The organism is Streptomyces crystallinus, from assembly GCF_039521265.1.
GTDB lineage: Bacteria > Actinomycetota > Actinomycetes > Streptomycetales > Streptomycetaceae > Streptomyces > Streptomyces crystallinus.
The window spans coordinates 1-99054 of sequence record NZ_BAAACA010000066.1; the positions used below are offsets into that span (position 1 = coordinate 1).

Sequence of the window (99054 nt, forward strand, 5' to 3'; positions counted from 1 at the left end):
CCCCACCTTGATCTCCTCCGCCGGCGGCGCCGACAACGACACCCGGATCGTGTCACCGATCCCCTGACTCAACAGCGCACCGAAAGCCACCGCCGACTTGATCGTCCCCTGGAACGCCGGACCCGCCTCCGTCACCCCCAGATGTAACGGATAGTCACACTGCGCCGCCAGCTGCCGGTAGGCCTCGACCATCACCACCGGATCGTTGTGCTTCACCGAGATCTTGATGTCCCGGAAATCGTGCTCCTCGAAGAGCGACGCCTCCCACAGAGCCGACTCCACCAACGCCTCCGGCGTGGCCCTGCCGTACTTCCTCAGCAGCCGCGCATCCAGCGACCCCGCGTTCACCCCGATACGAATCGGCGTCCCCGCGTCCCTCGCCGCCCGCGCGATCTCCTTCACCTTGTCATCGAACTGCTTGATATTGCCCGGATTCACCCGCACCGCCGCACAGCCCGCATCGATCGCCGCGAACACGTACTTCGGCTGGAAATGAATATCCGCGATCACCGGGATCTGCGACTTCTTCGCGATCGTCGCCAACGCGTCCGCGTCGTCCTGCGTCGGACACGCCACCCGCACGATCTGACAGCCCGACGCCGTCAGCTCCGCGATCTGCTGCAACGTCGCCCCGATGTCCGACGTCCGCGTCGTCGTCATCGACTGCACCGACACAGGAGCATCCCCGCCGACCGCCACCGACCCGACCTGGATGCGCCGCGAGGGGCGGCGCATCGCCAGGGGCCGGGCCGGCAGCGCGGGGAGGCCCAGCGAGACGGGCTCTCCGGTCCTCATCACGTCACCCGCGGTTTCCCTGCACGGTCTCGCGGACCGCGCGCAGCGACTCCTTGAGCGACCCCATGGTCGCGAGGACGGCGGTGGGCTCGTAGCCGCAGTGCGCCATGCAGTTGGCGCAGCGGTCGTCCTTGCCCCGGCCGTACTTGTCCCAGTCGGTCTCCTCGACGAGCTCCCGGTACGTCGGGACGTACCCGTCGCTCATCAGATAGCAGGGCCGCTGCCAGCCGAAGAGCGAGTAGTTGGGGATCGCCCAGGCCGTGCACGGGAAGTCCGCCTTGCCCTCCAGGAAGTCCAGGAAGAGCGGCGAGTGGTTGAGCCGCCAGCGGCGCCGGTTGCCGCCGGAGAACGCCTTCTTGAAGAGCTCGCGGGTCTGCTCGACCCCCAGGAAGTGCTCCTGGTCGGGCGCCTTCTCGTAGGCGTACGCGGGCGAGATCATCATCTCGTCGACCTGGAGGTCGTCGTTGAGGAAGTTGAGCACCTCGATGATCGTCTGCGGGGTGTCGGTGTTGAAGAAGGTGGAGTTGGTGGTGACCCGGAAGCCGCGCCGCTTGGCCTCCTTGATCGCCGCCACCGCCTCGTCGAAGACGCCCTCCTTGGCCACCGACTCGTCGTGCCGCTCGCGCAGCCCGTCGATGTGCACGGCGAACGCGAAGTACGGGGACGGGGTGAACTTCTCCAGCTTCTTGCGCAGCAGCAGGGCGTTGGTGCAGAGGAAGACGTACTTCTTCCGCGCCACCAACTGCCGCACGATCTCATCGATCTGAGGGTGCATCAGGGGCTCGCCGCCCGCGATGGAGACCATGGGCGCGCCCGACTCCAGGACGGCGCCCACCGCCTGCGCCACCGGCATGCGCTGCTTCAGGATCCCCGCCGGATGCTGGATCTTCCCGCAGCCCTCGCACTTCAGATTGCACGCGAAGAGCGGCTCCAGCTCGACGATCAGCGGGAACTTCTCACGCTTGCGGAGCTTCTGTTCAAAAAGATAGGTCCCGACCCTGATGGACTGGCGAAGCGGCATGGCCATCTGGCTCACCTCCTGGGGAGCGGCAAAGAACGGTGCCATTCAAAGAAAGCGGGAAGAACAGCACGAAGAACGCGGAAAGCTGATATTCCACCGCGTACCGTGCCGATCCGGACGAGTTCATGTTCTGGAGCGTCCACGACCACCCGTACGGCCGCAACCGGACGCTCTCCGGCCCCGACGGCGCTCCACAGCGTCGCCGCGGACTCCATGTCCACGGCGATCGCCCCGGTCGCGCGCAGCTCGGCCCGCTCAAGACCACGCACCACGTGGTCGGAGCCGATGAGCGGACCGGTGTGCACGGTGCGGCCGGGCAGCGCCGCACTCAGCGCCTTGGCCAGCACCTCCGTACCCACGCAAGGAGTCGTGCCGCGTGGGTCGCGGGTCTCTTCGGCGACGACCAGGTCGCCGGGGTGCATCCCCGGCGACAGACCGGCGCAGAACCCGGAGGCGATCACGGCCGCCTCCCGGTTGGCCCCCGTGCCCAGGCCGCGCAGCACGGCCCGCTCGGCGGCCTTCGGTCCCATGCCGCTGCGCAGCACGGTCACCACCTGGCCGGGCGCCCGGCCCCGGCCGCCGCTGCGCAGCGCCAGCTCCTCGATGGTGAGGGCACAGGCGACCAGCAGCGGTACGGGCTCCGGGACCATGGGGCGTACGTCCATCACTTCCCCTTGCGGCCGTTGGGGGAGAACGGTTCTCCATGGACATAGCGGCCGAGCGCGGTCAGCGGGAACACCTGGCGGTAGAGGTGGTAGTTGATCGAGAAGTCCCAGGGGAAGCCGGTGCCGGTGAAGTACGGCTCGTCCCAGGAGCCGTCCGCCAGCTGGGTCGCGGCGAGCCAGGCGACGCCCCGCTCGACCGCCTTGCCCTCCCGCTCCCCCGCCGCGAGCAGCGCCAGCAGCGCCCAGGCGGTCTGGGAGGCGGTCGAGGCGCCGTGTCCGATCCACTCCTGCTCGCGGTAGGAGCGCAGGTCCTCGCCCCAGCCGCCGTCCTCGTTCTGCACCGACTCCAGCCAGGCGACGGCCCTGCGGATCGCCGGGTGCGAGGGCGGCAGCCCCGCGGCCGTCAGGGCGGGCACCACCGAGCCCGTACCGTAGACGTAGTTGACGCCCCAGCGCCCGAACCAGGCGCCGTTCGCCTCCTGTTCGGCGAGCAGCCACTCGATGCCGCGCCGGGCGCGCGGCTCGTGGGCCCGGCCCTCGACGGCCAGCATCTCCACCACGTGCGCGGTGACATCGGCCGACGGCGGGTCGATGACCTCGCCGAAGTCGCAGAACGGCAGCCGGTTGGGGAACGGGCTGGTGTTGTCCGCGTCGAAGGCGGCCCAGGCCCCGTTCCTCGACTGCATCCCGAGCGTCCAGCGCACCGCCCGGCCGATCGCCCCCTCCACCCGCTCGGGCTCGGGGTGGCGCACCCGGCGCAGCGCCAGGATCACCTCGGCGGTGTCGTCGATGTCCGGGTAGTTGTCGTTGTGGAACTCGAACGCCCAGCCGCCCGGCGCCAGTCCCGGCTTCTTCACCGCCCAGTCGCCCGGCCGGGCGATCTCCTCGCCGAGCATCCAGTCGGCCGCCTTGACCAGGGCCGGGTGGTCGGCGGGCAGCCCCGCGTCGGCGAGCGCGATGGTGGCGAGGCAGGTGTCCCAGACCGGCGACTGGCAGGCCTCGATCATCCGGGAGCCGTCCTCGCGCCACACCGCGAACCGGTCGAGGGATTCGAGCCCGGCCCGCATCACCGGGTGCTGGAGGTCGTAGCCCAGCAGATGCAGGGCGATGACCGAGTAGACGGCGGGCGGCTGGATGCCGCCCCAGCAGCCGTCGTTCTCCTGGCGCTCGACGATCCAGCGGGCGGCGGTGTTCATCGCGGCCCGGCGCAGCCTGCGCGGCGCGAGGCGGTGGTAGACGTGCAGCGCCCTGTCGAGCCGCTGGAAGGCGCCGTCCCAGCTGGCGGCGGAAGCGAGCCGCTTGGCGGGGTTGGGGTCGCGCGCGTCGGTGTGCAGCTCGTCGAGCGCGAAGGGCGCGGGCCGCACCGGCCGCTTGGCGGAGACCACCGTCAGCGGCACGATCGTCTGCCGGGCCCAGCAGCCGAAGTCGTAGATGTTGAGCGGGAACCACTTGGGCAGGAACAGCAGCTCGGGCGGCAGCTCCGGCAGGTCGTCCCACTTCCACCAGCCGAACAGGGCCAGCCAGATCCGGGTGAAGACCCGGCAGGCGGCGATGCCGCCCTGGCTCCTGACCCAGGCCGAGGCCCGCGCCATGTGCGGGTCCTCGGGCGCGTCCCCGGCGAGCCTGAGCGCCACGTACGCCTCGACGGTGGCGGAGAGCTCGGACGGGCCGCCGTAGAACGTGGCCCAGGTGCCGTCCTCGCGCTGCTCGCCCCGGATGAAGAGCGCGGCCGCCTGGAGGGTCTTCTCGTCCTGGATCCCGAGGAACTGACGCAGCAGCAGGTCCTCGGCGTCCATGGTGACGTTGGTCTCCAGGTCGCCCTTCCACCAGCCGAGGGCGTCCTGCCTCGAGAGCAGGTGCCCGACCGAGCGGTCCGCCGCCCGCCGGGCGGCGTCGAGCACCCCGTCCGCGCCCGGAGGTGGCGCGGTGGTCCCACTGGCCGCGGCGGCCGGGGGCCGCGGGGCCCCGGCGCTGCCGTCGGTCGTCGCTGTCATGGCTTCCCCTTAATGCAAGTGCAGTGCTACTTCTGCTGTGCTGGGGTCTCCGTCGGAGACGGCCCGGTGGCGGGCCCGCTCCGGCGACGTGGCGTCATATGCGAATAGTGATCATCTCTTCCGTACGACGACGAAGTCGGCCAGCGCGGTCAGCTGCGCCCGCACCCGCTCGGGCATGTCGACGCTGCCCAGCGCCTCGATCGCCACGGCGTGCTGTCTGCGGGCCTCCTGGGAGGTCCACTCGCGGCCGCCCGCCTCCTCGATGAGCGCCGCCCGGGTGGCGAACTCCTCCTCGGAGAAGCTGTCGAAGTCGTTGCTCTTGGCGTCGGCGGCGAGCAGCTCGCCCAGGCGCTCGGAGGCCGGGCCGCCGGCCGCGAGCGCGGCCACCACCGGCAGGGACTTCTTGCGCTGGCGCAGATCGCTCCAGGTCTGCTTGCCGGTGGAGTCCGGGTCGCCCCAGATGCCCAGCAGGTCGTCGACGGCCTGGAAGGCGAGGCCCAGGTGGTAGCCGTACGCCTCCAGCGTGTCGGCCGTGCGGTCGTCGGCGCCGCCGAGCACCGCGCCGATGGAGCAGGCGCAGGCGAGCAGCGCGCCCGTCTTGTTGCCCTCCATCTCCAGGCACTCCTCGACGGTGACCCGCTCGCGGTGCTCGTAGGAGATGTCCTGGGCCTGGCCGTCGATGAGCTTGCGGCTGGCGGTGGTCAGCCGGCGCGTGGCGCGCCCGGCCTCGACCGTGCCGAGCTCCAGGAGGACCTCGTTGGCCAGCGCGAAGAGCGCGTCGCCGACCAGGATCGCCTGGGCCGGGCCGTGCACCTTCCACACCGTGTCGCGGTGGCGGCGCTGCTCGTCGCCGTCCATCAGGTCGTCGTGGAGCAGCGAGAAGTTGTGCACCAGCTCGACCGCGACCGCGCCGGGCACGCCGACCTCGGGGCCGGCCCCGGCCGCCTCGGCGGAGAGCAGGGCGAGCGCGGGCCGCACGGCCTTGCCGCCGTCGCCGTCCGCCGGGTTGCCCTGGGCGTCGATCCAGCCGAAGTGGTAGGCCGCGACGGTGTCCATGGGAGCGGCGAGCCGCTCCACGGCCGTGCGCAGCACCGGCGTGGACAGTGTCCGGCCGCGCTCCAGAAGCGCGGCGACGTCCACGGTCTCGACGGCCGAGTTCGCCGAAGGCACAGTCGGCACGGTCTCTCCTCTTGTTCCAGTGCTGCTAAGGGTCATGCCGCCTCCTGAAGCGGATGGGCGTGGGAGCGGCCGAGTACGGCCAGAGCCGCGCCCGCGGCGCTGAATCCGCTGCGTACGGCGCTCTCCATCGTCGCGGGCCACCCGGTGGCGGTCCACGCGCCGGCCAGGTACAGACCGGGCGCATTGGTGTGCGCGCCCGGGCGCAGCCGTCCGACGCCGGGGGTGGGGGCGAACGTCGCCGTGCGCTCCCGGGTCACGAAGAAGTCCCGTACGCCCGCGCCGCGCGCGGCGGGCAGCAGCCGTTCCAGCTCGGGCAGATAGCGCGCGCGCAGCGCGGCCACCGGCTCGTCGATCTCGTCCTGGGCGGCCGACTGGGAGACCGCCAGATACTGGCCGCCGCCGGCGAGCCCGGAGGACTCGGTGCGGTCGAAGACCCACTGCACGGGTGAGCCGAGGGCGGCGAAGAACGGCTGGCGCAGCACCTTGCGGTCGTAGACGACATGGAGGTTGAGGATGGGCGCGGTGCCGATGTCGAGCAGCTTGCCCGGGTCGTCGAGGGCGCCGTGGGGCAGCAGGTCGTGCGCCTCGCGCTGCGGGACGGCCAGGACGACCACCTCGGCGTCCAGCGTCTCGCCGCCCACCTCGACGCGCCAGCCGCCGCTCTCGGCGCGCGTGACGGACTCGGCCTTGGTACGGGTCTCGACGCGCACCCCGGCCGAGGCGAGCGCCTTGCGGGCCAGCGTGTCGTGGAGCTCGCCCAGCGGGACGTGCGCCCAGCCGATGTCGGCGGCGCCCGGCTCGGAGAGCAGGCCGGTCTTGAAGACCATCGCGGCGAGCCCGAGGGAGGCGTGCGGCGCGGTCGCGTTCAGGGTCGCCACGCCCACCAGGTCCCACAGGGCCTCGACGGTGCGGGCGGACTGGCCGTGGCGGCCCAGCCAGGTGGCGAAGTCCACCCCGTCGAGCGCCGGGTCGGCCGGGTCGAGCTTCTTGAGCGCGAGTGCGGCGCGCCCGACGGAGGCCCGCTCGGCGAGCGAGAGGTGCGGATACGTGGACAGGCTCGCGGCCAGGTGCAGCGGCACCGGCAGGGCGGTGCGGCGCAGCCGGCCGAGCCGGGGTCCACGCGGGTGCGCCACGTCCAGGACGGGCACGTCCAGGCGGTGCTGGAGGGGCGCGAGGTGGGCGCCGCCGACCCGGTCGAGGAACCAGCGGTAGGCCGTGCAGCAGCGCAGATAGACGTGCTGGCCGTTGTCGACGGTGAGCTCGCCGCGCCGGAAGGAGAAGGCGAGGCCGCCGAGGCGAGGCCGGCCCTCGACCAGGGTCACGGCCAGGCCTGCGCCGGCGAGTTCCAGCGCGGCGGTGATGCCGGCCAGGCCGCCGCCGACGACGACCGCGCGTTCGGGCTGCGGGGTTGTCATGCGCCCTCCCCTGTGGCCGTGCCCGTGTCGTGCGCACGCCCGGCCGTCGCTGTCAGGGACGCCCCGGCCGGAGCGGGGGTTGCACACTCCGTGCGCGTAATGCTCCTCGGCCGCACGTCCAGGTGCCCATGGGCCATCAGGCGCGCCTCCTGGCGGTCTGCCGGGAGACGGTACGGGTGTCGAGACCGGACAGCCCGCGTACCGCCACGTACGCCTTCTCCCTGCCGGGCAGCGAGACCCGGCCGCGCAGCACGGCCTCCGGGTCGCGCTCGATGCGGTCGAGCAGCCGGCGGTAGATTCCGGCCATCGCGGCCACACAGGCGCCGCTGCGCCGGTCGAGCATGGGCAGCAGCCGGTAGCCCTCGGCGAACAGGGCCCGGGCGCGGCGCACTTCGAAGTGGACCAGGCCCGCGAAGTCGGAGCCGGCCGGCGGCACCGGGGTGTGGAAGCCCGCGGCGCACCCGAACTTCGCCAGGTCGTCGGCGGGCAGATAGGTCCGGCCGTTGCCCGCGTCCTCGCGAACGTCCCTGAGGATGTTGGTCAGCTGGAGGGCCAGACCCAGCGTGTCGGCGTACTCGGCGGCGCGCTCGGTGCCCGGTGCGCCCGGTTGTGTACCGAACACGCCCAGGGAGAGCCGGCCGATGGCACCGGCGACACACCGGCAGTAGGCCTTCAGGTCGTCCCAGGTCTCGTAGGTCTCGCCGCGCACGTCCATCAGGACGCCGTCGATGAGCTCGTCCAGCCCGTCCAGCGGGATCGGGAAGCGCCGCGCCGCGTCCGCGAGCGCCACCGCCACCGGGTCGGTGTCGTCCTCCTCGACCGCGCCCTCGGCGATCCGGCCGAGCAGCGCCCGGGTGTCCTCCAGGCGCTGCTTCTTGGCGTCGGCGGCCAGGGCGCCGTCGCCGATGTCGTCGACGCGCCGGGAGAACGCGTAGAGCGCGGACATCGCCTGGCGCTTGTCGGTCGGCAGCAGCCGGATGCCGTACGCGAAGTTGCGCGCCTGCTGTCCGGTCACCGCCTCGCAGTAGCTGTACGCGGCCTGTACCGGCGCGGACACGTGTGCGTGTGGATCCACGGTCCGGCTCACCCCTCTCTACGCGCTCTACGCAACACGGCTCCCACTTCGCGCAGCAGACTGGACTTGGTGGGCTTGGGAGGTCCAGGGAGTACGTCGTGGCCGGCGGCAGCCACCGCGTCCAGCGCGGCGCGCCCACCGGCCACGAATCCGGCCAGCAGCAGTCTGAGTCTGCCGTGGACGCTACCCACCAGGGAGGTGCCTTCATTCAGCAACCGTGCGGCGCGTTCCGCTTCGAACGCGACCAGGGCGCGCACCGACGCGCCCCCGTGCGGGGCGGCCAGGTCGGCCTCCGTGACATGGAACCGCGCCATGTCCTCGGCGGGCAGGTAGATGCGGTCCCGGCCGAGGTCCTCGGTGACGTCCTGGAGGTGCTCGACGATCTGGAGCGCGGTGCAGACGGCGTCCGAGCGGCGGACGCGCTCGGGGCTCTCGGTGCCGGTGATCGCCAGCACCAGCCGGCCCACGGGGTTGGCCGACAGCTCACAGTAGGCGACCAGGTCGTCGTATGTCCCGTACCGCTTGACCTGCTGGTCCTGCCGGTTCGCCGCGATCAGTGCGAGGAACGGGTCGGGGCTGAGCGAGCGGCGGCGGATGGTGGGCTGGAGGGCCCTCAGCAGCGGGTGGTGCGGGGTGGAGTCGAAGACGCGGCGCAGATCGGCCTCGAAGGCGTCGAGCAGCACGAGCCGGTCGTCCGCGTCGGCGGGGCCCACGCCCAGGTGGCGGGCGTCGGCGCCGCCGGGGGCGAGGTCGCCGTCGCCGATGTCGTCGACCAGGCGCGCGTAGCCGTACACGGCCATCAGGTCGTCGCGCCAGGCGCGCGGCAGAAAGAAGGGGGCCACCGGGAAGTTCTCCGCCGTGGCCTTGTCGAGCGTGATGCGCGAGGGGGAGTCGGTGCGCACGTCCCGGACATCTGTCACCGGGGACCGCCCGGTACGGGAACGGCGGAGGTCTCTCGTAGCTGGAGATTTCCCGTAGCCATTGCCGTCACATCTCCCGTTCTACACCGCCGACCCAAAACATCCCATTTCGGACACGCCGCCGAACCTCCCGAGTGGAGGACGGCTCCCGCTCGGGGTGCCCGGGGCGGTACCGCCCGTCCGTCGCGATCAACACCGGTACAGCTTACGTTGTACAACGCCTGACAACACGTCGGGGTGTTGCGCGCATTACAAGAACACTTCAATCCGCGCCAACCTTCCCCCGGTGCGGGCGACTTGACGCAGCCTTGACATTCCGGTCCGCGCTGCCCACCTCCTGGGAGGACGCGGCGGCCCCCGCCGGGGTTGATCGACGGGGGCCTGCCCTGAGCTGTAGTTCTTCGACCGCGGGTCCTCTGTGGCTGGTCGCGCAGTTCCCCGCGCCCCTGAGGGGCGCTTAGCGCCCCGTCTCCTTCTGGTACGCCTTGACGACCTCGTCCGTGGGGCCGTCCATCAGGAGTTCGCCCCGCTCCAGCCAGAGCACCCGGTTACAGGTGTCCCGGATGGACCCGATGCTGTGGCTGACCAGGAACACCGTGCCCGCGTGCTTGCGCAGCTCGCGGATGCGCTCCTCGGAGCGGATCTGGAACTTGCGGTCACCGGTGGCCAGCGCCTCGTCGATCATCAGCACGTCGTGGTCCTTGGCGGCCGCGATGGCGAACCGCAGGCGGGCCGCCATGCCCGAGGAGTACGTCCGCATCGGCAGGGTGATGAAGTCGCCCTTCTCGTTGATGCCGGAGAAGTCGACGATCTCCTCGTACCGCTCCTTGATCTCCTCGCGCGACATGCCCATGGCCAGGCCGCCGAGGATCACGTTGCGCTCGCCGGTCAGCTCGTTCATCAGCGCGGCGTTGACGCCCAGCAGCGAGGGCTGGCCGTTGGTGTACACCTTGCCCTTGGCGGGCGGCAGCAGTCCGGCGATCGCCCGCAGCAGGGTCGACTTGCCCGAGCCGTTGGTGCCGATCAGACCGATCGCCTCGCCGCGGTACGCGGTGAAGGAGACGCCCCGCACCGCGTGCACCTTGCGCATGCCGCGCGACTCGCCCTTGTCCCGCCGCACTATCCGGCTCAGCGCGGCGGTGGCGCTGCCCCGCCCGCCGCCCGTGCCGTTGACCGTGTACACGATGTGCACATCGTCGGCGATGACGGTCGGGATGCGCTCGCCGCTCGCGTCGGCGATACGGATGTTGTCCTCAGCCACGGCCGTACTGCTCCTCTGCCTTCCAGAAGTACACGAAGCCCGCGGCGCCCACGAGGAGCGCCCAGCCGGCCGCCAGCGCCCACACGTGCGGGGGCAGGTTGTGCGCGCCGTAGCCGTCGATCATGGCGTACCGCGCCAGGTCCATGTAGACGGCGGCCGGGTTGACCTGGAGGACCTGGGCGAGCCAGTGCGGCTTGCCCTGGAGGACCACCTTGATGCTGAACATGACGCCGGAGGCGTACATCCAGGTCCGCAGGACGAACGGCATCAGCTGGGCCAGGTCCGGGGTCTTGCTGCCGAGCCTGGCCATGATCAGCGCCAGGCCGGTGTTGAAGACGAACTGGCACGCCAGGACCGGCACCATCAGCAGCCACGACGCCATCGGCATGGTGCCCGAGGCGACCACCACGAGGACCAGGACGATCATCGAGAAGAGCAGCTGCTGGAGCTGCTGGAGCGCGAAGGAGATCGGCAGCGAGGCACGCGGGAAGTGCAGCGCGCGCACCAGGCCGAGGTTGCCGGAGATCGCCCGGACACCCGCCATCACCGAGTTCTGGGTGAAGGTGAAGACGAAGATGCCCGTCACCAGGAACGGGATGTAGACGTCCGAGGGGATGCCCCGCTTGGCGTTCATCAGCACGCCGAAGATGAAGTAGTAGACCAGCGCGTTGAGCAGCGGGGTGGCCACCTGCCAGATCTGACCGAGCTTCGCCTGGCTGTACTGGGCGGTCAGCTTCGCCTGCGAGAACGACAGGATGAAGTGGCGCCGCCCCCAGAGCTGGCGGCAGTACTCGGACAGACCCGGGCGGGCGCCGCTCACCGCCAGACCGTGCTTGGCGGCGACTTCCGCCGGGGACAGGGTTGTGTCACTCACAAGAGGAAACTTTCGCTTTCAAAGAAGTACGCCGAAGACCGATGACCCGGGGTGCCAAGGGCCCGGACGGCCCACACCCGATGTGCTCAGACCCGAGAGTGTCAGATGACGGGCGGGCGGCCCAGCCGGGTCAGCCGCCAGACCGTGCGCCACTTCATGGGGCGGCGCGGTCCGCAGGGAGTGGTCCAGCCCTCCTTGAAGCCGCCGAACCACGCCTTGAGCGCGGGCCCGGAGGGCTTCCTGGCGAGCGTGAGCAGCATCCAGACGCCCAGATAGACGGGGACCAGCGGGGCCGGCAGATTGCGCCGCGCCAGCCAGACCCGGTTGCGGGCCACCATCCGGTGGTAGACCGCGTGCCGGGAGGGCGCCGTCGTGGGGTGGAACAGGACCATGTCCGCGCGGTAGTCGATCATCCAGCCGGCGTCCAGCGCCCGCCAGGCCAGATCGGTCTCCTCGTGGGCGTAGAAGAACTCGTCGGGCAGCCCGCCGACCTCCGCGAGGACCTTGGTGCGTACGGCGTTGGCGCCGCCCAGGAAGGTCGTCACCCGCGAGGAGCGCATCGGGTCGGAGGCGCGCAGCCGGGGGACGTGGCGGCGCTGGGTGACCCCGGTCTCCGGGTCCGCGATTCGGAAGCTGACGATGCCGAGCTCCGGGTCCTCGGCGAACGCGCGGCGGCACAGCTCAGCCGTGTCGCTGTTCGCCAGCAGCCCGTCGTCGTCGAGGAAGAGCAGGATGTCGACCTCGGCGCCGGACGGGCCGAACGCCTCGATGCCGACGTTGCGCCCGCCGGGGATGCCCAGGTTCTCGGGCAGCTCCACGGTCCGCACCCCCGCCGGGACGTCCGGGACCGGGGCGCCGTTGCCGACCACCACGACCTCGACGTGGTCGCCGTCCTGCTTGGCGACCGAGTCGAGCAGCGCGCGCAGCTCCTCGGGGCGGTTGCCCATGGTGATGACGACCGCGCCGACCTTCAGCGGGGCACTCATTTGAGCCTGCTGGAGGCGAGGATGGACACCAGGTGCAGCACGCTCTGGAGCAGCGCGATGCCCGCGAGCACGGCGACGCCGAGCCGGGAGAAGTACAGGTCGCCGCGGACGTGGTCGACCAGCGCCAGGACCAGGATCAGCAGCGAGGCCTCGATGCCCATGACGAGCCGGTGGAACTTGAGCGCCCCGGCGGCGCGGCGGGCGAGCGCCATGCCGGAGGAGCGCGGCTCGGCCGCCGCCTCCTTGACCGGCGGCATGCCCTGCTGGTGGCGGGCGACGCCGACCAGGTCCGTCTCGGACTTGATCAGTACGGCGCCGAGCGCGGCCAGGGTGCCGAGGAAGGCCCACAGCCAGTCGATGCGGCCGGTGCCCCAGATGTCGGCGGCGCGCAGCCCGAAGCCGACCAGGACCGCGGCGTCGAGCACGTAGGCGGCGACCCGGTCCACATAGACGCCGACCATCGAGTACTGCTTCTTCCAGCGGGCGACCTCGCCGTCGACGCAGTCGAGCAGCAGATAGACCTGGGCCATCACCACGCCGAGCACGGCGCCCCAGATCCCGGGCACCAGCAGGGCCGGGGCCGCGAAGGCGGCGGCGACGGTCATCACATAGGTCAGCTGGTTGGGCGTGACCCGGGTGGTCACCAGGTGCCGGTCGACGCGCAGGGAGACCTCGCGCATGTAGAGCCGGCCGCCCCAGTGCTCGCCGCTCCGCCGGTCCTTGACGCCGGGCGGGTGCACGACCGGGCGGAGTTCAGCTACCGATGGCTTTTGCATAGTCGGCGTAAGCGTCCTTGATCTGGTCTGCGGACAGGTTGAGGTGTTCCAGGATCGTGAAACGGCCCGGCCGGGTCTGCGGCGCGTACACCACCGCCCGGACGAACTCGTCGGCGGAGAAGCCGATTTCCTCCGGAAGCACGGGCAGGCCGTGCCGCCGCAGCACCTCCGTGAAGAGACCGGACTGCTCGGTGGCGCCGCGCAGGTGCATCGCGAAGGCGGCGCCGAGGCCGACCTGCTCGCCGTGGAGCGCGGAGCGCTTGGGGTAGAGCAGGTCGAAGGCGTGGCTGATCTCGTGGCAGGCGCCGGACGAGGGACGGGTGTCGCCGCTGATCGACATGGCGATGCCGGAGAGCACCAGCGCCTCGGAGAGCACGGTGAGGAACTCGTCGCCGCCGACGCCGCCGGGGTGGCGCAGCACGGACTCGCCCGCGGTGCGGGCCATCGCCGCGGCCAGGCCGTCCACCGGCTCGCCGGTGACCTGGTGCGAGAGCTCCCAGTCCGCGATGGCGGAGATGTTGGAGATCGCGTCGCCGATGCCCGAGCGGACGAACCGGACCGGGGCCTCACGGATCACGTCGAGGTCGATGACCATGGCGATGGGCGTGGGCACGCCGTAGGAGCCGCGGCCGTTGTCGTTGTCCAGGATGGAGACCGGCGAGCAGATGCCGTCGTGCGAGAGGTTGGTGGCGACCGCGACCATGGGCAGCCCGACCCGCGCCGCGGCGTACTTCGCCACGTCGATGATCTTGCCGCCGCCCAGGCCGACGACCGCGTCGTACCGCTTGCCCTTGATGTCGTCGCCGAGCTGGACGGCCGAGTCGATGGTGCCGTCCGCGACCGGGTACCAGTCGGCGCCCGGCAGCACCGGCGCCAGCTTCTCGCTGAGCGCCTGGCCCGAGCCGCCGCTGACCGCGATCGCCAGCTTGCCCGACGCCGAGATCCGCTGGTCGGCCAGGAGGCCCGCCAGGTCGTCCAGGGCGCCCCGGCTGATGTCGACGACGACCGGCGACGGGATGAGCCGGGTCAGTACTGGCACGCGATCTCACGGCCCTTCGCGAGGTCGTCGTGGTTGTCGATCTCGACCCAGGAGACCTCGCCGATGGGGGCCACGTCGACGGTGAAGCCGCGGTCGACGAGCTCCTGGTAGCCGTCCTCGTAGTAGAGGTCGGGGTCGCGCTCGAAGGTGGCCTTCAGGGCGTCCGCGAGCTCCTCGGCCGCCTCCGGCTCGATGAGGGTGACGCCGATGTACTCGCCGGAGGCGGTGGCCGGGTCCATCAGCTTGGTGATGCGCCGCACGCCCTTGCCGGGCTCGGTGATCACCTTCATCTCCTCGTCGGCGAGGCGCTTGACCGCGTCGAGGGCGAGGATGATCTTCTTGTCCCCGCCGCGCGCGGCCAGCAGCGTCTTCTCGACGGAGACCGGGTGCACGGTGTCGCCGTTGGCGAGGATGACGCCCCGCTTCAGGACCTCACGCGCGCACCACAGGGAGTAGGCGTTGTTCCACTCCTCGGCCTTGTCGTTGTCGATCAGCGTGAGGGTGACGCCGTACTTGGCCTCCAGGGCCTCCTTGCGGGCGTACACGGCTTCCTTGCGGTAGCCGACGACGATCGCGACCTCGGTGAGACCCACCTCGGCGAAGTTGCCGAGCGTCAGGTCGAGGACGGTCGTGTCGCCGTCGACGGGCACGAGGGCCTTCGGGAGCGTGTCGGTGTAGGGGCGCAGACGCCGTCCGGCACCGGCTGCGAGTACGAGGCCGATCATGCAGGTTCTCCTTCGTCATGTACTGCGGGTGCCCCGGAGGACACCCAGAAGCGGATGGACTCCACGACCACGAGGAGCGCGAGGGCCGCCGCCAGGGCGGTGAGCGCCAGGGTGAAGTCCGTGCCGCGGTCGGCCAGGGTCGCGGCGAGCACCGCGACCACCAGCGTCCGCCCCTCGTGGCCGCCGCCGAGGCGCACCAGCCAGCGCGGCGGAGCGCCGGATCCGCCCTTGATGCGGTAGACCGTGTCGTAGTGATGGTAGGCGACCGCCGCCACCAGTCCGAAGGCCGCGGGCAGGGCCCCGTCCACCTCGGAGCGGGCGGCCAGGATCAGGACCGTGCAGTACTCGGCTGCCCGGAAGAAGGGCGGCACCAGCCAGTCGAGGGGGCCCTTGAGGGGGCGGCCCACGGCGGCGCCGGAGAAGGCCGCGTAGATGGCCGCGGCCAGGGTCACGGACCAGCCGTCGAGGTCCTGGGTGAGGGCCGCGGCCACCACCGCCGCCGCGCCGAGCAGGGCGACGACCGGGGCGGTGAAGGCTCCCTTGCGGATCGGCGCCACCTTGGCGAAGAACTCCGCCAGCGGGCCGCTGTCGGCCAGCTCCGCCAGGGCTCGCGCGGCCCGGTCGGTACGGGTCGCGCGGCGGGTCAGCGAGCGCAGCACGCGCCCCGCCGTGGTGTAGGAGGCGGCGAAGGCGCAGCCGATGAGCAGCACGTAGAACACCGTGCGGGGGGTGGTGAGGGCGGTCAGGACCGCGATCATCGCCCAGCGCTCGCCGATCGGCAGCACGATCATCCGGCGCACCCAGACCGTCCAGCCGACCGAGTCGAGCTTGCCGGAGAGGGCGGCCGTCGGGCTGGTGTTGCCCGTGGCGTCGTGATTGGCCTCGTTGAACGAGAAGTCCACGACGTGACGGCAGGTCTGCAGGACCATCGCGCCGAGCGCCAGCGCCCATACGTCGTCGCCGCCGCGGGCCGCGCCGAGCGCCAGGCCCGCGTAGTACGCGTACTCCTTGGCCCGGTCGAAGGTCGCGTCCAGCCAGGCGCCGAGCGTGGAGTACTGGAGCGAGTAGCGGGCGAGCTGCCCGTCGGTGCAGTCCAGCACGAAGGAGAGGAGCAGCAGGACGCCGGCCGCGACGAAGCCGCCCCGGGTGCCGGTCGCCGCGCAGCCGGCCGCGATCAGCGCGGTGAGCAGCGAGGCGGTGGTGACCTGGTTGGGCGTGAGGCCGCGGCGCGCGCACCAGCGGGCGATGTAGCGCGAGTACGGGCTGATGAAGAAGGTGGTGAAGAACCCGTCGCGGGACTTCACGGCGGTACGCAGCCGGACGGCCTCGTCGTCCACGGCGTCGACGGCCTTGCGGGCGGCGAAGGCGGCCTCGGGCCCGGCGGGCACGGTGGCCACCAGCGAGCCGAGGTCGGGGCGGTGCACGGCGGTGCCGCCGTCCGCCAGCGCGGCGCAGACGCGGTCGGTGAGGACGGCGGCGGCCGGGGCGTTCACCGCGACCGGGGCGCCCGCGGCGGCCGGTCCGGCGGACCCGGCGAGGTCCGCGAGCGCGCGGGTGAGCGCGGGCCGGGCCTCCGCCTGGACCGCCAGCGCGCCGGTGACCGCGGCCGCCGGGAAGCGGGGGTCGGTCAGCGCGAGGCGCAGGGCGTGCGTGTGGCCCACGAAGGACGGGTCGACCAGGGCGACCCGCTCACCGGGCGGGACCTCGGCGAGCAGGCCGGGCAGGTCCTCGGGCCGCTGGGCGGACCGTACGTCGAAGCCCAGCGAGCGCAGCTCGGGCCCGAGCTGCGACCCGGGGACCGGCAGGCCGGTCAGGATGGCGGTCGACAGACGAACTCACTCCTTGGAGCTGGCATGGCTGATGTCCGGCGGCGGCCCGGAATCAAGCGGCGGGCGGCGCGTCGGCAGAGGCTATCGGGAGGCTATCGGATGCGTGGAACCGGGAGTTCATCGCCTGTTTACGCCCCGATCGGGCCCTGCGGCAGGGGACTGTCGCGTGGATCATCATCGTCGATCAAGGCGGCGCCCCACAAACCGCCCCCCGTCCGCCGGGCCCGGGGCCCCGGGCCGCTGCGCGAGGCCGCGCACCGCTCTGACCTGCGAAGCCCGTACGCATGGCCGACACTTCTCGCCAGCGAGGCGTTTCCGCAGGTCAGAGCATATGACAACGGTGTTCAGTGCCGTGTTGCCCCATACCCCCCGCCCGTAGTTCACTGACCCCTCGTACGCGGATCGCACAACCATGCCAACAGTCTGAGAGGTGGCCTTCCATGGGGGCTGGGCACGACCACGGGCACACGCACGGCGGCCCGCCGCCCACCGGGACGGCCGCCGCGGCGTACAAGGGGCGGCTGCGGGTGGCCCTGTGCATCACGCTGGGCGTGATGGTGGTCGAGATCGTCGGCGGGCTGCTCGCGGACTCGCTGGCGCTGGTCGCCGACGCCGCGCACATGGCGACGGACGCCCTGGGACTGGCGATGGCACTGCTCGCCATCCACTTCGCCAACCGCCCGGCCGGCCACAACCGGACGTTCGGCTACGCCCGGGCCGAGATCCTGGCCGCGCTCGCCAACTGTCTGCTGCTGCTCGGCGTGGGCGGATACGTCCTGTACGAGGCGGTCCAGCGGTTCGTGGAGCCGGCCGACACCTCGGGGCCCACAACGATCGTTTTCGGCCTGATCGGCCTGGTCGCCAACATGGTCTCGCTCGCGCTGCTGGTGGGCGGCCAGCAGGAGAGCCTGAACGTGCGCGGCGCCTTCCTGGAGGTGCTCGCGGACGCGCTCGGCTCGGTGGCCGTGCTGCTGTCGGCCGCGGTGATCATGACGACCGGCTGGCAGGCCGCCGACCCGATCGCCTCGCTGGTGATCGGCCTCATGATCGTGCCGCGTACGGTGAAGCTGCTGCGGGAGACGCTGAACGTGCTGCTGGAGGCCGCGCCCAAGGGCGTGGACATGAGCGAGGTCCGGGCGCACATCGTGGCCCTGCCGGGCGTGGAGGACGTGCACGACCTGCACGCCTGGACGATCACCTCGGGGATGCCGGTGCTCTCGGCCCATGTGGTGGTCAGCCAGGAGGCGCTGGACTCGGTGGGCCACGAGAAGCTGCTGCACGACCTCCAGGGCTGCCTGGGCGACCACTTCGACGTGGAGCACTGCACCTTCCAGCTGGAGCCGAGCGGCCACGCGGCCCACGAGGCGCGCCTCTGCCACTGAGCGGCACGAGCAGCGGGCTTCCCCACTCGCTCGCATGTTCGATGATTCCGTGCCGGTGCGGCTGGGCACGATCCCTTCTTCGGCGGTGGCGCGCACCTGACGCATTACGGACATGCGCCGCCCGTCGAAGTGCGAAGACGCCGCTTTTGTACGGCAGACTTGGCAGCCGAGGACCGAAGCGAAGGATGGTTATGCCGACCACACCAGCCACTACGGCGAGCAGCTCGTCGAACGGGACCGCCGAAGAGATCATGCTCGAACTGGTCGACGAGAGCGGCAATACCATCGGCACCGCGGAGAAGCTCTCCGCCCATCAGGCCCCGGGCCGACTGCACCGCGCGTTCTCCGTCTTCCTCTTCGACCCGGCGGGCAGGCTGCTGCTCCAGCGCCGCGCGCTCGGCAAGTACCACTCCCCCGGCGTCTGGTCCAACACCTGCTGCGGGCACCCCTACCCCGGCGAGTCCCCCTTCGCGGCGGCCGCCCGGCGCACCCACGAGGAGCTGGGCGTCTCGCCCTCGCTGCTCGCCGAGGCGGGCACGGTCCGCTACAACCACCCGGACCCGGAGTCGGGCCTGGTGGAGCAGGAGTTCAACCACCTCTTCGTCGGTCTGGTGCAGTCGCCCGTGCGGCCGGACCCCGAGGAGGTCCACGAGACGGCCTTCGTCTCGCCGCAGGAGCTGACCGCGCTGCACGAGCGGGCCACCTTCTCCGCCTGGTTCATGACGGTCCTGGACGCGGCCCGGCCCGCGGTCCGCGAGCTCACAGGGCCTGCCGCGGGCTGGTGACCGCGCCGGGGACCGGAGCCAGCGGCAGGGCCACCCAGATGATCTTGCCGCCGCTCGCGGTCTGCTCCACGTCGCAGGCGCCGCCCGCCTCACAGGTGATCTCGCGCACCAGCAGCAGCCCGCGCCCGCCGGTCTGGCCGTAGTCGGTCTCCAGCGCCTTGGGGCGGTAGGGGTGGTTGTCCTCCACCGAGACCCGGATCCACTCGGCGCCGATGGCGACCTCCACCGCCACCTGCGGGGAGAGCAGGGCCGCGTGCTTGACCGCGTTGGTCACCAGCTCGGAGACGATCAGCAGCAGGCCCTGGATCAGGTCGTCGTGGACCGGCACGCCCTGCCGGCGGAGCAGGTCGCGTACGGCGTGCCGGGCCTGCGGGACCGAGGCGTCGACCGCGGGGGCCGTGAAGCGCCAGACCCCCTCGTACGGGAACGGCCTGGCCGGCGCGGCGTCGGGTGGCACGCTCCCGCGGATCTCCATGTTCCGGCACCCACCCTCGTAGTCGGCTGTCAGTCTCTTGGTTACGAGAGTGGGGAGTGGGATGGTCCGGACCGAGCGACTGAACAGAAGTCAGCGCGTATCGACGCCTTCTGATCGCAATCGCCCGCCGATGTCACTTCCGAAAGCGCCCCTGATCGCCGTCTGACGGCTTTGCCATGGCTTGCGGGGGTGTCTGCGGTACGGATTCGGCCTCGCGGGCATCGGCGCCGGTCCGTCCCTCCGTGACCAGGCCCACGATGCGCCGTCCGCCGACGCCGAGCGCGATCAGGCCCAGACCGTCGAAGAGCAGACCGAGCGAGAAGAAGCACCCGATGACATAGCGGCTGCTGCTCGGCCAGCTGGCCAGCACCAGCACCCCGAGCAGCACGCCGAAGGCGCCCTGCACCAGCGTCCAGCCCATCTGCGGCCCGCGCACCACCACACTGCCCGCGAGCCGGAACACCCCGCCGGTCAGGAAGAGCAGCGCCGCGAACATGGTCAGCGCCTCGGCCGAGCCCTCGGGGCGGCGGATGACCACCACTCCGGCGGCGATGTTCAGGGCCGCGACCACCACGCCGAGCCAGAAGAAGTTCGCCCCGCGCGACTGGATCGCGTGCACGAGCCCGACCACGCCGCCCACCAGCAGCAGCCAGCCGAAAAGGATCATCGAAGTGAGGGTGGCCACGCCCACGTAGACGAGGCCGACCAGGCCCGCGAGCGCGAGGACCGCGCCCAGGACCGTCAGCCGTCCGAAACTGCGGCGGAGCTTCTTGGTGTCACGCGCGGAAGCGGGTGCCGATGCGGGTGCGACCATCAGGCTCTCCTCGTGGTGTCGCCGGGCGGCCCCCTCTTGATCATAGGAGCGGCCGGCCCGGATAGCATCCGGCGCATGGAGCCGCAGCTGGAGCACACCGTGGCGGACGGGGTGGCCACCGTCGTCATCAGCAACCCCGCCAAGCGCAACGCGATGACCGCCGCGATGTGGCGGGCGCTGCCGCCGCTGCTCGACGAGCTGGCCGCCGACCCGCAGGTGCGGGCCCTGGTGCTGACCGGCGCCGGGCCGACGTTCTGCGCGGGCGCCGACATCTCCTCGCTGCGCGCCCCCGGCCCGGACGAGGACCCCCAGTCGCTCGCGGTACGGGCCGAGGAGGCGCTCGCCGCCTTCCCCAAGCCGACGCTGGCCGCCGTGCGCGGCTACTGCGTGGGCGGCGGCTGCCAGCTCGCCGCCGCCTGCGACCTGCGCTTCGCGGAGGAGGGCGCCTCCTTCGGGATCACCCCCGCGAAGCTCGGCATCGTCTACGCCTCCTCCTCGACCCGGCGGCTCGCCGCCCTGGTGGGGCCGTCCACCGCCAAGTACCTGCTGTTCTCCGCCGAGTTGATCGACTCCGCGCGGGCGCTGCGGACCGGCCTGGTGGACGAGGTGCTGCCGGCCGGGGAACTGGACAAGCGGGTGGCCGAGTTCACCCGGGTCCTCACCGCCCGCTCGCAGCTGACCCAGGCGGCGGCCAAGGAGTTCGCGAACGGCCGCACCGACCGGGACGCGCACTGGCGGGAACAGGCGCGCGGCAGCGGCGACACCGCCGAGGGCGTCGCCGCGTTCCTGGAGCGCAGGGTCCCGCGCTTCGAGTGGACCCCTTCGGACTGAGAGCCCCACGGGGTTCAAAGACCGGCCCTGCGGAGGTGCACGGACAGGCTCTCGGCCGGGCTACTCCACGACGGCGTGGCCACCCGAGCGCAGCCTGGCGACCAGGTCGGCCGGGGCCTTGAGGGGCGAGCCCGCGTCGTAGGGCGGCTGCGGGTCGTACTCGGTCAGCAGCTGCACGGCCTGCGCGTACTCGTCGCCCGCCAGCCGGCCGACCAGGGTGAGCCCCATGTCGATGCCGGAGGAGACCCCGGCGGCGGTGAGGTACTTGCCGTCGGTGACCACCCGCTCGCCGGTCGGCTCCGCGCCCAGCGCGGCCAGGTGGTCGTAGCCGAGCCAGTGCGTGGTGGCGCGCCGACCCTTCAGCAGCCCGGCCGCCGCCAGCAGCAGCGAACCGGTGCACACCGACGTCGTCCAGGTGGTGGTGGCGTCCACGGCCCGCAGCCAGCCGGTCAGGGCCTCGTTGCCGATGATGTCCTTGGTGCCCGGCCCGCCGGGGACGACCACGACGTCCGGGCTGCGCACCTCGTCGAGGCTCTGCTGCGCCACGAGGTGCAGACTGCCCTTGTCGTTGATCACGGGTCCGGCCTGCTCGGCGACGAAGACCGTCTCGGCGTCGGGCAGTCGGCAGAGCATCTCGTACGGTCCGATAGCGTCCAGCGAGGTGAAGCGGTCGTAGAGCAGGATGGCGATCTGCATGGGGTTCCTCCCGGGTGGTGCGGACGGTGGGTTCGCGGGCGGTGGTCAGTGGGCGGGGTGGAACCGGCGCCGGTACTCGGCGGGCGCGGTCCCCAGCGCCTTCAGAAAGGCGCGGCGCATCGCTTCCGGGGTGCCGTAGCCGCAGGCGCGGGAGATCTCCTCGACCCCGTCGGCGGTGTCCTCCAGGAGGCGCCGGGCGTGCTCCACGCGGACGCGCTCTACATAGCGGCCGGGTGTCGTCCCGGTCTCGGCCTGGAAGGCGCGGGCGAAGTGGCGCGGTGAGAGCCGGGCGCGGGCGGCCAGCGCCTGGACGCTGAGGTCCGCGCCGGGGTGTTCGGTGATCCAGTGCTGGACCTCGCGCAGCGGCTCGCGCGCGGCGGTCTGGACCGAGAGCTGGGCGCTGAACTGGGCCTGGTTGCCCGGGCGGCGCAGGAACACCACCAGGTGCCGGGCCACCGCGAGCGCGGCCTCGCGCCCGAGGTCCTCCTCGACGAGCGCCAGCGAGAGGTCGATGCCGGCCGTCACGCCCGCCGAGGTGGCCACGTTCCCGTCGCGTACGTAGATGGGGTCGGGCTCGACGGTGACCTTCGGATGGCGGCGCGCCAGGGAGTCGCAGTAGGCCCAGTGGGTGGTCGCGCGGCGCCCGTCGAGGAGCCCCGCCTCCGCGAGGAGCACGGCCCCGGTGCAGACGGAGACCAGCCGCTCGGCCCGGGGGCCGTGCTCGCGCAGCCAGTCGACCAGGACCGGGTCCGGGATGCGGGTGCCGCTCCCGCCCGGCACCAGCAGGGTGTGCGGCTCGGGCGCCCCCGCCAGGGCGGAGTCGGGGACGAGGGTGAGGCCGCTGGAACTGCGGACCGGGCCGCCGTCCAGGGAGGCGGTACGGACGCGGTACGCGCCGCCGGCCGCCTCAGCGAAGCGGTCCGCGCCCGTGAAGACCTCCATGGGGCCGGTGACGTCCAGGCTCTGGACGTCCTCGAAGAGGACGATGAGGACGGTTCGCTGTGCCATGCCCTCGATTCTTCGCGGCGCCCGAGGTGTCCGCAATGACGAGTACCCCACCTTTCCTGCCACGCCGAGCCCGCCCGGCCCTGGGGCTTCACGCCGTACCGACCAGTCGGTAACCTGCGGTCATGACGTCTCTCCCGCCGCGCGCCGGCCGCCGCTGTCACAACTCCGTCAACCCGCTGCACTCGACGGTCTACTTCTCCCCCGACTACACCGACGAGCTCAAGCAGCTCGGCGTCGAGGACGAGCGCGCCGCCTACTTCGCGGGACGCGCCGCCGCCATGGGCGCGGTCGGCCCCGGCACGATCACCGCCACGTTCTACAACTTCAACCACGAGCTGGTCGCCCGGCATGTGCCCGCCGTCTGGGACATCGCCTCCCCCGAGGCGGTCCTCGCCGCCCGGCTGCGGGCCGTCGACCGCACCCTGCGGCGCCTGCTCGGCGACGAGGCGGTGGCCTCGCCGGAGATGGCCGAGGCCGCGCGCCTGGCCCTGCGCGCCGCCGAGGGCTGCACCCGGCACGCCCGGCCGCTGTACGCCGCCCACGCCGATCTGCCGGTGCCCGAGGAGCCGCACCTGGCGTACTGGCACGCGGCGACCCTGCTGCGCGAGCACCGGGGCGACGGGCACCTCGCGGCGCTGCTCGACGCCGGTCTCGACCCGCTGGAGGCGCTGGTCAGCCACACCGCCACCGGCAAGGGCATGGCGCCGCGCTGGGTGCTGGGCTCGCGCGGCTGGCGGCGCGCGGACTGGGAGGCGGCCGCCGCACGGCTGCGCGAGCGCGGGATCCTGGACGCCGGGGGCGAGTTGACCGAGGCGGGCACCGCGCTGCGGGAGGCGGTCGAGGACGCCACCGACCGGCTCGACCTCGCCCCGTACGAGCTGCTCGGCGCGGACGGCGTGGCCCGGCTGACCGAGCTGGCCCGCGGCTTCCTGATGGCGGCGGTGGCCGCGGGCGCGTTCCCGGCCGACCTCACCGGCAAGGGCTGACCGGCAAGGGCTGACCTCCGATTGCCGGTGCCGCCTGCCACAATGGCGCCTCAAGGCTCTGCGAGAAGGCGGTACGGGATCGTGACGACGTCCATCGAAGGCAGGATCGCCGAGGAACTCGGTGTACGGGAGCGGCAGGTCAAGGCCGCCGTCGAGCTGCTCGACGGCGGGTCGACCGTGCCGTTCATCGCGCGCTACCGCAAGGAAGCGACCGAGATGCTCGACGACGCCCAGCTGCGCACCCTGGAGGAGCGGCTGCGGTATCTGCGCGAGCTGGAGGACCGCCGCGCGGCGGTCCTCGACTCCGTACGCGAGCAGGGCAAGCTCACCGAGGAGCTGGAGCGGCAGTTCCGCGCCGCCGACACCAAGGCGCGCCTGGAGGACATCTATCTGCCCTTCAAGCCCAAGCGGCGCACCAAGGCGCAGATCGCGCGCGAGGCGGGCCTGGAGCCGCTGGCCGAGGGCCTGCTGACCGACCCTTCGGTGGAGCCGCTCGCGGCCGCGGCCGCGTTCGTCGACGCCGGCAAGGGTGTCGCCGACGCGGCGGCGGCCCTGGAGGGCGCCCGCGCCATCCTCACCGAGCGGTTCTCCGAGGACGCCGACCTGATCGGCGAGTTGCGCGAGCGGATGTGGACCAAGGGCCGCCTCGCGGCGAAGGTCCGCGAGGGCAAGGAGGAGGCGGGCGCCAAGTTCGCCGACTACTTCGACTTCGCCGAGCCGTTCACGGCGCTGCCCTCGCACCGCGTCCTGGCGATGCTGCGCGGCGAGAAGGAGGACGTCCTCGACCTCGTCCTGGAGCCGGAGGGCTCCGCCGAGGACGCGGCCGCGCCCGGGCCCTCGGCGTACGAGAACATGGTGGCGCGCCGCTTCAAGATCGCGGACCGGGGGCGCCCGGGCGACAAGTGGCTGGCCGACACCGTCCGCTGGGCGTGGCGCACCCGGATCCTGGTCCACCTCGGCATCGACCTGCGGCTGCGGCTGCGCACGGCCGCCGAGGACGAGGCGGTGCGGGTCTTCGCCTCGAACCTGCGCGACCTGCTGCTCGCCGCCCCGGCCGGGACGCGCGCGACCCTGGGCCTGGACCCCGGGTTCCGTACGGGGGTGAAGGTGGCCGTGGTGGACGCCACCGGCAAGGTCGTGGCGACGGACGTGATCCACCCGCACGTCCCGGCGAACCGGTGGGACGAGGCGCTCGCCAAGCTGGCCCGGCTCGCCAAGGAGCACGCGGTGGAGCTGGTCGCCATCGGCAACGGCACGGCGTCCCGCGAGACCGACAAGCTCGCCGGTGAACTGATCACCAGGCACCCCGAGTTGAAGCTCACCAAGGTGATGGTGTCCGAGGCGGGCGCCTCGGTGTACTCGGCCTCCGCGTTCGCCTCGCAGGAGCTGCCGGACATGGACGTGTCGCTGCGCGGCGCGGTCTCGATCGCCCGCCGCCTCCAGGACCCGCTGGCCGAGCTGGTGAAGATCGACCCCAAGTCGATCGGCGTCGGCCAGTACCAGCACGACCTCTCCGAGGTGAAGCTCTCCCGCTCGCTGGACGCGGTCGTGGAGGACTGTGTGAACGGGGTGGGGGTGGACGTCAACACCGCGTCCGCGCCGCTCCTTTCGCGCGTCTCGGGCATCGGCGCCGGACTCGCCGAGAACATCGTGGCGCACCGCGACGCCCACGGCCCCTTCCGCTCCCGCAAGGCGCTCAAGGACGTGGCGCGCCTGGGCCCCAAGGCGTACGAGCAGTGCGCGGGCTTCCTGCGGATCCGCGGCGGCGACGACCCGCTGGACGCCTCCAGCGTGCACCCCGAGGCGTATCCGGTGGTGCGCCGGATGGTGAAGACGACGGGCAGCGAGGTCGCGGCGCTGGTCGGCAACACGGCGGCGCTGCGGTCGCTGCGGCCGGACGACTTCGTGGACGAGACGTTCGGTCTGCCGACGGTGACGGACATCCTGCGCGAGCTGGAGAAGCCGGGCCGCGACCCCCGGCCGGCCTTCCGGACGGCGACCTTCAAGGAGGGCGTCGAGAAGATCGGCGACCTGGAGCCGGGGATGGTCCTGGAGGGCGTGGTCACCAATGTGGCGGCGTTCGGCGCGTTCATCGACATCGGTGTGCACCAGGACGGGTTGGCCCATGTCTCGGCGCTGTCCGACAAGTTCGTGAAGGACCCGCGCGAGGTGGTGAAGCCGGGCGACATCGTCAAGGTGAAGGTCCTCGACGTGGATGTACCGCGCAAGCGGGTGTCGCTGACGCTGCGGCTCACCGACGACGCCTCGGGCGGCGGGCCCAAGCGGGAGCAGCGGGGTGGACGGCCGCCTCAGCAGCGCCAGCGGCGGGGTGCGGGCGGCGGCGACCGGGACCGTGGCGGCCGCCAGTCGCCGCCGCCGGCGAACGGGGCGATGGCGGACGCGCTGCGCAAGGCGGGGCTGCTGGACCCCAAGGGACGCCGCTGATCCTTTGTGCCCAGGGTTCGTCCGCGGGTGTGTGGTGGGCTGGTCGCGCAGTTCCCCGCGCCCCTGGGGGGGCGGGGCGCGGCCACGTCGCACGGGCAGCGGGGTCGCGCTCCTGAAGGGGGCCCAGGGGTGTTACGCCTCCAGGGCCACCGGCCCGGTCGTCACCGGTTCCGCGTTGCGGCGGGTCTTGGCCCAGCCGTTGCGGCCCCGGGCCATCCGGACGAAGGCCCGGGCCGACACCACGAAGAGGTGGTACGCGTACAGCCACAGCGCCACCCCCCACAGCACCGCCGTCAGCCGGGACGCCTCCGGGGCGTGGTCGCGCCGGTAGACCGGGCCCCACAGCACGAACGGGCCGATGGCCAGGGCCGCGAGCACCAGTGTGAGCGGCCACAGCACGAGTGAGCCGACCCCGCCGAGCACCAGCATCGCCACGCCCAGCGCGAGCGTCAGCAGATGCGCGACCGGCTGGCAGAAGGTGTACAGCGTCTCCAGCACGCCCCGGCCGCTGTAGTGCCGGGACGAGACTATGCGCGGGGCGTAGCGCACACACTGGAAGTTGCCCTGCGCCCAGCGGGTGCGCTGGGTGAGGAGCCGCCTGGCATGCGGCAGGCCCTCCTGGGACACCCAGGTGTCGGCCACATGCGTGATCCGGAAGCCCGCGAGGATCATGTGCAGGCCGAGCTCGTAGTCCTCCAGGAGCGCGCCGCGCTGCCACGGGCGGCGCTCGGCGTCGGCGATCCGGTCGAGCGCGGAGAGCCGGGTGAACTGGCCGTTGCCCCCCAGGCCCACCGATCCGGTACGGCCGCGCAGCAGCTGCATCCCGGCGTTGGACACGGCGAACTCCATGTCCTGGACGCGGACCAGAAGCCGCGCGAACGCGTTGGCGAAGCGGCCTCGTTCCGGCAGCGGGCGCGGGTCGTCCACGTTCCGCATCCGCACGCTGACCTGCACCCCGCCGACCTCCGGGTCCCCGAACGCCGTCGGGCCGGAGACCAGTTCGAGGGCGCGCGGGTCCAGCCGCCCGTCGGCGTCCACGACGCACACCACGACCCGGTCGCGGTCGGCGTCCCGCGCCAGGTACTCACCGAGCTGGTCGTACGCGGCGTTCAGCGCGTCCCCCTTGCCGGTACGGGCCTCGGGGCGCACCCGGCGTACCAGATGAACCCGCCGGTCGTCCTCCGCGAGCGCGGCGACGATCACCCCGGTCCGGTCGTCGCTGTCGTCGTCGATGACCCACACGTGCGCGGCCGGAAAGTCGCCCCGCAGCTGCGCCACGGTGGCCCCGACGACGGCCTCCTCGTCCCGGCACGGAACGAAGAAGTGCCAGTCGAGGGACCCGGCGTCCCCGCTCTCGACCTCCGGCCGGTTCATGTAGGCGTGCCGGGCCCCCGCCCAGTAGAGCAGGAAGCAGGCAAGGAGCAGAAAGGGGAAGAGAAATATGAACAGGCTGTCGAGCATGGCTCTTTCCGGTGATCCGAACGAAGAAAGGAGGTGGGCGCCCTACAGAGGCGCAGGCGCGGGGAACTGCGCGACCAGCCGCAGACGGCCCGCGGACGAACCGCTACGCCGCCGCGTACACCCCGGGCCTGGAGGCCACGACCCCCAGCAGCTCAACAATCCGCCGCGAGGCGAGGCCGTCCCCGAACGGGCTCCGCAGCGCCCCGAGGCGCGCCCGACCGGCTGCCCCCAGCGCCAGCCCCTCCCGCGCGGCGCGGCCGAGCTCGGGCCCGGGGCCGACCAGCGTCGCGAAGTCGGCCATCGCCTCCGGCCGCTCCGTGGAGTTGCGGACGACCACCAGCGGCCGCCCGAGCACGGTGACCTCCTCCTGGACGCCCCCGGAGTCGGAGACGAGCAGCGCCGCGTGCCGCGCGAGGGCCAGGAACTCCCCGTACCCCAGCGGACGCGTCACCCGCAGCGGACCGAGCAGCGAGGCCAGCCCCGCCGCCTCGACGCGGGCCCGGGTGCGCGGGTGCAGCGGCAGGACCACGGGCACCTCGTCCGCGAGCGCCACCAGCTCGGTGAGGATCGCGCGCAGGGCCACCGGGTCGTCGGTGTTCTCCGGCCGGTGGACCGTGGCCAGGACGAAGCCGTCCTCGGCCAGCCCCAGCCGCCCCAGGTGTGCGGCCCGCTCGACGGCGTCCGGCAGCTGGCCGTGTACCGCCTCGACGACGGTGTTCCCGGTGACCTCGATCAGCTCCGGGGAGATCCCCTCGGCGAGCAGGTTGGCGCGGTTGTCCGGGGTCGCCGCGCACAGCACGTCCGCGAGCCGGTCGATCAGCACCCGGTTGTGCTCCTCCGGCATGTTCCGGTCGTGGCTGCGCAGCCCCGCCTCGACGTGGACGAGCGGGACCGACCGGGCGTTGGCGGCGAGGGCACCGGCGAGCGCCGCGTTGGTGTCGCCCTGGACGACCACGGCGAGCGGCGGGCTCGCCAGGAAGAGCGCGTCGAGCTGGGCCAGGGCCGCCGAGATCTGGACGGCGCGGGGGCGGCCGCCGATGCCGGTGAGGTAGGTCGGCTCGGGGATGCCCAGATCGGTGAGGAAGCGGCCGGAGAGCTCCTCGTCGTAGTGCTGCCCGGTGTGCACGACGTGCGCGGCGGGCCCGAGCAGCCGGATCAGCTCGGTGAGCTTGACCAGCTCGGGGCGGGTGCCGAGGACGATGGCGATGCTGCGGGGCGGCAGAGCGGACACGAGGACTCCAGGGACGGACCGGCCGGGGACGTCCCCAAAGGTCGCCTTCGCCCGTTGTCCCGACGGATAGCACTCGGTTGCTCAAAGGTTGCGAACAGGGATGTCCCTGGAATTCGGGACTTTCGGCCCGCTCGGGGGCAGGGACCTTGGTCCCCGGCCGGCCGGCGGGTCAGGGACTGCGCTCCCCCCGATAGCGGTAGCCCATCCCCCGCACCGCCTCGATCGGGTCGGACTCCGGGCCCTCGGTCCCCTGCTGGAGCTTGCGCCGCAGCCTCAGCACCGCGAACTTCACCCGCTCGCGGCCGATGCCCTGCGGGTCGTCCCAGACCTGGTCGAGGAGCTGGTCGGTGGTGACGACCCGGCCCCGGTTGCGGACCAGGAGCTGGAGCAGGCGGTACTCGATGTCGCTGAGGCGGACCTCCGTGCCGTGCCAGAGGGCGGAGCGGCGCTCGGGGACCAGGCGCAGGGCGTCGTCCTGGGCCGCGCCCGCCCAGCGCGCGGGCGCGGCGCGGCGCAGCAGCGCCTCGATGCGGGCGAGCAGCTCGTCGTTGCCGAACGGCTTCGGCAGATAGTCGTCGGCCCCGGCGCGCAGGCCCCGCACCCGGTCGCTCTCGGCGCCGCGCGCGGTCAGCAGCAGTACGGGCAGGTCGGTCATGTCCCGGGTGCGCTCCAGGACCTGCCAGCCGTCCAGGCCCGGCAGTCCGATGTCGAGCAGCATCAGGTCGGGGCCGTCGGCGAAGAGCCGGCGCAGCGCCTCACGGCCGTCGGCGGCGGCCACCACCTCGTATCCGGCCCGGGTGAGCAGCACCCGCAGCGCGGTCGCCACGTCGGGGTCGTCCTCGACGACGAGGATCCGCGTCACGGCGCCTCCCCGGCGGGCGTGGGCCCGGCGACGGGCAGGCGCAGGGTGAAGACCGCTCCCCCGCCGGGCGCGTCCGCAACGGTCAGCTCACCGCCGTGGCGGCGCACGATGTCCCGGCTGAAGGTGAGACCGAGACCGGTGCCCGGGAAGCCGCCGCTCTCGGCGTTGGGGGCCCGGAAGAAGCCGGAGAAGATCTCCTCGCGGTAGGGCTCGGGCACCCCGATCCCGGTGTCCGCGACGGCGATGCGCCAGCTGTCGCCGTCCGGCGCGGCCCCGATCGTGACGCGCCCGCCGGGCGGGGTGTACTTGGCCGCGTTCTCCAGCAGGTTGGCCAGCACGTGCTCCAGGCGGTGCTCGTCGCCGTACAGGGGCGGGCCGGGCGCGCAGTCCAGGACCGTGAAGAGTCCGGCCCCCGTGAGTGTCGCCATCCGGTCGTGCACGGCGTGCTCCAGCATCCGCGCGATGTCCACCTCACCGAACTCCAGACGCAGCCGGGGCTCGCGCATCCGGGTGGTGTCCAGCAGGGTGGTGATCACGGTCGCCATCCGCTCGGCGTTGCGGCGGATGGCCTCCAGGAACTGTCTGCGGTCCGGGTCCAGGGGCCCCGAGGCGGGGTCCGCGAGCAGGTCGCAGAAGCTGATGATGGAGGTCAGCGGGGTGCGCAGATGGTGCGAGGCGGAGGCGAGGAACTCGTTGCGCTGCTGGGCCAGCTCCGCGAGCGCCTCGTTGTCGCGCCGCAGCGCGTGCTCCCGGCGCCGGTCCTCGGTGATGTCCTCGGCGGTCCACAGCGACCCGAAGGGCCGCCCGTCCTCGTCGCACAGCGGCTCCACGTCGCGGCGGATGACCCGGCCGTCGCGCAGCTCGATCTCGGCGGCCCGGTGGATCCGGCGGGCGGCGATCGCGTGGGTGGTGTCGACGACCCAGTCGGGGCGCTCCGCGAAGGTGTCGCAGACCGCCTCGACGACGGGTCCCAGCGGTGCGCCGGGCTCGTACGGGACGCGCCCGGCCAGGGCGAACATCTCGACGAAGCGGCGGTTGACGGCGACCACGTGCTCGTCGCCGCCTTGCACGATCGCCGCCCGGGGCAGCGCCTCCAGAACGGCCTGCAGTCGGTCGCGCTCGCGGTCCACGCGTTCACCGTACGCGCGCACCGCCCGCCACTCACGTAACGCGGGCGCGTCCTACTGCTCGGTGACCTTGCCGTCGGCGACCTCGATGCGCCGGGTGGTGTGCACCGCGTCCAGCATCCGGCGGTCGTGGGTGACCAGGAGCAGGGTGCCGGTGTACGCGTCGAGCGCGGACTCCAGCTGCTCGATCGCCGGGAGGTCGAGGTGGTTGGTCGGCTCGTCGAGGACGAGCAGGTTGACGCCCCGGCCCTGGAGCAGCGCGAGGGCGGCCCGGGTGCGCTCGCCGGGCGAGAGCGAGGCGGCGGGGCGCAGCACGTGGTCGGCGCGCAGGCCGAACTTGGCGAGGAGGGTGCGCACGTCGGCCGGCTCGGTGTCGGGGACGGCCGCGCAGAACGCCTCCAGCAGCGACTCCTCGCCGACGAAGAGCCCGCGGGCCTGGTCGACCTCGCCGACGACGACGCCGGAGCCGAGCGTGGCCTGCCCCGCGTCCAGCGGGAGGCGGCCGAGCAGGGCGGCGAGCAGGGTGGACTTGCCGGCGCCGTTGGCACCGGTGATCGCCACGCGGTCGGCCCAGTCGATCTGGAGGGTGGCGGGGCCGAAGGTGTAGTCGCCGCGCCGGATCTCCGCCTGGCTGAGGGTGGCGACGACCGCGCCGGAGCGGGGCGCGGAGGCGATCTCCATCCGCAGCTCCCACTCCTTGCGGGGCTCGTCCACGACGTCCAGGCGCTCGATCATGCGCTGGGTCTGGCGGGCCTTGCTGGCCTGCTTCTCGCTGGCGTCGCTGCGGAACTTGCGGCCGATCTTGTCGTTGTCGCCGGCCTTGCGGCGGGCGTTCTTGACGCCCTTGTCCATCCAGCCGCGCTGCATCAGGGCCCGGCTCTCCAGGGCCGAGCGCTTGTCGGCGTACTCCTCGTAGTCCTCGCGGGCGTGCCTGCGGGCGGTGGCGCGCTCCTCCAGATACGCCTCGTAGCCGCCGCCGTAGAGCGTGATCTGCTGCTGGGCGAGGTCGAGTTCGAGCACCTTGGTGACCGTGCGGGTGAGGAACTCCCGGTCGTGGCTGACCACGACCGTGCCCGCGCGCAGGCCCTTGACGAAGGACTCCAGGCGCTCCAGACCGTCCAGGTCGAGGTCGTTGGTGGGCTCGTCCAGCAGGAAGACGTCGTAGCGCGAGAGCAGCAGCGAGGCGAGGCCCGCACGGGCGGCCTGGCCGCCGGAGAGGGCCGTCATCGGCTGGTCGAGGCCGATGGTGAGGCCGAGGGTGGCGGCCACCTCCTCGGCGCGCTCGTCCAGGTCGGCGCCGCCGAGGTCGAGCCAGCGCTCCAGGCTCTCGGCGTACGCGTCGTCGCTGCCGGGCGCCCCGTCGACCAGGGCCTGGGTGGCCGCGTCCATGGCCTCCTGGGCGGCGGCCACTCCGGTGCGCCGGGCCAGGAAGGCGCGCACGGTCTCGCCTGGCCGCCGGTCGGGCTCCTGCGGCAGGTGTCCCACGGTGGCGCCGGGCGGGGAGAGCCGCAGCTCGCCCTCCTCCGGTGTGTCGAGTCCGGCGAGCAGGCGCAGCAGGGAGGACTTCCCCGCCCCGTTCGCCCCGACGAGGCCGATGACGTCGCCGGGGGCGACGACGAGGTCGAGCCCGGCGAAGAGCGTGCGGTCGCCGTGGCCGGCGGCGAGGTCCTTGGCGACGAGAGTGGCAGTCATGAGGACATCGATCCTACTGGGGTGCGCCGGCGTCCAGGGACGGCCGTCGGCCGGGCCGGTGCGGGCCAGCGGACCGTTTCAGCGCACCACCGCCGCGGTGAGCACTCCCCCCGTGGTCCGGGCCACCAGGAAGGCCTCCCCGCGCAGGGCGCGCTCGTCCAGCGGGATGCGGTGCGGGCCGGGTTCCAGGACCGTGTCCAGGACCTGCTGGGTGTGGACGCGGTGCAGCCGGTCCAGGCGGTAGGCGGTGAGCCGCACCCGGCAGGTCGCGCCGACCGCGAGGCGGGCCTCGTCCGGGGAGGCGGAGAGATAGGTGAGCCGGCGCTGGGCGAGCGGGGTGCGGTCCAGGGCCTGTTCCAGCTGGGCCACCAGGAGCGGGATGACGGAGGCCAGGGCCGTGACGTAGACGGGGTGCGCGTGGGCGCGGGCGAACGCGGCGCGCACCGCCGCGCGTTCGGTGTCGGTGACCCCGCGGCCGAAGGCGACCGCGCCGTAGGAGAGGAGTTCCTCGGGGATCGCGTCGGTCACGTCGTGGGCGATGTCCGCGCCGATGCCGATCGAGCGCAGGGCCGCGGCGACCTTGCCGAGGGCGGCCGCGCGGGCTCCGACGAGCAGGACCCGGCGCCGGGGCGGCTCGTCGTCCAGCAGCCGTTCGAGGGCGGCTCTGTACTCCTCGGCGCGGAAGCGGAACGGCCCGATGCCGTGGTAGCCGTTGAGCGCCAGGTCGGGCAGGGGCCCGGTCTGCCAGGCGAAGTCCCGCCAGACGATGTCGTCGCCGGAGCGCTCGATGACGGCGGTGACCGCGCCGCACGCCAGGTCCTCGCACTCCGGGCAGGCGTAGACCACGTACCGCCCGTCGGCCAGCGGCGGTTCGGTCTCCAGCAGCAGGCCGCGCACCTGGGCGCCGAGGATGGCGGGCGGCACGTCCGCCGCGAGCGGGGAGACGGCGTCGAGGTCGGCGAGTTGGAGCAGCAGCGGCCGGCCGTCGACGACGAAGTCCATGAAGTCGCGGTGCAGCTGGGGAGATCCGGTCCCCGCGACATCGCCCGCCCGCATCGCGGGGGCGAGGGCGAAGGTCGCGTACGCGGCAGACATGTCCTGAGTATTCCCCTCTGTGGCAGATCCGAGCACGGCGTCACCCATTCCGCTACCGTCCCGTCATGAGCGAGCAGATGATCGTGCTGGGTGGCGGAGTCATCGGTCTGACCACGGCGGTCGTCCTCGCCGAGTCGGGCCACCGGGTGCGGGTGTGGAGCCGCGAACCGGCCGAGGGGACGACGTCGGCGGTGGCGGGGGCGCTGTGGTGGCCGTACCGCATCGAGCCCGCCGGGCGCGTGGGCGACTGGGCGCTCGCCTCACTGCGGGTGTACGAGGAGCTGGCCGCCGATCCCGGGCGGACCGGGGTGCGCCTCGTCGAGGGGCTGCACTCGGGCATCCGGCTGTCCGAACTGGGGCCGTGGGCCGGCGAGGTGGCGGGGATGCGCCAGTCGGCGCGGGGCGTGCGCGCCCGGATACCGCTGATCGACATGCCGGTGCACCTGGCGTGGCTGCTCGGGCGGCTGGAGGCGGCGGGCGGGACCGTGGAGACACGCGCGCTGGAGGTGCTGCCGGTCGCGCCGGTCGTCGTCAACTGCACGGGCCTGGGCGCCCGTACGCTCGTCCCCGACCCCCTGGTGCGGCCGGTGCGCGGCCAGTTGGTGGTCGTCGAGAACCCGGGTGTGAGCGAGTGGTACACGGCCGTCGACCACTCCTCCAGCGACACGACCTACTTCTTCCCCCAGCCCTACGGGCTGCTGCTCGGCGGCACCGCGCAGGACGGCGCGTGGGACCTCGCCCCGGACCCGGCCGTCGCCGAGCGGATCGTGGCACGGTGCGCGCGGGTGCGCCCCGAGATCGCCGGGGCGCGGGTGCTCGCGCACCGGGTGGGGCTGCGGCCGGTGCGGGACACGGGGGTGCGCGTCGAGGCGGAACCCACCGCGTCCGGCGGCCTGCTGGTGCACAACTACGGGCACGGCGGCGCCGGGGTCACCGTCGCCTGGGGGTGCGCGCGGGAGGCGGCCGCGCTCGCCGCTTCCCGCGCTCCCCTCCTGTGAGAACCCGTCTCAGCAGCGCTGTACGGGTTCGGCCGCCGTCAGCCCGTACTGCGCACGGGCGTCCAGCAGCAGGGGCACGAGCGTCCGCAGCGGCTGGCGCAGCGGGACGAACGCGCCGTCTGCGGACCGCCTGGCCCGGACGCCGTGCAGCGCGAGCCGGTCCTTGACCTCGGTGTACTGGGCGGCGGTCAGACGGTAGCCGCACGGCGGGTCGGCGAGGATCTGTGCGGGGGTGGCGGGCTCGTTGTCGGCGCCGCCCAGGTAGACCGGCCCCCGGTCGCGGTAGCCGGCGAGCCGGGCGGCCGTGGTCGCCGCCTCGATGTCGCCCCTGCGCTCGGCCGTGAAGGCCAGCAGCCCGCGCAGCCCGCTCAGTTGGGAGACCACCCGGCGCCGGTTGTTCAGCGCCGGGTCGGCCCGCTCGGCGTCGGTACCCGGGTCGACGCGGCTCTCGATGAGCAGGCCGACCGCGTGCTTGATTCCCGACGTGTTGCGCAGGATCCGCTCCTGGCCGTCGCCCGCGACCTGTTTGACCGGCTCGCCGGTGACCGGGTCGGTCCAGATGCCGTAGGTGCCGGTCGAGAAGCCGTCCGCGCGGGCCGCCTCCCGTACGTACGCGCCCGACAGCGTCCTGGCCTCCTCGTGCACCGCCGGGGCGGTGTTGAGGTTGCGCGGCCACAGGTCGAACAGGTCCTTGTCGTAGTACTTGGGCGTGGCGCTGTACTCGTGCAGGTCGTAGACGACGTCGGGCTGTTCGTCGCGCAGCACGGCGGCGACGGCCCGCGCCTCCCGCGTCCTGAGGGCGATGTGGTCGCGGTTGACGTCGACGCCGTCGGCGTTGGCGCGGGTGTCGGCGGCCCGGCCGTCCGGGTTGGCGCTCGGCACGACGTAGACGGTGGTGTGCGCGAGGAGTCGGCGGGTCGCCCGGTCCTTCGCGTACGCGAGGTCGCGGACGGTGGCCAGACAGGCCTCGCGGCCCGCCGGCTCGTCGCCGTGCTGGCTGCACACCAGCAGGACCCGGTTGGCGGTGTGCCCGCTGCCGACCCGGACGAGCTGGAGGGGACGGCCCTGGGTGGTGGTGCCGATGCGGGTGACCGAGGCGCGGTCGCTGCCCCGGTCGACGGCCGCGAGGAAGTCCTGTTCCTCCGCCGCGCCGGTCCAGCGCGCCCCGGCGCTCACCTCGAAGCCGGTACGGGGCGGGCTCGCCGTCGCCCGTGCCGGGACCGTCACCAGGGGCACGGCGAGCGCGGCCCCCATGGCGCCGAGGAGCAGGGTGCGGGCTCTCATCGCGCCTCCGGGACCGGGCGGAGCAGGTGCGGCGCCTCGACGCCGACCGGGTGCGGGACCTTGGGCGCGCTGTGGTGCGGGGTGGTGGACGTGGCCCGCCAGAACGCCCGCGTACCGCCGAGGAGCGGCAGCTTCGCCGAGGTGCGGGCGAGGTCGAGGGTGAGGGTCGGGCGGCTCGCGGGCGGGTCGATGAGGTCCTTGTCGGTGCCCGCGACGATCAGCGCGAGACGGTGGCCGGCCGGGACGACGTGGTCGGTGGCGTGCAGGTCGAGGGTGATCGTGTACGGCTTGCCCGGGGTGAGCGGCTGCCCGGTGTCGCCCGCGTAGTTGCCGAGGTCGGCCCAGCCGCGGCTGAACACGGTGTGGTCGACGGCCTTGGTGTCGGCCGACGTCACCTTGAAGCAGGCGCTGTCCCCGGCCGTGCTGGCTCCCCAGCAGGTGCGGGCGGTGCCGGTGAGGATGCCCTCTCCGCTGCCGCCGTAGTCGCGGATCGTGTCGGGGCCGAGGTCGACCAGGACCGCCGAGAGGTGGGCGCTGGTGGTGGTCGGGGTGGCGGTGACGGTCACCTTCGAGGAGCCGGACAGGCGCAGGTCGGCGCCGAGCGGCTGGGTCACGAACCCGGCCTTCTCCGGGGTGGACCTGTCGACGGCGGCGGACCAGCTGCCCTCGTCCAGCCGGGGGTCGTCGGTGAACGTCTCGGTCGCTCCGGCGGGCGCCGGGTTCAGGCCCAGGCCGCCGACGCCGGGCGCGGAGCCGGTGACCGGCCGCAGCACGGCGTCACGCGTGCCGGCCGGAGGCCAGGTGCGGTCGGTGGTCCACTGGTCGGGGTGGCGCTCGACGTCGGCCATCGGCTCGCGCTCGATGCCGTTGTCATAGCCGAGGAGATAGTGGTCGAACCACTTGTGGAGGGTGGGGACCCAGTCGGCGCGGCGGTAGTCGAAGGGGTCGACGTGCCCGGTCTGGGAGAGCCAGATCTTGCGCTCGACGCCGTGGGCCGCCAGGGCGTCCCACCACTGGCCGAAGTTCTTGGTCCGTACGTTCAGGTCCTGCATGCCGTGCACCACGAACACGCTCGCCTCGACGTTGCCCGCGCCGGCCACGTAGTCGCGCCCGCTCCACAGCGGCGTCCAGTCGCCGGTGCGCGGCGCCCCGTCGACGAGCCGCTGCTGTACGGCGGCGCAGTGGGCCTGTGCGTCGGGGCTCTCGACCGCGTGGGAGAGCCAGTCGGGCCCCGAGTCGTAGAGCGGGGCGCCCTTGGCGAAGTAGTAGTCGTACCAGGAGGATATGGCGCTGATCGGGACGATCGTCTTCAGGCCCTCGACGCCCGTGGCCGCCACGCCGTTGGCTATGGTGCCGTCCCAGCTCTTGCCGATCATGCCGGTGCGGCCGTTGGTCCAGCCCGCGCTGGCACGCTGGTCGCCGGTCCGCGTGGTGTAGGCGCGGGCGCGGCCGTTCAGCCAGTCCACGACCGCCTTGGCGGACTGGATGTCGGAGGGGCCGCCGATGTCGACGCAGCCGTCCGAGCGATTGGTTCCGGCCAGGTCGACGCCGACGAAGGCATAGCCGCGCGGCACGAAGTAGTTGTCGTAGAAGAGCGGCATCTGGACGACGTGGCCCTGCGCGTCATACGTCTTGAGCTGGTGCTCGTTGCCGCGTCCGCAGCAGGAGTAGTACGGCGAGGCGTCCATGATGACCGGAACCTTGCGCCCCTGGCTCGCGGGTTCACGGGGGCGGACTATGTCGACGGCGACCCGGTCGCCCCTGCCGTCGCCGTCCGCGTCGAGCCGGGTGTCGACCCAGACGGATTCGCGTATCGCGTTCTCGTACGAGTAGACGGGCGTGCTCTCCCTGCCGCGCGCCGCCTGGGCGCCCGCCGGGGAGAGGAACAGGGCCGTCAGGGCGGCCACGGCCGCCATCGCGAACAGGCGCGCCCCACCGGGCCAGGGGAGCGATCTGAACCTCGTGCGGCTGGGCCGCGCAGGAATCGGCATGGGCGGACGGTACTCCCGTCAACTCCCGTGCAAAAGAGGGCATGCACGGTCCGAAAGTGCTCCTGGGCGAGCAGGTCAACATGTCGGCGCAATGGCGATCGTGTGACAGGAGAGGCCATGGACATGACCTGCCGGGCGGGCGCTGAATAGGCTCCGAAGAGATCGTTCACCCCGACGACTTGGAGCACTCGTGCACCGCAGAATCCTCGCCCCGAGCGTGCTCGCCGCGTCCTTGCTGCTGGCGATCCCGGCATCCGCGACCGACTTCACACCGGGCGCCCCGGGTATCGGCGACCCCTACTACCCGAGCAGCGGCAATGGCGGTTACGACGTTTCCCACTACGACCTGCGGCTGAAGTACCAGCCCGCCACCGACCTCCTGGAGGGCACGGCGACGATCCTGGCCACCACGACGCAGAACCTCTCCCGCTTCAACCTCGACTTCGGGCTCGCGGTGAGCGAGGTCAGGGTCAACGGCACCAAGGCGAAGTACGTCAAGACCGGCACCCAGGAGCTGGAGATCACCCCGGCCGCGCCGCTCGCCAAGGGCAAGTCGGTCTCGGTGGTGGTGAAGTACGCGGGCAAGCCGTCCGAGCTGAGCATCGACGGGTACACCGCCTGGCACCGCACGCCGGACGGCGGGGTGGCGGCGCAGGAGCCCGACTCGGCGGTGTGGTGGTTCCCGTCCAACGACCACCCGCTGGACAAGGCCACCTACGACGTGTCGGTGCTGGTGCCGGACGGCACCCAGGCGATCAGCAACGGCACCCTCCAGTCGCAGAGCTCCAAGCTGGGCTGGACCCGCTACAACTGGCGCTCCAACAAGCCGCAGGCCAGCTATCTGGCGACGCTCGCGATCGGCAAGTTCGACATCACCACGGACACCACCGCGAACGGGCTGCCGGTCATCAACGCGTACAGCAAGGACCTCGGCGACAACGACGGCGCCGCGCGCGCCAGCATCGAGCGCACCAAGGAGGTCGCCGAGTGGCTGAGTGACGTGTTCGGGCCGTATCCGTTCAACTCGGTCGGCGGCTATGTGCCGAACGTGACCACCGGCTTCGCGCTGGAGACCCAGACGCGGCCGTACTACAGCCCCAGGCAGTTCGCGAACGGCGCCAACGTGTCGGTGGTCGTCCACGAGCTGGCCCACCAGTGGTACGGCGACAGCGTCTCCGTCAACGGCTGGAAGGACATCTGGAACAACGAGGGCTTCGCCCGCTACGCCCAGTGGCTCTGGTCGGAGAAGGAGGGCGAGGGCACCGCGCAGGAGCTCGCGGACTACGTGTACGCGCAGCACCCGGCCGACGACCCGTTCTGGAAGGTGAAGCCGGGCGACCCGGGCCCGGACAACCAGTTCGACCTCGCCGTCTACGACCGGGGCGGGCTCGCCCTCCAGGCGCTGCGCAACGCGGTCGGCGACGAGACGTTCTTCACCATCCTGAAGGGCTGGCCGGCGGCCCACCAGTACGGCAACGCCAAGGTGGGCGACTTCGTGCAGTACGCGGAGAAGGTCTCCGGCAAGCCGCTGGCCGGGCTCTTCGACACCTGGCTGTACCAGCCGGTCAAGCCCGCCGCCCCGGCCGCCAAGAAGGCGAAGCTGACGGCCGGTTCGGCGGTGGCGCAGCCGAAGTCCTGGAAGAAGATCGCGGCGACGAACGAGATCCACGGCCACCGCTGACGCGAGCACGGCTCCGGTGGGCGGGCGCGGCCGGGGAGCCCGCGCCCGCCCACCGGGTCCTACCCGGGGCCGCCGGATACGCTGGGCGCGGCGCAGCGCCGTGCGCCGCAACCGCCGCCGCGCACGAGGAGCACCCGCCTTGACCGTGCAGCACCCCGGGGCCCGCCCCACCCTGGAAGCCGTCGCCGCGCACGCCGGCGTCTCGCGGGCCACGGCCTCCCGGGTCGTCAACGGCGGCGCCGGGGTGCGTCCGCCGCTCGCCGACAAGGTGCGCCGGGCGGTCGAGGAGCTGGGTTACGTGCCCAACCACGCGGCCCGGACCCTGGTCACCCGCCGCACCGGCGCGGTCGCGGTGATCATCCCCGAGCCGGAGATCAGAATCTTCTCCGACCCGTTCTTCTCGCAGCAGATCCGGGGCATCAGCAGGGAACTCACCGCGCACGACACCCAGTTGGTGCTGCTCCTGGTGGAGGGACCGGGCGACTACGACCGGATAGCGCGCTATCTCGCGGGCGGCCACGTCGACGGCGCGCTCGCCTTCTCGCTGCACACCGACGACCCGCTGCCCGCGATCGCCCGCAGGACGGGGACGCCGACGGTGTACGGGGGCCGCCCGGGCTGGCCGACGCCGCCGGGCGAGCGGCCCGTGCCGTATGTGGACGCCGATAACCGGGGCGGCGCCCGCGAGGCCGTCCGCCATCTGCTCGCGCTCGGCCGCACCCGTATCGCCCATGTCGCGGGCCCGCGCGACCAGACCTCGGCGACGGACCGGCTCGACGGGTTCCACGACGTGCTGCCCGACGCCGCCCCGGAGCTGGTGGAGGAGGGCGCCTTCACGGCCGAGAGCGGCGCCCGCGCCATGGCCCGCCTCCTGGACCGGCGCCCGGACCTGGACGCGGTCTTCGCCGCCAACGACCTGATGGCCTCGGGCGCGCTGCGGGTGCTGCGCGAGCGGGGGCGGCGGGTGCCCGAGGACGTGGCGCTGGCCGGCTTCGACGACATGCGCGGGGTGGCCGAGACCACAGACCCGCCGCTGACCACGGTCCGCCAGGACATCGAGGGGATGGGCCGGCTGATGGCCCGGCTGCTGCTGCGGGGCCTGGGCGAGGGCCCGGCGGCCGTACCGACGTCGGTGATCACGCAGACGGCGCTGGTGCGGCGGGCGTCGGCGTGAGTCAGCGGCGCCGCGGCCCGTCGGCCCGCGAGCGCGCCCTCGCCTGGCGGGCGAGCGGCAGGTAGCGCAGCCGCTCGGGCAGTACGGGCACGACCGCCCGCACCACGCGCCCCAATCGGCGCAGCTTGTGCTCCTGCGCGTCGGTCCACTCCAGGCCCAGCGCCTCGCGGGCGTCCGGCGGCAGGAACCCGATGGTCACGAACCGCCGGAAGCGGGCGATCGGAGGCAGCAGCACCGGCCACAGCAGCCGCAGCAGCAGCCGGACCGGCCTCGGGCCCCGTTCGGGGGCCGGGACCTTCGCGTCCACGGACAGCAGCTCCTCGACGACCGCGTTGGAGGCGATCTCGTCGCCGAGCACCTTGCGGTAGTACGGCCAGAACTCCTCGATGGTCTGCGGCATGTCCCGGTCGTGGATGCCCAGGATCCGTCCGACCTGGAGCCACTCCGCGTACATCCGCCGCTCCTGGGCCTCGCTGAGGGGGCGGTTCAGATACTTCTGGGAGTGGGCGAAGACGGGGTAGCCGGTGGCGTGCACCCAGGCGTAGTTGGCGGGGGTCAGCGCGTGGTAGCGGCGGCCCCGGGTGTCGGTGCCCTGGATGCTCCGGTGCAGGCGGCGCAGCCGCCGCCCCTCCTCGGCGGCCGCCTCACCGCCGTACACCCACAGCTGGAGGGAGCGCAGGGAACGCTCGCCGCGCCCCCAGGGGTCGGTGCGGAAGACCGAGTGCTCGTCGACCCCGGCGCCGACGGCCGGGTGCGCCACCTGGAGGGTGAGGGCGGCGGGCAGCGTGAGCAGCATCCGTACGTCGCCGGCGAGGCTCCACAGGACACCGCCGGGCGGCGGCGGGGTCGGGGCGGGCGCGGGCGGAATACGGCTTTCGATCATTCCCCCAGAGATACCAGATGACAGATAACACAATTTCCCCTCTGTCACTCCTGCGCTTGCACCGGCCGCGCCGCCCCGCTCTCACGCCAAGATCGTCCACTCGTTACGACCCCGGAAAGAAATGCGCCACCAGACGGTTACCCCGAAGTAACTGTGGCTGGTTTGATGTGCGCGCCAGTCCAACCCCCCACTCCACTCTCGGGAGTTCCAGTGCCGCACTCCGCGCTTCGCCGTGTCCCCGGCGCGGCCCTCGCCGCCGCGCTCACCGCCGCCACGCTGGCCGCCGCCGCCCCGTCGGCCTCGGCCGCCACCGCCGAGGCGCCCCGGCTGAAGGTGCTCACCTACAACACCTTCATGATGAGCACCAACCTCTACCCGAACTGGGGCCAGGAGCACCGCGCCCAGGCGATACCGGCGGCCTCCTTCTTCCAGGGCAACGACGTCGTCGTCCTCCAGGAGGCGTTCGACAACACCACCTCGGACGCGCTGAAGCGGAACGCCGCCGCCCAGTACCCGTACCAGACGCCGGTCGTCGGCCGGAGCAAGGACGGCTGGGACGCGACCAGCGGCTCGTACTCCTCGACCACGCCCGAGGACGGCGGGGTCACCGTGCTCAGCAAGTGGCCGATCCTGCGCAAGGAGCAGATGATCTTCAAGGACGCCTGCGGCGCCGACTGGTGGTCCAACAAGGGCATCGCTTACGTGGTGCTGAACGTCAACGGCACCAAGGTGCACGTCGTCGGCACCCACCTCCAGTCCACCGACTCCGGGTGCGGCGCGGGCGAGGCCGCCAAGGACCGCTCGCTCCAGCTGAAGGCGGTCAAGTCGTTCCTCGACGCCAAGAACATCCCGGCGAACGAGGAGGTGATGCTCGCCGGTGACCTCAACGTCGACTCGCACAGCTCCGAGTACGCCTCGATGCTCACCGACGGCGGGCTGGCCGCGGCGGACTCGCGCACCGGCCACCCCTACTCGTTCGACACCGTCGACAACTCGATCGCCGCCTACCGCTACCCCGGCGAGGCGCGCGAGGACCTCGACTACGTGCTGCACTACCAGGGGCACGCGCGCCCCTCGGGCTGGAACAACAACGTCGTCAAGGAGCAGTCCGCGCCCTGGACGGTGAGCAGCTGGGGCAAGAGCTACACGTACACCAACCTCTCCGACCACTACCCGCTGGTCGCGGGCGGCTGAGGCGGTGAGGCGGCCCGTTCCCCGGGTGGGTGACAACAGTGGTGAGACAGCAATACTGTTGCGTCGCAGTCCGCGTACCCGGGGAAACGAGGCACCGCCATGGCGACGGAGACCGAGGAGCCGACCCTGACGGTCGACGAACTGGCCGCGAGGGCCGGGGTCACCGTGCGCACCATTCGTTTCTACAGCACCCGGGGTCTGCTGCCGCCCCCCGCGATCGGTCCCCGCCGCGTCGGCCACTACGGCCCGGCGCATCTGTCGCGGCTCGCCCTCATCGAGGAGTTGCAGCACCACGGGATGACGCTGGCCGCGATCGAGCGGTACCTGGAGCAGCTGCCGGCCGATCTGAGCGCGCACGACCTGGCCATCCACCGGGCCGTGGTCGCCTCCTGGGCGCCGGACGCGGCCGAAGAGGCGACCCGGGCCGAGCTGGAGCGGCGCGCCGGGCGGGCGCTGTCGGACACGGACCTCGACCGGCTGGCCGCGATGAGCGTCCTCGAGCGGACCGAGGGGAAGGCCGACGCGTTCCTGGTCGACCCGGGACTGCTCGCGCTCGGGGTGCAGCTGCTGGACGTGCCGATCGCGCACGAGACGATCCTGGCGGCGCGGACCGTGCTGCTCGAACACACCCGCTCGGCCGCGCACGAGCTGACGCGGCTGTTCCGGGACGAGGTGTGGAACCCCTACCGGGAGCGGGAGTCGGACCCCGACCATGTGGCCGCGATGCGGTCGCTGTCCGCCCATATGCAGCCCATGGTGGTGCAGGCGCTGGTCACCGCCTTCCAGCGGTCCCTCAAGGAGGAGCTGCGGGCGGCGTTCCGCGCCGAGTCGGAGTGACGGGCGGGGGACTCTCCGCTCCCCCGCCCGCCGCCGTCGCTCACGCGTCGGTGAACTTCTCGCCCTTCGCCGCCTTCTCCAGCAGCAGCGCGGGCGGCAGGAACCGGTCGCCGTAGCGCTCGGCCAGCTCCCGGGCGCGGGCCACGAAGCCCGGCAGACCGCCCTCGTATCCGTTGATGTACTGGATCACGCCGCCCGTCCAGGCCGGGAAGCCGATGCCCATGATGGAGCCGATGTTGGCGTCGGCGACCGAGGTGAGCACGCCCTCCTCGAAGAGGCGGACGGTGTCGAGCGACTCCGCGAAGAGCATCCGCTCCTTCATGTCCTCGAAGGGGACGTCCGCGCCCGGCTTGCCGAAGTGCTCGCGCAGCCCCGGCCACAGCCGGACGCGCTTGCCCTCCTCGTCGTACTCGTAGAAGCCCGCGCCGCCGCTGCGCCCGGGGCGGCCGAACTCGTCCACCATACGGTCGATGACCGCGTCCGCCGGGTGGCCGGGCCAGACGCCGCCCGCCTCCTCGACCGCGCGCCGCGTCTCGTCGCGGATCTTGCGGGGCAGGGTGAGGGTCAGCTCGTCCATCAGCGAGAGCACCTTGGCGGGGTAGCCCGCCTGGCCCGCCGCCTGCTCGATGGAGGCGGGCTCGACGCCCTCGCCGAGCATGGCGACGCCCTCGTTGATGAACTGGCCGATGACCCGCGAGGTGAAGAAGCCGCGCGAGTCGTTGACCACGATCGGGGTCTTCTTGATCTGGCGGACCAGGTCGAAGGCGCGGGCCAGCGCCTCGTCACCGGTGCGCTCGCCCTTGATGATCTCGACCAGCGGCATCTTGTCGACGGGCGAGAAGAAGTGCAGCCCGATGAAGTCGGCCTGGCGCTCCACGCCCTCGGCGAGGCCGGTGATCGGCAGGGTGGAGGTGTTGGAGCAGAGCAGCGCGTCCGGCTCGACGATGTCCTGGATCTCCTGGAAGACCTTGTGCTTGAGCTCGGTGTTCTCGAAGACCGCCTCGATCACCGCGTCGCAGCCCGCCAGGTCCCCGGGGTCGGCGGTCGGGGTGATGCGCGCGAGCAGCTCGTCGCGCTGGGCCTCGGTGGTGCGGCCCCGCGAGAGCGCCTTGGCCAGCAGCTTCTCCGAGTACGCCTTGCCCTTCTGGGCGGCCTCGGCGGAGACGTCCTTGAGGACGACCTCGATGCCGGCGCGGGCGCAGGAGTACGCGATGCCCGCGCCCATCATGCCGGCGCCGAGGACGGCGACCTTGCGGACCGGGCGAGGCTCGACGCCCTTGGGGCGGTTGGCGCCGGAGTTGACGGCCTGGAGGTCGAAGAAGAACGCCTGGATCATGTTCTTCGCGGTCCGGCCGGTGACCAGCTCGGTGAAGTAGCGGGCCTCGATGGTCAGCGCCGTCTCGAAGTCGACCTGGGAGCCCTCGACGGCGGCCGCGAGGATGTTGCGCGGGGCCGGGTAGGGGGCGCCGTTCAGCTGCTTCTTCAGATTGGCCGGGAAGGCGGGCAGATTGGCGGCGAACTTCGGGTTCGACGGGGTGCCGCCCGGGATCCGGTAGCCCTTGACGTCCCAGGGCTGCTGGGACTCGGGGTTCGCGTCGATGAAGGCGCGCGCCTTGGCGAGCATCTCCTCGGGGGTGGCCGCGACCTCGTGCACCAGACCGTTCTCCAGCGCCCGCCGGGGGGAGTACTGGGTGCCCTGGAGCAGCACCTTCAGCAGCGCGTCCGCGATGCCCATCAGCCGTACGGTACGGGTCACGCCGCCGCCCGCCGGGAGCAGGCCCAGGGTGACCTCGGGCAGGCCGATCTTGGAGCCGGGGGCGTCGAGGGCGATGCGGTGGTGGCTGGCGAGCGCGATCTCGTAACCGCCGCCGAGGGCCGCGCCGTTGATGGCGGCGACGACCGGCTTGCCCAGGGTCTCGATGCGGCGCAGCGCGTGCTTGATGGCCATGCCGGTCTCGAACGCCTGCCGGGCGTTCTCGGGGCCGATCCGGATCATCTCCTTGAGGTCGCCGCCCGCGAAGAACGTCTTCTTGGCGGAGGCGTAGATGATGCCCCGGATGGAGTCCTTCTCGGCCTCGGCGCGGTCCGCGATCGCCGCGATCGAGTCCTTGAAGGCCTGGTTCATGGTGTTGGCGGACTGGTTGGGGTCGTCGAGGACGAGGGTGACCACGCCGGTCTCGTCCTGTTCCCAGCGGATGGTGGTGCTCTCGCTCATGTGATGCTGCTCCGTAACGGGTTGGCCGGGAAGAGGACGGTCAGAGACGCTCGACGACGGTGGCGATGCCCATGCCGCCGCCCACGCACAGGGTGGCGAGGCCGTAGCGCTGGTCGCGGCGCTCCAGCTCGTCGACGAGCGTGCCGAGGATCATCGCGCCGGTGGCGCCCAGCGGGTGGCCCATGGCGATGGCGCCGCCATTGACGTTGATCTTGTCGAGCGGGAGGCCCATGTCGCGGGCGAAGCGCAGCACCACTCCGGCGAACGCCTCGTTGATCTCGACGAGGTCGATGTCGTCGATGGTCAGCCCGGCCTTGGCGAGCGCCTTGCGGGTGGCGGGGGCGGGGCCGGTGAGCATGATGGTCGGCTCGGAGCCGGAGACGGCCGCAGAGACGATACGGGCGCGCGGGGTCATGCCGTAGCGCTCGCCGACCTCGCGCGAGCCGATGGCGACGAGGGCCGCGCCGTCGACGATGCCGGAGGAGTTGCCCGCGTGGTGGACGTGGTCGATCTTCTCCACCCAGTGGTACTTCTGGAGCGCCACCGCGTCGAAGCCGCCCATGTCGCCGATGGCGGCGAACGAGGGCTTGAGGGCCGCCAGGGAGTCGGCCGTGGTGCCGGGGCGCATGTGCTCGTCGTGGTCGAGGACGACCAGGCCGTTGCGGTCCTTGACGGGCACGACGGAACGGGCGAACCGGCCGTCCTTCCACGCCTCGGCGGCCCGCTCCTGGGAGAGCGCGGCGTACTCGTCGACATCGCGCCGCGAGAAGCCCTCGACCGTGGCGATCAGGTCGGCGCCGATGCCCTGCGGGGCGAAGTTGGTGTCGAAGTTGGTCATGGGGTCGGCGAACCAGGCGCCGCCGTCCGAGGCCATCGGCACCCGCGACATCGACTCGACGCCGCCCGCGAGCACCAGGTCCTCCCAGCCCGAGCGGACCTTGGCGGCGGCCAGGTTGACGGCCTCCAGGCCCGAGGCACAGAAGCGGTTCTCCTGGACTCCGGCGACCGTGTCCGGCAGCCCGGCGGCGATCGCCGCGATCCGGGCGATGTCGGAGCCCTGGTCGCCGACCGGGCCGACCACACCGAGGACGATGTCGTCGATCGCCGCCGGGTCCAGGTCCGGGAAGCGCCCCCGGATCTCGTGGATCAGACCGACGACCAGGTCGATCGGCTTGGTGCCGTGCAGGGAGCCGTTGGCCTTGCCCCGGCCGCGCGGGGTGCGGATCGCGTCGTACACATACGCTTCGGTGCTCACGGAAAAGCCTTTCAAAGAGGGTTAGCCGAGCAGGGAACGACCGATGATCTCCTTCATGATCTCGGTCGTCCCGCCGTAGATGGTCTGGATGCGTCCGTCCGTGAAAGCCCTGGCGACGCGGTACTCGCTCATATAGCCGTAGCCGCCGTGCAGTTGCAGACAGCGGTCGGCGGTGCGCTTCTGGAGCTCGGTGGCCCACCACTTGGCCATCGAGGCGTGCACGGCGTCGAGCTCCCCGTTCGAGTGATCCACGATGCAGCGGTCGACGAACGAACGGGTGACGGCGCACTCGGTGGCCATCTCGGCGATCTCGAAGCGGATGTGCTGCTTGGTGGCGAGCGGCCGCCCGAAGGCCTCGCGCTCCTTCACGTACCGGGTGGTGATCTCCAGGAGGTGCTCGGCGGCGGCGATCCCGGCGACGGCGATGGCCATGCGCTCCTGCGCCAGATTGGTCATCAGGTGGACGAAGGCGCCGTTGAGCTCACCGAGCAGGTTCTCCTTGGGCACCCGTACGTCGGTGAAGAACAGCTCGGCCGTGTCCTGGGACTTCTGGCCGATCTTGTCGAGGTTGCGGCCGCGCTCGAAGCCGTCCGTGCCCCGCTCGACGACGAGCAGCGAGAGCCCGTGGGCGCCGCCCTCGGGGGTGGTCCTGGCGACGACGATCACCAGGTCGGCGAGGATGCCGTTGGAGATGAACGTCTTGGAGCCGTTGAGCAGCCAGTGGTCGCCCTTGTCCTCGGCGTGCGTGGCGATGCCCTGGAGGTCGGATCCGGCGCCCGGCTCGGTCATCGCGATCGCGGTGATCAGGGAGCCGTCGCAGAAGCCCGGCAGCCAGCGCCGCTTCTGCTCCTCGGTGGCGAGCCCGGTCAGATACGGGCCGATGATGTCGTTGTGCAGCCCGATGGCCAGGCCCGCCGCGCCCGCCCGGGTGAACTCCTCGGCGAGCACCACGCCGTAGCGGAAGTCGGCGGTGCCGCCGCCCCCGTACTCCTCGTCGACCGCGAGCCCGAGCAGGCCCTGGCGGCCGGCGGCCAGCCAGGCCTCGCGCGAGACGATGCAGTCCTTCTCCCACTGCTCGTAGTGCGGCAGGACCTCCTTGGCGAGGAAGGTGCGCACGGTCTCACGGAAGGCCTCGTGCTCGGCGGTGAAGATCTGCCGCTTCAACGGTCGTTCTCCTTGGTGTGCTTGGCGCTCGGGGCCCCGGCGAGCTCCGGCACGCCCCAGTCGCGGGCGACCTCGGCGGTGTCGGCGCCGGGCAGGGCGGGCGGACGGCGGACGGAGCCGGGGGTGGCCGAGAAGCGGGGCGCGGGCCCCGGCTGGGTGAGGCCGCCGTGCTCCACGAAGGTGGCCCGGGCGGCCAGATGGGGGTGGGCGGGCGCCTCGCGCAGCGAGAGCACCGGTGCCACGCACGCGTCCGACCCCTCGAAGACGGCCGTCCACTCCTCGCGCGTACGGGTGCGGAACCGCTCGGTGATGGCGGTGCGCAACTCCTCCCACCGGGCGAGGTCCTTGCGGGCGGGCGCGACCGCGTCGAGTCCGAGCAGCCGGATGAACTCGTCGTAGAACTGCTGCTCGAGGGAGCCGACCGCCATGTACTGGCCGTCGGCGGTCTCGTAGGTGCCGTAGAACGGGCAGCCGCCGTCGAGCAGGTTGGCGCCGCGCCGGTCCTGCCAGCCGCCCGCCGCCAGCATGCCGTGGATCATCGTGGCGAGGTGGGCGGCGCCGTCCACGATCGCCGCGTCCACGACCTGCCCCTCGCCGTGGGCGCGGGCGTGCTGGAGGGCGGCGAGGACGCCGACGACGAGGTAGAGCGAGCCGCCCGCGTAGTCGCCCACCAGGTTGGCGGGGACGGTCGGGCCCTCGTCCGGCTTGCCGATCATGCCGAGGGTGCCGGTGACGGCGATGTACGCGATGTCGTGGCCGGCGCGGGCGGCGAGCGGCCCGTCCTGGCCCCAGCCGGTCATCCGTCCGTAGACCAGCTTCGGGTTGCGGGCCAGGCACTCCTCGGGCCCGACGCCGAGGCGCTCGGCGACGCCCGGGCGGTAGCCCTCGACGAGGATGTCGGCCTTCTCGACCAGGTCGAGGACGCGGCGGGGGCCCTCCTCGGACTTCAGGTCGATCAGTACGGACCGCTTGTTGCGGTTGGTCAGGTCGTACGCCGGGTCGATGGCCAGACCCGCGCCGCCGGGGCGGTCCACCCGCACCACGTCGGCGCCGAGGTCGGCCAGGAGCATCGCGGCGAACGGGCCGGGCCCGATCCCCGCCAGCTCGACCACGCGCACCCCGGTGAGCGGGCCGTACCCAGAACCTGTCATCGAGCCCCCAGCACTGTGACACAACTGATGTAACAGCAGCGATGCTAAGAACGTGTTCCACTTCGCACAAGCCCTCTGCGCGAGCAAGCGCTTGGTTTTTACCGAGTGCCGGCGCGTGTTCCACGAGCCCTCGCCCGGCCGCGTCCAGGTCCGTTCTCCTTGATCACCCACAACACCGCTTCTCACGCTAGCCTCAGCCACCGACAACGGCGCGGGAGCGCGGCGGGGACGAAGCGGAGGGCACCACCTTGGAGCGGTCGGAGCGGTCACAGCGGACGGAGCGGCAGGCGGCGTCGAGGCCTTACGACATCGTGCTGTTCGGGGCCACGGGGTTCGTGGGCACGCTCACGGCGGAGTATCTGGCCGCGCACGCGCCGCAGGACTGCCGCTGGGCGCTGGCGGGGCGGTCGGCCGCGAAACTGGAGCGGCTGCGCGAGAAGCTGGCCGCGATCGACCCGGCGTGCGCCTCGCTCCCCCTGATCACCGCGGACTCCTCCGACCCCGACTCGCTGCGCGCCCTCGCCGAGTCCACCCGGGTGGTGGCCACCACCGTCGGCCCCTACGTCTGGTACGGCGAGGGGCTGGTCGCCGCGTGCGCCGAGGCGGGGACCGACTACCTCGATCTGACCGGCGAGCCGGAGTTCGTGGACACGATGTACGTACGCCACGACGCGCGGGCCCGGGAGACCGGTGCCCGTCTGGTGCACGCCTGCGGCTTCGACTCGGTGCCGTGCGACCTCGGTGTCTATTACACGGTCCAGCGGCTCCCGGAGGGGGTGCCGCTGCGGGTGGACGGCTTCGTACGCTCCAACGCGATGTTCTCCGGCGGCACCCTGGCCTCGGCGATCACCGCCATGGGGCGCGGCCCGCAGCAGCTGAGGGCGGCCCGGGAGCGGCGGCTGCACGAGCCGCGGCTGGTCGGGCGCCGGGCCCGGGCGCCGCTGGGCACCCCGCACTTCAGCCGCGAGACCGGCGCGTGGGCGCTGCCGCTGCCGGTCCTGGACCCGATGGTGGTGGCCCGCTCGGCCGCCGCGAACGCCCGCTACGGGCCGGACTTCCGCTACCGCCACTTCGCGGGCGTGCGGCGGCTGCCGATGGCTCTGGGGGCGGTGGCCGGGGCGGGCGCGGCGTTCGGCGTGGCCCAACTGCCGCCCGCCCGGCGGTGGCTGATCAGCCGTTACGAGCCGGGCAGCGGCCCGGACCAGGAGCGCCGCGACCGCAGCTGGTTCTCGCTGCGGTTCGTCGGGGAGGGCGGCGGGCGGCGCGTCCTCACCGAGGTGTCGGGCGGGGATCCGGGGTACGGGGAGACGGCGAAGATCCTGGCGGAGGGGGCGCTCAGTCTGGCCCTCGACGAACTGCCGCCCCTGTCCGGTCAGTTGACCACGGTCACCGCGATGGGTGACGCGCTGCTGGACCGCGTCCAGAAGGCCGGCATCCGCTTCCGGGTGGCCGACGCGCGCTAGGCCACGGGATGTTGTACGGGCCGGAGCGCGGTGCGCAGTGCCTCCCTGCACAGCGCGTCCGCCCTCCGCGTCGACTCCGGCAGGCGGTAGCGCGGGGTCAGACTCAGGACGTGGGCGCAGGCGTTGTCCAGGCTCACCCGGTGGCCGACCGAGACGAACACCGGCTTGATCCCGGCCTGGGTGCGCAGGGCCCGGCCGACCTCCTCGCCGGGACCCGCCACCAGCGGCGAGGCGGCGCCGCGCTCGGTGCCCGGCTGCTCGTACGCGAAGGTGAACGGGTTCTTGGCGACGCCGATCACCGGGAGCCCGGTGAGCACGCCCAGGTGGGAGGCGAGGCCGAAGCGGCGCGGGTGGGCGAGCCCGTACCCGTCGCAGACAACCAGGCCCGGCCCGGTGCTCAGCGCGTCGAGGGCCGCCAGGACCGTGGGGATCTCCCGGAAGGCCAGCAGCCCCGGCACGTACGGAAAGGCGACCCGGCCCACGGCGGTGGACTCCGCCACGACCTCCAGGGTGGCCGCGTCGAGGACCACGGCGGCCGCCGCGACGACGTCACGCTCGTCGTCGTAGGCGACGTCGACGCCCGTGACCAGGCCGGTGCCGGGCGGCGGGCCGGGCTCGTCGAGCACCACGCGGCCGCGCAGTTCGTCCTGCACGGCCAGCGCCCCGGCCTCGTCGGCGGGCCAGCCCTCGGGAATCTCTGTGAGCGTCACCATCCCGTCAGCCTAGACGCGGCCGGAGTAGCCTGACGATCATGTTCATACTCGACCTGGCCTACACGGCCCCGCTCGCCCGCGTCGACGAGCTGCTCGACGCCCATGTCGCCTGGCTGAACGGGCAGTACGAGGCGGGTGTGTTCATCGCCTCCGGCCGCAAGGAGCCCCGCGAGGGCGGGGTCATCCTCGCCGTCGGGGACGACCGCGCGGAGATCGAGAGGATCACGGCGACCGACCCCTTCAGCGTCAACGGCGTCTGCGCGTACCGGATCACCGAGTTCTACGCGACCAAGGTCGCCCCCGGACTCGACCGGTACCGCCAGGAGCTGCCCGACGACAGGCCCTAGCGGGACAGCCGCGCCACCCGGCCCTTCTCACCCGCCGCCCAGCAGCCGCCGTCGGGGGCGCAGTCGACGGTGTCGTACGAGCCGGTGTCCACAGTGTGCCAGGTGCGGCCGCCGTCGGTGGTCGCGTCGGTGCCGGTGGGACCGACGGCGAGCGCGGCCGAGCGGCTGTGCGGCAGCCAGGCGACGCCGGAGCGGTAGGCCGCGACCGGGGTCCGCGCCGGGGACCAGGTGCGGCCACCGTTCCCGGTGGCCTCGGACGCCCGGGGCGAGAGCTGTCCGGCCCGGTAGTCGCCGCCGACGGCGAGCCCGTGCGTACGGTCGCGGAAGGCGAGCCCGAAGACGCCGCGCGCCGGGTCGCCGGCCGGGATGGTCGAGTCCGTCGCCGTCCAGGTCAGGCCCCGGTCGGCGGAGTGCAGGACGCGTGCGGTGGCGGCGCCGCCGCTGGCGAGCCAGACGTCGTGCGGCCCGGAGCTCACCAGGCACTGGCCGCTCGCCGCGAAGGACGCCTCGCCGGGCCGCGCCTCGGGCATACCGGTGCTCGGCAGCACCTTCCAGGAGCGGCCGCCGTCGGCGGTCGACAGGATGCGGTACTTCCCGTCGACCGGATCGCTCACCGCGAGGCCGTGGCGGTGGTCGAAGAAGGTGAGGCAGTCGTAGAACGCCTTGGGGTCAAGGTTGCGGAACGACTCCTTCCAGGTGGCGCCGCCGTCCTCGGTCCGATAGACCCGGGACGCCTCGCCCTCGCCGATGGCGAGCACCACGGCCCGCCGTCCGTCGAACGCCTCCACGTCCCGGAACTCCAGCTCCCCGGCGCCCGGAGGGGACACATCGCGCCAGCTGCGCCCGCCGTCGGAGGTCCGCAGCACCGTGCCCCTGCTCCCGGCCACCCACGCGGTGTTCCGGCCGACCGCCGCCAGGCCCCGGAACCTGGCGTCCACACCGGTCGGAGTGGGCTGCCAGGACGGCGCCGGGCGGCCGTCGCCGTGGCCGTGCGCGTGGGCCGGAGCGGTCAGCGCGGCCACCAGCGCCACCCCGCCCAGTCCCACCGACAGCATGCGTCTCGTCTTCCCCATGGGCTTCATGGCGCTGGAAGCTAGCCGACCCCGCGAGGGGCGTCCAGAGGGCGAAATTCGACCGTATCGACATCAATCCGGAGACCGTTGAACACCGCGTGGGGCCGCGCGGTGACGCACCGGAAAGTGACGCACACGTAGCGATCAGGTGACACAGCTCACCCTCGGCTTGTGTGCACGCAACCGTGTTTTCTGCCGTCTTCGTGAGCAGCAGGAAGAGAAGTACCCGGTCGTGAGGTTAGGGGAACAGGGCGTTGTCCACTGTCATCGAGCAAGCCGTCGAGGCCCGCCTGATCGCGTCCGACCCTCGGGTGCAGACCGTTCCCGCGACGCTCAGCTACGACCGCGAGGACCCGTTCGCCGTGCGGATGGTCTTCCCCGCGCCCGCCACTTTGGAAGGGGTGGAGGTCTGCTGGGCGTTCTCGCGCGAACTCCTGGAGACGGGGGTGGACACCTCCGCTGGGATGGGCGACGTCCGGGTGAGGCCGTACGGCTTCGACCGCACGGTCGTGGAGTTCCACGCGCCGGAGGGCACCGCGATGGTGCACATCCGCACCTCCGAGCTGCGCCGCTTCCTCAAGCGCACCCAGCTGATGGTGCCGGCCGGCCACGAGCACCACTATCTCGACCTCGACGGCGACCTCACCGCGCTGCTGCGCGACGCCTGCTGACCGTGTCCGCCACGGCAGGACATCCCGCGCCGTAAATCGTTTGCACCCGGCCGGCGCCCCGTCGTACGTTCTTCTCGGCCCTGTTGTCGTCGATCGGAGTAGGACGTTGCTCGTCTGAGGCACCTGAGACACCGTTTCGCGCACTCCCTTCCGTGTCGCGCGCGCGGTGTGACCTGCCTCCGAGCCGTCCTCCACGACCAGGGCCCTTCGCGTTCTCCGCTGCTGCCCTGACACCGGTGTCTCAGTTCCCGTTGCCCCCGCCCTTCCCCGCAACAGGGAGACACTTATGTCTACGTACTCCGCGTCCTCGACGCACATCGGCTGCACCGACCTCACCTTCGCCTGGCCCGACGGCACCACCGTGTTCGACGGCCTCCAGCTGGCGGTCGGCCCCGGCCGCACCGGGCTGATCGGCCTCAACGGCTCGGGGAAGTCCACGCTGTTGCGGCTGCTCGCCGGTGAACTCACCCCCACCGGCGGCCGGGTCGCCGCGGCCGGCGAGATCGGCTATCTGCCGCAGAACCTCACCCTGGCCACCGGCCTGCGGGTCGACGAGGCCCTCGGCATCGACCGGGTGCGGGCCGCGCTGCACGCCATCGAGGCGGGCGACACCCGCGAGGAGCACTTCACGGCCGTCGGTGACGACTGGGACGTGGAGGAGCGGGCCCGGGCCGCGCTCGGACAGCTCGGCCTCGACGCCGTCGGCCTCGACCGCACCATCGGGGAGCTCTCCGGCGGCGAGTCGGTGCTGCTGCGGCTGGCCGCGCTGCTGCTGCGCCGCCCGGACGTGCTGCTGCTCGACGAGCCCACCAACAACCTCGACCTGCGGGCGCGCCGCCGGCTGTACGACGCGGTCGCGGCCTGGCCGGGGGTGATGGTGGTGGTGAGCCACGACCGCGAACTCCTCGACCGGGTCGACCAGATCGCGGACCTGCGCGACGGCGAGGTCGCCTGGTACGGGGGCAACTTCTCGGCGTACGAGGAGGCGCTGGCCGTGCAGCAGGAGGCGGCCGAGCGGATGGTGCGCACCGCCGAGGCCGACGTCCAGCGGCAGAAGCGGGAACTGACCGACGCGCACGTCAAGTTGGCCCGGCGTCAGCGGTTCGCCCAGAAGAGCTACGAGAACAAGAGGGTGCCGAAGATCGTCGCCAACGGCCGCCGGAGCGAGGCCCAGGTGTCGGCGGGCAAGCACCGCATCCTCCAGACCGAGCGCCTCGCCCAGGCGAGGGACCGGCTGAACGAGGCGGTCGACGCGGTGCGGGACGACGACGAGATCCGCGTCGAGCTCCCGTACACCAAGGTCCACCCGGGCCGGAGCGTGCTCACTCTTCGTGAGCTGCGACTGCCGTACGCACAGGGGCCGTTGGGCAGCCTGGACATCCACGGGCCGGAGCGGATCGCGCTGGTGGGCCGCAACGGGGCCGGCAAGACGACCCTGCTGAGGGCGCTGGCCGGGCAGCTCGCCCCGGCGGCCGGCGAGGCGGTGGCCCATGTGCCGCTGCGGTTCCTGCCGCAGCGCCTGGACGTGCTGGACGACGAGCTGAGCGTGGTGGAGAACGTGGCGCGGTACGCGCCCGGCGCCACCGCCAACGCGATCCGGGCCCGGCTCGCCCGCTTCCTGTTCAAGGGGGCCCGCGCCGACCGCCCGGCCGGGACCCTCTCGGGGGGCGAGCGCTTCCGGGCCTCGCTCGCCGCGCTGCTGCTCGCCGAGCCCGCGCCGCAGCTGCTGATGCTGGACGAGCCGACGAACAACCTGGACATGGCGAGCGTGCGGCGGCTCACGGACGCGCTGGCCGCGTTCGAGGGGGCGCTGATCGTGGCCAGCCACGATGTGCCGTTCCTGGAGTCGATCGGGGTCACCCGGTGGCTGCTGCTCGACGGCGAACTGCGCGACACCACGGCGGAGGAGGTGCGGGGGGAGAGCTGAGGGTGCGGACGGAGAGCTGAGGGTGCGGGCGGAGAGCTGAGGCATGCCCGACTTGCCTCTCCGCCACCCACCCTGACCTGGGCGTATGACAGAGAGTGGCGGACCGGGAAGAGGACGGGACTTGGAAGCAGGCTTACCGCCCGCTTAACCTACGGTCTCGTAACCTACGTAGCCGTAGGTAGCCCGTCCCCTTTCCCCGTCCCCCTGGAGTACCCGTGACGATCACCTCTCCCCACCTCGGCAGCGCGGACGTGTGGACCGACGCCCGACTGCTGTACGCGTTGGAGGAGGTCGTCGAGAAGGAGCTCAACCGGCACCTCAAGGTGGCCAAGGACTGGATGCCGCACGAGTACGTGCCGTGGTCGGACGCGCGCAACTTCCCCGGGCTCTTCGAGGACGGCGAGGCCTGGGAGCCGCAGCAGTCCAAGGTCACCGACATAGGCAAGATCGCGCTCGTGGTGAACCTCCTCACTGAGGACAACCTGCCCAGCTACCACCACGAGATCGCGAGCCTGTTCGGCCGGGACGGCGCCTGGGGGACCTGGGTGCACCGCTGGACCGCCGAGGAGGGCCGGCACGGCATCGTGATGCGCGACTACCTGCTCGCCTCGCGCGCCGTGGACCCGGACAAGCTGGAGCAGTTCCGCATGGCGCACATGTCGGAGGGCTTCGAGTCCGACAACCGGCACTCGATGCTGCACTCGGTGGCGTACGTGGCCTTCCAGGAGCTGGCCACCCGCATCTCGCACCGCAACACCGGCCACCAGTCGGGCGACCCGGTCTGCGACCGCATGCTGGCGCGGATCGCGACCGACGAGAACCTGCACATGGTCTTCTACCGCAACCTGCTCGGCGCGGCCTTCGAGATCGCCCCCGACCTGACGATGCAGGCGGTACGCGACGTGGTCGTCGGCTTCCGGATGCCCGGCCACGGCATGCCCGGCTTCGAGCGCGCCGCCGCGCAGATGGCGATAGGCGAGATCTACAACCTGCGCATCCACCACGACGACGTGCTCCAGCCCGTGCTGCGCTTCCTCAAGGTCCTGGACATCGACGGGCTCGGCCCGGAGGGCCTTAAGGCGCAGGAGGAGCTCGGTCTGTACATGGGCGGCCTGGACGCGGAGGCGAGCAAGTTCGACGAGAAGCTCGCCGCGCGCAAGGCCCGGCTGGCGGCCCGCGGCAAGGCCTGACGGCCGCCGCGCCTCGCGGGGCGCCTGAGACCGCCGCGACCGTCGCTCCGGGCGGTCAGCGCGCGTCCTCCCGGATCAGCTCCGCCGCCTTCTCCGCGAGGGCGACCGTCGGGGCGTGGGTGTGGCCGCGCGTGATGCGCGGCATGACGGAGGCGTCGACGACCCGCAGCCCCTCGGTGCCGCGCACCCGCAGCCGCGGGTCGGTGACCGAGCCCTGGTCGGCGCCCATCCGGCAGGTGCCGACCGGGTGGTACAGGCTCTCCGCCGAGCCGCGCACCGCCGCCGCCAGCGTCTCGTCGTCCACGACGCCCGGATAGGGCGCCAGCGGCCCCGAGACGTGCTCGGCCAGGGCCGGGGTGGCCAGCAGCTGCTCCGCCCGGCGCACCCCCACCAGCAGCCGGCGCAGATCGTCCTCGGCGGTGAGATAGCCGGGGTCGATCCGGGGCGGGGTGGTGGCGGCCGTCCCGCCGAGGTCGATCCGGCCCTCGCCGGCGGGCTGGAGCAGCACCACCCCGACGGTGAGGCCGTGCTCGGTGGGCGGGGTGAGGCCGTGGTCGACGAACGGCGCCGGGGCGAAGACCAGCTCGATGTCCGGCGCCACCAGGTCGGGCCGGGTGCGCACGAACGCCACGGCCTCCGCGAGGTTGGAGGTCAGCGGCCCCCGGCCGCGCAGCAGGAAGCGGCCGAGGTTGGGAAGCGTGTCCGCGCCGGTCAGGGTGACGGGGCTGGGGCAGCGCACGGTCACCGCGTACGCGAGATGGTCCTGGAGGTGGCGGCCGACGTCCGGCGAGGCCACCCTGACGTCGACCCCGGCCGCCCGCAGCCGCTCCGGGTCACCGATCCCGGCGAGCATCAGCAGCTGCGGGGAGCCGATGGCGCCCGCGCTGAGGATCACCTCGCGGCGGGCGGTGAGGGTGCCCGGGCCGCCCTGGGTGCGGACTCCGGTGGCCCTGCTGCCCTCGAACTCCAGCCCGCGCACCCGGGTCTGGGTGAACACGTCCAGGTTGGGGCGCCGCGCGGCCGGTTTCAGATAGCCGTCGGCGGCGCTCCAGCGGCGGCCCTTGCGCTGGTTGACGGGGGTCGTGGCGTATCCGGAGTGGTCCGGGCCGTTGAGCTCCCTGAGCCCGGTGAGGCCGCGGTCGTGGCAGGCGGCGAGGAAGGCCAGGGTGAGCGGGCTGGGGTCGCGCAGCGGCGAGACCCACAGCGGCCCCTCGGTGCCGTACACCGAGTCCTTCGGCGTCGGGCCGGTCCACCGCTCGGCCCGGCGGAAGTAGCGGACGAACGCGTCGTACGCCCACTCGGGCCCGGCCGCCTCGCCCCAGGCGTCGTAGTCGGCGCGGTGGCCGCGGACCCACATCATGGCGTTGATGGCGGAGGAGCCGCCAAGGGTGTGGCCGCGCGGCCAGTAGAGCTCGCGCCCGCCCAGCGCCTCCTGCTTCGCGGTGGTGAAGTCCCAGTCGTACGCGGTCTTGAAGAGCTTCGGGAAAGCGGCCGGAATCCTGATCTCCGGCTTGCGGTCGCGGGGGCCCGACTCCACGAGCGCGACCCGGACGCCCGGGTCCTCGGAGAGCCGCGCCGCGAGCACACAGCCCGCCGAGCCGGCCCCCACCACGATGTAGTCGTATGTGCGCTCCGCCGTGCCCGCTGTCCTCAACACGCCCCCCAGGCCGTGACGTCGGGTCCTCCACCGCTGTCAGCATGACCGGCCGGGGCCGGACGTGCCAGGGCTTGTGGGGCATCCTGCACCGGAACCGTCCGGATCCTATGGGCGGCTCCGCCGGCTCCAGCGGGTCCGAGGGGGCACGCGCGGGTGCGGACGCGCGGCCCGCCCCCGAAACGGGCACGCGCGTCCGCCGGCGGAACCCGGCCGTTCCTGAGGCAGCCGGGTTCGTGGCTCTCAGGCCCGGCCGCGCCGCAGCTGACGGCTGCGCTGGAGCTGCAGTCTCTCCTGCTCGGAGAGGCCGCCCCAGACGCCGAACCGCTCGTCGTTCGCCAGCGCGTACTCCAGGCAGGCCTGGCGTCCTTCGCAGCCGCCGCAGAGCATCTTGGCCTCCCGCGTCGAGCTCCCGGGCGCGGGGAAGAAGAACTCGGGCCCCGCCTGGGCGCACAACGCGGTCTCCTGCCAGGCGAGTTCCTGCCCGGCGATGGTGGTGTTGATCGACATGGCATCCATGCTGGCCGGGCCGGATCAACGTCCGGTCAATGATCGTTGAACGCCTTGCGCCGCCCGCGTCAGGCGGCCCCCTCCGCCTCGCGGTCTTTGGCCGATTACGGCCGGACGATCACGCTCCCCCGCCCCTCTCCCCCGTCCTGCCGGGCCCTCCCGGTCACGATGGTCCGGGCGCACGGCTGCGCCCAACCGGCGCGCCCGGATGGCCCGTTCTCGTTCCTCCTCAGTCTCGCACCGGCCACTGACAGTGCGGGCCGGAGCGGTTCCGGCCGCCTTCGCCGTTGCCCTGAGCGACCGGAAGGCCCGGCCGTAGTGTGGAGCCCTTCGTCGATCACGACCCGGCAGGGAGCCGATATGACCGAGGCCACCACGGTGCGCACACCGACCGGCGCGCAGGCGGTGCAGCGCGCCCTGGAGGTGCTGCACTCCTTCCACGACAACGGCCCCGACCTCAGCGCGTCCGATCTCTCCCGGCGGCTGGGGTTACCCGTCTCCACCGCCCACCGGCTGGCCCGCACGCTGGTGGCGGCGGGCTTCCTGGAGCAGGACGTGCGCACCGCGCGCTACCGGCTCGGGCCCGCGATGACCGAGCTCGGCCGGCTCTCGTACCACCGGCGCGGACTGCACCTGGCCGCCCCCGAACTGGCCGACCTGACCGCGCGGACCGGCGCGGTGGCCGACCTCGCGCTGCGCAGCGGCCCGCATGCGGTGATCGTCGCGGGCGGCCCGGTGCCCCCGATGGCCGGGCTGCGCCGCCCGCTGCGCTCGACGGCGCCGGGCCGGGTGCTGCTCGCCTGGCCCGGGCCGGACGAACCGGCCGCCCTGGACGAGGAGTTGGCGGACGTACGGGCCGACGGCTTCGCGCGCGAGGAGAGCGGGAGCGCGCTCACCGGGGCGTACGGGGACGGGTACGGGACGCGCACCCTCGCCGTTCCGGTCCTGGACCGCGCCGGCCACGCCCGCTTCGCCCTCTCGCTGCGGGGCGCGACCTCGGTGATGACGGACGAGCGCGCCGCCTGGTTCCTGGCGCAGGCACGCGCGTGCGCCCAGGCCCTGGAGATACTGCTGCTGCCCCCGGCCGAGCGCCGCCCGCCCACGGCGTAGGCGCCCCTCCGGGAGCCACCGGGGGTGTAGGCCACCGATCCTAGGAGGCGCTCTTCTTGGCGCGGCTCGGCTGCACCCGCTTGGGCTCGCCCGGCATCTTGGGGTAGTCCGGCGGGTACGGCATGTCCCCCAGCTCGTGTTCGTGCTCGTCGCGGGCGGCGAGTTCGAGCAGCGGCTCCAGGCTGAAGGCGTGGTCCTCCATGTCCGCGTGGACGTCCCCCACCTCGGCGTACCGCGCGGGCATCGTCTTCAGGTCGAAGTCCTCGGGGTGCACGTCGTCGAGCTCCTCCCAGCGCAGCGGCGCCGAGACGGGGGCGTGCGGCTTGGGGCGGACCGAGTAGGCGGAGGCGATGGTGCGGTCGCGGGCCGTCTGGTTGTAGTCGACGAAGATCCGCTCCCCGCGCTCCTCCTTCCACCACGCGGTGGTGACCCTTCCCGCCATCCGCCGCTCCAGCTCGCGCCCGACGGCGATGGCGCAGCGGCGCACCTCGGTGAAGGTCCAGCGGGGTTCGATGGGGACGAAGACGTGGATGCCCCGGCCGCCGGAGGTCTTGGGCCAGCCCCTGATGCCCGACTCGTCCAGCAGGGCGCGCAGCTCGTGGGCGACCGGGACCGCGTCGTCGAAGCCGGTGCCGGGCTGGGGGTCCAGGTCGATGCGGAGCTCGTCGGGGTGGTCGGTGGCCTCGCGCCGCACCGGCCACGGGTGGAAGGTGAGGCAGCCCAGGTTGGCGGCCCACAGGACGGCGGCGGGCTCGGTCGGGCAGATCTCGTCGGCGTGCCGGCCGCTGGGGAAGGAGATCCGGGCGGTGGGGATCCACTCGGGCAGGTTCTTGGGCGCCCGCTTCTGGAAGAAGGACTCGCCGTCCACGCCGTCCGGGTAGCGCTCCAGGGTGGTCGGGCGGTCGCGCAGGGCGCGGGTGATCCCGTCGGCGACCGCCAGGTAGTACGTGGCCACGTCCAGCTTGGTGTAGCCGCGCTCCGGGAAGTACACCTTGCCCGGGTTGGACAGCCGGACGGCCCGTCCGGCCACGTCCAGCTCGACGGCCTCGCCCTTGCTCGTGCCCATGCAGGCCACGGTAGGCGCGCTCCGCAAATGGCGCATATCGGCACAGTCCGGTGAGAATCATCGGTATGGATCTGCCGGTGATGCCGCCCCTGAAGCCGATGCTCGCCAAGTCGGTCGCCAGGATTCCGCCCGGGATGCAGTACGAGGCGAAGTGGGACGGCTTCCGGGCGATCGTGCACCGCGACGGCGACGAGATCGTCATCGGCAGCCGCAACGGCAAGCCGCTGACCCGCTACTTCCCCGAGCTCGCTCAGGCCCTCACGGAGCGGCTGCCGGAGCGCTGTGTGGTGGACGGCGAGATCGTCATCGTCCACGAGGGGCGCCTCGACTTCGACCGGCTCACCGAGCGCATCCATCCGGCCGCCTCCCGGGTGAACCTGCTGGCCGAGCGGACCCCGGCCAGCTTCGTCGCCTTCGACCTGCTCGCGCTCGGCGACGCCTCGCTGCTCGACACCCCGCTGAGCGAGCGCCGGGCGGCCCTGGTGAAGGCCCTGAGGAAGGTCACCCCGCCGGTGCACCTGGCCCCGGCGACCACGGACGTCGAGGAGGCCCAGGAGTGGTTCGAGCACTACGAGGGCGCCGGGCTCGACGGAGTGGTGGCCAAGCCTCTCGACCTGCGCTACCGCCCGGACGCCCGGCTGATGTACAAGATCAAGCACGAGCGCACGGCCGACGTGGTCGTGGCGGGCTACCGCGTCCACAAGAGCGGCCCCATCGTGGGCTCGCTGCTGCTCGGCCTGTACGACGGCGCCGGCGCCCTCCAGCACGTCGGCGTCTGCGCGGCCTTCCCGATGAAGCGGCGCGCCGAGCTCGTCGAGGAGCTGGCGCCGCTCCTGATGGACGACCCGGTGGGCGGCGGGCACCCCTGGGCGGCCTGGCTCGACGAGGCCGCCCACGAGGGCGCCCGGCTGCCCGGCGCGCAGAGCCGCTGGACCGGCAAGAAGGACCTGTCGTGGGTGGCGCTGCGGCCGGAGCGGGTGTGCGAGGTGGCGTACGACCACATGGAGGGCGACCGCTTCCGGCACACCGCCCAGTTCCGCCGCTGGCGCCCGGACCGGTCCCCCAACAGCTGTACGTACGCCCAGCTGGAGGAACCGGTCTCCTACGACCTGGCGCAGGTGCTGTCGGGCGGCTGAGCGGCGCGCTCAAAGCGGGCCGGGGGCGCGGGCGGGGCCCGGGGACGGGTCTCAGCCCTCGCGGCGGGCGATGACCCGGTACGCGTTGGAGAACCGGGTCCGCCGCGCCACCGGGTTGAGCAGCTGGTCGAGCCCGTACACCGCGATCAGCACCGGCAGCGCCGCCCACACCAGCGTGAAGCGGACGGCCCGGGAGGCGCGGCCGGGGCGGCGGGGCAGCCAGGGCGCGTCGTCGCGCGGCAGCAGCCGGTCGAGCAGGAACCAGCTGGCGCACACCAGGTCGGCCGGGATGTGGGCGTCGCGCCGCTCGGCCACCTCGACCGTGAAGCCCAGCTCCCGCAGCTGCCCGCACAGGTTGCCCATCGGGACCATGTTGAGGTGCTGGGGCTGGAACCAGGGCAGCCAGCGCCGGCCGAGCAGGCGCCCCGACCACGACTCGGGGTCGGGCACCTCGATTAGCAGATGCCCGCCGGGCGCCAGCGCCGTGTGCGCGGCGGCGAGTTCGCGGTGCGGGTCGGGGGTGTGCTCCAGGTAGTGGAACATGCTGACCGCGTCGTAGCGGCCCGCCATCTCCCCGGCGAGCTCCACGAACAGCCCCCGGTAGGCCTGCTTGACCCGCCCCTCCTTGGCCGCGATCTCGACGCCCTCGCCCAGGTCGAGACCGTCGAACTCGGTGTCGGGCAGCACCTCCTTGGCGGTGGCGCAGAAGTGGCCGAGCGAGGTGCCGACGTCCAGCCAGCGGCCGGGCAGGGCGACCCGGCGCAGCGCGCGGGCGCTGCGCCGGAACCGCTTCCTGCTGCCGTTGCCCTCGAACATCTTGGCCGTGGTCTCCGCGCCGAGGCCGTCGTAGAAGTCCCGGTAGTAGAAGTCCAGGCCCTCCTGGCTGAGCTGCGGGTTCTGGAAGACGTGCCCGCAGCCCCGGCACGCGTCGAGGACGAAGGCGCCGGGCTTGCCCTGGATGAGGTCCGTGGTGCGGAATCTGCGGCGCAGGTCGTGGCCCCGGCACCACGGGCAGTCGGTGCGGGCCGGCCGGAAGAAGCGGGCCGTGCCACGGGCCAGCTCCTCCTGGTACGACGGGCGGAGTTCGGCGATCCGTTTGCTGTCGGGCATGGGCGTCCCTCTCTGTGGGGGCTCTATCGGGGGTGTCCGGTGGCGGCGGCGAGCTTTTCGAGGTGGGTGGCGGCGGCCGACTCGCCGCCCGCGGCGCGGAAGGCGTCCCGCACGCGCCGGGCCGCGGCCCGGTGGCCGGGCAGGGTCACCACCGCGTCCAGGGCCGCGCCGATCTGCTCGCGTCCGGCCCGCGCGAACTTCACCCGCACCCCGGCCCCGGCCGCCACCACCTGGGCCGCCACGACCGGCTGGTCGTCCCGGATCGGGGCGACCACCAGCGGCACCCCGTGCCACAGCGCCTCGGTGACGGTGTTGTGCCCCGCGTGGCAGAGCACCGCCGACATCCGCTCCAGCAGGGCGACTTGCGGCAGCCCGGCCCGTACCAGCACGTCGGGTCCCGGTGGCACCGCCCCGAGCAGCCCGCCCGGGTCGCAGACCACCGCCCGCAGCCGCCCGGCGCGGGCGCGCACCGCCGCGACGCTCTCGGCGAGGAAGCGGCCGCCCGCGTCGGTGTTGGCCGTGCCCAGCGTGACCAGGACCGCCGGTGTCCCCGGTGCCAGGTCCAGCCACTGCCAGGGGAAGTCCCCGGTGTCCAAGCGCCGGGCGGCCAGCGCCGGTCCGACGAACCGCAGCTCCGTGTCCGGTGCGGTGTACGGGCCGGTCAGCTCGGGGGTGGTGAAGGCGAGGGTGAGCAGCGGGGAGAAGCGCGGGTCGTACGTGGCGGCCGGGTCACCGACGCGCGCTCTCAGCTCCCCGAGCAGCCCGGTGAGCCAGCTGTGCACGCCGGGCATCCCGGCCATGCTGTCGGTGAGTTCGGCCGAGGTGGTGGACGAGGTCGCGAAGGGCACCCCGAGGCGCTCCGCCACCAGCGCGCCCGCCACGGTCTGCTGGTCGGCCACCACCACGTCCGGCCCGAACGCGCCGATCGCCGCCTCCACCCCGGGCGCCATCGCCTCGGCGAGCGGGCCGAGGAACCGCCCCCAGAGGAACTTCAGGGCAGCGGCCCCGCGCAGCTCGGGCGGCCGTCCGCCGATGCCGTCGGGCCCGGCGCACTCGTACACCAGCGGCCGCTCCCCCACCAGCCGCTCCACGGCCTCCGGGCGGCCCGCCCAGGCCACCTCGTGGCCCCGGGCGGCCAGCTCGGCGGCGACGGCGGCGGCCGGGTTGATGTGGCCGGTCAGCGGCGGCACCACGAACAGGAAGCGGCTCACCGGACCGGGTCCGGCTCGCCCGGCCCGGAGGCGGCGGGAAGCGCGGCCGTGTGGTCGCGGATCCAGCTCAGCGCCAGCTCGCCGACCGCCTCGGACGCCTCGACCAGGACGGAGTGCTTCTGCCCCGGCACCACCGCGACCCGGCAGCGCGGCAGCAGCGACCGCAGCCGGGCGGCCTCGGCGGCCACCAGTCCCTCCTGGCCGTTGATCAGCAGCACCGGGCAGCGCACCCGGCCGAGCTGCTCGTCGGTGAGGACCCGGCCGCCGGGGATGTCCTCGGCGATGGTGGTGGAGCGCACCAGCCGCCCCGCCGCCTGGCCGAGCCTGCGGATATGGGCGTCGTGGCGGGCGTCGCCGGTCCGGGTCGAGGAGAGCGTGCCGTACTGCTCGGTGAACCACAGCAGCGCGTCGTCCTCGGACATCTCCCCGGCGTGCCGCAGCGCCGCCGCCATGGTGTGCGACCAGGTCCGGCTGGCGGGCCCGGACTCGATCACGGTGACGGTGGCGACGCGCTCGGGCCGGTGCACGACGTAGTCGAGCGCGACCGTGCCGCCGAAGGAGTTGCCGACCAGGTGGACCGGCCCGTCGATCTTCAACTCGTCGAGCAGGGCGTCCAGATCGGCGGTGAAGTCCTCCAGGGTGTAGCCGCGCGGCGGCCGTTCGCTGCGGCCGTGCCCGCGCAGGTCGTACATGACGGCCTCGTATCCGGCGGCGGCGAAGAGGGGGCCGAGGGTGAAGTAGTAGCTGGCGAGGCTGTCGATGAAGGCGCCGTGGACGAACACGGCCGTGCCCTGCGGCCGCCGCCCCCGGGGGGCGAGCCGCTGGACGTGCAGCCCGAGCCCGTTGGCGCGGATCATCACCATCGGGCGGCTCCCGGTCCGGGGGCCTCGCCCAGACAGCGCACCACATGCGTGACGAGCCGGCCCACGGTGAGCGCGATGATCTCGTCGATCTCCAGACCGGCGACGAACTCCGCGAAGTTGACCCGCTCGCCGTACCACTCCTCCAGATGCCCGGAGAGCATGACGAGGTCGATGCTCTCCAGCTCCAGGTCGTCCCCGAACAGGGTGTCGGGGCGGATGTCGGCGGGGTCGGGGGCGTAGTCGCCGAGCACGGTCACGATGAGCTGGGCGATCTCGGCGAGGACGGTCTCCTCCAGGGCCGCCCGCCGTTCCGGGTCGGTCTCCTCGTCGAGCGGGGCGGGGCCGGGCGGCCGTTCGCTGGTGGTCACGGGGCACTCTCCTTGGGGGACGGCGCGGACGTGGTCCAGGCCACGACGTGGGTGTCGGTGACGAGGGCGCAATGGACGAGGTGGCGGCGGCCGTCGACGGTGACGGTGAGGGAGTCGGGGGCCGCCTCGGTCACCTCGAAGGCGTGCGGCCGCCCGCCGAGCCCGGTGCCCGCCGCCTTGGCGACGGCCTCCTTGGCCGTCCAGAACCGGGTGAACCACAAGGCCTCGGACTCGCCGGTTTCGGCGACGAGGCGCTGGAGGAGGTCGAGTTCGCGGGCGCCGAGGGCGACCCGGAGGGTCTCGGGGGCGCGGTCCGCGATCTCCTCGACGTCGATGCCGACGCCGTACGCGGACGGGTCCGGCCCGGCCGGGCGGACGAGCGCGACCGCCAGGTCGCCCCGGTGGGCGAGGGAGAGGTGGAGTGCCGGCAGGGTGCGGCCGTGCTTTCCCACGGCCCGGGGCCGCCCCGACTCCTCGTTGACGATCTCGATCTCGGCCGGGAACACCGCGCCTTCGCCGTGCTCCCAGAGCCAGCCGCGCACGGCGTCCTTCGCGGCGATCCGGCCGAGCAGCCAGGGGCGCCGGCCGCGCGGCGGCTTCGTCTCGTACGCCTCCCGTTCGGCCCGGCCCAGTTGCATGCGCATCAGCAGGTCGCGCGAGGCGAGGTCGGGCCAGGCGTCCCGCAGCAGACACCAGCCGCCGGGCCGGGTCTCGGCGAGGGCCAGACGCTCCGGGTAGCCACCGGACCTGCGCGCGTCGAGCCCGGAGAACCGGCGGTCGCGCCAGCCGTTCAGCTCCGCCCACACCGTCCCGTCGGGCAGGGTGAGCCGGACGTCGGCGAGCAGGGTGTCCTCGGTGAGCGAGGTGATGACGGCGTGGCAGTCGACGGGGGCGCCGGTGGACGGGGGCGGCCCGAAGAAGCGGGCCGCCGCCAGGGCGACGGGGAAGATCACGGTTCTGGTGGGGCGGGTCGACATCAGCCAGTAGCCGAGGAGCTGGCCCACGTTGTCGAGGAGCGCGCCGGGCGCGGCGGGCGTGCTGATGGTGCCCCGGACATGGCCGGGCCCGATCCCCCGCAGCGCGGTGACCCCCTGGAACGCGGGGCCGTGGAACATCCACCGGTCCTCGTACAGCTGGGCCGCCGCGATCTCGGGCGGGCGCTCGTCGGCCGCGTCGAGCGGTGGTACGGGCCCGGGGCCGGGGTAGTGGGGGGCGAGCTGGACGGTCGCGCGGGCGTACGGCCCGAACGCGACCGCCCAACGGCCGTGCCCCTGCGGCCGGGCGGTGACCGTCACGTCCACCGCCGGGATGGCGTTGACCCACTTCTCCAGCCGTACGTCGTGCACGGCGACGGCCCGCTGTCCGGGCGCGGCCTGTTCGGCGGCGGCCATCAGATGGTGCAGGACGGTGGTGGCGGGGACGACGGGGTGCCGGTCGGCGGTATCGGGCCAGCCGGGCCGCTGCGGGAAGAAGCAGTGGTCGAGCAGATAGGGCATGTCGGCGGTGGAGACGCGGAGCCGGGTGCGGTGCTCGGCGGGCGGGGCGGCGACCGGCGCGCTCGCGGCCTCCAGTACGGCCGTGACGCTGTCCGCCGTCTCCCGCAGCAGCGCGTCGAGCTCGGCGGCGACGGGGTGGCGGCGGGTGACCTCGTCACCCAACGCGCCTGCGGTACGCGGACGTTCGGGTACCCCTCCGGTACGAGGGCGCAGCCCGGCACGTAACTCGTCCAGGCGGTGGGGGTCGAGGGGGACCAGAGCGGCACTCAGGTCGAGGGGGACGGGGGCGGCGGAGGCGCGTGACCCCTCTGCGGAGGCGGCGGAGGCGCGGGACTTCACCGGTCGGACGGGCGGCAGTGCGCGCCCCTTCGGCCCCTGCCCGGCGGGCGACAGCACATACCCCTCCGCCCACATCCCCGTCTCCACCCGCAGCAGCTGCGCCAGCCCGCTGCGTTGGGGCGAGTTGGCCGAGAGGGTGAGGTGGTCGCGGTTCTTGAGGGTGTCGTCGATCAGCGACGCCAGCCGGCCGGTGCCCACCTGGACGAAGGCGCGGAAGCCCGCCGCGTACAGGGCGTCCACCAGCGGCCGGAACCGCACCGGCTCCAGAAGGTGGCGGACGAACAGCGCCCGGACCTCGTCGGGGTCGGCCGGGAACGGGGCCGCCGTGGTGCCGGACCAGACCGGGATCTGCGGCGCAAGGATCTCCGCCGCGTCCACACCGCGCCGCAGGGGACCCAGATACGGGGCGAGCATCGGGGTGTGGAAGCCGGAGCGGAACGGCAGCACCTGGCAGATCACCCGCTCCGCGCGCAGTTTCGCGGCGAACTCCTCGACCGGCCGCTCCGGGCCGCACACCATGGACTGGCCGGGCGAGTTGTCGTGCGAGAGGACGAGGCCGGGCCAGTCGGCGAGCGCCTCGCTCACCCGGGCCGCCGGGGCGCCGATCGCCGCGAACACCAGGCCCGGCACCCGCAGCGAGTCGGGGTCGACGGCGGCGAAGAACGCGTCCGCCTTGTCGGCCGCGAACACACCGCCGGCGATCATCGCGGCCCACTCCCCCACGCTGTGCCCGGCCACCCCGTCGGGCCGGACGCCCAGCGCTCGCAGGGCCTGGTCGAGGAGGCGGCCGACGCGCAGCACGCCGAGCCCGTGCCGGGCGACGTCGGTGGCTTCCGTGTACGAGCGGCCGGGCAGCCGCAGCCCGTAGTGCTCGGCGACCTCCTCCACCCGGGGCGCGAACTCGGCCTCCAGGCCGGGGAAGACGAACGCCACCTTGCCGCCGCCCGCCGCCCCGAGCAGCGGGCGCGGAGCGAACCACACATCGCCGCGGCCGCGCCACGGGCGGCCCTGGGCCACGGCGCGCCGGGAGAGTGCCAGCCGTTTGGCGGTCGGGTCGACGATGCCGAGGCGTGCGGCAGGCACATCCCAGCCGTACGCGGCGGGCTCCTCCCGTCCGTACGAGCAGCCGCCCCGCTCCCGTACCGTCGTGTCGTCCGTGTCCAGGAGGCGGGCCATGTCCTCGGCCGTGTCGGCCGTCAGGCGCAGCACCGCCTCCGGCTCCCGCACGGCCGCCCGGCGCGGGGCGGGCGCGGCTGTCGGCGTCTGTTCCAGGACCACATGGGCGTTGATGCCGCCGAACCCGAAGGCGTTGACGGCGGCCCGGCGCAGCGGCCCCTCCCAGGGGCGGGCGACGGACACCGGGCGGAACCGGGTGCGGGCGAGGGCGGGGTGCGGGTCCTCGCAGTGCAGGGTGGGCAGCAGCGTGGCGTGGTGCACGGCGAGGGCCGCCTTCACCAGTCCGGCGACGCCCGCCGCGGGCATACAGTGCCCGATCATCGACTTCACCGAGCCGATGACGGGGGCGGCCCCGCCGTCCGCGCCCGGCCCGAACACTTCGGCCAGTGTGGCCAGTTCGGCCGCGTCGCCCGCCGGGGTGCCGGTGCCGTGGGCCTCCAGGAGGCCGAGGGAGCCGGGTGCGCGCGGGTCGAGGCCGGCCGCGTGCCAGGCCTGGCGGACCGCGCGGGTCTGGCCGCCCGGGTCGGGGTTCATCAGCCCGGCCGCGCGGCCGTCGCCCGCGACTCCGGTGCCACGGATCACCGCGTACACCCGGTCGCCGTCGCGCTCGGCGTCCGCCAGCCGCTTGAGGACCACGACGCCCGTGCCCTCGCCGATGAGGATGCCGTCGGCCGCCGCGTGGAAGGGGCGGCTGCGCTGGCTCGGCGAGAGGGCGCGCAGCTGGGCGAACACGCTCCACAGGGTGATGTCGTGGCAGTGGTGGACGCCGCCCGCGAGCATCAGGTCGCAACGGCCCGAGGCCAGTTCGCCCACCGCCTGGTCGACCGCGATCAGCGAGGACGCGCAGGCCGCGTCCACCGTGTAGGCCGGGCCGCGCAGGTCGAGGCGGTTGGCGACGCGGGACGCGGCCAGGTTGGGCACGAGCCCGATCGCGGACTCCGGGTGCTCGGGTCCCAGTGTGTCGGTGAAGGCCGATCGCACCCGGTCGAGCTGGTCGGGGGCGAGGTGCGGGAGCAGCTCGGACAGGGTGCGCGTCAACTGGTGCGCGGTGCGCACCCGTTGGTCGAGCCGGACGAGCCCCGGGTTGAGGTAGCCGCCCCGGCCGAGGACCACCCCGACCCGGCCGCGGTCGGGCAGCCGGTCCTCACCGCCCGCGTCCGCGATCGCCCGGGCCGCGACCGAGAGCGCGATGAGCTGGTCCGGCTCGGTGCCCGCGACCGAGCTGGGCATGATGCCGAAGCGGGCGGCGTCGACCTCGGCGAGGCCGTCGACGAAGCCGCCGCGCCGGCAGTAGATCCGGTCGGCGGCGCCGCCCGGGTCGCCGGGCCGGTAGTAGACCGGGTCCCAGCGTCCCTCGGGCACCTCCCGTACGGCGTCCACCCCGTCGACGAGGTTGCGCCAGTACGCGTCCAGGTCCCCGGCGCCAGGAAGCAGGACGGCCATCCCGACGATGGCGACCGGGAGCCGGCTTCCCTTCGTGTACGACTCGGTCGGCTTCTCGTCGGCCATGTCACCAGCCCGATGCCGTGTAGACGACGGACGTGGCCGACTCGTCGCCCCAGGCCAGCTCGCGCAGCAGGGCGAGCGCCCCCTCCTCGCGGTCGATGAGGTCCACCCCGCGCCGCGCGTACTCGCGGGCGAGGTGCGGGGTGACCATGCCGCCGTGCTCCGCCGACGGCGCCCACGGCCCCCAGTGCACGGTGAGCGCCCGCCGGCCGGTGCGCCGCGCCCAGCGCGCGCCGAGGCCCGCGAGCGCGTCGTTGGCGGCGGCGTAGTCGCTCTGGCCCCGGTTGCCGAGCACGGCGGAGACGCTGCCGAACAGCACGGCCGTCCGGGGGCCGTGCGGGAGCTGGGAGGCGGCGTCGAGCAGCGCGCGGGCGCCGTCCGCCTTCGTCGCGTACACCCGCCGGAACGACTCCGGGTCCTTCTCCTCGATGAGCCGGTCCTCGATCACCCCGGCCGCGTACACCACCATGTCGATGCGCCCGTGCTCGGCCTGGATCTCCTTGACGGCCTGGGCCACGGCCGCGCCGTCGCACATGTCGGCGACGCGGTACGCGGCGGGGCTGCCCAGGCGCCCCAACCGGTCCAGGGTGCGGGCGACTTCGCGGCCCGCCAGGATGCCTCTCACCTCGCGCTCGATCGCGCCGGGAGCCTGCTCGCCGCGCGCGGCGAGCAGGGCCCGCAGCGCGGCGGCGTCGGCGGCGCGGGCTTGCTCCGGATCCTCGGGCCCGGCGGGGAGCGGGGTCCTGCCGAGGAGCTCGACCCGGCAGTGCGAGGCCGCCGCGAGGGTCAGGGCGACGTCGGCGGTGATCCCGCGCGCGCCTCCGGCGAGCACGACGACGGAGTCCCGGTCCAGCCCGAGCGCGGCCGCTTCGGCGGCCCCGTCCCCGGCGGGCCCCGCGCCGGTCCGGGCGAGTCCGCCGAGGCCGCGCTCCGCCAGCGCGTACCCGTACCGGCCGGCGTCGGTGCGCCCGACGACGGGGGCGCGGTCCTCGGCGTACAGCTCGGCCAGCAGGAACTCCGCCCGCCGCGCCGCCGTGGCGGCCGGGTCGAGGTCGACGACACGGGCGGTGACGTCCTCGTACTCCCGCCCGATCGTCCGGAACAGCCCGTGCAGCCCCGCCCCCGGGTCCTCGCCGAGGCCGGGCGCGGTCCTGCCGCAGATGAGCCACCGGGGCCCGAGGCGCAGGGCGGCGCGGAAGACCTCGAAGGCCCCGGGGAGCAGCGGGGGTCCGCCGTCGGAGACGGCGGCGGCCGGGAGGACGGCTCCCAGGTGGAAGACCCCGTCGAGGGGCCCGTCGGCCGGATCGAGGCGCCGGTGCATGTCGTACGCGACGACCTCGGCGCCCCGGTCCGCCAGCAGGGCCGCCAGCTCCTCGCCGGTCTGCCCTCCGCCGAGCAGGGCGAAGCGCCTGCCGTGGAGGGAGGGGCCGGGCGGGATGGGCGGGAGCGCGAGGGCGGTCTCCGCGAGGAGGAAGCGCCGGGGGGCGACGCCGTGGACGGGCTCGGTCGCAGTGGGGGTGGCCTCAGACGTCGTGGCGGGCACGGCGGCGGTCTCGTCCGGCTCCCGGGACCCCTCGTGCCCGGTGATCCACGCCGTGATCGCGGCCACCGTCCGGGCCCGGGACAGCTCCTCCATCTCGGCGTCGTCGAACGTGCGCGTCCCCGCGAGACGGCGGGCCAGCTCGCCCACGATCTCGGTGCGTTTGATGGAGTCGATGCTCAGGTCCGCTTCGAGGTCCAGATCGGGCTCGATCATGTCGGCCGGGTAGCCGGTGCGCTCGCTGATGACGGTGAGCACGGCCTGCCCGAGGTCCACCACGACGGGTCGCGGGGCCTCGGCGGGCGCCGCTTCCTCGGCCACGGCCACGGGCCGCGCGACGGCGTCCGTACGAACCGGGACCGGCGGCGGGGGCACGGGGGCCCCGGTGGCGCCCAAGTGGGTGAGCAGGACGTCCCGTTGGGCCGCGACCAGCTCGCGGGTGGTGCGCAGGTAGTCGGCGATGAGCTCGTGCCGGGAGTCGTCGTCGCGTGTCACCGTGCTCGTCTCCAGAGTGACCCGTCGGGCCGGTCGCAGGGCTCCGGGCAGCAGTTCGCCGGATCGGGTGCGTACGAGGTGGCCGTCCACGGTCCAGCCGGGCGGCTCCGGCCGCTCGGTCAGCGCGCCCCGGCCCTGGAGGAGCCGCCCGGCACGCACCGGCACGCCCGCTACCGCGAGCCGCGCCAGCGCGTCGAGGAGGCCGCGCAGCCCGGCGCCGGGGCGGGGTTCGCAGGCGACCGCCAGATGCGGCCGCTCGCCCAGGATCTGGCCGACGAGGCCCGTCAGCACCGTCCCCGGGCCCGCTTCGACGAAGACCCGCGCGCCCGCCGCGTACATCGCCTCGACCTGCTCGGCGAAGCGCACCGGGGAGCCGATCTGCGCGGCGAGTTCGGCGCGTACGCCGTCGGGCCCGGCCGGATAGACGGCGGCCGTCCGGTTGGCCCAGACCGGGAACTCCGGCGCCCTGACCTGGTGCCGGGCCAGGACCGTGGCGAACCGTTCGCCCGCGCCCGCGACCAGCGGGCTGTGGAAGGCGCAGGCGACCGGGATGCGCCGCACGCCGTGTCCGGCGCCCCGGAGGTGGTCCATCGCCTCGTCCACCAGGGCGGTGGGGCCGGAGACGACGGTCTGCCGGGGGCCGTTGCGGTTGGCGGCCACGACCCGGCCGGCCAGCCCGGCTTCGGCGAGGACGCGCTCGACGTCGGCGGGGGCCGCCTGGACCGCCGCCATGGCACCGGGGTCCTCCCCGAGCGAGCCCAGGATGGACTCGGCCCGGCGGGCGCTGAGGTCGAGCAGCGCGTCCGGGGTCAGGGCTCCGGCGGCCGTCAGGGCGACCAGCTCCCCGTAGGAGTGCCCGCCCGCCATGTCGGGTCGTACGCCGACCGCTTCCAGAATGCGGGAGACCGTCAGTCCGGCTATCCCCAGGGCCGGTTGGGCCATTCTGGTGTCCTTCAGCGCCTCCTGCTGGCGGTCGGCCACTGCCGGGTCGAAGGCCTTCGGCGGGTAGAGGGCACTGGCGTACGCCCCGCCCTGCCGCACCAGGTGCGCGGCCTCCGGGAAGGCCACGAGGAGCTCGGCGAGCATGCCGGGCCGCTGACTGCCCTGCCCGGGGAAGAGGAAGGCGACCTTCGGGCCGCCCCCGGAACGGTCGTCCAGGTCGGGCAGCCTGTCCGTGTCGGGCCGGGTGCCGCCGGTCAGGTCGCCCACCCCGTCCGTGTCAGGCAACGCGCCGCCGGCCAGGCCCCCCGCGTCGTCGGCCAGATGGAGCCCGCGCCCCTTCTCGCCGGCCGCCGCCTTCCGCAGCAGCCCGCGCAGTTCGTCCACGCTCTCCGCCACCACCGCGATCCGCACCGGGCCCGGCCGGGTCGCGGCGCGTCGGGCCGCCAGCAGCGCAGCGTCGCGCAGCCGCAGGCCCGCGCCCGGGCCGGCCGAACCGCCCGGTTCACCCGGCTCACCCGGTTCTCCCAGTTCGCCCAGCAGCCACCGCGCCTCCCGCCCGGCCGCCGCCGTGTCCGCGCCCCGGAGGAGGAAGAGCTCGGCGGGCCACTGCTCGTACCCCTGGGCCGGGGGCGCGCCCTCGGCGTGGGCGGCAAGCACCGCGTGGAAGTTGGTGCCGCCGAAGCCGAACGCGCTGACCCCCGCGATGCGTTCGTCGGCGGGGGCGGCCCACGGCCGTGCCTCGGAGTGGAAGGCGAAGGGGCTGGTGGCGGGGTCCCAGGCCGCGTTCGGCTCCTGGAGGTGGAGGGTCGGCGGGGTGATCCCGGTGTGCAGGGCCAGTGCCGCCTTGATCAGTCCGGCCAGGCCCGCCGCGCACTTGGTGTGGCCCAGCTGGGACTTGACGGAGCCGAGGGCGCAGCCGCCGGGCGCCGCGCCCGCCTCGGTGAACACCTCGGTCAGCGTGGCCAGTTCGGTGCGGTCGCCGACGACGGTTCCGGTGCCGTGCGCCTCGACCAGACCGACCCGGGCGGGCGAGATCCCGGCCGCCCGGTAGGCCCGCTCCAGCGCGGCCCGCTGGCCCTCGGGCCGGGGCGCGGTGAGCCCGAGGGAGCGGCCGTCGCTGGCGCTGCCGACGCCCTTGACCACGGCGTACACACGGTCGCCGGCCCGCTCGGCGTCGGCCAGGCGCTTCAGGGCGACACAGGCCACGCCCTCGCCGAGCACGGTGCCGTCGGCACGGGCGTCGAAGGTACGGGAGCGGCCGCTCGGGGAGAGCGCGCGGACGGAGGAGAAGAGCAGGTAGTCGTTGATCCCGTTGTGCAGGTCGGCGCCGCCGCACAGCACCATCTCGCTGGTGCCGGAGGCGAGTTCCTTGCAGGCGACGTCGAGGGCGGCGAGCGAGGAGGCGCAGGCCGCGTCGACCGTGTAGTTGGCGCCGCCGAGGTCGAGGCGGTTGGCGATCCGGCCCGCGATGACGTTGGCGAGCATGCCGGGGAAGGAGTCCTCGGTGAGCTTGGGCAGCTGCTCCTCGACGGCGGGCGGTATCTCGCCCAGATAGGCGGGCAGGACCGTGCGCAGGGTGGTGGCGCCGGACAGGTCGCTGCCGGACTCCGCGCCGAAGACCACGGACGTACGGGAGCGGTCGAAGGGCCGTTCGCCGTACCCGGCGTCGTCCAGGGCCCGCCGCGCGGCTTCCAGGGCGAGGAGCTGTACGGGTTCGACGCTGCCGAGCGAGGCGGGCGGGATCCCGTAGGCGAACGGGTCGAAGGGGATCGGCGGCAGGAAGCCTCCCCACCGCGACACGGTCGTCCCGGGGCGCTCGCCCGTGGGGTCGTGGTAGACCTCCGGGTCCCAGCGCTCGGCGGGGACCTCGGTGACCGCGTCGACGCCGCCGACGACGTTCGCCCAGTAGGTCGCGAGGTCGGGGGCCTTGGGGAACATGCAGGCCATGCCGACGACAGCGATGTCGAGCGGCTGCGCGAGGGGCTGCGCCGCGGTGTCCTCGGCCGCGCCGAGGGCTTGGCGCAGCTCGGCCGTCCGCCGCTCGGCGAAGGCGGCGGCCCCCCGGCTCACGGCGTCGTGCAGCGCGCCCACGGTGGTGGCCGCCGAGCGCAGTACGGCCACCTCGCCCGCCATGAACATCCCGGCGTCGAGCTGGCGCCGCTCGGAGACCGGGCGCAGCTCGCCGCCCGCGCGCTCCACGCCCTTGCTGGCGATCCGCAGCCGCCCGATGTTCAGCCGCTCCAGCTCCTCCCAGGCCTGGCGGTCGGGGGTGCCGTCGGCGCGCAGCCGTGCGCGGGCGGCGGCGTAGTCGGCGGTGTAGGGGCTGGCGACACAGCGGGTGGCGTGGCCCGGGGCGCTCTCCAGGAGTGCGGTGGCTTCGGCGGCGATCACCTGGCGCTGGAAGACCGGCTGGATCGCGCCGCGGTCGACGGCCTCGGCCGTGAACAGATAGGCGGTGCCCATCAGGACGCCGACGGCGACTCCGCGTGCCGCGAGCGGGGCGGCAAGCGCGGCGGCCATGGCCGAGGAGCGCTCGTCATGGATGCCGCCGGCGAGCAGCACCTGGAAGTCGCGCGCGGCGGCGGGCGCCCGCGCCAGGTACTCCTCGAGCACGGCGAGTTGGGCCTCCCAGAGCGGAAAGCTGTTGCGCGGCCCCACATGGCCGCCGCACTCGGCGCCCTCGAAGACAAATCTATGCATGCCCATGTCAATGAATTGGCTGAGCAGCGTGGCCGACGGCACATGCAGGAACGTCGCGATGCCGGCCGCTTCGAGGTCGGCGGCCTGGGAGGGGCGGCCGCCGGCGATGACGGCGTGCGTGGGCCGGACCGCCCGTACGGCGGCCAGCTGCTCGGCTCGGAGCCGGCTGTCGGTGAAGCCGAGGATGCCCACGCCCCAAGGCCGTTCGCCCAGCTCGTCGCGGGTACGTTCGAGGAGGGCGCGGCTCTGCTCGCCGTCGGAGAGGGCGAGCGCGAGCATCGGCAGCGCGCCTTCGCGGGCCACCGCCGCCGCGAACCCGGCCCGGTCGCTGACCCGGGTCATCGGCCCCTGCACGACCGGCAGCCGGGTGCCGAGCGCCCGCGCCATCGGCGAGCCCGCCGCCGGGGTCCGGGCCACGGCCGGGTCGTCCACGGCGGCCAGGACGGCCTCGCGCACCCCGCGTACGGCATCGGCCACCGTGCCCCAGCGCTCGGCGAACCGGGCGGCGAGGAAGCCGTCCTGGCCGACGGGGAGCTGAAGACCCGTCCGCGGGTTCCGCAGCGCCCGCACCCCGTCGACGACGCCCGTCTCGGACCCGTCCATCGCGCGCAGGGCGGCCGCCGCCTCGTCCGTGACCCCGGACTCCGCGAGCAGCGCCAGCTGGGTGTCGAGGACGACCCCGGCAGCGCCGCCGACCACGGCCGCCGCCGCGGTACGGGGTCCGATGCCGCCGCACGCCCACACGGGCACGTCGTACGCCGGGTCGGCGAGCAGCGCCTGGAGGAGGACGAAGGTACTCAGTTCGCCGCCGCGGCCGCCGCACTCGCTGCCGCGCGCCACGAGCCCGTACGCGCCGTCCGCCACGGCCCGGCGCGCCTCGTCCCGGTCGCCGACCTCCGCCAGCACGCGGGTCTCCTCGGCCAGTTGAGCGATCTTCCACTCGGCGTCGGCGGCGAGCAGCACCACGGGCGGCAGGCCGCCGCCGCACTCCTCGGCCACCTCCTCGGGGCTCAGCGCGCAGGACGGTCCGACCCGTACGGCGAACGCGCCCGCCGTCCAGCGCCGTACGGGCGCGAGCGCCTCTCTGGCGCGGCGGTCGCCCGCCCCCAGATCCAGCACTCCCAGTCCGCCGCCCCGGCGGACCGCGGCGACCGGACGCGGGTCGGGCAGCCCTAACGGGCTCACTCCGATGACAAGTTCAGGGTTCGGCGCTACGGGCGTCATGAACACTCCGAATCAGACCGGTGGTGCTGCGAGGGGGGTGACGGCAGCGGTGAGCGCCGCGGGCTCGGGCGTGGCGGGCACGCCGGACGGCCGGGGGGTGGGCCGTCCGGCGGCGCCGGGCCGCCGTTGGAGCTCGTACCACTGCCGTGAAGTGCGCTGATACGGGGACTTGCGCTGGTGCCGGAACGCTGAGGGGTGCCGGGACTTGCGGTGGGGAGCCGACCTTACCGAGCACCGGGAGCGGCTGCCAGGGCGCCTCGCGCCCCGCCCCGCCGTCCTCGGCCGTCCCGGCTCCACCATCGGCTCCCACCTTCTCTGACGTTCCGTCATATCTGACATGCCGTCATATTGCAATCGCGTGCGAGCCACCGCGCCCACCGCTGGACCACCCCATCGAGAGCGGGCGCCACAGGCGATCGAAACCTCCCCGATTCCGAAATCCCTTTTTCCCTTCGCATTTCCTTTCCCCGCATTTCCGTTGTTTGTCACACGGGTGAGCATGTGTGCGGCGGAGACAAGAAAAGGCACGGCCGTACTCACCGCGGTGACAAGAAACAGGAATGACCGGGACCTTCCACACCCTTGCATATCAGGTGCCTTGACCGTCCCCCTACTCGCAAGTAGTTTACGCATCCGAAACGCGGAACTTCCCTGTCCGTACAACCCACAAGAGGTACCTCATGGGAGCTCGGCAAAGAAAGTCCGGGGCGCGGTCCACCCTGGCCGTGGCCGCCGCCGGCGGTCTTGTCGCGGGATTTCTCGGCTTCGCGGGCGCCGGGGCCGCGCAGGCCGCACCGGCGAAGCTCGTCCAGCAGTACGACTGTGTATTCCCGCTGATCGGCAGCGACCCGATCGAGGCCACCATCACGGCCGAGATACCGACCGAGATCGAAGCGGGCACACCGTCCCCGGCGTTCGCGGTCAACGCGGCCACGAAGGTCAGTTCGCGGGCGGCCCAGGGTCTCGGACTCGTCGGCGGAAAGACGCTCGAAGGCATGGCCACGGCGAACGTCACCGTCTTCACACCGGACGGACCGCTTTCCGGCATCGGGGTCGAGAACACGGTCGAGAAGACCAACATCCCGAGCCCGCCCGCCGACTTCACCGTCAACGCCAAGGGCAACGCGCCCTCGCTCACCTTCAACACCCCGGGCGACGCCCGGATCGAGGTGAACGGGATCGGGCTGCACGACATGATCGTGCGCGACGCCAACGGCAAGCCGATCCAGCTGGTCACGGGCAAGGACACGTTCGACGCCCCGTGCACACTGAAGTCGACCGGCAAGGTCCTAGCGAGCTTCAAGGTCGTACCGAAGAACCCCACGAACCCGACGAACCCTACGAGTCCCACCAACCCAACGAACCCCACCAACCCGACCAATCCAACGAACCCCACCAACCCTACGAACCCTACGAACCCCACCAGTCCCACGAACCCCACCAACCCGACCAACCCCACCGCGCCCTCCGGTTCGACCGCCCAGCAGAACCTGAGCGCCCAGGTGAAGGCCGTGGCCGGCACGCTCTCCATGACGCAGCCCGGTGACAGCGTGGCCCTCTCCGCCGTGAACCAGGGCGTGGGCGGCGTCTCCACCGGCAGCCTCCAGACCGTCACCGTCAAGGACGACCGGGGCGGCGCCACCGGCTGGTCGCTGACCGGCAAGGTCACCGACTTCACCGGTACGGCCGGTGCCATCGGCGCGGACAAGCTCAGCTGGAAGCCCGCCTGCGTGAGCTCACCGGGCTCCAAGAGCAACTGCGTGGCCGGGACCGAGGGCCCCGTGGGAACCGTCGGCGCCACCCTCGCCGGGGCGCCCGACGCGGCCGCGACCGGCGGTCAGTTCACCGTGGACAGCGCGCTCTCCCTGAACATCCCCGCGACCGCCGCCGCGGGCGACTACAAGGCCGTGCTCACGCTCACCCTGACGTGAGGCGCGCCTCCCCGGGCCGGTCGCACCCAGCGGCCGGCCCGCTTCCGTCCCCACCGCACGCCCGTCCCACGAGCCTCCGGCCCCACGAGGGGGAACCGTATGAACAAGCGCAGCACTGGGCGGCGTTGGGCGCCGCTCCTCGCCGTTCTCGGGCTGCTGGCGGCGTTCGCCGCGCTGCCCGCCTCGCCCGCGCGGGCCGCCGACAACGGCCGCTGGTCGGTGTTCCCCGTGCACCAGGGTGCGCCGGGCGCGCCGGGCCGGGCGTACTTCCGGATGACCGCCGACCGGGGCGCGACCGTGCGCGACCAGGTGACGGTCAAGAACCTCGACTCCCGGCCGGCGACGTTCCAGCTGTACGGGACGGACGGCTACAACACCCCGCGCGACGGCGGTTTCGCCGTACGGAACAAGAGCGAGCGGATGAGCGGCGTCGGGGCGTGGACGCGGCTGGAGCGCACCGAGGTGACCCTCGCGGGCGGCGGCCAGACCACCGTCCCGTTCACGCTCACCGTGCCCAGGGGCGCCGAGCCCGGTGACCACCCCGGGGCGATCGTCGCGCTCGACACGCGGCTGGGCCGCTCCGACGGCAACGGCGTCGCGGTCCAGCAGGCCGTCGGGGCCCGCGTCTATCTGAAGGTGAACGGGGCCCGGGTGCGGGGGCTCCGGATCGACGATGTGCGCTTCCGCTACGGCGCGCCGCTGGTGCCGGGCGCCAAACGCGCCGCGACCATCTCGTACGCGCTGGTCAACAGCGGCAATGTGATGCTCTCGCCGCAGGTGGCACTGCGGGCGAAGGGCGTGTTCGGGCACACCTCCTTCGAGCCTCCGGGGCGCCGGCTGCCCGCAGAACTGCTGCCGGGCCAGCGCGTCGAGGTGACCCAGAAGTGGGTCGGGCCGCCGCTGGTGGACTGGGGGAAGGTCGAGGTGACCGCCAGTGACACGGGCGGCGAGCTGGTCGAGAGCGCCGAGGTCGGCTACGCCACGGTCAACTGGACGGTCGTCGCCCTCGCCGGGCTGGTCCTGGCGGGCGGCGGGGTGTGGCTGGTGCTGCGGCGCCGCGCGGCCGACCGGGCGGGGTGAGCCGTCGGTCGGGGGCAGCGCTCGTATACCTTCGGCTCAGGGGGTGTCGTCGCCCTCGCCCCGGATGCGGCGCGGCGCGTAGTGGAAGGCCGCGATGCCTGCCCCGCCGAGCACCCCGGCGCCCGTGAGCAGCCAGCCCGCCGCGGCGGCGCCGGTGCCCGCGAGGCTGCCGCCGCCGTCACCGGGGCCGTTGACGTGGGTGACCAGGTCGGTGCCGCCCGAGGTGGCGCCGGTCGTCCCGGGCGGCGGCAGGGACGGGCCGGGGCCGACGGTCGCGGTGGGACCGGTGGTGCCGCCGGGACCGGTCGGGGCCGGGCCGGTCGGGGAGGGTCCCGTCGGCCCCGGCCCGGCCGTCGCGGAGCCGGTCGGGGAGGGGCCGGTGGGCGTCGGGGAGCTGGGGGCGGGGCCGGTGGGAGTGGGGCCCGTCGGGCCGGCGCCGGTGATCGTGAACCGGTGCAGTGTCCTGTTCTGGTCGGCCGGCTCGAGCGTGCAGGGCGCCTCGAACACGTCCCCGTACGGCGGCAGTCGGACGACCGTGCCGGTCGCGTCCCGGGCCGTCAGCTTCAGCGTGAGGGCGTTGACGTCGAGGGTGGCCGCGCCGGGCGTACGGAAGGACAGCGACGGGGCGGCGCCGGACGCCCTGACCTCGAAGTCCCGGGCCGGGCTGGGAATGCCGGCCTTCGCCACGGTGGTGTCGACGCCGACGTCGAGCTGACCGCCGCCCGGCAGGTTCACCGTGGCGCTCGCCGAGGCCGTCCCCTCGACCGTCTTCGCGCCCACCAGGCCGAGGCCCTGCGCCGCCCGCGCGCTCACCGTGGACAGCGCGTCGATCCGTATCGCGCCCGTCTGGGTGTTCACCGGAACCGAGGCCGGCAGCTCGGCGCTGATCGCCACCTTCAGCGGATCCGCCCCGATCAGCGGGAAGCGGCACTCGTACGTCTGTGACAGCCGGGCCTCCACGGCGGCCGCGCTGCCCACGCCGTACGAGAGGAGCGCGCCGCCCGCCAGCGCGAGGGCCGCGGAACCGCCCAGCGCGCATTTCACCCTGGCTCTTTTCTCAGGAACTCCCATACCCCGGGGAAAGTAGTGACTCCGACAAGCGCGGTCAACGGCCTTTTCGGGCCCGCCCGGAACACGTCCGAATCCCGTCCGGAGTACGTGCGGAACGCGCACTGGGCGGCGAAAAAAGACCGGCAGATTCATCAATGGCTGCCAATTCGCAATTCCCCGGCAGTTCGGTACCGATTTTCACCTTGACCCTCACCCTACCGCTCAGTAGTTTCCGATCCGGAACACGATGGCTTCACCCCTGCGAGAGGCAGCTCATGGGAATTCAGAGAAAGCGGACCAAGGGGACGCTGTCCACCCTGGCCGTCACCGCCGCCATCGGCGTCGTCACCACCACAGTGTCGGTCACGGCGGCCGGCCCGGCGAGCGCGGTACCGGCCAAGCTGGTGCAGGACTACTCCTGCGTCTTCCCCCTGATCAACGCCGACCCGATCAAAATCACCATCACCGCCGACATACCGGACGAGATGCCCAAGGGTCAGGCGACCCCGGCCTTCCAGATCGACGCGAACACGTTGGTGAGCTCCCGGGCCGCACAGGGCCTGGGCCTGGTCGGCGCCAAGACCCTGGAGGGCAAGGCCACCGCCGACGTCACGGTGAACACCCCGTCCGGGCCGCTCTCCGGCATCAAGGTCGAGAACGACGTGGCCAAGGGCAACATCCCCAGCCCGCCCGCCGACTTCACCGTCGTCGCCACCGGCCACGCGCCCTCGCTGACCTTCGACCGGACCGGCGACGGCAGCATCGAAGTCAACAACATCTCGCTGCACGACATGATCGCGCGGGACGCCAATGGCAAGCCGGTTCAACTGGTCACGGGCAAGGACACGTTCGACGCGGCGTGCACCCTGACGTCGACGGACAAGACCCTGCACCGCTTCAAGGTCGTGGACAGCAACCCGACCAACCCGACCAACCCAACCAACCCCACGAATCCAACCAACCCTACGAATCCAACGAGCCCTACCAACCCCACGAACCCGACCAGCCCCACGAACCCGACGAACCCAACCAACCCAACCAACCCCACGGACCCGACCAACCCGACCAACCCAACCAGCCCTACTAACCCCACCAACCCGACCAGTCCTACCAACCCCACCAATCCCACCGCCCCCAACCCGCCCATCCACCTGAGCTACGGCCTCACCGGTAGCTCGGTCATCAAGGCGGCGAACGGGAACGCGGCGCTGGCCGGGGGGATCGAGGCCGACTTCGACCTCGCCTCGGGCACGTACAACGCCGATCTGACGCTCAACCCGACCTCGGGCAAGTTCTCGATCCTCGGATTCCTCCCCGCGACCGCGAAGATCGAGTTCCGGCAGGTGGGCCGGACGAGCGGCACGCTCAACACCGCCGGTGACCTCACCACCAAGTCGAGCATGTATGTGAAGCTCCCCGAGGTCACCGTCTTCGGCATCCCGCTGGGCGGCGGCGCGGACTGCGCCACCGGCACCCCCGCCGACGTCAACCTCACGTCGGACGGCAGGTTCGACCCGCTGAGCGGCGGCAAGCTGAAGGGCACGTACACCCTGCCGCCCCTCAAGAGCTGTGGCGCGTTCAACGACATCCTCAGCGCCTTCACCGCGGGGCCGGGCAACACGATCAACATGACGCTCGCGAAGAAGGGGTGAGCCCGTCCCCCTCCTCCGTACGGGCCGCAGGACCGGCCTCCGCGCCCCAGGCGTCGGGGGCCGGTCGTCCGTCTCCGGACAGGCGCCGCCGCAGCCCGGCCGCGCGCTCCCCCACCGCCACCAGGAACCCGGTCGGCAGGAACACCAGGTCGGCCGCGATCATCGAGAGCGAGAAGTACGGCAGCCCGAGCAGCAGCCCGATGCCGATGTGCTCGGCGAACAGCAGCGCCAGCAGGACGTTCTTGACCCGCCGGTCGAGGAGGCTGAACGGGAAGGCGACCTGGACGAGCACGGTCGCGTACGTCAGCGCCAGGACGGTCAGGGCGTGCGAGGAGAGGGCGTGGGAGAGCGAGGGGTAGGGCTCCAGCCAGTCGAGCCCGGCCGACCAGTACACGGCGGTGCCGTCCTGCCAGGGCGCGCCCTGGATCTTGTACCAGCCGGCCGACGCGTACAGCAGACACAGCTGGATCATCATCATCGCCACCGCCCCGTTGTGCAGCAGATGGCCGATCAGCTCCAGGGTGCGGCGCACCCCCGCTCGCCCGCGCACCCCGCGCCACAGCGCCTGGCCCGCCCAGCAGCCCCACAGCAGCAGGGCCCAGCCGCCGGTGAGCAGCGCCAGGAGCGTCGCCCAGGCGAGGACGAGTCCGCAGACGGCCCACAGCACCACGCCCGTACGGTCGTCGCCCCTGGCGGTGGCGCGTCCGCGTCGGCGCGCGTCCAGCGACCACACCTGGGCGCACCGGGTGAAGACGAGGTAGACGGCGGTGATGCGGAAGATGGTGTCGCCGGCGTTGAGCACGTTCTCGTTGCGGTGGTCCAGGGACAGGACGCTGACGAGGAACAGCAGCGAGGTGGTCCGGGTGCGCCAGCCGAGCAGGAGCGCCACCGCGACGGCCGCCGAGAGCAGATAGAACACCTCGAACCAGAGCTGGCCGCCGGACCAGCGCAGCACGCTGAACGCATGGCTCCGCTCCAGCGAGTGCTCGGCCAGGCGCCAGCTCCACGGCGCGTCGGGTCCCCAGATGCGCTCGCGCCGCCAGAACTCGTGGACGAGGAGCAGCAGCCAGACCCCGGCCATGCCGATCCGTACGGCGGCGCTCTGATGGGCCCACACGCGCGCGTCGCACGCCCGCCCCAGCACCCGGTCGAGTATCGACGCGGCTTCCTCAGCGCCCGGTCGGGGCTTCGTGTCGACCTGTGACGCAGACGTCATGACGTGCGCCCCTCCGCGAAGTCGGCGGCGCCCACCGGCCACCAGGGGTAGACACGCACCACCGGCGCGGTGCGGGCGCCCCGCTTCTTCCACGGCGGGGGCGGGACCGTGGTGTCCGTGGAACGGAACTGGATCCGTTCGATCCGGGCGCCCCGGGGGGTGGCGGGCAGCCGGGACAGGGCCAGCCGCTTGAGGTACTGCTCGCTGTCCGCGCCCGCCGGACCGACCGGCCGCAGCTCGGTGTCGTGCGAGGCGAGCATCGCCGTCCACGCGGTGGCGAGTTGCTGGCGGATCCGGCTCGGCAGCGGGTTCCCGCGCAGTTCGGCGAGGTCCTGCGCGGTCAGGTCCCGCCACGGGCCGACCGTGGTGGTCCCGTCGGCCGCGCGCAGCTCGACGCGGGCGCCGACCGCCGTCATGGTCCGGGTGATGTCGGGCGCGAAGAGCTGCCAGCTCTGGGTGAACTCGGGCGCCATATAGGAGTTGACCGTGTCACCGATGGCGTCGGTGGCCGCGTTGCGCGGGGCGAGGTGCAGGAAGGTCGCGCCGGTGTGCACCACCAGGCCCAGGGCCACGGCGACCGCGGCGCCAAGGACCGCCAGCCGCTGCCCCGGCGACAGGTCCCGCAGGTCCTCGCGGGCGCCAGGCTCGGAGCGGGAGGGCTCAGGATCCATCGGGCACCCCGCCTCCGGCCGCGTTGACGGCCCCGGCGCAGTCCGGGTTGTCGTCGAAGGCCTTCCTCAGCTTCGGGTCCGCCCGCAGATCCTCGGCAGGCCCTTTGTACGCGCTCACCGCCTTCAGGGACGAACCCGCCGCGTCCAGCGCCGACTTCAGCGACTTCTGGTCCGTGACCCGGGCCCGCGAGAGCGTGCCGACCGCCTCGCCCACCGACGTACGGGCCCTGTCCAGTCGGGCGAGCGCCGTGTCGAAGGCGGCCGCGCCGCCGTCGACCGGCGGCGCCCCGTCCTTCCGCATCTGGACGCGCAGCGCCCCGAGCCGCTGGTCGAGCGCGGTGAGGAAGGTGACCAGCTGGCCCTTGGCCCGCGCCGGCTGGGCCCGGTCGACCGTGGGCACCGCGAGCCCGGCCCCGCTGTCCGCCAGGTGCGCGCAGACCCCGCCCGCCCAGTCCACCTCCGGCGGCGGCTGGGCCGAGGAGCCGCACGCGGTGGCCGCGAGGCCCACGGCGGCGAGCAGCGTCAGCCGGACGGCGGTCCGGTTCGTCGGTCGAGTCAGCACGGCTCTCACTCCTTGCCCTGGTCGGTCGGGGTGCCCGGGGCGCGCTGGAAGGTGTCGATCGCCGCGATCCGCCAGGTGCCGTCCCGGCGTACCGCGTCGACCGCGAACATCGCGGCGGCGACGGTGGTCCCGCCGCCCTTGCCGGTGCGGGTGCTGCTCTGGTCGGCGAAGACCAGGACGCGGGCGCGGTCCCCTTCGACGACCTCGACACCGCTGTCGGTGACGGTGGTGGTCAGCACGAGCTTCTGCCCGGGCCCCTGCTCGCGGACCGCCCCCATCAGGTTCCGGTACTGCGTGACGGCCGCGCCGGTGAGGCTGCGCGCGGCCGCCGCCTCGGTCCTGGCCGGGTCGGTGTGGTCGTAGGAGAAGATCCCCCGCACGGCCTCCTCGACGACGCCCTTCACCTCGCTGGTACGGGCGGGGTCGGCCAGTGCGGTGTTGCGCCCGGCGGCGTCCTCGTGTCCGGGACCGCCCTGGACGTACGCGAGGACGGAGAACGCGGCGAGCAGCAGGGTCAGTGCGGCGAGCACCAGGGGCCAGGGCAGGAACCGGCTTCGGCCCGGCCGCACGACGGGCTCCCGGGGTGTGGCGGTGGGAGCGCCACGGCGCGGGGCCGGGCGCTGTTCGAGCCCGGTCGGCCGAGGGGCTGGTGGGCGCGTCGCGGCCAGGCGGCGCTGCCGGTTGACGAGGTGGCGGGTGGTCGACATCGGGGCCTCCGGGTCAGCTGCCGCTGGGGGTGGGCGAGGCGGAGGAAGGACCGGCCGCGTCGCCGACGGGCGCCTGGCCCAGCCGGCTGAGCTTCCAGCCCGCCGGGGTGCGGGTCAGCTCGCCGAGCATCCGGCTGTCCTTGGTGCTGGTGCGGTGGTCCGCCGCGAGGACGGTGATACGGGTCGCGACCATGACCCGGGCCCGGCCCGCGCGTTCGTCGAGTTCGGTGACCGCGCCGGAGAGCACCTTGGCGGTCGTGGTGGTCCCGGCGCTCGCGACCTGCCGCTCGAACTGCTTTCTGCTGTCCCTGAGTTCCTTGAGCAGATCGCCGGTGGCCGACTCCTCCCAGAGGTCGAGGCCACGGGCCAGATCGCCGTGGTCGAGGGTGTTCATGTTCTGCACGCCCTGCTCGCCCGCCTGGAGCACCTCGTCCCTGGTACGGGCGAACGCGGCCCGCTCGTCGTGCGCCACCGCGTACCACGAGCCGCCCGTCCAGACAGCGAACGCGCAGGCCAGCGCGGCCGCGAGGCCGGTCGTCGCGGTCGGTGACGGCCTCCCGCGCGCCGCCGTTGCCCTCCGTTTCATGGCACCTCCCCACTCGCCCTAACGGGCCTTGATCGACGTGATCCGCCAGTGGCCGCCGTCGCGCCCGGCGGACACCGAGAGCTGCGCGGCGACCGTGGTCGGTCCGCCGCCGCGCCGCACACTGGTCTGGTCGAGGAAGAGCAGCAGCTCGGCGCGGGTGGCCGTGAGCCGGGTGACTCCGGCGCGGGCGACTGTCGTGGTGAGCGTCAACTGCTGTTCCACCACGCGCTGTTGGACTTGAACGAAGAGCGCGTCGTACTCCTTCGCCGCCTGTCCCCGCAGCAGCGCGCGGGCGTCGTCGCGGGTGCGGCTCAGGGTCGTCGGGGCGTAGCTGAACACCCGGCTCACCGCCGTCCCAACCTCGTCCAGCACCTCGTCGGTGGCCGCGCGGTCGGTGAGAGCGCGGTTGGCGGCGGCCGGGGCGTGCTGCTCCTGCCCGGCGAGGAGCAGCAGGACACCGCTCGCCGCCAGCAGGGCCACGACGAGCAGCGGCAGCAGGAGGCGGCGCAGACGCCCGAGCGGCAGCGGGAAGCTCCACGGACGCCCCCGGGCGGGCGGCTCCTCGGCGGCGCGGGCCTCGGCGGCGCGGGCCTCGGTGGCCGTCTCCTCGGCGGCCGTCTCCTCGGTGGCCGTCTCCTCGGTGGTGGTCATCCTCTCCCCCTCAGCCCGTGCCGGCCGCGACGGCGGTCAGCGAAGTGAGCTTCCAGCGGCCGCCGATGCGGGTGAGACCGGCCTCGAAGCGCTTGCGGTCGGTGGCCGGGGCGCCCGTGCGCGGCCGGGCCTCGACGCGTACGGTGGCGATCAGCCGGGCCGTGCCGGAGCGTTCGTCGAGCTCGGTGACGGCGGCGTCGGTGACCTCGGCGCGGGTCGTGGTGCCCTGCTCCTTGAGGACCCGTGCGCTCTTGGCGCGGGTGGCGCGCAGTTCGTCCCCGAGCGGTCCGGTCGTCGCGTCCAGCCAGGCCGCCAGGTCCGCGTCGACGTGCCCCGCGTCCAGGGAGTTCAGCCGGGCGACATGGCGGCGCCCGTCGGCGAGCGCCGCGTCGCGGCTGCGGGCGTACGCCAGGCCGTCGTCGCCCCGGGCGCGGACGTAGGACCAGCCGGACACCCCGCACAGGGCCAGTGCGAGCACGAGGCCCAGGACCAGGACCAGCCGTCGGCGTCTCATGCCCTCACTCCCCCAGTCCCAGCAGTCCGGCGAGGCCCCTCGGGCTCCGCTCCGGTACGGCGGGCGCGCCCAGGACGCCGGCTCCCGAGCCGGAGCCGGACAGCGAGCCCGGTGCGGCGGGGGTGGGCACCGACCCTCTGGGGGCGTTGCCCGAGCCCCGGACGTTCTGGCCGCTCGCGGCCGGAGCGGTGCAGCGGGCGGCGGTGTTCACCGGCGTACTCCCCGAGGTGTCGAGGCCGTCGCGGTACCGCGTGCCCTCATAGCCCTTGGTGCAGGGCAGCGGCTGGAAGAAGGTGGTGACCATGCCGAAGTCCACGCCTGCGGGACCGACGGCGGTGGACCCGGCGGCGGCCACCCGGGGCAGCCGCACCATCAGCTCCTCGGTGCCGTGCTGCCGGGTGATGAGGAGCTCGGAGGTGGTGGTCAGATTGGCGAGCAGCACGCTCAGACCGGGGTCGGTGTCGCGCAGCAGCGCGGTGAACTCCTGCGCCGTGCCGGGCGTTCGGTCGATGACCCGGCGCAGGTCGGAGTCGGAGTCCTTGAGGCTGCGGGCGAGTCGGCGGGCCCCGGTGGCGAAGGAGGTGAGGGCGCGGGTGCTGTCGGCCTGGGTCCTGAGCACGGTCTCCCCGTCGGTGAGCAGCCTGGTGGTGGCGGGCAGCGCCTGGTCGGCGGCGTCGAGGAACCGGCTGCCCGCGTCCAAGAGCACCTGGAGGTTGGCGCCCTGGTTGGCGAACGCCCTGCCGAGCTCGTCGACGGCCGTGCGCAGCTCGTCCGTCGGCACCGAAGCCGCCAGGGAGTCGACGCCGGTCAGGAGCCGGGTGATCGGGGCGGGTGTGCTGGTGTCCCGGCGGGCCACGGTGTCGCCGTCGCGGAGGTAGGGCCCCCGGTCGGTGCGGGGCGCGAGGTCGAGGTACTGCTCCCCGACCGCCGAGAGCCCCGCCACCTTCGCGTCCAGGTCGGCGGGGATCGGCGGGGTGCCGTCGTCGATGGCGAGCCGCGCCTCCACCCCGTCGCCGGTCAGCGCGATACCGCGCACCCGGCCGACGTCGACGCCCCGGTAGGTCACATCGGACCCGGTGAACAGACCGCCAGTCTCGGCGAGTTGCACGCGTACGGTGTACGAGCCCGGCGCGCCGACCAGGCGTCCCAGGTCCGCGTACGTCACCGCGATATGGCCCAGTACCAGGGCGCCGAGCAACAGGAACGCGAGGTTCTTGAGGTGGGTCGCCGGGGTGATCACCGGGCACCGCCTTCCCCGACGGACGGCAGCGGCAGCGCGCCCCCGGTCGGCGTCGGTCTGCCGTGCTCGGGCAGGATCACGGTGCCGGGCGCGGCGGCGACCTTGAGATAGACGTTGAGGTAGTCGCCCTTGACGCCGCTCAGCACCTCGTCGGTGAACGGGTAGGTCATCAGCACCTGGAGCGAGGCGGGCAGGTTCCGGCCCGCGTCGGCCAGGCCCTTGAGGGTCGGGGCGAGCGCCTTCAGGTCGGCCACGGTGTCGGCCCTGGTGCGGTCGACGGTGCCGACGGCGGCCGTGGAGAGCGTGTCCAGCGACGTGAGCATGGTGACGAGCGAGCCGCGCTGGTCCCGTAGCACCTCGAGGCCGGGGCCGAGCCGGTCCAGTACCGCGCCGACCTCGGTGTCCCGGCCCGCCACCGTGGACGACAGCCGGTCGAGGGCGTCGAGCGCCTCCGTGAGGTCACCGCGGTGGGTGTCGAGGTCCGTGGCGAAGGCGGCGATCCGGTTGAGGACCGAACGGGCCGAGGACTGGCGGCCGTCGAGCGCGCGGTTCAGTTCGCGCGTGATGGTGTTGATCTGCCGCACCCCGCCGCCGTTGAGCAGCATCGACAGGGCGCCGAAGACCTCTTCGACCTCCGCGTTGCGGTTGGTGCGGGCGAGCGGGATCACCGCCCCGTCGGCCAGCGGCGCGCTCTCACGTACGGCGGCGGCCTCGCGCGGGCCCGAGGTGTCGTTGAGGTCGGGGCGCGGCGCCAGATCCCTGGGCGCGACGAGCTGGACGTACTTCTCGCCGAGCAGGCTGGACTGCTCCAGGTTGGCGTAGGCGTCGGCGGGCAGCCGCACCTTGCCGTTGACCTTCATGGTCACCCGCGCCAGCCAGTCGTCCCCGCTCACCGTGATCTTCTCGACCCGGCCCACGGCGACGTCGTTGACCTTGACCGAGGACTGCGGGAAGAGACTGGTGACGTCCTTGAAGACGGCGGTGACGCGGTAGGGATGGCTGCCGAGGCCGGCGCCGCCGGGCAGCGGCAGGTCCTCAATGCCGTGGAACGAGGGCAGTCGGACACCCGGCACCAGCGCGAGGCCGGTGGCGGCGGCCGCGGCGCACAGCGCCAGCCCGGCCCGGGCCGCACCGCGCCTCATCGCCCGGCCCCCGGCGCGCCGCGCCCGTACGTCTCGGCGGCGGGCAGCGGCAGCGGGCCGAGCTCGTTGAGGTCGGCGCGGCCGTCGATGGTGCGGGTCGCCGGGTCGTAGGCGTTCTCCAGGTTGGACGCGGCCAGCGGCAGCGTGTCCAGCGCCTCGCCCAGGGAGGCGCGTTGGTCGACGAGCGACTGGGTGAGGGCGGCGAGCCGGTCGACGTCCTTCTTCAGCCTGCCCCGGTTGTCGCGGACGAAGGTCTTCACCTCGCCGAGTGCGGTCCCGAGCTGCCGCAGCGCGGCGGCGAGGTCGTCCTTCTCCCCCGCCAGGAACGTGGTGACGTCGGAGAGCTGCTGCTCGGTGGTGCGGACGGTGCCGTCGTTCTCCTTCAGCATCGTGACGAACGACTGGAGTTGGCGCACGGTCCTGACCAGGTCGCCGCTGGACCCGCCGAGGACCTTGGCGGCGCCGCCGAGCTGCTGGACGGTACGGCCGACCGCGTCGCCGTTGCCCTTCAGGTTCTTGGCGCCGGTCTCGATGAGGTCGGAGAGGGCGCCCTTCTTGTTGGCCCCGTTCGGGCCGAGCGCCTCGACGAGCCCGCTGACGCTCTCGGCGAGTTCGTCGACCTCCATCGGCGTGGCGGTCCGCTCGCGCGGGATGACCGCGCCGTCCGCCAGGGTCGGCCCGCTGCCGCTGTAGGCGGGGCTGAGCTGCACGAACCGGCCGGAGACGACGCTGGGGGCGACCACGACGGCCCGCACGAGCTCGGGGATCCGTACGCCCTTCTCGACGCTCAGGCTCACCCGCACCTGGCGGCCCTCGGGGCGCAGCCGGTCGACGCTGCCGACCCGGACGCCCAGGACCCGCAGGTCCGACCCCTCGTGCACGCCGACGGTCCGGTCGAAGTACGCGGTGAGGTGCAGGGCGCCGTCGTCCCCCAGGAGACGCACGGCGACGGCCGAGACGCCGGCCGCGACCAGCAGGGCGAAGGCGACGCCGAGCACGAGGAGCTTGCGCGGCCGGGACAGGGTGACTCGCAGGGGCGTCAACTCCGGCTCCCCTTCCCTGGTTTCGGGGGCATACAGCCGTCCGGCGGGATGCTGCCGGGCGGCAGATACGTCTTGGGGACCAGGCCGCACAGATAGCTGTCCATCCAGTGGCCGTTGCCCAGGGTGTTGCCGACCAGCCGGTAGTACGGGCCCGCCTGGGCGAGGATCCGGTCCAGGCTCGCCTTGTTCCTGCTCAGCACCGCCGTGACGCGGTCGAGCGCGTCGAGTGCGGGGCCGAGCCGGGCCCGGTTGTCCGCGACGACCCCGCTGAGCTGGACGCTCAGGTTCCGGGAGCCGGTGAGCAGCCCGTGGATGGCGTCCCTGCGGTAACCGACCTCGGACAGCAGCCGTCCGCCGTTGACGAGCAGGGCGCGCACCCGGTCCTTCTTGCCGTCCAGGGTCCTGGTGACCTGGTCGGTGCCCTTGAGCAGCCTGCTGATCTGCTCGTCCCGGCTCGCGATGGTCAGCGACAGGTCGGCGAGACCGGTGACGGCCTTGCCCACGTTCGGCGGGGTGTTCCTGAACGTCGCCGAGAGCGTCTCGAAGCTCCTGGCGAGGGTGCGCGTGTCGAGCTCGCCGACCGTCCGGCCCAGTCCGTCGAGCGCGTCGAGCACGTCGTACGGGGAGGTGGTGCGGGTGATCGGGATGCGCCGGTGCGGGTCCTGGGCGGCGGTGCCGCGCGGGTCGAGGGCCAGGTACTTGGAGCCGAGGAGCGTCCTGATGGCGATGCCGACCGTGCTGGCGTCGCCGACCCAGGCGTCCTTGACCGTGAAGGCCACCTTCACCTTGGGCCCGTCGAGCCCGACCGCGTCCACCTCCCCGGCCTTCACTCCCGCGATACGGACCTCGTCGCCGGGGTGCAGCCCGGCCGACTCCTTGAAGTCGGCGGTGTAGCGGGTCCCGCCGCCGACGAACGGCAGCGCCTTGACGTTGTAGACGAGCAGCCCGACCAGGGTCATGGTGAGCAGCCCGACGACGGCGATCGCCACGGGGTGCCGCTCGGCCAACGGTCTGCGCGGCGGCTTAGGGAGGCGGCGCCCCCGGACGCGTATGCGGGCACGTACAGGAGTCACACGTACAGGAGTCATCGGCGGCACCTCTGGTCCTTGATCGTGATGCCGGTGGGGGGCGGGCTGCCGTCGTCGGTGGCGACGCCGGTGACCCGCGCCTGGCAGAGGTACAGGTTGAGCCAGCTCCCGTACGAGGCGAGGCGGGTGAGGGCCCGCATCTTGTCGGGGGTGCGCCGCAGGAACTGTTCGAGCAGCGGCCCCTCGTCCGCGAGGTGGGCGGAGACCCGGCCCAGCTGGTCGACGCTGTCGCGCAGGGGCGCGCGGCCCTCGTCGAGGAGTCCGGCGGTGCTGGTGGTCAGCACCGCCAGGGAGCTGATCGCCTGCCCGATGGGCCGGCGGTCGCCGGAGAGGCCCGCCACCAGCTCGTCGAGGGTGTCGACCAGGCCGGTCAGCCGGCTCTCGCGGGTGTTGACCGTCCGCAGCACGGTGGTGAGGCCGTCGACGACCGAGCCGATCACCGCGTCCTTGGCTGCGAGCGTGCTGGTGACGGATCCGATGGTGGTGACCAGGCTCTCCACCGTGGGGCCCTCGCCCTGGAGGACCTGGACGACGGAACCGGCCAGCTTGTTGGTCTCGGCCGGGGAGAGCCCCTGGAAGAGCGGCTGGAAGCCGTTGAAGAGCTGGGTGAGGTCGAGCGCGGGCGTGGTGCGGCGCAGCGGGATGGTCCCGCCGGGCCGCAGCGGCGGCTGCCCGACCGGCCCGGCGCCGCGCTCCAGGGCGACATAGCGCTGGCCCACCATGTTGAGGTACTTGATGGCGGCGGTGCTGGAGGCGGGCAGGGTGCGGCTCCGCTGCACGGAGAACCGCACCTGCGCGTACCGCCGTTGGACGATGTCCACCGACTCGACCTGGCCGACCTTGACGCCCGCGATCCGGACCGAGTCGCCCTCGGTGAGGCCGGTGGCGTCGGTGAACCACGCCTTGTACGTGTGTGTGTCGCCCACACCCGTGTTGCTGATGCTCAGCGCGAGCACCGTGGTGGCCAGCACGGTGACCAGGACGAAGACCGCCGACTTGAGCAGCGGACCGGTGAGCGGCGCGCGGTTCACCTCGTCCTCGCCTCCGTCCCGGGACCCGTGTGCGGTGTCACGGTCATCCGCCGGCTCACCGCAGCCTCACGTCCGTGCCGCGCAGCGCCGGCCCGGCGAGCACGCTCGACCAGTCAGGCAGGGCGTCGGGCGTCCGGGTGTCCCCGGCCGCCAGCACCTCGTTCACCAGGGCGTTCTCCTGGGGCGAGTTGGCGACGCCGAGTCCGCCGCCCACCGTCGCGAGCGCCGGGGCGGACGGCGGCGCGGCCGGCTGTCCGCCGCCGTACGGGACCGGGTAGCAGGCCGGGCCCCCGGTGGCTGTGTAGCGGGGAGTGTCGTGGCCCGGCCGGTAGGCGCCCCGGTCCCGGACCACCGTCACGTCGACGTGCAGCCCCGGCTCGTCGGTGCCCTTGCCGAGGGCGCGGTCCATCGCGGGGACGAAGTCGGCCAGGGTCCTCAGGGTGCAGGGGAAGGCGGGGGCGTACCGGCCGAAGATCTCCAGGGAGGGGCGGCTCGCGGCGGTGACCCGGATGAGGTTCTCCCGGTTCTGCCGGATCCAGCTGTTCAGGTCCCTCGACGAGGTGGTCACCGACGCGTAGGCCGCCGCCAGTTGCCGCTGTTCGGCGGCGAGCGTGGCACTGGTGGTGGTCGCGTCGTAGAGCGCGTCGACGATGTCGGGCGCCGCCTGCGCATACCCCTCGCTCACCCGTACGAACTCCTTCACATCGCGGTTGAGCACGGGCAGCTGGGGGTTGAACTTCCCCAGATACGCGCCGAGTTGCTCCAGCGAGGTGCCGATCTTGTCGCCGCGCCCGCGCAGCGCGTCCGCCACCGCCGTCAGGGTCGCGGAGAGCTTCTGCGGCTGTACGGCGGTGAGCAGCGGCAGCAGATGGTTGAGCGCGCTCTCCAGCTCGACGGCGCTGCGGCTGCGGTCCTTCGGGATGACACTGCCGGGCGCGAGGGGGCGCGGGGAGGGCCGCGCGGGCGGTACGAGCGCCACGTACCGCCGGCCGAAGAGCGTGGTGGGCAGCAGCTGGGCCGAGACGTTCGAGGGCACCCGGCGCAGCTGCCCCGGCTGCATGGCGAGGGTGAGCCGGGCCGCCTTGCCGTCGGTGTCGACCTTCTCGACGCGGCCGATCACCACACCGCGCAGCTTCACGTCGGCCTGCGGGCGCATCTCGCTGCCGACCGACCCGGCCTCCACGACCACCTCGGCCGTGTCCTCGAAGTCGTGGTGGTAGAAGGCCAGCGAGAGCCAGACCAGCGGGACGGGCAGCAGCAGATAGACCAGACCGGCGAGTCGGCGGCGGCGGGCGAGCACGGTGTCCGCCGGGCGCAGCCGTACCGGGGTGTCCGTGCTCCGCTCCCGCACCGGCGCGCTCATCCCGCCACCTTCACCGTGGTCGTGGCGCCCCAGAGCGCCAGGCTGAGGAAGAAGTCGGTGATGCTGATCAGCACGATGGCCGTCCGCACCGACCGGCCCACGGCCACGCCGACACCCGCCGGGCCGCCCGTGGCGCGGTAGCCGTAGTAGCAGTGCGCCATGATCACCAGCACGCTGAAGACCAGCACCTTCAGGAAGGAGAGCAGGACGTCGGTGGGGGCGAGGAAGAGGTGGAAGTAGTGGTCGTAGGTGCCGGTGGACTGGTTGTTGAACAGGACGGTGACCATCCGCGAGGCCAGGAACGACCCGAGCAGCCCGATCCCGTACAGCGGGACGATGGCCACCGCGCCCGCCACGATCCGGGTGGAGACCAGATACGGCATGGACCGCACGCCCATGCTCTCCAGCGCGTCGACCTCCTCATTGATGCGCATCGCGCCGAGCTGCGCGGTGAAGCCGGCGCCCACCGTGGTGGACAGGGAGAGCGCGGCGACCAGCGGGGCGATCTCCCGGGTGTTGAAGTACGCGGACACGAATCCGGTGAAGGCGTCGGTGCCGATCTGACTGAGCGCCGCGTACCCCTGGAGGCCGACGACCGTGCCGGTGAAGACGGTGATGCCGATCATCACGCCGACCGTGCCGCCGATGACGCTCAGCCCGCCGGTGCCGAAGGAGACCTCGGCGAGGATGCGCTGGACCTCCTTGGGGTAGCGGCGGACCGCGCGCGGGATCCACAGCAGGGCACGCAGATAGAAGAGGAGCTCGTCGCCCGGCCGGTCCAGCCACGCGAACAGCCGGCCCGGCGCGCGCGGCGCGGCCTCCGCTCCGGTACGGGTACGGCCTCGGGCCTGGTCCAGGAGCGCCATCTCAGAGCCCCTTCGCCGGGACGAGCTGGAGGTACAGGGCGGTGAGCACCATGTTGACGAAGAACAGGATCAGGAAGGTGAAGACGACCGACTGGTTCACGGCGTCGCCCACCCCCTTCGGGCCGCCCTTGGGGTTCAGACCCCGGTAGGCGGCGACCACTCCGGCGATGAACCCGAAGAGCACCGCCTTGAGTTCGCCGACCAGCAGGTCGGAGAGCTGGGCGAGCGCGGAGAAGCTGGCGAGGTAGGCGCCGGGGGTGCCGCCCTGGACGACCACGGCGAAGAAGTAGCCGCCGAGCGTGCCGACCACCGAGACCAGACCGTTGAGCAGCAGCCCGACCGACATCACCGCGAGGACCCTGGGCACCACCAGCCGCTGCACCGGCGAGACGCCCATGACCTCCATGGCCTCCAGCTCCTCGCGGATCGTCCGCGCCCCGAGGTCCGCGCAGATCGCCGAGCCCGCGACCCCGGAGATCAGCAACGACACGATCAGCGGACTGGCCTGCTGGACCAGCACGAGGACGCTGGCGCCCCCGGTGAAGGACTGCGCGCCGAACTGCTGGATGAGGGAGCCCACCTGGAGGGCGATGACCGCGCCGAACGGGATCGTCACCAGCATCGCGGGCAGGATGGTGACACTGGCGATGAACCAGAACTGCTCGACGAACTCCCTCACCTGGAACGGCCGCCGGAACGTCAGCCGGACGACGGTCCAGCCCAGCGCGAAGAACCTGCCGGTCTCGCGCAGCGGGTCGAGGACCCGCAGCGGCGGCCGGGGCGCGGCCCCGGGCCCGGTCGGGGCGCTCATACCGGCCCCCCGCCCTCGTAGGCGTGCGGCGCCCTGGTGCGTACGAGCGTGTCGCCCGGCGGCGCCAGGCCCAGATCGGCTTCGACGGCCGCGCGGGCGGCGGGCGGCAGCTCGTCGAGCAGGCCGCGCACCCGGGCGCGGCGGCGCCGCACCGCGCGCCGCTCGGGCAGTCCGGGGGTGGGGTGGAGCTGCGGGGCGAGGGTGCGCCGGGTGGGCGCGCCGACGACCAGGCCGCGCGAGGCCTCCTCGGCCATGGTCGCGCGGTCCTTCTCCTCCGACATGCCGATGGGCCCCGCCCGCCGCCCCTCGAGGAACTGCTCGACGACCGGCTCCTGGCTGGTCAGCAGCACCTCCCGGGGCCCGAAGGCGACCAGCTCGCGGCAGAACAGCATCCCCATGTTGTCGGGGACGGTCGTGGCGATGTCGATGTTGTGGGTGACGATCAGCATGGTCGCGTCGAGCTGGGTGTTGATGTCGATGAGCAGCTGGGAGAGGTACGAGGTGCGCACCGGGTCGAGGCCGGAGTCCGGCTCGTCGCAGAGGATGATCTGCGGGTCCAGGACGAGGGCCCGTGCCAGCCCGGCCCGTTTGCGCATCCCGCCGGAGATCTCACCGGGCAGCTTGCGCTCGGCGCCCGCCAGGCCCACCACGTCCATGCGCTCCCGCACGATCCGGCGGATCTCCGACTCCTTCTTCCTGGTGTGCTCGCGCAGCGGGAAGGCGATGTTGTCGAAGAGGCTCATCGAGCCGAACAGCGCCCCGTCCTGGAAGAGCAGCCCGAAGCGCTTGCGGGCCTCGTAGATGTCCTTCTCGCGGCCGTTGGCCATGTCGACGCCGTCGACCAGGACCCGGCCCCGGTCCGGCCGGAGCAGTCCGACGATCGCCTTCAGGAACACGGTCTTGCCGGTGCCGGAGGGGCCGAGCATCACGCTGATCTCGCCCGCGGGCAGGGTGAGCGTGACGTCCTGCCAGATGGTCTGCCGTCCGAAGGCCTTGGTCAGCCCCTCGACGACCACGTCGATTCCCATGGCTTCGCGGCTCCTCAGCGCTGGGGGAGTTCGGGGACGGGCGGGGCGCTGCCGGCCCCCGCGAGCTGCCCCTGCCGGATCCGTACGGCGTTGCCCGGACCGGAGAGGGCGGCGGTGAACAGCGGCGAGAGGTCCTCGCCCCGGCTGCCGCAGCCGGCGAACGGCGGGATGGTGATCTCCCCGTCGAGGATTCCGCCGGTCAGGAAGTTGTACGCACCGCTCAGTACGGTGTCGAAGGGCCGGGCGGTACGGCAGCGCGGCCCCACGTCCAGGGGCACGCCGTTGACGCGTACGTCGTGGATCCGCAGGTGCTGGCGGTAGGCGATGGTGGTGGTGAACGTCTGGCCGCGCCGGACGTTGACGACGGTGACCGGCTCCGGCTCGAAGGAGACCCGGGCGCTGGTGGGTTGGAAGCCGAAGGTGAGGAAGGTGGAGCGGGCGTCGGGGAAGCGCAGCAGCCCCACCGAGTCCGACTCGTCGTAGCCGGGGGCGCTGACCGTGCGCCTGCCGAGGTCGAGGTGCATGGGGCCCGGTTCGCCGCGCGGGTCGTTGATGACCATCGCGCTGCCGAGCTTGTGGACGGTGGCGTAGCCGACGGCGACCACACAGAGGGAGGCGCCCAGGCGTCCCTCGACGGCGCCGGGCGGCGGCTCGGGCAGCCTGCTCGGGTCGAGCTCCCCGGCGGGCGGGTCGGCGGGGCAGACGGGGGCGGGGGCGAGGGGGCCGGGGCCCACCTGGATCGCGGGACCGGGGGGCTGGGCCTTCGAAGTCGTCGAAGGAGCCGAACGGGTAGGTGCGTCGGGGCCGGTGGGGTCGGTGACCGTCCAGGTGGCGAGGCTGGGGCCCGGGGTCGCGGCCGGGGTGCAGCGCAGCTCCACCGGGGGCGTCACGACGGGGGGTTGCTCCGTGGCGGTCGGCGGCGCGGACCCCGGGGCGGGCGAGCCCGAAGGGGGTGTCGCCTCGGGCGCCTGGGGGGCCGCCGCCTGGAGCGTCAGCGTGAACTCCGCTGCCGTGAGCGCCACTTGGCCCGGCTTGCCCAGCGTGATCGCCGGGACCTCGCCCGTGAAGGCGGGCCGCAGCCCGTCGGCGCCCGTGGCGGCCGTGAGCCCCGCCCAGTCCGCCCGGGCCGACGCCCCGTCCTGGGCGACGTCGACGGCGAGGCGGGCGGTGCCGGAGATCTCCGTGGTGCCCGGGGGCAGGAGCGCGGCGGCCGCCTGCGCGTCGAACTCGGGGCGCACCGCGAACCCCTCGGCCCGCAGCGGCTGTCCGGGGCGGCCGCCGGTCGGATACACGCCGGTGAAGGTGACGGTGACGGTGACGGCCCGGCGTACGGCTCCCGACGCGCAGTCGTAAATGGCCTGAACGGCCGTCTCCCGGTTCCGCGCAATTGTCCCCGACGCCGGAACAAGGCCGAGGAGAAGCACGATCACGCCCAGCGCGGCGGCGATAGCGGCACCGCGCCGGTCGAATGCACCGCCCATGGCTCTGCTCCTGAGGAATAGCGGTTCTACGGGCGCCGGGAACGGCCGATGTCGCCGTGACGTTACGTACGGGTAACCCGGTGCCGCAATACCGCTTCCGCGCGAATCTCCGAACTCCTGACCTGCCGGTGGATATTTGTCACCGGCGCCACAATTCCGGTCGGTCGCCTTGTCAACGGCGACACAGAACCGGTGCGCACGCAGGAGCGGGGCCCCGCGATCCGGGGGGACGGATCGCGG

Annotated in this window: 81 protein-coding genes; 20 read left to right on the forward strand and 61 right to left on the reverse strand. The window is 73.2% G+C overall.

The window, feature by feature from the left end; translation table 11 throughout:
* The 15 genes from ispG to ABD236_RS33620 form a co-directional block, all read right to left on the reverse strand.
* Window positions 1–795, reverse strand: a 795-nt coding sequence (ispG, locus tag ABD236_RS33550) for a flavodoxin-dependent (E)-4-hydroxy-3-methylbut-2-enyl-diphosphate synthase (protein ID WP_344081054.1), incomplete at its 3' end; no start/stop codon positions are given.
* Window positions 796–799: 4 nt separating this feature from the next.
* On the reverse strand, window positions 800–1822 hold the full coding sequence (gene hpnH / locus ABD236_RS33555) for an adenosyl-hopene transferase HpnH (protein ID WP_344081059.1): 1023 nt from the start codon (window positions 1820–1822) through the stop codon (window positions 800–802).
* 5 nt (window positions 1823–1827) lie between these two features.
* Window positions 1828–2481, reverse strand: a complete 654-nt coding sequence (locus tag ABD236_RS33560) for a phosphorylase family protein (RefSeq protein ID WP_344081062.1) — start codon at window positions 2479–2481, stop codon at window positions 1828–1830.
* On the reverse strand, window positions 2481–4475 hold the full coding sequence (gene shc, locus ABD236_RS33565; RefSeq protein WP_344081065.1) for a squalene--hopene cyclase: 1995 nt from the start codon (window positions 4473–4475) through the stop codon (window positions 2481–2483). The genes ABD236_RS33560 and shc overlap by 1 nt, the downstream gene beginning before the upstream one ends.
* A 111-nt stretch (window positions 4476–4586) precedes the next feature.
* Entirely contained in the window at window positions 4587–5690 is a 1104-nt protein-coding gene (locus tag ABD236_RS33570) for a polyprenyl synthetase family protein (RefSeq protein ID WP_344081067.1), read from the reverse strand.
* Window positions 5687–7069, reverse strand: a complete 1383-nt coding sequence (hpnE, locus tag ABD236_RS33575) for a hydroxysqualene dehydroxylase HpnE (protein WP_344081069.1) — start codon at window positions 7067–7069, stop codon at window positions 5687–5689. Before hpnE ends, ABD236_RS33570 begins: the two co-directional genes overlap by 4 nt.
* Before the next feature lie 136 nt (window positions 7070–7205).
* Window positions 7206–8156 carry a presqualene diphosphate synthase HpnD gene (gene hpnD, locus ABD236_RS33580; protein ID WP_344081071.1) on the reverse strand — a complete coding sequence of 317 codons (951 nt, stop codon included), beginning with the start codon at window positions 8154–8156 and terminating at the stop codon, window positions 7206–7208.
* The gene (gene hpnC / locus ABD236_RS33585; RefSeq protein WP_344081074.1) at window positions 8153–9046 is read right to left on the reverse strand and encodes a squalene synthase HpnC; all 894 of its coding nucleotides are present in this window, start codon (window positions 9044–9046) and stop codon (window positions 8153–8155) included. Before hpnC ends, hpnD begins: the two co-directional genes overlap by 4 nt.
* A 475-nt stretch (window positions 9047–9521) precedes the next feature.
* A complete protein-coding gene (locus ABD236_RS33590) occupies window positions 9522–10325 on the reverse strand; it encodes an ABC transporter ATP-binding protein (protein ID WP_344081077.1) in 804 nt (267 codons plus the stop codon).
* Window positions 10318–11199: an ABC transporter permease gene (locus tag ABD236_RS33595; protein ID WP_344081080.1), complete on the reverse strand. Its 882-nt coding sequence runs from the start codon at window positions 11197–11199 to the stop codon at window positions 10318–10320. Before ABD236_RS33595 ends, ABD236_RS33590 begins: the two co-directional genes overlap by 8 nt.
* Window positions 11200–11300: 101 nt before the next feature.
* The gene (locus tag ABD236_RS33600) at window positions 11301–12185 is read right to left on the reverse strand and encodes a glycosyltransferase family 2 protein (RefSeq protein WP_344081082.1); all 885 of its coding nucleotides are present in this window, start codon (window positions 12183–12185) and stop codon (window positions 11301–11303) included.
* Window positions 12182–12961, reverse strand: a complete 780-nt coding sequence (locus tag ABD236_RS33605) for a CDP-alcohol phosphatidyltransferase family protein (protein WP_344081085.1) — start codon at window positions 12959–12961, stop codon at window positions 12182–12184. Before ABD236_RS33605 ends, ABD236_RS33600 begins: the two co-directional genes overlap by 4 nt.
* Window positions 12939–14000, reverse strand: a complete 1062-nt coding sequence (locus tag ABD236_RS33610; RefSeq protein WP_344081089.1) for an iron-containing alcohol dehydrogenase family protein — start codon at window positions 13998–14000, stop codon at window positions 12939–12941. Before ABD236_RS33610 ends, ABD236_RS33605 begins: the two co-directional genes overlap by 23 nt.
* Window positions 13988–14725, reverse strand: a complete 738-nt coding sequence (locus ABD236_RS33615; RefSeq protein ID WP_344081092.1) for a phosphocholine cytidylyltransferase family protein — start codon at window positions 14723–14725, stop codon at window positions 13988–13990. The genes ABD236_RS33610 and ABD236_RS33615 overlap by 13 nt, the downstream gene beginning before the upstream one ends.
* Window positions 14722–16554 (reverse strand): DUF5941 domain-containing protein, encoded by a 1833-nt coding sequence (locus ABD236_RS33620; RefSeq protein ID WP_344081840.1) that lies wholly within the window; start codon window positions 16552–16554, stop codon window positions 14722–14724. Before ABD236_RS33620 ends, ABD236_RS33615 begins: the two co-directional genes overlap by 4 nt.
* A gap of 440 nt (window positions 16555–16994) precedes the next feature.
* Between ABD236_RS33620 and ABD236_RS33625 the strand changes: the two genes are divergently transcribed.
* Together ABD236_RS33625 and idi are read left to right on the forward strand one after the other, a co-directional pair.
* Window positions 16995–17936, forward strand: coding sequence for a cation diffusion facilitator family transporter (locus ABD236_RS33625; RefSeq protein ID WP_344081095.1), 942 nt, complete (start codon window positions 16995–16997; stop codon window positions 17934–17936).
* A 191-nt stretch (window positions 17937–18127) separates the two neighbouring features.
* Complete coding sequence (gene idi / locus ABD236_RS33630; protein WP_344081098.1) at window positions 18128–18721, forward strand: isopentenyl-diphosphate Delta-isomerase; 594 nt, start codon at window positions 18128–18130, stop codon at window positions 18719–18721.
* On the opposite strand, the gene ABD236_RS33635 is transcribed toward idi, so the two are convergent.
* Window positions 18696–19196, reverse strand: a complete 501-nt coding sequence (locus ABD236_RS33635) for an ATP-binding protein (protein WP_344081101.1) — start codon at window positions 19194–19196, stop codon at window positions 18696–18698. The two genes, idi and ABD236_RS33635, sit on opposite strands and share 26 nt — an antisense overlap.
* A 133-nt stretch (window positions 19197–19329) precedes the next feature.
* Window positions 19330–20010, reverse strand: a complete 681-nt coding sequence (locus tag ABD236_RS33640) for an HdeD family acid-resistance protein (RefSeq protein ID WP_344081104.1) — start codon at window positions 20008–20010, stop codon at window positions 19330–19332.
* Window positions 20011–20085: 75 nt separating this feature from the next.
* Between ABD236_RS33640 and ABD236_RS33645 the strand changes: the two genes are divergently transcribed.
* Window positions 20086–20841: an enoyl-CoA hydratase/isomerase family protein gene (locus ABD236_RS33645; protein WP_344081107.1), complete on the forward strand. Its 756-nt coding sequence runs from the start codon at window positions 20086–20088 to the stop codon at window positions 20839–20841.
* A gap of 60 nt (window positions 20842–20901) precedes the next feature.
* Here ABD236_RS33645 and ABD236_RS33650 read toward each other — a convergent pair whose 3' ends face one another.
* Both ABD236_RS33650 and ABD236_RS33655 read right to left on the reverse strand, forming a co-directional pair.
* Window positions 20902–21537, reverse strand: a complete 636-nt coding sequence (locus ABD236_RS33650; RefSeq protein WP_344081110.1) for a DJ-1/PfpI family protein — start codon at window positions 21535–21537, stop codon at window positions 20902–20904.
* Between the two features lie 45 nt (window positions 21538–21582).
* Window positions 21583–22545 (reverse strand): GlxA family transcriptional regulator, encoded by a 963-nt coding sequence (locus ABD236_RS33655; protein ID WP_344081113.1) that lies wholly within the window; start codon window positions 22543–22545, stop codon window positions 21583–21585.
* Between the two features lie 122 nt (window positions 22546–22667).
* Between ABD236_RS33655 and ABD236_RS33660 the strand changes: the two genes are divergently transcribed.
* Both ABD236_RS33660 and ABD236_RS33665 read left to right on the forward strand, forming a co-directional pair.
* Window positions 22668–23531 carry an SCO6745 family protein gene (locus ABD236_RS33660; protein ID WP_344081116.1) on the forward strand — a complete coding sequence of 288 codons (864 nt, stop codon included), beginning with the start codon at window positions 22668–22670 and terminating at the stop codon, window positions 23529–23531.
* An 81-nt stretch (window positions 23532–23612) separates the two neighbouring features.
* Window positions 23613–25976 carry a Tex family protein gene (locus tag ABD236_RS33665; RefSeq protein ID WP_344081119.1) on the forward strand — a complete coding sequence of 788 codons (2364 nt, stop codon included), beginning with the start codon at window positions 23613–23615 and terminating at the stop codon, window positions 25974–25976.
* Between the two features lie 132 nt (window positions 25977–26108).
* Here ABD236_RS33665 and ABD236_RS33670 read toward each other — a convergent pair whose 3' ends face one another.
* The 6 genes from ABD236_RS33670 to ABD236_RS33695 form a co-directional block, all read right to left on the reverse strand.
* The gene (locus ABD236_RS33670; RefSeq protein WP_344081122.1) at window positions 26109–27437 is read right to left on the reverse strand and encodes an XrtP-associated glycosyltransferase; all 1329 of its coding nucleotides are present in this window, start codon (window positions 27435–27437) and stop codon (window positions 26109–26111) included.
* Window positions 27438–27540: 103 nt separating this feature from the next.
* On the reverse strand, window positions 27541–28668 hold the full coding sequence (wecB, locus tag ABD236_RS33675; protein ID WP_344081125.1) for a non-hydrolyzing UDP-N-acetylglucosamine 2-epimerase: 1128 nt from the start codon (window positions 28666–28668) through the stop codon (window positions 27541–27543).
* Window positions 28669–28837: 169 nt separating this feature from the next.
* The gene (locus ABD236_RS33680) at window positions 28838–29530 is read right to left on the reverse strand and encodes a response regulator transcription factor (RefSeq protein WP_344081128.1); all 693 of its coding nucleotides are present in this window, start codon (window positions 29528–29530) and stop codon (window positions 28838–28840) included.
* Window positions 29527–30660: a PAS domain-containing sensor histidine kinase gene (locus tag ABD236_RS33685; protein WP_344081131.1), complete on the reverse strand. Its 1134-nt coding sequence runs from the start codon at window positions 30658–30660 to the stop codon at window positions 29527–29529. The genes ABD236_RS33680 and ABD236_RS33685 overlap by 4 nt, the downstream gene beginning before the upstream one ends.
* Before the next feature lie 51 nt (window positions 30661–30711).
* Window positions 30712–32349, reverse strand: a complete 1638-nt coding sequence (locus ABD236_RS33690; RefSeq protein WP_344081134.1) for an ABC-F family ATP-binding cassette domain-containing protein — start codon at window positions 32347–32349, stop codon at window positions 30712–30714.
* A 78-nt stretch (window positions 32350–32427) separates the two neighbouring features.
* Window positions 32428–33444, reverse strand: a complete 1017-nt coding sequence (locus ABD236_RS33695) for an oxidoreductase (protein ID WP_344081137.1) — start codon at window positions 33442–33444, stop codon at window positions 32428–32430.
* 65 nt (window positions 33445–33509) lie between these two features.
* On the opposite strand from ABD236_RS33695, the gene ABD236_RS33700 reads away from it, so the two are divergent.
* Window positions 33510–34442 (forward strand): FAD-dependent oxidoreductase, encoded by a 933-nt coding sequence (locus ABD236_RS33700; protein ID WP_344081140.1) that lies wholly within the window; start codon window positions 33510–33512, stop codon window positions 34440–34442.
* A gap of 9 nt (window positions 34443–34451) precedes the next feature.
* Here the strand turns inward: ABD236_RS33700 and ABD236_RS33705 are convergent, their stop codons facing one another.
* The gene (locus ABD236_RS33705) at window positions 34452–35726 is read right to left on the reverse strand and encodes a M14 family metallopeptidase (protein ID WP_425544010.1); all 1275 of its coding nucleotides are present in this window, start codon (window positions 35724–35726) and stop codon (window positions 34452–34454) included.
* Window positions 35723–37717 carry a Xaa-Pro dipeptidyl-peptidase gene (locus tag ABD236_RS33710; RefSeq protein ID WP_425544011.1) on the reverse strand — a complete coding sequence of 665 codons (1995 nt, stop codon included), beginning with the start codon at window positions 37715–37717 and terminating at the stop codon, window positions 35723–35725. Before ABD236_RS33710 ends, ABD236_RS33705 begins: the two co-directional genes overlap by 4 nt.
* Before the next feature lie 190 nt (window positions 37718–37907).
* Between ABD236_RS33710 and ABD236_RS33715 the strand changes: the two genes are divergently transcribed.
* Window positions 37908–39398 (forward strand): M1 family metallopeptidase, encoded by a 1491-nt coding sequence (locus ABD236_RS33715; protein ID WP_344081143.1) that lies wholly within the window; start codon window positions 37908–37910, stop codon window positions 39396–39398.
* Between the two features lie 139 nt (window positions 39399–39537).
* Window positions 39538–40572, forward strand: a complete 1035-nt coding sequence (locus tag ABD236_RS33720; RefSeq protein WP_344081146.1) for a LacI family DNA-binding transcriptional regulator — start codon at window positions 39538–39540, stop codon at window positions 40570–40572.
* Between the two features lies 1 nt (window position 40573).
* Here the strand turns inward: ABD236_RS33720 and ABD236_RS33725 are convergent, their stop codons facing one another.
* Entirely contained in the window at window positions 40574–41455 is an 882-nt protein-coding gene (locus tag ABD236_RS33725) for an oxygenase MpaB family protein (protein ID WP_344081149.1), read from the reverse strand.
* A gap of 210 nt (window positions 41456–41665) precedes the next feature.
* On the opposite strand from ABD236_RS33725, the gene sph reads away from it, so the two are divergent.
* Together sph and ABD236_RS33735 are read left to right on the forward strand one after the other, a co-directional pair.
* Window positions 41666–42649: a sphingomyelin phosphodiesterase gene (gene sph, locus ABD236_RS33730; protein WP_344081152.1), complete on the forward strand. Its 984-nt coding sequence runs from the start codon at window positions 41666–41668 to the stop codon at window positions 42647–42649.
* Between the two features lie 99 nt (window positions 42650–42748).
* Window positions 42749–43486, forward strand: a complete 738-nt coding sequence (locus ABD236_RS33735) for a MerR family transcriptional regulator (protein WP_344081155.1) — start codon at window positions 42749–42751, stop codon at window positions 43484–43486.
* Between the two features lie 40 nt (window positions 43487–43526).
* On the opposite strand, the gene ABD236_RS33740 is transcribed toward ABD236_RS33735, so the two are convergent.
* From ABD236_RS33740 to ABD236_RS33755, 4 genes are read right to left on the reverse strand one after another with little or no spacing between them, the layout of a single operon-like run.
* On the reverse strand, window positions 43527–45701 hold the full coding sequence (locus ABD236_RS33740; RefSeq protein WP_344081158.1) for a 3-hydroxyacyl-CoA dehydrogenase NAD-binding domain-containing protein: 2175 nt from the start codon (window positions 45699–45701) through the stop codon (window positions 43527–43529).
* A 40-nt stretch (window positions 45702–45741) separates the two neighbouring features.
* Window positions 45742–46956, reverse strand: coding sequence for an acetyl-CoA C-acetyltransferase (locus ABD236_RS33745; protein WP_344081161.1), 1215 nt, complete (start codon window positions 46954–46956; stop codon window positions 45742–45744).
* Window positions 46957–46977: 21 nt separating this feature from the next.
* Entirely contained in the window at window positions 46978–48120 is a 1143-nt protein-coding gene (locus tag ABD236_RS33750; RefSeq protein ID WP_344081164.1) for an acyl-CoA dehydrogenase family protein, read from the reverse strand.
* A complete protein-coding gene (locus ABD236_RS33755) occupies window positions 48117–49271 on the reverse strand; it encodes a CaiB/BaiF CoA transferase family protein (RefSeq protein WP_344081167.1) in 1155 nt (384 codons plus the stop codon). Before ABD236_RS33755 ends, ABD236_RS33750 begins: the two co-directional genes overlap by 4 nt.
* A gap of 248 nt (window positions 49272–49519) precedes the next feature.
* Between ABD236_RS33755 and ABD236_RS33760 the strand changes: the two genes are divergently transcribed.
* Window positions 49520–50734: a saccharopine dehydrogenase family protein gene (locus ABD236_RS33760; protein ID WP_344081170.1), complete on the forward strand. Its 1215-nt coding sequence runs from the start codon at window positions 49520–49522 to the stop codon at window positions 50732–50734.
* Here the strand turns inward: ABD236_RS33760 and ABD236_RS33765 are convergent.
* The gene (locus tag ABD236_RS33765) at window positions 50731–51447 is read right to left on the reverse strand and encodes an endonuclease V (protein ID WP_425544012.1); all 717 of its coding nucleotides are present in this window, start codon (window positions 51445–51447) and stop codon (window positions 50731–50733) included. The genes ABD236_RS33760 and ABD236_RS33765 overlap by 4 nt on opposite strands.
* Window positions 51448–51485: 38 nt before the next feature.
* Between ABD236_RS33765 and ABD236_RS33770 the strand changes: the two genes are divergently transcribed.
* Window positions 51486–51794, forward strand: coding sequence for a YciI family protein (locus ABD236_RS33770; RefSeq protein WP_344081172.1), 309 nt, complete (start codon window positions 51486–51488; stop codon window positions 51792–51794).
* On the opposite strand, the gene ABD236_RS33775 is transcribed toward ABD236_RS33770, so the two are convergent.
* Window positions 51791–52876 (reverse strand): WD40/YVTN/BNR-like repeat-containing protein, encoded by a 1086-nt coding sequence (locus tag ABD236_RS33775; RefSeq protein ID WP_344081175.1) that lies wholly within the window; start codon window positions 52874–52876, stop codon window positions 51791–51793. The genes ABD236_RS33770 and ABD236_RS33775 overlap by 4 nt on opposite strands.
* 245 nt (window positions 52877–53121) lie before the next feature.
* Here ABD236_RS33775 and ssgD point away from each other — a divergent pair, with 245 nt between their 5' ends.
* The 3 genes from ssgD (at window position 53122) to ABD236_RS33790 (ending at window position 56655) form a co-directional block, all read left to right on the forward strand.
* On the forward strand, window positions 53122–53538 hold the full coding sequence (gene ssgD / locus ABD236_RS33780; protein WP_344081178.1) for a spore wall synthesis regulator SsgD: 417 nt from the start codon (window positions 53122–53124) through the stop codon (window positions 53536–53538).
* A gap of 286 nt (window positions 53539–53824) precedes the next feature.
* Complete coding sequence (locus ABD236_RS33785) at window positions 53825–55465, forward strand: ABC-F family ATP-binding cassette domain-containing protein (protein WP_344081181.1); 1641 nt, start codon at window positions 53825–53827, stop codon at window positions 55463–55465.
* Between the two features lie 215 nt (window positions 55466–55680).
* A complete protein-coding gene (locus ABD236_RS33790; RefSeq protein ID WP_344081185.1) occupies window positions 55681–56655 on the forward strand; it encodes an acyl-ACP desaturase in 975 nt (324 codons plus the stop codon).
* 55 nt (window positions 56656–56710) lie between these two features.
* Here ABD236_RS33790 and ABD236_RS33795 read toward each other — a convergent pair whose 3' ends face one another.
* Window positions 56711–58309, reverse strand: coding sequence for a GMC family oxidoreductase (locus ABD236_RS33795; protein WP_425544024.1), 1599 nt, complete (start codon window positions 58307–58309; stop codon window positions 56711–56713).
* Window positions 58310–58552: 243 nt separating this feature from the next.
* Entirely contained in the window at window positions 58553–58819 is a 267-nt protein-coding gene (locus ABD236_RS33800) for a WhiB family transcriptional regulator (protein ID WP_344081191.1), read from the reverse strand.
* Between the two features lie 360 nt (window positions 58820–59179).
* On the opposite strand from ABD236_RS33800, the gene ABD236_RS33805 reads away from it, so the two are divergent.
* Window positions 59180–59929, forward strand: coding sequence for an IclR family transcriptional regulator (locus tag ABD236_RS33805; protein WP_344081194.1), 750 nt, complete (start codon window positions 59180–59182; stop codon window positions 59927–59929).
* A gap of 40 nt (window positions 59930–59969) precedes the next feature.
* On the opposite strand, the gene ligD is transcribed toward ABD236_RS33805, so the two are convergent.
* Complete coding sequence (ligD, locus tag ABD236_RS33810; protein WP_344081197.1) at window positions 59970–60995, reverse strand: non-homologous end-joining DNA ligase; 1026 nt, start codon at window positions 60993–60995, stop codon at window positions 59970–59972.
* Between the two features lie 65 nt (window positions 60996–61060).
* On the opposite strand from ligD, the gene ABD236_RS33815 reads away from it, so the two are divergent.
* Window positions 61061–62131: an ATP-dependent DNA ligase gene (locus tag ABD236_RS33815; RefSeq protein ID WP_344081200.1), complete on the forward strand. Its 1071-nt coding sequence runs from the start codon at window positions 61061–61063 to the stop codon at window positions 62129–62131.
* Window positions 62132–62182: 51 nt separating this feature from the next.
* Here the strand turns inward: ABD236_RS33815 and ABD236_RS33820 are convergent, their stop codons facing one another.
* Genes ABD236_RS33820 through ABD236_RS33845 form a run of 6 tightly spaced genes read right to left on the reverse strand, consistent with a single transcriptional unit; the run spans window position 62183 to window position 77101 of the window.
* A complete protein-coding gene (locus ABD236_RS33820; RefSeq protein WP_344081203.1) occupies window positions 62183–63241 on the reverse strand; it encodes a class I SAM-dependent methyltransferase in 1059 nt (352 codons plus the stop codon).
* Window positions 63242–63264: 23 nt separating this feature from the next.
* Window positions 63265–64452, reverse strand: a complete 1188-nt coding sequence (locus tag ABD236_RS33825) for a glycosyltransferase (RefSeq protein ID WP_344081206.1) — start codon at window positions 64450–64452, stop codon at window positions 63265–63267.
* Window positions 64449–65315: an alpha/beta fold hydrolase gene (locus ABD236_RS33830; RefSeq protein ID WP_344081209.1), complete on the reverse strand. Its 867-nt coding sequence runs from the start codon at window positions 65313–65315 to the stop codon at window positions 64449–64451. Before ABD236_RS33830 ends, ABD236_RS33825 begins: the two co-directional genes overlap by 4 nt.
* Window positions 65309–65683 (reverse strand): acyl carrier protein, encoded by a 375-nt coding sequence (locus ABD236_RS33835; protein ID WP_425544013.1) that lies wholly within the window; start codon window positions 65681–65683, stop codon window positions 65309–65311. Before ABD236_RS33835 ends, ABD236_RS33830 begins: the two co-directional genes overlap by 7 nt.
* Window positions 65680–70203, reverse strand: coding sequence for a beta-ketoacyl synthase N-terminal-like domain-containing protein (locus tag ABD236_RS33840; protein ID WP_344081212.1), 4524 nt, complete (start codon window positions 70201–70203; stop codon window positions 65680–65682). The genes ABD236_RS33835 and ABD236_RS33840 overlap by 4 nt, the downstream gene beginning before the upstream one ends.
* A 1-nt stretch (window position 70204) precedes the next feature.
* Entirely contained in the window at window positions 70205–77101 is a 6897-nt protein-coding gene (locus ABD236_RS33845; protein ID WP_344081215.1) for an SDR family oxidoreductase, read from the reverse strand.
* A gap of 680 nt (window positions 77102–77781) precedes the next feature.
* Here ABD236_RS33845 and ABD236_RS33850 point away from each other — a divergent pair.
* Both ABD236_RS33850 and ABD236_RS33855 read left to right on the forward strand, forming a co-directional pair.
* On the forward strand, window positions 77782–79032 hold the full coding sequence (locus ABD236_RS33850) for a DUF6801 domain-containing protein (protein WP_344081218.1): 1251 nt from the start codon (window positions 77782–77784) through the stop codon (window positions 79030–79032).
* A 99-nt stretch (window positions 79033–79131) separates the two neighbouring features.
* Entirely contained in the window at window positions 79132–80112 is a 981-nt protein-coding gene (locus ABD236_RS33855; protein WP_344081221.1) for a COG1470 family protein, read from the forward strand.
* A gap of 36 nt (window positions 80113–80148) precedes the next feature.
* On the opposite strand, the gene ABD236_RS33860 is transcribed toward ABD236_RS33855, so the two are convergent.
* Entirely contained in the window at window positions 80149–81156 is a 1008-nt protein-coding gene (locus tag ABD236_RS33860) for a DUF6801 domain-containing protein (protein ID WP_344081224.1), read from the reverse strand.
* Between the two features lie 281 nt (window positions 81157–81437).
* Between ABD236_RS33860 and ABD236_RS33865 the strand changes: the two genes are divergently transcribed.
* Window positions 81438–82814, forward strand: a complete 1377-nt coding sequence (locus ABD236_RS33865) for a DUF6801 domain-containing protein (RefSeq protein ID WP_344081227.1) — start codon at window positions 81438–81440, stop codon at window positions 82812–82814.
* Here the strand turns inward: ABD236_RS33865 and ABD236_RS33870 are convergent.
* From ABD236_RS33870 to ABD236_RS33950, 17 genes are all read right to left on the reverse strand, one after another.
* The gene (locus tag ABD236_RS33870; protein ID WP_344081230.1) at window positions 82786–84030 is read right to left on the reverse strand and encodes an HTTM domain-containing protein; all 1245 of its coding nucleotides are present in this window, start codon (window positions 84028–84030) and stop codon (window positions 82786–82788) included. The genes ABD236_RS33865 and ABD236_RS33870 overlap by 29 nt on opposite strands.
* The gene (locus ABD236_RS33875) at window positions 84027–84701 is read right to left on the reverse strand and encodes a DUF5819 family protein (protein WP_344081233.1); all 675 of its coding nucleotides are present in this window, start codon (window positions 84699–84701) and stop codon (window positions 84027–84029) included. Before ABD236_RS33875 ends, ABD236_RS33870 begins: the two co-directional genes overlap by 4 nt.
* A complete protein-coding gene (locus tag ABD236_RS33880; protein ID WP_344081236.1) occupies window positions 84691–85263 on the reverse strand; it encodes a hypothetical protein in 573 nt (190 codons plus the stop codon). Before ABD236_RS33880 ends, ABD236_RS33875 begins: the two co-directional genes overlap by 11 nt.
* 5 nt (window positions 85264–85268) lie before the next feature.
* The gene (locus tag ABD236_RS33885) at window positions 85269–85970 is read right to left on the reverse strand and encodes a hypothetical protein (RefSeq protein WP_344081239.1); all 702 of its coding nucleotides are present in this window, start codon (window positions 85968–85970) and stop codon (window positions 85269–85271) included.
* Between the two features lie 13 nt (window positions 85971–85983).
* Window positions 85984–86556 (reverse strand): hypothetical protein, encoded by a 573-nt coding sequence (locus ABD236_RS33890; RefSeq protein ID WP_344081242.1) that lies wholly within the window; start codon window positions 86554–86556, stop codon window positions 85984–85986.
* Between the two features lie 18 nt (window positions 86557–86574).
* Entirely contained in the window at window positions 86575–87207 is a 633-nt protein-coding gene (locus ABD236_RS33895; RefSeq protein ID WP_344081245.1) for a hypothetical protein, read from the reverse strand.
* 10 nt (window positions 87208–87217) lie between these two features.
* On the reverse strand, window positions 87218–87721 hold the full coding sequence (locus ABD236_RS33900; protein ID WP_344081248.1) for a hypothetical protein: 504 nt from the start codon (window positions 87719–87721) through the stop codon (window positions 87218–87220).
* A gap of 4 nt (window positions 87722–87725) precedes the next feature.
* Window positions 87726–88961, reverse strand: coding sequence for an MCE family protein (locus ABD236_RS33905; RefSeq protein ID WP_344081251.1), 1236 nt, complete (start codon window positions 88959–88961; stop codon window positions 87726–87728).
* Window positions 88958–90103: an MlaD family protein gene (locus ABD236_RS33910; RefSeq protein ID WP_344081255.1), complete on the reverse strand. Its 1146-nt coding sequence runs from the start codon at window positions 90101–90103 to the stop codon at window positions 88958–88960. The genes ABD236_RS33905 and ABD236_RS33910 overlap by 4 nt, the downstream gene beginning before the upstream one ends.
* Window positions 90100–91146 carry an MCE family protein gene (locus ABD236_RS33915; protein ID WP_425544014.1) on the reverse strand — a complete coding sequence of 349 codons (1047 nt, stop codon included), beginning with the start codon at window positions 91144–91146 and terminating at the stop codon, window positions 90100–90102. Before ABD236_RS33915 ends, ABD236_RS33910 begins: the two co-directional genes overlap by 4 nt.
* Window positions 91143–92135, reverse strand: coding sequence for an MCE family protein (locus ABD236_RS33920; protein WP_344081258.1), 993 nt, complete (start codon window positions 92133–92135; stop codon window positions 91143–91145). Before ABD236_RS33920 ends, ABD236_RS33915 begins: the two co-directional genes overlap by 4 nt.
* 95 nt (window positions 92136–92230) lie before the next feature.
* Window positions 92231–93265, reverse strand: coding sequence for an MCE family protein (locus ABD236_RS33925; RefSeq protein WP_344081261.1), 1035 nt, complete (start codon window positions 93263–93265; stop codon window positions 92231–92233).
* Window positions 93266–93320: 55 nt separating this feature from the next.
* Window positions 93321–94628 (reverse strand): MCE family protein, encoded by a 1308-nt coding sequence (locus tag ABD236_RS33930; RefSeq protein ID WP_344081264.1) that lies wholly within the window; start codon window positions 94626–94628, stop codon window positions 93321–93323.
* Window positions 94625–95422, reverse strand: a complete 798-nt coding sequence (locus ABD236_RS33935; RefSeq protein ID WP_344081858.1) for an MlaE family ABC transporter permease — start codon at window positions 95420–95422, stop codon at window positions 94625–94627. Before ABD236_RS33935 ends, ABD236_RS33930 begins: the two co-directional genes overlap by 4 nt.
* A 73-nt stretch (window positions 95423–95495) precedes the next feature.
* Complete coding sequence (locus tag ABD236_RS33940) at window positions 95496–96305, reverse strand: MlaE family ABC transporter permease (protein WP_344081267.1); 810 nt, start codon at window positions 96303–96305, stop codon at window positions 95496–95498.
* The gene (locus ABD236_RS33945) at window positions 96302–97333 is read right to left on the reverse strand and encodes an ABC transporter ATP-binding protein (protein ID WP_344081270.1); all 1032 of its coding nucleotides are present in this window, start codon (window positions 97331–97333) and stop codon (window positions 96302–96304) included. The genes ABD236_RS33940 and ABD236_RS33945 overlap by 4 nt, the downstream gene beginning before the upstream one ends.
* A gap of 14 nt (window positions 97334–97347) precedes the next feature.
* Window positions 97348–98814: a hypothetical protein gene (locus ABD236_RS33950; protein ID WP_344081273.1), complete on the reverse strand. Its 1467-nt coding sequence runs from the start codon at window positions 98812–98814 to the stop codon at window positions 97348–97350.
* Window positions 98815–99054: the final 240 nt, after the last annotated feature.

Coding starts and splice junctions, on each gene's coding strand:
- ABD236_RS33945 (WP_344081270.1), bottom strand. CDS start 97,333: ATGGGAATCGACGTGGTCGTCGAGGGGCTGACCAAGGCCTTCGGACGG.
- ABD236_RS33845 (WP_344081215.1), bottom strand. CDS start 77,101: ATGACGCCCGTAGCGCCGAACCCTGAACTTGTCATCGGAGTGAGCCCG.
- ABD236_RS33600 (WP_344081082.1), bottom strand. CDS start 12,185: ATGAGTGCCCCGCTGAAGGTCGGCGCGGTCGTCATCACCATGGGCAAC.
- ABD236_RS33655 (WP_344081113.1), bottom strand. CDS start 22,545: ATGGCACAGCGAACCGTCCTCATCGTCCTCTTCGAGGACGTCCAGAGC.
- ABD236_RS33940 (WP_344081267.1), bottom strand. CDS start 96,305: ATGAGCGCCCCGACCGGGCCCGGGGCCGCGCCCCGGCCGCCGCTGCGG.
- ABD236_RS33900 (WP_344081248.1), bottom strand. CDS start 87,721: ATGAGACGCCGACGGCTGGTCCTGGTCCTGGGCCTCGTGCTCGCACTG.
- ABD236_RS33840 (WP_344081212.1), bottom strand. CDS start 70,203: ATGGCCGACGAGAAGCCGACCGAGTCGTACACGAAGGGAAGCCGGCTC.
- ABD236_RS33645 (WP_344081107.1), top strand. CDS start 20,086: ATGGAGCCGCAGCTGGAGCACACCGTGGCGGACGGGGTGGCCACCGTC.
- ABD236_RS33930 (WP_344081264.1), bottom strand. CDS start 94,628: ATGAGCGCGCCGGTGCGGGAGCGGAGCACGGACACCCCGGTACGGCTG.
- ABD236_RS33725 (WP_344081149.1), bottom strand. CDS start 41,455: ATGATCGAAAGCCGTATTCCGCCCGCGCCCGCCCCGACCCCGCCGCCG.
- ABD236_RS33635 (WP_344081101.1), bottom strand. CDS start 19,196: ATGGAGATCCGCGGGAGCGTGCCACCCGACGCCGCGCCGGCCAGGCCG.
- ABD236_RS33625 (WP_344081095.1), top strand. CDS start 16,995: ATGGGGGCTGGGCACGACCACGGGCACACGCACGGCGGCCCGCCGCCC.
- ABD236_RS33690 (WP_344081134.1), bottom strand. CDS start 32,349: ATGACTGCCACTCTCGTCGCCAAGGACCTCGCCGCCGGCCACGGCGAC.
- ABD236_RS33885 (WP_344081239.1), bottom strand. CDS start 85,970: ATGTCGACCACCCGCCACCTCGTCAACCGGCAGCGCCGCCTGGCCGCG.
- ABD236_RS33650 (WP_344081110.1), bottom strand. CDS start 21,537: ATGCAGATCGCCATCCTGCTCTACGACCGCTTCACCTCGCTGGACGCT.
- ABD236_RS33700 (WP_344081140.1), top strand. CDS start 33,510: ATGAGCGAGCAGATGATCGTGCTGGGTGGCGGAGTCATCGGTCTGACC.
- ABD236_RS33785 (WP_344081181.1), top strand. CDS start 53,825: ATGTCTACGTACTCCGCGTCCTCGACGCACATCGGCTGCACCGACCTC.
- ABD236_RS33890 (WP_344081242.1), bottom strand. CDS start 86,556: ATGAAACGGAGGGCAACGGCGGCGCGCGGGAGGCCGTCACCGACCGCG.
- ABD236_RS33755 (WP_344081167.1), bottom strand. CDS start 49,271: ATGACAGGTTCTGGGTACGGCCCGCTCACCGGGGTGCGCGTGGTCGAG.
- ABD236_RS33670 (WP_344081122.1), bottom strand. CDS start 27,437: ATGCTCGACAGCCTGTTCATATTTCTCTTCCCCTTTCTGCTCCTTGCC.
- ABD236_RS33660 (WP_344081116.1), top strand. CDS start 22,668: ATGACGTCTCTCCCGCCGCGCGCCGGCCGCCGCTGTCACAACTCCGTC.
- ABD236_RS33640 (WP_344081104.1), bottom strand. CDS start 20,010: ATGGTCGCACCCGCATCGGCACCCGCTTCCGCGCGTGACACCAAGAAG.
- ABD236_RS33950 (WP_344081273.1), bottom strand. CDS start 98,814: ATGGGCGGTGCATTCGACCGGCGCGGTGCCGCTATCGCCGCCGCGCTG.
- ligD (WP_344081197.1), bottom strand. CDS start 60,995: ATGGGCACGAGCAAGGGCGAGGCCGTCGAGCTGGACGTGGCCGGACGG.
- idi (WP_344081098.1), top strand. CDS start 18,128: ATGCCGACCACACCAGCCACTACGGCGAGCAGCTCGTCGAACGGGACC.
- ABD236_RS33850 (WP_344081218.1), top strand. CDS start 77,782: ATGGGAGCTCGGCAAAGAAAGTCCGGGGCGCGGTCCACCCTGGCCGTG.
- ABD236_RS33705 (WP_425544010.1), bottom strand. CDS start 35,726: ATGAGAGCCCGCACCCTGCTCCTCGGCGCCATGGGGGCCGCGCTCGCC.
- ABD236_RS33735 (WP_344081155.1), top strand. CDS start 42,749: ATGGCGACGGAGACCGAGGAGCCGACCCTGACGGTCGACGAACTGGCC.
- ABD236_RS33895 (WP_344081245.1), bottom strand. CDS start 87,207: ATGACCACCACCGAGGAGACGGCCACCGAGGAGACGGCCGCCGAGGAG.
- ABD236_RS33855 (WP_344081221.1), top strand. CDS start 79,132: ATGAACAAGCGCAGCACTGGGCGGCGTTGGGCGCCGCTCCTCGCCGTT.
- ABD236_RS33815 (WP_344081200.1), top strand. CDS start 61,061: ATGGATCTGCCGGTGATGCCGCCCCTGAAGCCGATGCTCGCCAAGTCG.
- ABD236_RS33820 (WP_344081203.1), bottom strand. CDS start 63,241: ATGCCCGACAGCAAACGGATCGCCGAACTCCGCCCGTCGTACCAGGAG.
- ABD236_RS33775 (WP_344081175.1), bottom strand. CDS start 52,876: ATGAAGCCCATGGGGAAGACGAGACGCATGCTGTCGGTGGGACTGGGC.
- ABD236_RS33740 (WP_344081158.1), bottom strand. CDS start 45,701: ATGAGCGAGAGCACCACCATCCGCTGGGAACAGGACGAGACCGGCGTG.
- ABD236_RS33770 (WP_344081172.1), top strand. CDS start 51,486: ATGTTCATACTCGACCTGGCCTACACGGCCCCGCTCGCCCGCGTCGAC.
- ABD236_RS33765 (WP_425544012.1), bottom strand. CDS start 51,447: ATGGTGACGCTCACAGAGATTCCCGAGGGCTGGCCCGCCGACGAGGCC.
- ABD236_RS33710 (WP_425544011.1), bottom strand. CDS start 37,717: ATGCCGATTCCTGCGCGGCCCAGCCGCACGAGGTTCAGATCGCTCCCC.
- ABD236_RS33570 (WP_344081067.1), bottom strand. CDS start 5,690: ATGACCCTTAGCAGCACTGGAACAAGAGGAGAGACCGTGCCGACTGTG.
- ABD236_RS33805 (WP_344081194.1), top strand. CDS start 59,180: ATGACCGAGGCCACCACGGTGCGCACACCGACCGGCGCGCAGGCGGTG.
- shc (WP_344081065.1), bottom strand. CDS start 4,475: ATGACAGCGACGACCGACGGCAGCGCCGGGGCCCCGCGGCCCCCGGCC.
- ABD236_RS33865 (WP_344081227.1), top strand. CDS start 81,438: ATGGGAATTCAGAGAAAGCGGACCAAGGGGACGCTGTCCACCCTGGCC.
- ABD236_RS33615 (WP_344081092.1), bottom strand. CDS start 14,725: ATGATCGGCCTCGTACTCGCAGCCGGTGCCGGACGGCGTCTGCGCCCC.
- ABD236_RS33695 (WP_344081137.1), bottom strand. CDS start 33,444: ATGTCTGCCGCGTACGCGACCTTCGCCCTCGCCCCCGCGATGCGGGCG.
- ABD236_RS33800 (WP_344081191.1), bottom strand. CDS start 58,819: ATGTCGATCAACACCACCATCGCCGGGCAGGAACTCGCCTGGCAGGAG.
- ABD236_RS33875 (WP_344081233.1), bottom strand. CDS start 84,701: ATGGATCCTGAGCCCTCCCGCTCCGAGCCTGGCGCCCGCGAGGACCTG.
- ABD236_RS33830 (WP_344081209.1), bottom strand. CDS start 65,315: ATGGTGATGATCCGCGCCAACGGGCTCGGGCTGCACGTCCAGCGGCTC.
- hpnE (WP_344081069.1), bottom strand. CDS start 7,069: ATGACAACCCCGCAGCCCGAACGCGCGGTCGTCGTCGGCGGCGGCCTG.
- ABD236_RS33560 (WP_344081062.1), bottom strand. CDS start 2,481: ATGGACGTACGCCCCATGGTCCCGGAGCCCGTACCGCTGCTGGTCGCC.
- ABD236_RS33910 (WP_344081255.1), bottom strand. CDS start 90,103: ATGAGGCGCGGTGCGGCCCGGGCCGGGCTGGCGCTGTGCGCCGCGGCC.
- ABD236_RS33870 (WP_344081230.1), bottom strand. CDS start 84,030: ATGACGTCTGCGTCACAGGTCGACACGAAGCCCCGACCGGGCGCTGAG.
- hpnH (WP_344081059.1), bottom strand. CDS start 1,822: ATGGCCATGCCGCTTCGCCAGTCCATCAGGGTCGGGACCTATCTTTTT.
- ABD236_RS33605 (WP_344081085.1), bottom strand. CDS start 12,961: ATGCAAAAGCCATCGGTAGCTGAACTCCGCCCGGTCGTGCACCCGCCC.